Below are 88,131 nucleotides of genomic sequence, written 5' to 3'. Positions count from 1 at the left end.
AGCGGCGCGCGAGAGATTTTAGGCGAGCAGCTCACGGTGCAGATTGCCAAGCGCAGCGAATTGCACACCTTCAAGGTCATGCCCAAGCGATGGATTGTCGAGCGTAGTTTTGCTTGGCTGGAGAAGAACCGAAGGCTATGGAAGAACTGCGAGCGCAAACTCAACACCAGCCTGCAGTTCATCCATTTGGCCTTCTTGGCACTGTTACTCAGAAGATTGTGAACAGGTTCTTAGAACTGGAGGGTACGAGCGGGATGTGCCGCCCCGAACACCGGCCGCACCCGTGTGGCGGTGAGCGCACTCGGTTTGTTGGACGCACTTGCGGCGCTGGTGCCGGCTTCTGCCGCCGACAAGGCGACACCCTCGCAACGCAGCGGCGCCGGCACGGCGATTGTCCACCGGCCGCATGCCGTGGCACATTGACGCCATGCCCAGCCTTATTCTTTTCATGATCGCCGGCGCCGCGCTGTTCGCGTTCTGGAACTCTTCGCGCGCTGCCGCCGAACGTGCCGACATCCTCGGCCGTAATGCATGCCGCGCTGCCGATGTGCAGTGGCTGGACCAGAGCGTGCACTCCACCAATATCCGTGTGTGCAGGATGCCCAACGGCTGGCTGGGCTTCGAGCGCACCTTCCGCTTCGAATACTCCTACGACGGTGCGGATCGCCATAGCGGCAAGCTCGTGCTGCGTGGCGATCAACTGATCGCCTTCACCGGCCCGCAGGTCGCCACCGTGCGGGCGTTGCATCCGGAGCAAGAGCGGCTGGAGTGACGGGTGTGATGTGCGGCGAATGTGATGCGCTCGTGCTGACATCTGACATCTGACATCGCTATCGCGCCGCGTGGACGCGCGTCATCGGTGCTGACCGGGCAGACCCACTGTCGATTCAGCGACTAGCAACCTGTCCGTGCACGCCGTCGCTGCTTATCTTCGAGGCTGGATGTTCGCGTATCTCGCGAGCACTCCACAGCCAATCGGATCACTCGTCAGGTGTCGATCTCGCGGGCACCGGCTCATAGCCATTCCCCCTGCCACTCAGCCAGTGCAGCTGCCGCTTGCCCTCCCGACGCAGGTGCGCCTGCGCAAACGCGCACAGGGGGTCCAGCAAGTCGGCAACCTTCAATAGACGCGACTTGCCACCGACGTCTATGCTGAGAAAGTGCGCTTCATCCGGCGTATCGGTATAGCTGCGCGCAAACAGGCAGCGCACGCCGTCCACGAAACGGTAAATGTCGTACTCGTACTCGTAGTCGACCGCGCCGGACGCATCCGGCGCGCTGCAATCGCAGTGACGGGTGCGCTCCACGTGCACTGACATCCTCCATCGCGCGGATTCGCGGCCCGCGTATACCTGGCGCGCTGCTTACTTCACCACGCGCAAATGCGGGCGCTTGCCACCGCTAGGTGGTTCGTCCGGCGTGGGCGCGCTCGGCGGCGGCGGTGCGCCAGGATCCGGCGGCTCGGTGCTGGTACCGGGGATATCATCCGGCAATGCCATGCCCTGCCCGGTTTCCCGCGCGTACACCGCCAGCACGGCCGCCATCGGCACCATCACCGGATAGCTGACGCCACCAAAGCGCGCCGTGAAGCTGACGCTCTCGTTGTCGACCTGCAGCCCGACCACGGCGCGCTCGGCAATATTCAAGACGACGCGGCCATCCTTGACCGCGCTGGTAGGCACCTGCACACCGGGCAGACCTGCATCCACCAAAACGTGCGGCGTCATGCCGTTGTCGTTGATCCATTCGACCAACGCCCGTAACAGGTACGGACGATGGCTGGTCATGCGGGGGAAATCTTCGCTCATGGCGTCATTTTACCCGCACACGACGCGCAGCGGCTGCTGCGCAAACGCAAGTCGGTCTGTTGGCATACAGCCGTCGCATCAGCCCGGCAGATCGCGCAGCTTCTTTTCCTGATCGGTCAGGCTGCGGATGAAGCCCGGGTTGCGGAAGATCCGGTTGCCGTAGTCTTCGATCGCCTTGCCATCCTTGGGCAGACTGATCTCCAATGCGTCCAGTCGCCAGATGATCGGCGCCATCGCGCAATCGGCCAGACTCATTTCCGGATTGAGGAAAAACTTGCTGGCCTTGAACAGCGGCACCGATGCGGTGAGCAGTTCTTTCAGGCGCTTGCGGCCGGCTTCGGCCTGGGTCTTGTTGCCGAGCTGGACCGCCTGCACCTGCGGCACCCAATCGTGCTCGATGCGCAGCATTGCCAGCCGCAGGCGCGCACGCGAAAGCGGGTCCACCGGCATCAGCGGCGGATGCGGGTAGCGCTCGTCCAGATATTCGCTGACCACCGAGGCGGCATACAGCACCAGGTCGCGTTCGACCAGCGTCGGCACCGAATGATAGGGATTGAGATCGATCAGATCTTCGGGAGGGTTTTGCGGGTCGACCGGCACCAGGTCGTAGGTCACCCCTTTCGCCGCCAGGACCAGACGGACCCGGTGGCACAACACGTCGTCGTTGGACGAAAACAAAGTCAAGGTATTCCGCATACGCACACTCGTCGCCATTCAAGGCTCTCCGACGACCGGAATCCGCCGGCCGCATCGGCGCGGCCGGCCCAACGCCGACCGTCACCACGGTCTATCGAGTGTGCAATCACGTCACGCAAAAGCCAAGAGTGCCAAGGCTGATTAACGTTCCGATAAGGCAGTTGTTGCGCTGTTACACGAAAAAGTGGCGACATGCGGGGTGCCGCAGCAGTTTGTCGCAACATCGCGAGCTTGCCGACGCTCACCCAAACCCCACTCCTGCAGGGAGAAGGGCTCTAAGCGCTGTCTCGTGCAGGGAGGCGTCACACCCCCCACTTGGAGAGCCAACAATGCGCAGCGATGGCTGGTGCATTCAAGACGCTTGGCGATATCCGACTTTTGCAGTGGTTTGCACGCTGCGGCGGCCGATACCCGCTGATGCAACAATCAATGCACGTCCTTCCAGTACTCCTTCTTCAACAGGTAGGCGATGAAGGTGAGCAGCGCAAGGAACAGGATCACCCACACGCCCATGCTCTGGCGCTTCAATGCCGCAGGTTCGCCCGCGTATTCGAGGAAGTTGGCGATATCGCGCACGGTCTGGTCGAACTCGACCGGCGTCTGTCGCCCTGGCTGACCGAGTTTGAGCGCCTCCACCGGCTTGTCGCCGGTCGCCTTGTCGGGCGGGCCGAACTGCGCCTGCTGCAGGCCTTGCAGTTCCCACAGCGGGTTGGGCATGGACGCATTCGGAAACAGCTGGTTGTTCCAGCCCAGCGGGCGGGTCTGATCCAGATAAAACGACTTGAGATAGGTATAGACCCAGTCGGTGCCACGCACGCGGGCGATCAAGGTCAGATCCGGCGGCGCCTTGCCGAACCACTTGGTGGCCGCATCGTGCGGCATGGTGCCTTCGATATGCTCGCCAACCTTGGCACCGGTGAAGTTGAGGTTGGTCATGACCTCTTCTTCGCTCAAACCCAGGTCGCTGGCCATGCGCGAATAACGCAGGTATTTCAGCGAGTGGCAGCCGGAGCAGTAGTTCATGAACAACTGCGCGCCGCGTTGCAGCGAAGCGCGGTCGCTCAGGTCGTTACCGGCCTGCTGCACCGCCCCGCCCTCGGCCGCCAGTGCACCGCCGGCAATCAACAGGCCGCACAGCAAGGCGACCACGCGCGACATCCATGACTTGGCGTTGGAATTAGTCATGGGTGGTCACCCGCTCCGGCACCGGCTTGGTCTTGTCCAGCCGCGTCCACACCGGCATGGTGATGAAGAAGGCGAAATACAGGAAGGTCAGCCCACGCCCGACATAGGTCTCGTGCGCGTCGGTGCCGGGGCCGGAGCCGATCACGCCCAGCCACACGAAGCACACCACCAGCACCCCCAGTGCCACCTTGGAAATCCAGCCGCGGTAGCGCACCGAGCGCACCTTGGCGCGGTCCAGCCACGGCACCAGGAACAGGATGGCAATCGCCGAAAACATCACCAGCACGCCACCGAGCTTGTTCGGCACCACCCGCAACATCGCGTAATACGGTGTGTAGTACCACACCGGCTTGATGTGCTCCGGGGTCACCAGCCGGTTGGCCTCGGTGAAATTGTCGTGCTCCAGGAACAGACCGCCGAACGCTGGCGCAAAGAAGATGATGAAAGCCGCGATCAGCAGCAGGAACCCGACACCGACCAGATCCTTGACCGTGTAATACGGATGGAACGGAATACCGTCGGCCGGCTTGTGCGCATCCCAGCGGTTGCCCTTGGGACCCTTCTTGATGTCCACGCCATCCGGGTTGTTGGAACCCACCTCATGCAGCGCGCCGATGTGCAACACGATCAGCAGCAACAGCACCAGCGGCAGTGCGATCACGTGCAAGGCGAAGAAGCGGTTGAGCGTGGCATCGCCGGGCAGGTAGTCGCCCATGATCCATTCGGTCAGCCCATTGCCGATGACCGGAATGGCGCCGAACAGCGAGATGATCACCTTCGCGCCCCAGAACGACATCTGTCCCCACGGCAGCACGTAGCCCATGAAGGCTTCGGCCATCAGCACCAGGTAGATCAGCATGCCGAGAATCCACACCAGTTCGCGCGGCTTCTGGTAGCTGCCGTACATCAGGCCGCGGAACATGTGCAGATACACCACGATGAAGAACAGCGAGGCGCCGGTGCTGTGCATGTAGCGGATCAGCCAGCCCCACTCCACGTCGCGCATGATGTATTCGATCGAGGCGAATGCATCGGCGGCGCTGGTCTTGTAGTGCATCGTCAGGAAGATGCCGGTGACGATCTGGTTGACCAGCACCACGATGGCCAGCGAACCGAAGTAGTACCAGAGGTTGAAGTTCTTCGGCGCGTAGTACTCGCTGATGTGCTTGCGGTACATGGGCATCAACCCGGGCGCGCGCTCGTTGACCCAATCGAAGACGCCGTTGGCGGTACGGACCAGGATATTGCTCATCAGGCAGCCCCCGTGCTTTTGGCCGACGTACCGGCACCGTCAGGATCGACGCCGATCACCAAGGTGTTGTCGTCCACGTAGTGGTGTGGGGGCACCAGCAGATTGATCGGTGCCGGCACGCCATCGAAGACGCGGCCGGACATGTCGAAGCGCGACTTGTGGCAAGGGCAGAAGTAGCCGCCCTTCCACTGCGGGTCGTAGGGCTCGGGGCGGATCTCGGCGACCATTTCCGGCGAGCAACCCAGATGCGTACACAGCCCGACCAGCACCGAGATGTCGGATTTGATCGAGCGGTATTCCGGGTTTTTCAGCACGTATTCCGGCTGCTGGTCCTTGTTCTCGGACTTGGGGTCCTTGAGCCGGTCGTCCAGTGACGGCAATGCGTCGAGCATGGCCTTGGAGCGCTTGACGATCCAGATCGGCTGACCGCGCCATTCAAGGACCAGGCGCTGGCCTTCCTGCAGGGCGCTGATGTCGGCGGTCACCGGTGCGCCGGCCAACTTGGCGCGTGCACTGGGATTCCACGACTTCACGAACGGAACCGCGACGAATCCTGCTCCGACCGCACCGACCACGGCCGTTGTCGCGGTCAAAAACCGACGACGCCCGATATCAGCAGGTGCGTTAACCCCATCGTTGGCCATCCGGCTCTCCGATCTTGATTAGGTAGCGTGAGGCTGCCAACGGCTGGCGGGGGGTCCAGCCGCGATGAATCGACCGCAGTGTAGCGGAACGCTTAATGCACAGACAATGCAATGTACGCAGTCGGACCTATGCGACGCAACGGCCGATGCAGACCATCACCGACCACCTGGATCGCCGGGCGCGCGGAAGCTGTGAATGGCTGTGACGCAGTGCCTGTGCAGTGCCTGCAGCGGCAATGCACGCGTAAGGCGGGTCAGCGGCGATGATGCAGGCGCAGCAATCAGGAGTGCGCGATGCGCTGCGGCCATCTGCCGTATGCGTTGCCAATGCCGGTGCAAGCAGGCACGTTGCCATGCGCGCCACGAGCGACCACCAGAACGCAGCGCGCGGTCGTCAGGTGGCTTGGACAGCCTGGAGAGACCAGCCAGAAAAACATGGATTGGGCGATTGGCATATGCGGATTTCAGGACGCCTGCTGCGCTCGCCTCATACCCGCAAAACAGGGGTGGTTCACCGCTCTCAGTTGGCTGCGGTCGCCTGACCGCGATAGCGGCCAGCCAACAAACCCACACGTTGTACGTAGCGCTGGGTCTCGCTGTATGGCGGCACGCCACCGTAGCGGTCCACCGCGCCCTCGCCTGCGTTATAGCCGGCAGCGGCCAGGGTAAGGTCGCCGTTGAAGCGTTTCAGCAGCCAGGACAGATACTGCACGCCACCGCGAATATTTTGCGTTGCGTCATAGGCATCGCTGACGCCGAAGCGGCGTGCGGTGCCCGGCATCAACTGCATCAGGCCTTGCGCGCCGGCGCGGCTGAGCGCCAGCGGGTTGTAGGCCGATTCGGCGTGGATGATCGCGCGCACGATCGATTCTTCCACCCCGAACTCGCGCGCCGCCGCTGCAATTTCCTGCTGATACGCATTGGTATTGAGCCGGATCGCACCGAAGTTGACGCCCGGCTTGGCGCCGCAGGCGTAACAGGTTTCGATAAAGCTGTAGTGGATGGTGCGCAGGCCTTCGATGCTGGCGACCTGGCGCGGACGTGCGCTGGTGTAATGCCGCACGCCGTCTTTCATATAGGAGTACACCTGCCCGCTGACCACCCGACGCGGGTTGACCGCAGCTGCCGCTGGCGGCGACACGATCGCCGTGGCTGACACGGGTAACGTACGCGGCACCAGCGCCGAAGCGACCTCGGCAGCGTGCCGTGGTGGCTGGCTGACCGGCTGGCTGATGATCGTGGCCGGCGCGCCGCTGTCGATGTTCGCCGTAGCCCGCGCAGGGCTGGCGGACACGCTCGCCGCCGCAGCAGCGGACGCAGACGACGGGAGACGGCGGGCCGAACGATCGGGGGTGTAGCTACTGATGACGCTGCAGGTGGCGCCACTCTGGCGCTTGCTCAGATAACTGGTGATGCCGTCACCGCTGACGCACTTGTAAAGCGTGCCGGCGCTGACCGGCGCAGCCGACAACGTGACGAGCATCAGCCCCAGCAGTCTTGACATCCCCTTCATGTGGCGGAGTGTCCCAGCTTGCCCAGGGCTTGCCAAGTGTCGGCCAGCGTCGGAGCAGCCAACACCACCACTGCGCGGCCGCCAGCTGCGCGCGGCTGGCGCCCGGAAACCCCAAATAAGCCTGAACACTCAGGCTCTGAGCGCGCCGCCCCGCCCACCCGACAACAGCTCCCTACGTCTTGTTAGCCGCTCTTACTGCGGCAGCCGGTCCAGTTGCGTGCGCAACGCGTTCAGCGCCTGGGTCAGGGCGATACGCGCTTCGGGCGGCGCGATTGCGTCGAATGGCAGGTCAAGCAACAACAGGTTGGCTGCCAGCGCCGGCATGCTCGGCGCCCCCAGACCAAGCCAGCAATGCACAGGGCCGTCCGCCTGCAGTGCGCCCAACCAGGGCGGGATGCGCGCTGCCAGAATTTCCACGCTACCGGCCAGGCGCACCCGCGCCCGGCACGGGAACGGCGCCTCGCCGATGGCCTTGCGCAATAACTGCAGCGGCTCTTCGGGCAAGGCGCGGGCGGCGAACTGCGTGCCGGTGGCGACCGCCTGGTCGATCCGGTCCGCGCGCAGGCTGCGCCAGTCCTGGCGCTGGCAATCCCAGACCAGCAGATACCAGCGCCGCCCGTAGTTCACCAAGAGCGCCGGCTCGACGTTGCGGGTGATAGCCGCACCGGAATGGCGGCGATAGTCCAGCCGCAGCGTGACCCGGTCGCGGCAGGCGGCGGCAAGCTGCGCCAGCAACGCGGCATCGACCAGCGCTTCCGCATCAGCGGCCGGCATGCTGGCCATGGCGGCATGCGCGGCGGTGACGCGCTGGCCGCTGCGTCGCGGCAGCAGCGGGTCCAGTTTGGCCATCACGCGTGCGGCTGCGGCGTCCATGCCGCGCACGGCCGGCGCCGCAGCACGCAAGGCGATTGCCACGGTGAGCGCTTCGTCCTCTTCGAACAACAGCGGCAATGCCGCCGCGCCCTGCCCCAGGCGGTAGCCACCACCGCTGCCGGGCGCAGCATGCACTGGGTAACCCAGCTCGCGCAGACGCTCGATATCGCGCCGCAGGCTGCGTGGATGAATGTCCAGCCGCTCGGCCAGCGCCACGCCGGACCAGCTCCGGCCGTTTTGCAGCAGGGACAGCAGACGCAACAGACGGGCAGCGGTGGAAGCCATCGCGTCACCGTATTGCGGACAGAAACTGTCCGCAAGCGCCAAGTAGGATCGTCATACCAGTCATGACCTACCCACCTCGCCACCGCAGCCCCCTGGAGACCGCAATGTCCGACAACCGCCATATCACCCTGTTCCATAATCCCCGCTCACGGTCGCGTGGGGTGCTGGTGCTGCTGGAAGAACTGGGCGCCAGATACAGCCTGCAGCGCATCGATCTGGACCAAGGGCAGCAGCACACACCGGAGTTCCTGGCCATCAACCCGATGGGCAAGATTCCGGCCATCGTTCACGGCACCAGCGTGGTCACCGAACAGGGCGCCATCTACCAGTACCTGGCCGAGCTGTATCCGGAGGCGGGGCTGTCGCCGGCGCCGGGCGACGCCGACCGTGGGGCCTACCTGCGCTGGCTGGCCTTCTATGGCTCGGCCTTCGAGCCGGCGATCATGGATCTTGCGCTCAAGCGCGAAGCCCCGCCGCGCTCGCTTTCGCCCTATGCCACCGCCGACACCGTGCTGGCGGTGGTGCATGCGCAACTGGCGCAGGGCGATTACCTGTTGGGCGCACGCTGCAGCGCGGCCGACGTGCTGTGGGGCGGCGCACTCGGGTGGATGATGGAATTCGGCCTGGTCGACCCGCCGGCGCCGACCCGTGCCTATATCGCGCGAATGGCCGCGCGCCCGGCGGTGACGCGCGCCCAGGCGGTCGACCACCCGGCCGGGGCGGACGCTGCCTGCCCAAGCGGGTAAACTGCGCGGCTATCTTCTACCCGCCTGGAATAAGCGCCATGCCCGGGACATCCGTTTCCGACCTGTCCACGGCCACCGCCGTGGATGCACCCGCCCTGTTGCCGTTGCCCGTAGCGCGCCCTTCCGCGCCTGCCGTGGTGCGCGGCAAGCTCTACATCAAGACCCACGGGTGCCAGATGAACGAGTACGACTCGGCCAAGATGGCCGACGTGCTTGCCGCCTCCGAAGGGCTGGAGCTGACCGACAACCCCGAAGACGCCGACGTGGTGCTGGTCAACACCTGCTCCATTCGCGAAAAGGCGCAAGAGAAGGTGTTCAGCCAATTGGGGCGCTGGAAGGCCCTCAAGGCCGGCGGCAAACCGGTGATCATCGGCGTCGGCGGCTGCGTGGCTTCGCAGGAAGGCGAAGCCATCGTCAAGCGCGCGCCGTATGTGGATCTGGTGTTCGGCCCGCAGACGCTGCACCGGCTGCCGGAGCTGATCCGCGCACGGCGCGAATCGGGCAAGTCGCAGGTAGACATCAGCTTCCCGGAGATCGAAAAGTTCGACCGCCTGCCCGAGCCGCGTGCCGACGGTCCTTCGGCGTTCGTGTCGATCATGGAAGGCTGCTCCAAGTATTGCTCGTTCTGCGTGGTGCCCTACACCCGTGGCGAAGAGGTCAGCCGGCCGTTCGAGGACGTGCTGGTGGAAGTGGCGCAACTGGCGGCGCAAGGCGTGCGCGAGATCAACCTGCTCGGCCAGAACGTCAACGCGTATCGCGGCGCGTACGGCGCGGATGACGGCGACGCGGCGCAATACGCCGACCTGGGCCTGTTGATCCGTACCATCGCGCAGATCGAAGGGATTGGCCGGATCCGTTTCACCACCTCGCATCCGCTGGAGTTTTCCGATTCGCTGGTGGATGCCTACCGCGACGTGCCACAGCTGGCCAATTACCTGCATCTACCGGTGCAGGCGGGCAGCGACCGTATTCTGTCGGCGATGAAGCGTGGCTACACCGCGCTGGAATTCAAATCCAAGATCCGCAAGCTGCGCGCGGTGCGCCCGGATATTTCGATCAGTTCGGATTTCATCGTCGGCTTCCCCGGCGAAACCGAAGCCGATTTCGAAAAGACCATGAAGCTGATCGAAGACGTGGGCTTTGATCAGAGTTTTTCCTTCGTGTATTCGCGTCGCCCCGGCACTCCGGCATCGGACCTGCAGGACGACACGCCGGAGCAGGTGAAACAGGCGCGTCTTGCGCGTCTGCAGGCGCACATCAGCGCGCACGCGGCGCGTATTTCGCAGTCGATGGTGGGCAGCGTGCAGCGTGTGTTGGTAGAAGGCCCATCGCGGCGCGACCCGAACGAATTGACAGGCAAGAGCGAGAACATGCGCCCGGTGAATTTTCCGGGCAACCCGCGCTTGATCGGACAGTTCGTGGATGTGTTGATCACCGAGGCGATGAGCAATTCGCTGCGTGGCCGCATTCAACTGGACGACGGCGCGCACTGATCGCGCGTGGCGCCGCGCGATGCGGCGTCACTTCATCCATCGCGTTGCCGCATGTCGAAGCAGCCCGCACCCGCTGGCTAAAATTTCACCACACATCTGCAACGCCTTGCAGCGCAAGGCCTGCTCCTACTTACCCACAGGCTTTGCCGAATTCGATCCACATCCTATGTGGACAACCTTGCCGGCACTGGTGATTTTTTCACCACCACCCGAACAGACCTTACGCCAGTAAGCGCGACAAATTTTATCCACAGGTTAGTGATGCGTGACTCCACAGCGCCTGTGGAAAACCCGCTCGCGCCGCAGGCAGCGACATCGCTGCGCGACCGCACCGCCCGGTGTGTTGGTGGGATCACGTGCCGCGCGCTACCCTTTCGATCCCGCCCTACCCCGCACGCCTGCGTGCGCTGTCCGATCCGATCATGAACGCATCTGCACATCGCGATTTCACCCTGGAGCCCGACGACATCGAGCGTCTGGCCAATCTGGCTGGCCCGTTCGATGCGCATCTGCGCCAGATCGAACTCAAGCTTGGCGTCGAGATCGCCAACCGCGGCAACATCTTCCGGGTCACCGGCCCGGAGCCGGCCGTCGCTGCCACGCAGTCGCTGTTGACCGCGCTCTATGAAGAGGCCGCCACCACCACCTTCGACACCCACGCGATCCACCTGCGGCTCAACGACGCCAACCTGGAGCATGTGGCAGAGCGCGCCTACCAGGCCCAGGATGTGGCGATCAAGGTCAAGCGTGGCACCGTGCGCGGGCGTGGCGCCAACCAGGCCAAGTACCTGCACGCGATCGCCACGCACGACATCAATTTCGGCATTGGCCCGGCCGGTACCGGCAAGACCTTCCTGGCGGTAGCGTGCGCGGTGGAAGCGCTCAACGAATCGCGTGTGCAGCGGTTGATCCTGGTGCGCCCGGCGGTGGAAGCCGGCGAGAAGCTGGGCTTTCTGCCCGGCGATCTCAGCCAGAAGGTCGACCCGTATCTGCGTCCGCTCTACGACGCGCTGTATGAAATGCTGGGCGTGGAGAAAGTGGTCAAGCTGCTGGAGCGCAACGTCATCGAGATCGCGCCGCTGGCCTACATGCGCGGCCGCACGCTCAACGACGCATACGTGATCCTGGACGAAGCGCAGAACACCACCATCGAGCAGATGAAGATGTTCCTGACCCGTCTGGGTTTCGGCTCCACTGCGGTTGTGACCGGCGACCTGACCCAGGTCGATCTGCCCAAGCACGTCAAATCCGGCCTGCGCGATGCCATCGAAGTACTGCGCGACGTGGAAGGCGCCAGCTTCACCTTCTTCGAAGCGCGCGACGTGGTGCGCCACCCGCTGGTGCAGCGCATCGTGACCGCCTATGACAAGCGCGATCAGCAGGAAAGCGCTGCCAAGGGCAATCCCGAGTGAGCAGGACACTTGCCGGCCTAGTGCTGGCAATTGCAATGGCGACGCCGGCATCAGTCAACGCCAGCCAGACGCCGCTACCGCCAGAGATCGTCGACCGCGATGTCATTCCGGCCAGCCAGGTGACGCCTCCTTGCATTTCCCTGGCTACCGAAGCTGTCAGCATCAGTGTTCCTACCGCGGCGCTGCAGGCCATGGAGACCCGGTTTCCCTCAGCGCGCTGGTTGCTCGACTTGCCAGGAACCGTCACCGACGCACGCGGTTGCGAGAGTTCGCCGGTCGCGCACGCGCACCGCGCCAGCCAGTTGTTGGTCGGCAAATTGCTGGAAGACGGCGTTGCAGGGGTCTGGCTGCATGATCAAGCCGGGTTCGTTTCAAGGGTGCGGGTGCGGGATTACAATCACGGCTGCGGGCGCGGCCCGCTTGGCAGTTCGAGCTACCGTGTGGCCAATGGGCCCGCCGTGCTCTTGCTGGTCACCTGCACTCGTTGATCTCCTTACCCAGGAAGCGCTCCCCATGACCAAGGGCCCTGTCCGCCTCGACGTTGCCGTCAGTTATGCGCTGCCGCGCGCCGGGCTGCCGTCGGCGGTGAGTTTTCGCAAGTGGGTGGCGGCTGCGTTGAAGGGCCGCATCCGCGAGGCCGATCTGGCGGTACGCGTGGTCGACGAGAAGGAAGGCTGCTCGCTCAATCATCACTACCGCGGCAAGGATTACGCCACCAACGTGCTGAGCTTCCCCGCCGAGCTGCCCGAAGGCCTGCCAAAGGGCATCAAGATGCCGCTGCTGGGCGATCTGGTGATCTGCGCGCCGGTGGTGGCGCGTGAAGCGGCCGAGCAAGGCAAATCGCTGGCCGCCCATTACGCGCATCTCACCGTGCACGGTACCTTGCACCTGCTCGGCTGGGATCACGAAGACGACAAGGAGGCCGATGCGATGGAGCAACTCGAACGCGAGATCCTGGCCGACCTCGGCATCGACGACCCGTACGCAGGGGAACACTGATGCGCATCTGCCTTGCCGGCGCCCTGCTGTTGCTGAGCGCACCTCTCGCGTGGGCGCAGACCGCACCGGTGCGGCCGGACCTGCCGGCGTTGATCGAATGCCGCCAGCGCATCGACGATTTCAGCGCGCTGGCGCCGGTGCTGGCCGACCCGCTCAAGGCGGTGGCGCTGGGCTGGACGCCGCTGGATCAGTCGAATCTGTTCATGACCGAGTACACGCTCAATACCCCGATCAGCGTGTTCGGCCACAGCACCACCCACATCGCGTTTTCCGGCGCCAGCGTCATGGCGATCCTGGACCTGCCCGATCCGCGCCCGCTCGCCAAGCAACTGAACCTGGAACTGGGCGTGGATAACGCCGAGAAGGTGATGTACGGACGCGAGCTTGTCAGCGAAGACACCACCAACCCCAAGACCGGCGAGGCGATGATCGAATCGGTCGTATTGAGCGTGACCAACGTCAAATCGCACCCTGGCAAGACCGTGGTCGGCTGCGGCTACAGCCTGGACCTGCCCTGATCCAGGCCAGCCTACGCTGCGTCCACAGCGCCTTGCCGGCTTCCTGCTAGACTGATGGCTAACGCCTGGTTTGCCGGGTGCCGTTCCCCGTCACGATGTCCGAAGACGACAGTAGCCAATCCCCAGAAACACCGGAAAAACGCCGTAGCTGGCTCGAGCGCCTGAGCGCTGCCTTCTCTGGCGAACCCCATACCCGCGACGAACTCGTCGCCCTGCTGCGGACGGCCGAACAGGACGGTCTTATCGCTGCAGACACCTTGCGCATGATGGAAGGCGCGATCTCCGTGTCCGAGCTCACTGTGGGCGATGTGATGATCTCACGCTCGCAGATGGTGTCGCTGCCGGTGGAAGCGCGCTTCATCGACCTGATGAAGCAGGTGGTCGAATCCGGCCATTCACGCTTCCCGGTCCACGGCGAGAACAAGGACGAAGTGCTCGGCATCCTGCTGGCCAAGGACCTGCTGCGAGGCGTGGTTGCCGACAACGGCCCCGGCAATGTACGCGAGCTGTTGCGCCCGGCGGTACTGATTCCCGAGTCCAAGAAGCTCAACGTGTTGCTCAAGGAGTTTCGCCTCTCGCGCAACCACATGGCGATTGTGGTGGACGAGTACGGCGGCGTCGCCGGCCTGGTCACCATCGAGGACGTGCTGGAGCAGATCGTCGGCCAGATCGACGACGAGCACGACGATGCCGAGGAAGAGAATTCGCTGATCGCGATCCAGGCCGACGGCCGCTACGTGGTCGATGCGCTGACGCCGATCGAGGACTTCAACGAACGCTTCGGCGCCGATTTCCCCGACGACGAATACGACACCGTTGGCGGGCTGGTTACCGATGCGATCGGGCATCTGCCCGAGACCGGCGAAGAGCTGACCCTGGGCCGATTCGCGTTCCGCGTGGCCAAGGCCGATGCGCGGCGCGTGCACGCCTTCCACGTCACCATTCTGCCGCCCGACCCGCAGGACGACGCTTGAACCAGCCCACCCGCAATGCCTGCACGGGGCCGCTGCGCGGCGGCGCCCGGCGGTGGCTCGCCTGCTGGGCGCTGCTCTTGATGACGTTGCTGACAACGCCACTTGCAATCGCGCAGGCGGTTCAGGGCGGGGCTGCCCAGGGCATTGCGCCAGCTGCCGCACCGGCGCCGCGGGTCGGTGTGGTGACCATGCAGCCCGGCGAGGTGTTTTTTGAGCGTTTCGGCCACGATGCCATCGTGGTGGTCGACCCGCTCACCCAACAGGCCACCTCCTACAACTTCGGTTTTTTCGACCCCAGCGAGCCGGACTTCGTGCCGCGCTTTGCGCGTGGCGAAATGATGTACTACCTGGTGGCGCTGCCGCTGGAAGAAGACCTGTCGCAATATCGTGCGATCGGCCGCGGCGTCAGTATCCAGTGGCTGGATCTGCCGCCGGAACAGGCGCGCGCCCTGGCCAATGGCCTGGCGGTGCGTAGCCAGCCGGAAAACGCGCGGTATCACTACGATTACTTCATGGCCAACTGCGCCACCATGGTCCGCGACACGCTGGACCGTGCGATGGGCGGCGCGCTCAAATCGCAGCTGGCCGGCCGTTCGCGCGGCAACACCTTCCGCAGCGAAGCGGTGCGCCTGGCCTCCCCTGCCGCGTGGATGTGGCTGGGCTTCGACCTCGGCCTTGGGCCATATGCCGATCGCCCGCTGTCGCGCTGGGAAGAAGCCTTCGTGCCGATGCGTCTGGCCGACAGCCTGACCCAGGTGCACAACAGCGCCGGCCGGCCGTTGGTGCAATCCACCCAGGTGTTATTGCCGCATCGCATCGCACCGGAGCCGGCCGAACAACAGCGGCACTGGTGGCCATGGTTGTTGAGCGGGCTCGTCGTTGCGGCCGGCGTCCTGGCCCTGGGCCGCAGGCAGCGATTGTTGGCAGGGCTGGCGTTACCGCTGTGGCTGTTCTGCGCCATCGGCGGCGGTCTGCTGGTGTATCTGTGGGGCTTCACCGCGCATCAATCGGCATGGGCCAACCGCAACCTGCTGCTGGTCAATCCGCTGTGCCTGCTGCTGTGGTTCGGCGGCATCCGGCTGCAGCTGGGCCATCGGCCGGGCCGCTGGTTCAACGTGTTGGCCTGGCTGGTGGCCGCCTGCGCGTTGCTGGCGTTGGTGATCCACTGGCTGTCGTTCCAGCCGCAGGACAACCTGCAATGGGTGCTGCTGCTGTTGCCGATCCATACCGCGCTCGCGGTCGCCCTGCGCCGGCGTGACGTGCCCGTCCACACGCGCTGATCCAGGATGCGCCAATGAACACCCACGGCCGTCATCCAGACAACCCCTCCTGCGTCATCACCTGCGCCTATTACGACGGCGACGGCACACGCCACGACATCAGCCTGGAGCAGATCAGCGATGTGCTGCAGCGCCCCGATGGCTGTGTGTGGGTGGGCCTGTACGAGCCGCAGGAGTCGGTGCTGCGCAAATTGCAGGACGAGTTCGGCCTGCACGATCTGGCGATCGAAGATGCGCTCAAGGCGCATCAGCGCCCCAAGGCCGAGAGTTACGGTAACTCGCTATTCGTCGTGGTCAACACCGCACAGCTGGTCAACGAACGCATCCGCTACGGTGAAACGCATGCGTTTCTGGGCGCGCGTTTCCTGTTGACGGTGCGGCACGGCGCATCGCTGTCGTATGCGCCGGTGCGGCACCGGGTCGAACGCGAACCGGCGATGCTGGGCATGGGCGCTTCGTTCTGCCTGTATGGCGTGCTGGATTTCGTGGTCGACAACTATCTGCCGATCATGGACGAGTTCCGCGACACGCTGGAAGGCCTGGAAAAGGACATTTTTGCCGACAACTACAAGCGCGAAACCGTGGTACGCCTGTATGAGCTCAAGCGCGAACTCAACAAGATGCGGCTGGTGGTGGCGCCGCTGCAGGATGTGCTCTCGCACCTCAAGCGCAATCCCGGCGGGCTGATTCAAGACGAGGTCGGCATCTATTTGCGCGACGTGCTCGATCACGCAGTGCGCATCAACGATGCCATCGACACCTTGCGCGAGATGCTGGGCACCGCGCTGAGCGTCAACCTCTCGATGGTGACGCTCGCGCAGGGCGAAACCGTCAAACGCCTCGGCGCCTGGGCCGCCCTGCTGGCCGCCCCCACGCTGATCACCAGCTGGTACGGCATGAATTTCACCCACATGCCCGAGCTCGACAAACCTTACGCCTACCCGCTACTGGTGGGAGGCGTGGTCGCCTCGTGCCTGGTGTTGTATCGCCTGTTCAAGCGTGCGCGGTGGCTTTAGGGCCGGGATTGGGCATTCGGCATTCGGGATTGGCCAGAGAGCGGCTGCGCGTTGATGGCAAAACAAGTGTTAAGTCATCAACGAATCATGCTCTTGCGAATCCCAAATCCCGATTCCCGAATCCCGGCTTTCAAGCCACATAAATCGTCTTGATGTTCATGAACTCGTGGATGCCGTGATCTGCCAGTTCGCGGCCAAAGCCTGAGCGCTTGATGCCGCCGAACGGCAGGCGCACATCGCTCTTGACCACCGCGTTGACGAAGGCCGCGCCGCACTGCAGCTGCTGCGCTACGCGTTCGCCGCGCTTGGCGTCTGCCGTCCACACGCTGCCGCCCAGCCCGAAGGTGGTGTCGTTGGCGACGCGCACCGCCTCTGCCTCGTCGGCCACCCGAATGATCGAAGCGACCGGGCCGAAGAATTCTTCGTTGTAGGCCGGCATGCCGGGCGCCACATTGTCCAGGATGGTCGCCGGGTAGCCGGCATGCGAGCCGGCCACCGGTTCGCCGCCCAGCAAGACGGTGGCGCCCTTGGCGACGCTGGCCTGCACCTGCTTGTGCAGTTCGTCGCGCAGGTCGGCACGCGCCATCGGTGCCAATGTAGTGCTTTCCTGCTGCGGATCGCCAACCACACGCTTGGACGCCGCAGCGACAAAGCGCTCGATAAACCGGTCGGCAATCGCGTCCACCACGATGAAACGCTTGGCGGCGATGCAGGTCTGCCCGCTGTTGTCGAAGCGCGACTGCACTGCCGACTGCACGGTGTGCTCCAACTCGGCGTCTTCCAGCACCACGAAGGCATCGCTGCCGCCGAGCTCCATCACGCACTTCTTCAGCTGGTCGCCGGCATTGGCGGCCAACGAGCGCCCGGCGCGTTCGCTACCGGTGAGCGTCACCGCGGCAATGCGGTCGTCGCGCAACACATCGGCGGCCTGGTCGTTGTCGATATGCAGCACGTCGAACACGCCCGGCGGAATGCCCGCAGCGTCCAGCACATCTTTCATGGCATCGGCGCAGCGCGGCACATTGCTGGCGTGCTTGAGCAGTGCCACATTTCCCGCCATCAGGCCCGGCGCCAGAAACCGGAACGCCTGCCACAGCGGGAAATTCCACGGCATCACCGCGAAAACGCAGCCCAACGGTTCGTAGCACACATAGCTCGACTGCGCTTCGGTGGGAACATCGCGCGGCGCCAGATACTCGGCAGCATGTTCGGCGTAATAGGCGCACCCTTGCGCGCACTTGTCGATCTCGGCCAGCGCTTCGACGCGCAACTTGCCCATCTCGGCGGTCATGATGCGCTGCAGATCCTCGCGCCGCCTGGTCAGCTCTTCGCCAACGCGGCGCAGCAACGCACCCCGCTCGGCCAGCGGCAACGCGGCCCAGGCCGGAAACGCCTTGGCGGAAGCGGCCAGACGCGCTTCGATGCCGGCGGCGTCCAGAGTCTGCTGGGTGTGTTCGACTTGGCCGTTGGCCGGGTTGACGGTGTCGTAGGACATGACAGTCTCCTGTTGCGAGGCGGTCATGCTAGTCGTCGGCAAGTTGGGGTCGCGTCACAATCGCCTGAAAATGCTGCAACAGTGTGTTCGCGTGCACACGGCTGCCTACACTTTGCAGGCACCGCTCGCCGCGGTCCTGGCGCACCAGCCCGAACAGGCAGGAAGGCGCTGCACGCATCGAACGACGCGCCTGACATCTCGCAGCCCTCAACCTTCGCGTTGTAATGCCAATTGGACATCGCGCAGGCGGCGCTTTTCCCTGCGTGCCAGCAGCCACCAGCCGATCACTGCGGCAATCGACACCGCCAGCACCATCAGCGTGGCAAGCGCGTTGATCTTCGGGCTGATGCCCAAACGCACCGATGCGAAGACCTTGATCGGCAAGGTGGTGGAGCTGGGCCCCGCGAGGAAACTGGCAATCACCACATCGTCCAGCGACAGGGTAAAGGCCAGCAGCCAGCCCGAGGCCAGCGCTGGCGCGATGATCGGCAAGGTGATCAAAAAAAACACCTTCAGTGGGGTGGCACCGAGATCCATCGCCGCTTCTTCCAGCGAGCGGTCCAGTTCCTGCAGCCGCGAGGAAATCACCACCGTCACGAACGAGACGGTGAAGGTCACATGCGCCACCCAGATCGCCACCGCGCCACGTGGCGCGATACCGAGCACGCCGCCCATCGAGACCAGCAACAACAGGATCGACAAGCCGATGATCACCTCGGGCATCACCAGCGGCGCGGTGATCAATGCGCCGAACAAGGTCTTGCCTGGAAAACCGCGCATGCGCACCATCGCCATTGCGGCCATCGTGCCCAGCACCGTCGACGCGCACGCCGTCCAGAACGCGACTTCCAGGCTGATCCAGGCCGCGTCCAGCAATTGCCGGTCACGCAGCAGTTCGCCATACCACCGCGTCGAGAACCCGCCCCACACCGTGGCAAGGCGCGAAGCATTGAACGAGTACACCATCAGCAACAGGATCGGCAGATACAGGAATCCGAACCCCAGCGCGAGTGCGCTGCCACCGAGCAGACGTCCACTGCGAGAAGCGCGCATCATGTCAGCCGCCCTTCCAGCTCGCGCTGCTGGTAGCGGTGGAAGATCACGATCGGCACCATCAGCAAGACAAGCATGACCGTGGCCACGGCGGCGGCCACCGGCCAGTCGCGGTTGTTGAAGAACTCGCCCCACAGCACCCGGCCGATCATCAAGGTATTGGGGCCGCCCAGCATTTCCGGAATCACGAACTCGCCCACAGCCGGAATCATCACCAGCATGCAGCCGGCCACGATGCCGTTGCGCGAAAGCGGCAAGGTGATGCGCACAAACGCCTGCCACGGACGCGCGCCCAGGTCGTAGGCCGCTTCCAGCAGGCGGTTGTCGTGCTTGACCAGGTTGGCGTACAGCGGCAGCACCATGAAGGGCAGATAGCAGTACACGATGCCGATGTAGGCGGCGACGGGCGTATACAGCAACTGCAATGGCTGCTTGATCACGCCCAGCGCCAGCAACGCCCGATTGAGCAGGCCGTTGCCATCGAGAATGCCGATCCATGCATAGACGCGGATCAGGAACGAGGTCCACGACGGCAGCACCACCAGCATCATCGCCACGTTGCGCGTGGCCAGCGGCAGGCGTGCGATGACATACGCCATCGGGTAACCGATCAACAACGCGAGCGCCGTGGAAATGGCCGCAATCTTGATCGAACTCAGATACGCGGCCACGTACTGGCTGTCGCGCAACAGCACCAGATAATTGCCCAGATGCAGCTTGACGCTCACTGCGCCATCGGCTGCATACGCGAACAGCGGCGTATACGGCGGCATCGCAGTGGCGCGCTCGGCAAACGAGATCTTCAACACGATCAGGAACGGGATCGCAAAGAACACCAGCAACCACAGATATGGCGCGCCGATCACACCCCAGCGCGCGCCCGGCAGCCCGCGGCGGAACAAGCGTTTCATGCGGTGAGCACCACGCCGTCGTCCTCGCCCCAGCCCACCCAGACCGCATCGCCCCAGGTCAGCGCTTCGCTGGCCCAGCGCTGGCGATTGGCGAAGTTGGCCATCAGCTTGACCCCGCTGGGCAAGCGCACGTGATACACCGAATGGCTGCCGAAATAGGCGATGTCTTCGATCACGCCCTGCGCCTTGTTGCAGGCCTGCGCCGGCGCGTCCTTGCCGATGGAGAGTTTTTCCGGGCGCAGCGCGAATGCCACCGCCTGCCCTTCGAAGCCGGTGATGCCGTGGCCGATGCGGATGCACGCGTCGAAGGCCGGCGTCTTCAAGCTGACGTAATCCGGCTGGTCTTCGGCGATGACCGCGTCGATCAGATTGACCGAGCCGATGAACTCGGCGGCGAAGCGATTGGCCGGTTGTTCGTAGATTTCGTCGGGCGTGCCGACCTGCTGGATCCAGCCCTGGTCCATCAGCGCAATGCGCGTGGCCATGGTCATGGCCTCTTCCTGATCGTGGGTGACCATGACACAGGTGACGCCGGAGGTTTCGATGATGTTGACCAGCTCCAGCTGCATCTGCGAGCGCAATTTTTTATCCAGTGCGCCCATCGGTTCGTCCAGCAACAGCAGCTTGGGCCGCTTGGCCAGCGAGCGCGCCAATGCCACGCGTTGCTGCTGCCCGCCAGAGAGCTGATGCGGCTTGCGCCTGGCCAGGCTGCCCAGCTGGACCAGCTCGAGCATCTCGCTAACGCGGGCGACGATTGCCGACTTTGATAATCCTTCCTGCTTCAGCCCGAAGGCGATGTTCTGCTCCACGCTCATATGCGGAAACAACGCGTACGACTGGAACATCATGTTGATCGGCCGCTCGTAGGGCGGCAGCGCGTCGATGGGTTGACCATCCAGAACAATGCGCCCCTTGGTGGGCCGCTCGAACCCGGCCAGGCAGCGCAGCAAGGTGGATTTGCCGCTGCCCGAGCCGCCCAGCAGCGCGAAGATTTCGCCCTTGCGGATCTGCAGGCTGACATCGTCGACCGCAACAAACCCGTCGAATTCCTTGCGGACCTCGCTGATGGACAGATAGCCGGCACCTGCGGCGCTGGAAGATGGCGGCAAGGCCTCGGTCAGTGACATGGTTCCTCTCGATTGCGGCACGCGCAGGCGCCGTGTGCAGAGCCTGCGCGCCATGATGGCAAAAGCATGTGTCGGCTGCCGCGTGTTTCAAGGTATCGCGACTCGGCGCGACGATCGAAGCAGCCCCTGGGCAAGTCACCGCCCCAGCGCTGGTGGCGGCGTCTGCTATGGAGCCACGAAGCCGTTGCTGGCCCGCCGTGACAACCCTGGCAGGCTCGGGCGTCCAGGCGTGGATGCTCGCACCGAAAACTGCAATCAGCGCGTTTCCTGCGGCGCCTGGCTCCAGCCCAGGCCCAGGCTCTTCTGCAGCGCGACGTAGTTCACCAACAATTGCACCTGTGCCTGCGCGGCGGCGTCCTGCGCGGACAGTTGCTGGCGCCGCACGTCCAGCAGGTCGATCGACGAAGTGGCGCCGGCATCGCGCCGTTGCTGCATCAGCCCGGCCGAACGCGTGGCGGAGGCTTCGGCCTGGCGCGCGACCACCAGCTGCTTGCGTGCCGAACCGAAGCGCGCCAACGCCGAATTGGCGTCCTGCAACGCAGCCAGCACCGCCGCTTCATACGCCGCCTCGCGCCCGGCATTGCCGGCGCGTGCCTGCTCCACCTGCGCGCGGGTCTTGCCGAAATCGAAGATCGACCAGCGCAGCATCGGCACCGCCAGGGTGGTCAGCGCATCGGAATTGAAATCGCTCGGCGAGCCGGCGACCCAACTCAACCCGCCCAGCAGACTCACCTGCGGGAAATAGCCGTTCAGCGCCTCGCCGATCTGCGCGCTGGAGGCGGCCAGCTCGCGCTCGGCCTTGCGCACATCCGGGCGCCGACGGATCAACGCGCCGGCATCGTCCACGCGCACCTGGGTGGGCAGCATCGGCAATGGCTGCGGCGCGCTCAGCTGCGCATCCAGCGCACCGGGTTCGCGCCCGACCATCAGTGCCAGCTGGTCCAGCGCTTCCTGCGATTGCATTTCCAGCGGCAGGCGCTGCGCTTCCTGCTGCTGCACCTGGGTGGCAATCTGCTCGACCTGCAGGTCCGAGGCGGCGCCCTGCCCACGGCGTTGCTGCACCAGCTGCAACGACTGGCGGATCTTGTCCAGGTTGGCATCGGCAATGGCCAGCCGCGCCTGCAAGCCGCGGTAATTGAGATAGACCTGCCCGACTTCAGCGGCCAGCTGCACCTGCGCATCGGCCAGCTCGGCCTCGGAGGCCTGCGCCTGCGCCAACGCACCTTCGGCGGCGCGGCGGCGGCGGCCGAAGACATCCAGTTCCCAGCTGGCATCGAAGCCGGCGCTATAGATCTGGGTCTTGTCCAGGTCCAGCGCCTGATCGCCTGTCGCCGGCGGTTGCCCGGGCTGGCCTTGCTGCAGGCCGCCCAGCGTATCGACGATGGTCTGCGGCGGTTCGGCATAGGCGTAGACCGCGCTGGCATTGAGCTTGGGCAGCCGTTCGGCGCGGCGTTGCTGTGCCAGCGCGCGGTTGGCACGCAGGCGCGCTTGCGCGGCGCGCAGGTTGGGGCTGTCGGCCAGTGCCTGGGTGACCAGCTGGGTCAGCTGCGGGTCGTTGAGTTGCTCCCACCAATGGTTCAACGGTGCGGCGGCGACCACATCCGCGCCGCTGGCACGATGCAGGGCCGGCGCCTGTATCGCCGCATCGGCCACGGCCGGCGGCTTGGTGTAGTTGGGGCCGAGCATGCAGCCGCCGAGCACCAGCGTGCTCAACGCCGCAGCCAGGCGCATGCGGATCAGGCGCATGGAATCAGTGCATTGCAAGGTGCGCCCCCTTGGGTAACGGCTTGAGCAAAAAGGCCAGCGGAATCGTGCAGACCACGATCACGCCGAAGATCCAGAACAGATCGCTATAGGTCATCACCAGGGCCTGCTGTTGCACCAGCCGGGCCAGCTGCGCGATCGAGCGGTTGGCCGCGTCGGCACCGGCGCTGCCCTGCATCTGCGCGCTCAGGCCAGCCAGAAAATCCTGCGCGCGTGCGGCATTGGCGGTGATGGCGCTGCCGATGGTTTCGGTATGGAAGGTCATGCGGCGCTCCTGAAATGTGGAGATCAGCGCCAACCCCACCGAGCCGCCCAGGTTGCGCCCGGCGTTGAACAGGCCCGAGGCATCGCCGGCCAGCTCCGGCGGCACCGACGAGATGGCCGCCTGGTTGAGCGACATCATCGCCAGCGCCAACCCACAACCTTGCAGCAACTGCCCGGCGACAAAATGCATGCCCACGGTGTCGGCGGTCAGCGACAGATTGACGAAGCACGCCGCGGCAAAACAGATCAACCCGGCAATCACCAGGATGCGCACGTCCACCACCTCCAGCAGTTTGGGCATCATCGGCATCAGCAGCACGGTGGGCAGGCCCGACAGCAGCAGCACGTAGCCGGCCTGCTCGGTGTTGTAGCCGGAGATCACCGCCAGAAACTGCGGGATCATGTACATCACGCCGAACAGGATCATGCCCACCGCCATGATCATGATGAACACCGCGCCGAAACTGCGATGCAGCAGCAGCGACAGCCGGATCACCGGCGCGCGCTTGCGGAACTGGCCGATCACCAGCGCAATGAACCCGCTCAAGGCGATCAGGCTCAGCATGTTGATCTCGCTGGACTCGAACCAGCGCTCGCGCTGGCCTTCTTCCAGCACCACGGTGAGCCCGCCCAGGCCGGCAGTCAGCCCGTAGATGCCCAGCCAATCGGCGTTGAGCAGCCCAGCCCAGTCGCCTTTCTCGTGCTTCAAACCAAGCAGCAGCAACGCCACCAGGCCCACACAGATCGGCACATTGATGAAAAACGCGTAGTGCCAGCTGACGTTTTCGGTAAGCCAACCGCCAAGCAGCGGGCCGATCACCGGGCCCATGATCACGGTCATGCCGAACAACGCCGTGCCCATGGTCTGCTGGCTGGGCGGCAAGCGCGTGGCCACGATGGTCAGCGCGGTCGGGATCAGTGCACCGCCGGCCAGGCCCTGCCCCACGCGGCCGATGATCATCATCGTGAGCGAGGTGGATAACCCGCACACCACCGAGAACGCGGTGAACATCACCGCGCAGATCAGCAGGAAGTTGCGCAGCCCCAGCGTGCGCACGAACCAGCCGGTCAGCGGGATCATGATGATCTCGGCGACCAGATACGCGGTAGAGATCCAGGTGCCCTCGGTGCCGCTGGCGCCGACCTCGCCCTGGATGGTGGGCAGCGCTGCGTTGACGATGGAGATATCCAGCGTGGCCATGAACGAGCCGATGGTGCCGGCCAGCACGGCTAACCATGCGCCCGGCTCGGCCGTCTCGCGCTGGACGCTGCCGCCGGCACCCTGGCCGGTGGCGGCCGCTGCACTCACTGCGCGCGCTCCTGCTCCTGCACGCGGTCGGATTCTTTTTCGGCGCGCTCTTTGGCGTCCTTGGCCGAGCGCGTATCCACGGTGACTTCGACCGACATGCCCGGCACCAGCACCTTGCGCGCCTCTTCACCGGCCAGCACGCGGATACGCACCGGCACGCGCTGCACCACCTTGGTGAAGTTGCCGGTGGCGTTTTCCGGTGGCAGCAAGGCGAACTGCGAGCCGGTGCCGGGCGATAGGCTTTCGACCTTGCCGTGCAGCTTCACGCCGGACAACGCATCGACCTCGATCTCGGCCGGTTGGCCGGGACGCATCAGGCCAACCTGGGTTTCCTTGAAATTGGCGACCAGATACAGCGATTCCTGCGGCACGATGGTCATGGTGCGGGTGCCGGCGCCGAGGAACTGGCCAACCTGTACGGTCTTGTCGCCGACACGGCCGTGGATGCGGCTGGTGAGGCGGGTGTCTTCCACCGCGACACGGGCCTGGTCGGCATCGGCGGTGGCCTGCTTCACTCCGGCCTGCGCCTGCTCCAGCTGCGCGCGGCTGGCCTGGATCTGGCTTTCGGCCGCCTTGGCCTGCGCCTGCGCGGCGTCGTACTGGGCGCGTGCGCGGGCCAGGTCGTGCTGCAGGCTCTCCTGATGCTCGTGGGTGTCGGCACCAGAGGCCGCCAGTGGTGCGAAGCGCTTCACTTCGGCCTGGGCGAACTTCAGGCTGGCCGCAGACGCGGTCACCTGGGTGCGCGCCTGCACCAGCGCCGATTCCTGCGCGGAGACATTGGCGGTCGCGGCGGCGATATCGGCCTGGCGCGCGGCAATGGCGGCTTCGGCCTGCTGCAGGGTGGCCTGATAGGTACGGTCGTCGATCTGCAGCAGCGGTTGGCCCGCGTCCACGATCTGGTTGTCGCCCACCATCACCTTGGTCACGTAACCGCTGACACGCGGCGCCACCGCCACCGAATCGGCCTGCAGGTAGGCGTTGTTGGTGTCCTGCATGTAGCGGCCCTTGATCAGGTAATAGGCCAGCCACACCACCAGCAGAATCATCACCAGCACGCCCACCAAAATCAGCGTCCACTTCACCTTGGGGTTCTTCAATGGCGAAGGCTTGGGTGGCTCCTGCTCGTCGCGCGCGCCCTGCGCATCCGTGGCCGAAGCCTGGCCGTCATTGGACTGATGGTCGTGGTTGCTCAAAGGATGCGTCCTGTGTAATGGGCCAAGCGCGCCATGCAGCGGCCGCATCAGCGGCTCCGACGAGGCGGCGCAACCGTATAATTATTTGAACCGCCCGGTACAGATTGCGTGATGAGCCAGTCAGCTGCCACTCGGACTGCCCCGCGCGATGCGTCGGTTTTGCCAGATGGCGGCACTGCGGTGCAGGATCGTCGCTACGCTGGCGCAGCGACCCGGCCGATTCCGCGGTGACGCACGCAGCGGCTTACCGACCGGTCTTGATCTCGGTCCACAGCCGCGTATACAGCCGGTCCACTTCCGGCGGATTGATTGCGTAGGTGAACATCTTGGCGGTCACCTCCGGCGGCGGGTAGATGGTGGGGTCGTTGCGGATCGCCGCATCCACCAGCGGTGTGGCGGTACGCACCGGGTTGGCGTAGTGGATGAAGTTGGTGTTTGCCGCGGCCACATCGGGCTTCAGCAGGTAATTGATGAAGGCGTAGGCGTTTTCCGGATGCTTGGCGTCGTTGGGGATGGCCAGCATGTCGAACCATTGCGGCGCGCCTTCTTTCGGAATCGCATACGCCACCTTGATGTTGTTGCCGGCTTCCACCGCGCGGTCGCGCGCCTGGATGATGTCGCCCGACCAACCCACCGCCAGGCAGGTATTGCCGTTGGCCAACGAGGTCACGTACTGGCTGGAGTGGAAGTTCTGCACATACGGGCGGATGGTCTTGATCAGCGCGGCCGCCTTTTCGATTTCGGCCGGCACGCTGCTGTGCGGATCCAGCCCGAGATAGTTGAGCGCGATCGGAATCATGTCCGAGGGCGTGTCCAGGATGGTCACGCCGCAGTCCTTGAGCCTGGACAGGTTCTCCGGCTTGAACACCAGATCCCAGCTGTTGGCGACATCGGTTGTGCCGAAGATCGCCTTGAGCTTGTCGACGTTGTAGCCGATGCCGGTGGTACCGATCATGTACGGCACGCCATAGGCGTTGTCCGGGTCCTGCGCGGCGATGCGGCGCATCACGTCCGGATCCAGATTGACCAGGTTGGGGATCTTGCTCTTGTCCAGCGGCAGGAACACACCGGCCTGAATCTGCCGGCCGAAGAAGTTCAGCGTGGGCACCACCACGTCGTAATCGCTGCCGCCGGCCAGCAACTTGGTTTCCACCATTTCGTCGCTGTCGAACACGTCGTAGGTGACCTTGATACCGGTGCTTTTCTCGAATGCGGGAATGGTCTCTTCGGCGATGTAATCCGAATAGTTGTAGACGTTGAGCACCTTGGCCTGCGCGTCGGTCTTGCCGGGCGCGCCACCGCCGCCACAGCCGGACAACAGGGTGATGGACAGCGTCAGGGCGAGCAGTCGCAGCGTCATGTGGGTCTCCAGGGCAGCGCGGTGGGGCAGCCGGTGTCGGCGCCGGTGGCGTGCCCAGCCTACTCACCCCGCCCGGGTTTGCCCAGCGCACCGGGCCGGCACAGCGTGTCTGGCCTCCTGGCGAACGCGGCTGGTGCCCGGATGCCATCGGTACTTGCGTAAGGCCGCCACCGATGTGTTCCCTTGCCGCCGGCGGGCGGCAGCTTGCGCTATCTGCCCAGCGCCTGCGCGGTGTCGTCCAGCGCGGCCCAGGCCTTGTCGAATACTTCATCCACCTGCTCGCAGGTGATGATCAACGGCGGCGACAGCAGCATGGCATCGTAAGTCGCGCGCAGGATCAGCCCGCGGCGCAGTGCGAAATCGCGGCACAGTGCCCCTACCCGTCCACGCCCCGGGAAATACGCCCCGCGGCGCAGCTTGTCCGGCACCAGCTCCAGCGCCCCGACCAGCCCGGCAATACGCGCCTCGCCCACCAGCCGGTGTTCGCCCAGCGCTGCGCCAGGTACGGCGCAATCTGCGTGCGCGCGGTCTCCACGATGCCGTCGTCCTGCAGCAGGCGCAGGTTCTCCAACGCCACTGCCGCGCACACCGGATGCCCGGCATACGTGCCACCGTGCGCCAGCTCGCCGCCTTGCGTCTTGAGCACGCCGGCCACGCGATCGTTGAACATCGCCGCCGCCAGCGGGATGTAGCCGGAGGTAATGCCTTTGGCCAGCGTCATCACATCGGGCTGAAAACCGAAGTAGTCCGCGCCGAACCACGCGCCGGTGCGCCCGAACCCGCAGATCACTTCATCGGCCACCAGCAGCACGTCGTAGCGCCGGCAGATCCGCTCGATTTCCGGCCAGTAACTGCGCGGCGGGATATACACGCCGATCGCGCCCATGATCGGCTCGCCGATAAAAGCGGCGACGTTATCTGGCCCGAGCTGCAGGATCTTGTCTTCCAGGCGACGCGCCGCGACTAACCCGTACTCCTCAGGGTCCATCTCCCCGCCATCGCCGAAGTGATATGGCGGGCAGATGTGGTGGATATCCGGAATCGGCAAGCCGCCCTGCTTGTGCATGCCCTGCATGCCACCCAGGCTGGCCCCGGCCATGGTGGTACCGTGATAGCCGTCATGGCGGCCGATGAAGATGCGTTTTTGCGGCTGCCCCTGCACCGCCCAAAAATGGCGTACCAGGCGCAGGATGGTGTCGTTGGCCTCCGACCCGGAGTTGGCAAAGAACGCATGATTCAGATCGCCGGGTGCCAGCTCTGCCAGCTTCGCCGCCAACTGGATGGTGGGCTCGGTGGTGCACTGAAAGAAGCTGTTGTAGTACGCCAGCTGCTCCATCTGCCGCGCCGCCGCCTGCGCCAGTTCCTTGCGCCCGTAGCCCACATTGACGCACCACAAGCCGCCAAACGCATCGAGCAACTGGTTACCATCGGCATCCCAGACGTACACCCCCTCACCGCGCGTCAGAATGCGCGTGCCCTTCTGCGCCAATACCGCGTTGTCGTTGAACGGATGCAGATGATGGGCCGCATCGAGCTGCTGCAAGGCCTTCAGTGCTTGCGGATCCATGGCCACTCCGGCTGCGGGGTACGTGCAGTCTACGGTCGATCGCCACGCACAAAGGTGCTTTCGGTTGCACGCGCCGAACCGGGCGTGGAAACGCGCAGACGAGGCCGTGCGCAATGTCCAACGCGCGAGGCGTTAGGCTTCGTTATAGGCGGTCCCCTCATCCGCCCTTCGGGCACCTTCTCCCGATGGGAGAAGGGAATCGTGTGCACCACACCAGGCGACTCGAACGCCTCAGACATTCAACAACAAGAACTCCCGCTCCCACGAACTGATCACGCGAAAGAACGTTTCGTACTCCTTGCGCTTTACCGAGATATAGGCTCGCACGAAGCGCCGCCCCAACATCTCCTGCAAGGCGTCGCAGCCTTCCAGCTCATCCAGCGCTTCTCCCAACGAGCGCGGCAGATCGTAGCCCTGCTCCTTGCCATTGCTGCTGATTGGCGCAGTCGGTTCGAGCTTTTCGCGAATGCCCAGCAACCCGCACGCCAGCGTCGCCGCCATCGCCAGATACGGGTTGGCATCGGAGCCGGCGAAGCGGCTTTCCACCCGCATGTTCTGCGGCGCATCGATCGGCACCCGCAGCCCGCAGGTGCGGTTGTCGAAGCCCCACAGCACATTGCTCGGCGACACCTCGCCAAACATCAGCCGGCGGTACGAATTGACATTGGGCGCCAGCAAGCCCATCGCCATCGGAATGTATTTCTGCAGGCCGCCCAGATAATGCGCAAAGGTGTCGCTGAAGCCGCCCTCGCGCTTGCCGCTGAACACGTTCTTGCCGGTGCCGGCATGCAGCAGGCTCTGGTGGATATGCATCGCACTGCCGGGCTCGGTTTCCATTGGCTTGGCCAGGAACGTCGCATACACGCCGTGCCGCAGCGCGGCCTCGCGCATGGTGCGCTTGAACAGGAACACCTGATCCGCGCGCGACAGCGCATCGGCGTGGGTGAAGTTGACTTCCAGTTGCGCGGCGCCGGATTCGTGGATCAAGGTATCGACGTCCAGTTCCATCGCATCGCAGTAGTCGTACATCAGGTCCAGGATGGGGTCGAACTCGTTGACCGCGTCGATCGAATACGACTGCCGCGCGGTTTCCGGGCGCCCGGAGCGCCCTGCCGGCGGCAACAGCGGGAAATCGGGGTCGGTATTTTTCTGCACCAGGAAAAATTCCAGCTCCGGCGCCACCACCGGTTGCAGCTTGACCTGCGCATAGGCCTCCAGCACGCGGCGCAGCACGTTGCGCGGGGCAAGTTCGTGCGGCTGCCCATCTTTTGTGTAGCAGTCGTGGATAACCTGCGCGGTGGGGTCGGCCGCCCACGGCACCATGCGCACGGTGCTGGCGTCCGGGCGCAGATGCATGTCCGAGTCCGAGGGCGAGGTCAGCGCGTAATAGTCGTCCGGGAAGTCGCCGGTGACGGTGGTGGCGAAGATGCCTTCCGGCAAACGCGTGCCGTAGTCATGCGAAAACTTGTCGGCCGGAATGATCTTGCCGCGCGCATTGCCGGTGATGTCCGGCACCAGACATTCCACCTCGGTGATGCTGCGTTCCTTGAGCCAGCGGCGCAGCGCGCTCTCCGGCTGCTTGGGCGGGGTCTTGCGCGAACGTGTGCGGATGGACATGCAACCTCACTTGCCGCGTTGCGCGGCGTATTGGCGACAGGCCTCGCCGAAGGCCTGGAAGATGGCACGGTAGAACGGATGCTGTGTGACACGCCATTCCGGATGCCACTGCACCGCGAGCAGAAAGCCCGGGCCGGGGCCGCGGAAGGCTTCGATCAGGCCGTCGGGAGCGGTGGCTTCGACCAGCAGGCCATCGGCCAGGCGTGCGATGCCCTGCCCGTGCAGCGAGTTCACCTGCACGTCGGTCGCGTCGCTCATGCCGGCCAACCACCCGCCGGGCTGCAGCCGCACCGGGTGCGCAGGGCCGTATTGCACGTCCAGCGATGCGGTTCGGTCTTCGCGGTGGTCGGCCAGGCCGGGCACCTCATGCACGCGCTGATGCAGGCGCCCGCCCAGCGCCACGTTGACCTCCTGCAGGCCGCGGCAGATCGCCAGCACCGGCAGGCCGCGCGCAAGCGCCTGCGGGATCAGCCCGAGGCTGGTGGCATCGCGCGCCGCATCGTGCGGGTTGCCCTCCCAGCTGGGCGCGTCGCTGTAGTGATGCGGCTCGATATTGCTGACCGCACCGGTCAGCAGCAGCCCGTCCAGGCGCCCCAGCCACACGCGTGCATCCAGTGACGGCTGCAGGCTGGGTAACAGCACCGGCATCGCAGCGGCGGCCTCGGCCACTGCGCGGATGTACTTCTCGCCGGCAGCCAGGAACGGGTGCGGCCCCTGCAGGATGCGATCGGTCGGCAGGCCGACCAACGGAACGACAGCCATGCGCAGAATCCGATGCGTAGGGGTGAACGATGATACGTTCGAACTTACCGCGCCACCGCCGGCATTGCCAGGCGCACGTCGCTGCGGCTGCGATTGCTCACGCGCGCTTTGCTACGCTGCGCGGCGACTTCGCAGGTGTTGCCCATGGCTTCCGAGACCTCCATCGCGTCCCTGCCCGCTGCCGATGCAGACACACTCTCTCGCATCGCAGGTTGCGAGTCGGTTGATCTGTTATTGCCCGATACCAACGGTGTGCTGCGCGGCAAGCGCGTGAGCGCCGGTGCGCTGCACAAGGTCTATCGCGATGGCGTGTGCCTGCCGATGTCGCTGATCGCCACCGACATCACCGGCAACACCGTGGAAGAAACCCGGCTTGGCTACGCCATCGGTGATGCCGACCGCATCTGCCGGCCGGTCGAAGGCTCGCTGCGCCCGGTGCCGTGGGCGCCGCGGCCGATGGCGCAGTTGCTGCTGGCGATGCACACCCCGGAGGGCGGCCTGTTCGAGGTCGCCCCGCGTGCGGTGTTGCAGCGCGTGCTGCAGGGGTTTGGCGCGCTCGGCCTGACCCCGGTGATTGCGGTGGAGCTGGAGTTCTATCTGTTCGATGCGGTGGCCGATGCGCGGGGGCGCCCGCAGACCCCGCGCGACCCGCTCACCGGCGAGCGCAGCGACAGCACCCAGGTGTATTCGCTGCAGGATCTGGACGACCAGCGCGACTTCACCGATGCGGTAGCTGCGGCCTGCCGGCAGCAAGGCATTCCAGTCGATACCGCGGTGGCCGAATACGCGCCCGGCCAGTTCGAGATCAATCTGCAGCATCGCGCCGATGCGGTGGCCGCCTGCGATGAGGCGATTCTGCTCAAGCGCACCATCAAGGCGATTGCGCAGCAGCAGGGCAAGCTGGCCAGCTTCATGGCCAAACCCTTCCCCGGCCAGGCCGGCAGCGGCCTGCACCTGCATGTGAGCCTGCTCGATGGCGCCGGGCGCAATGTGCTGGCCAGCACTGCCAACGCGCCTGCAGACGCGCTGCGCCACGCCATTGCCGGGCTGCAGCGGCACGCGGAGGCCTCGCTGTTGGTGTTCGCCCCGCATGCCAACAGTTACCGGCGCTTCGTCAGCAATGCCTTCGTGCCGCTGGATGCGAGCTGGGGCTTCAACAACCGCACCGTGGCGCTGCGCATCCCGCACAGCGATGCGCACAACACCCGCATCGAGCACCGTATTGCCGGCGCCGATGCCAACCCGTATCTGGCCGCTGCAGCCGTGCTGGCCGCGATGCTGGACGGCCTGCGGCAGCCGGCCGAACCCAGCGCGCCCATCACCGGCAATGCGTATGCGCAATCGCTGTTCACCCCGCGCACCTGGCAAGCCGCGGTGGATGCGTTTGGTGGCAGCGACTTCATTGGCGAGCACCTTGGCACGCAGTTCCAGCACGTGTTCGGCCAGCAGAAGCAACGCGAGCTGCTCGACTACCAGGCGCTGGTGCCGGATCTGGATTACGCGCGGTACCTGCGCACCGTGTGATGGCTCGCCCGCACGCGCCACTGCCGCAACGCGCACCACCGGACACCGGCTATCCGGACAGCTGGTACGCGCGCAGCGCGCCGGCCCTGCCCTTGCAGGCGCGCCTGCAAGGTGCCGAGCACGCCGATGTGTGCATCCTCGGCGGCGGCTATACCGGCCTGACCGCCGCGCTGGCGCTGGCCGAGGCCGGCTACAAGGTCATCGTGCTGGAAGCCAGACGCGTGGGCTGGGGCGCGTCCGGACGCAATGGCGGCCAGGCCCTCGTCGGCTACGGTTGCGAGCAGGAGACGCTGGAAGCGCTGGTCGGCAACGACGATGCGCGCCTGCTGTTCGATTTCTCGCGCGACGGCATGCGCCTGCTGCGCGCACGCATCGCACGCCATGCCATCGCCTGCGACTGGCGCGACGGCCATGCGCATGTTCCGCTGAAGCCGCGCCAGGGACACGCGCTGCAGCACGGCATCGCGCGCATGGCCGAACGCTACGACTACCCGCTGGAATGGTGGGACCGCACCCGCACCCGCCAGGTGCTGGACAGCCCGCTGTACCTGGGCGCCATGTTCGACCCCGCTAGCGGCCATCTGCATCCGCTGGCCTATGCGCTGGGCCTGGCACGTGCCGCACTGGCGGCCGGCGTGCGCATCTACGAAGACTCCGCGGTGACCCGCCAGCACGCCGGCACACAGGTGACGATGCACACCGCCCACGGCAGCGTCGCGGCCGACTTCGGGGTGCTTGCCGGCAATGCCCTGCTGCACGGCATCGCACCGCAGCTGGAGCAGCGCATCATGCCGGTCGGCACTTATGTCGGCGCCACCCCGCCGCTGGGCCAAGCGCGTGCGCGGGCCCTGATCACCAACGACATGGCAGTGGCCGACACCAACTGGGCGCTGGATTACTACCGGCTCAGCGCCGACCACCGGCTGCTGTTCGGCGGCCGTGCCAGTTATTCCTCGCGGCCGCCTGCGGGCCTGCAGCGCCTGATGACCCGGCGCATGCACACGGTGTTTCCGCAGCTGCACGATGTGCCGCTGGAGACGCTGTGGGGCGGCTACGTGGATATTTCGCGCAACCGCGCCCCGCACTGGGGCCGGCTGGCGCCCAATCTGTATTTCGCGCAGGGCTTCTCCGGGCATGGGGTGGCCGCCACCGGGCTGGCCGGCCAGGTCATCGCCGAGGCCATCGCCGGCCAGAGCCGCCGCCTGGACGTGTTCGAACGCATCCCGCATCGCCCGTTCCCTGGCGGGCAGCGGCTGCGGACCCCATTGCTGGTGGCGGCGATGAGCTGGTATCGGCTGCGCGATGCGCTGTGGTGATCGGCGCACTCTGGAACGCAGCGCTCAAGTTTTGGCGAGCAGAGCCGTTAGCTGACCTGACGGTTCGATTCGTAACGGCCACCCGATGTCCCCAGGTACCCTACATCGCAATAGTGAAAGTGCAGTTCTGCCGCAGCGTGTGCTGTTGGTGGAGAACTCCCGCACGTTCACCAGCATGCTGCGCGAAGCCATCGAGCAACGCGTGGAACTGCCGGTCACGGTCGTCTCGACCCTGGCCGAAGCCGCACGGGTGCTCGACGAAGAGGATGGCTGGTTTCTGGTCCTGACCGGCCTGGTGCTGGTCGACGGCGACCGCGACAAGGTCGTGGAATTCTTTCTCTCGCGCAAACTGCCCACCGTGGTGGTCAGCGGCGTGTACGACGAAGATCTGCGCCAGCGCGTGCTGCAGCAGCAGATCATCGATTACGTGCTGAAGAACGCACCGGGCAGCATCGAATACCTGGCCTGGCTGGTGCAGCGCCTGGAGCGCAATCGCCGGATCGCCGCCCTGGTGGTGGACGATTCGCTATCTGCACGCACCTATGCCGCTGCGCTGTTGTCGATGTACGGCTACCGCGTGGTCCTGGCCGCCGACGGCGCTGCCGGGCTGGAAGCGATCGAACGCGACCCCGGCATCCGCCTGACCATCGTCGACCAGGAAATGCCTGGAATGGAAGGCGTGGAATTCACCCGCCGGTTGCGCGCGATCCGCTCACGCGACAAGGTGGCGGTGATCGGCATTTCCGGCAACAACGATTCGTCGCTGATCCCGCGCTTTCTGAAGAACGGCGCCAACGACTTCCTGCGCAAACCCTTTTCGCGCGAAGAATTCTTCTGCCGCGTTTCGCAAAACGTGGACCAGCTGGAACTGATCGGCACATTGCAGGATCTGGCCACCCGCGACTTCCTCACCGGCCTGCCCAACCGGCGTTATTTCCTGGAACAAAGCCAGCGGGTGATTCCCAAGCTGCTGTCGCAGGACCAGACGGTGACCGCGGCAATGGTGGACATCGACCACTTCAAGCACATCAACGACACCTGGGGCCACGAAGCCGGCGACCAGGCGCTGCGTGCGGTGGCCGCTTCGGTGTCCGGGCACGCGCGGCCGCAGGATCTGGTCGCCCGCTTCGGCGGCGAAGAATTCTGCCTGCTGGTGCCGGGGCTGGATGTCGCCAACGCCAGCAGTTATTTCGAAACCCTGCGCGAACGCATCAGCGCGCTGCGCGTGCGCGTTGGCGAAGAGACCCTGAGCATGACGGTGAGCATCGGCGTGTGCATCGCCAGCGAAGGCGACCAGTCGCTGCACCATCTGTTGAACGAAGCGGACAAGCACCTGTATCTGGCCAAGGCCGGCGGCCGTAACCAGGTGCGTCTGGCAGGCTGATCCTGCGTCATCTACTGGCCGAAACCGGCTCTCGTGGATGACGTGCTTTGTCGCATGTCTCGGTCCAGACCAGCGCGTTACAGGACGAGCGCCACGCCGGGATGGCGGTGTTCGATCATCAGCATCGGCACAGCGTGGACATGTCACGGCGCAGCGCCATCGATAGCGCTGCATCGCGTACCGTCGCGTTGCCGCACGATCCGCACGAGCGATGAAACCCGCAGCGATCTGCGGTCAACGCTGCCAACGCCGTGCAACCATCAGCGCAACCAGGCTCAACACGGCGGCACCGCCCAGGTAATACCCCACCGATTGCACGCCGTAGCTGGCCGCCAGTTGCGTGGCCACATACGGCGCTGGCGCTGCGCCCAGGATGCTGGCCAGATTGAACGACAGCGAGGCACCGGTGTAGCGCACCTCGGTGGGATACAGCTCGGCCAGCAGCGTGCCGCAGGGGCCATAGGTCAGGCCCATGAAGAAGAATCCCAGTGCCAGGAACGCCAGCACCTGCAACGGGTGATTGGCCTGAAACAACGGCGCAAATGCCAGCCCGAATGCCACGATGGCGATGCTGGCCAGCATCATCGCCAACGGTGCGCCGTGGCGGTCGCCGAACTTGGCCGAGAGCGGAATGCCCAATGCAAAAAACACGATGCCGGCCATCTGCAACAACAGGAACTGTTCCTTGTCGTAGCCCAGTGTCTTGGTGCCGTAGCCGAGCGCGAAGACCGTCATCAGATAGAACAGCACGAAGGTGGCAAATGCACCCAGCGTGCCGACGATCAATGCCGGCCAATGCTGCGAGACCACCGTGCCCAGCGGCAGCTTGACGCGCGCGTTGCGGTCCAGCGTCCTTTGGAAATCCGGCGTCTCGGTAATGCTCAGGCGTACCCACAAGCCTGTCAGCACCAGCAGCGCACTTGCCAGGAACGGCACGCGCCACCCCCACTGCATGAACTGCGCATCGTCCAGCACCGCACCCATGCCAAGAAACGTACCGGTGGACAACAGAAACCCCAGCGGTGCGCCCAACTGCGGAAACATGCCGTACCACACCCGTTTGCCGGGCGGCGCGTTCTCTGTGGCCAGCAGCACCGCCCCGCCCCACTCGCCGCCCAGACCCAGCCCCTGGCCGAAGCGGCATAACGCCAGCAACGCCGGTGCAACCATGCCGATCTGCGCGTAGCTGGGCAAAAGGCCGATTGCCACCGTGGAAAGGCCCATCGTCAGCAGCGCTGCCACCAGCGTGGCCTTGCGCCCGACCCGGTCGCCGAAGTGCCCGAACACCGCAGAGCCCACCGGCCGCGCGATAAACGCCACTGCAAAGGTCGCCAACGACTGCAGCATTGCCGCACTGCCATCGCTGGCGGGAAAGAACAGCGTCGGGAACACCAGCACTGCTGCGGTGGCATAGATGTAGAAATCGAAAAACTCGATGGTGGTGCCGATCAGGCTGGCGAACAGCACGCGCGCGGGGGAATTGTGCGAAGTCACGGCAGATGTCATGCGAAGCGGATCGTCGGACAGGCCATCGATTCTGTCAGATTGGCCGCGACATCATGCGGATGGTTTCTGCCGACAACGATCCGCGCAGCTGACCTCATGCCACGCAGGCGCGCGCCCGGCCTTCCTGCTTGGCCTGGTAGAGCTGCGTATCGGCGTGGGCCAGCACCGTGGCAGGCAACAGTGCCGGCGTCGGCAGCATGGATGCGCCGCCGATACTCACGCTGAGCCAGGGACCCACCGACGAGTCGGCATGTGGCAGCCGCAACTGTGCGATGGCCTGCAGCATCAGCCGTGCCACTTCGCGCACGCCGTCGGAATTGCTGTCGGGCAACAAGGCCACGAATTCCTCCCCGCCATACCGCGCCAGCAGGTCGAGCGGACGGGCCAGGCAGCCGGCCAACTGCCGGGCGACCTCGCGCAGGCAGGCATCGCCGCTCAGGTGGCCGTAATGGTCGTTGTAGCGTTTGAAATGATCGACATCGATCATCAATACCCCGCACGGTCGGTTCTCGCGCTGGCAGTTCTTCCAGGCGAGCTGCAACGCCTCGTCGAAGCGGCGTCGGTTGGCAACGCCGGTCAGCCCATCCAGCGCGGCCATGGCGCGCAACAGATCGCTCTGCAACTTCATCACCAGTTGGTTCTGCACCCTTGCACGCACCACCACCGGTTGCATCGGCTTGCTGATGAAATCGGCCGCACCGGCCTGCAAGGCGGTCACTTCCTCCTCCGGGGTGTCCTGGCCGGTGACGAAGATCACCGGGATGTCGGCCGTGGCCGGATCGGCCTTCAGATGGCGACAGACCTGCAGGCCGTCCAGCTCGGGCATCACCACGTCCAGCACCACCAGGTCCGGCGGCTGCTCCCGGCACAGTTGCAGCGCCCGTTGCCCGTCCAGGGCCATGCTCACGTCGCAGTCTTCGCGCAACAGCTCGTTGAGCGCATGAATGTTGATCGGCTGGTCGTCCACGACCAGCACGCGAGGACGCCGGCCGTCGGGCGCGAGGCGGCGATAGGTATCGAACAGGCTCATAGATGCTCCATCAAATCGTCCAGCGTGCGCAGCGCGGCGTCGAATTGCAGCTGCTGCACCTGTTGGCGGAACTGCAGATAGCGCGCAGCCTGCGCGCCGGCGATGGCAACCGGCGCCTGCGCAAGCAGGTCCAGCGCGTGAAGGTTGGAGGCACGCAGCATGGGCGCCAGCACGTCCAGGAAGTGCCGCACCGTGTCCGCCGAGCCATCGGCCGGCGCCATGGCGGCGCTGTCGAGTTGGGAGTGGCTGTGGGCCAGCGCCTCGCGCAAGGCACGCAGCTCGCCATCGGCCAGGCCCGCCAGCGCGTCCAGCGTCCCCGCCGCCGGCAGGCGGCCGCGACGCGCGTCCTGCTCCAGCGCCGATGCAGCAAGCGCCAGACGATCGGCCCCAAGTGTCGCTGACGTCCCCTTGAGCACATGCGCGGCATCGGCACAGGCGGCGGCGTCGTTGTCGGCAAGCGCGGTGTGCAGGCACTCCAGCATTGCGTGACGGTCGGTGTCGAAGGTGTCGAGCATGCGCGCCAGCAACGCGCGATTCTGGCCGAAGCGCGCCAGCACCGCATCCAGCGCAATCGTATCCGGTGGCGCTGCATCCGCCTCGACATCGCCGGGTACCGCTGCGGCATTTCGACCGCTCAGCCGCAGCAGTGCATCGACCATGCGCTCCAGGTCGACCGGCTTGCCGATGTGCGCATCCATGCCGGCCTCCAGACAGGCACTGACATCGCTGCTGGCGGCATTGGCGGTCATGGCCAGGATCGGCAGTGCGGCAAAGCGCGCATCGGCGCGGATGCGCCGGGTGGCCTCCAATCCATCCACATGCGGCATCTGCATGTCCATCACCACCACATCCACCCCCGGGCCCTCGCGCAGGCGTTGCAAGCCTTTTTCGCCGTCCTCGGCCAGCGCCACCCAGGCGCCTTCGCCGCGCAGCAGCTCGTCGGCGATCTGACGGTTGAGCGCATTGTCTTCCACCACCAGCACGCGTAGCCCCTGCAGACGCTGCGGGAGCGCAGGCACCGGCACCGGCGGCGGGTCGGTGCGCAACGCCTGTTCGATCGCGTCGATCACCTGCCGGGGCGTGACCGGTTTGACCAGATGATCGACGAAGGGGACCTCGCCGTGCCGCTGGGCCTCGGCCAGCAGTTCGCGCTGGTAGGCGGTGAGCATCAGGATCGCCGGCGGCACATGACGGCCGCAGCGCTCGCGGATGCGCGTCGCCGCCGCGATCCCGTCCATGCCCGGCAGGCGCCAGTCCATCAGCACCACATCGAAGGGCCGGCCGCTGCCAGCCGCCTCGACCGCGTGCGTCACTGCAGCCTCGCCGGACGCCACCGCCGCCACCGTCCACCCCTGCGCGACCAGACCCTCGGCAAGTACCTCCCGCACCAGCGCGCTATCGTCGACCAGCAACAGGTGCCGGGCTGCATCGCTGCTGCGGGCAGGCAACTGCAACGCCGGCGTCTCGCACTCCAGCTGCAGGTCGAACCAGAAGCGGCTGCCCTGCCCGAGCGTGCTGTCCACCTGCAGGTTGCCACCCATCAGGCCGATCAGGCGGCGACTGATCACCAGGCCAAGCCCGGTGCCGCCGAACCGACGGCTGATCGACGTTTCGGCCTGGGTGAAGCTATGGAAAATCCGCTACTGCTGCTCGGCGGTGATGCCGATCCCGGTGTCTTCCACCGCCACGCGCAGCGTCACCGCCTGCGCGTGGATGGCCAGCAATTCCACCCGCAACAGCACATGGCCGTACTGGGTGAATTTGAGCGCGTTGCCGGCCAGGTTGATGAGTACCTGCTGCAAGCGCAGGCTATCGCCGACCAGCCGGTCGGGAATTCCTTGATCCAGCTGATAGGCGATTTCGACCTCGGGACGGTGATGGTTACCCGACAGCACCACCGACAGATCGCGCAGCAACTCCTCCAGCCGGAACCCATGCGGATCCAGCTGCAGCTTGCCGGCCTCGATCTTGGAGTAATCCAGGATGTCGTTGAGCAGGCCGAGCAGAGACGTGGCGGCCTTCTGAGCCTTGCCGGCGTAATCGCCCTGGCGCGCATCCAGCCCGGTGCGTTGCAGCAGTTGCAGCATGCCCAGCACCGCGTTCATCGGGGTGCGGATCTCGTGGCTCATGTTGGCCAGGAACGAGGATTTGGCTTCGCTGGCCTCGTCGGCGCGCGCCTTGGCCAGGCGCAACTCCTGTTCGGCCTCCAGCTGCGAGGTGATGTCGCGGTTGATGCCGATGACCCGCGTGATACGGCCCTCCGCATCGCGTTCGGTATGCGCTCCGGCCTGGATATGCCGTACCCCGCCGTCGCTGCGCAATACGCGGAAGACCGGATCGTAGACACCGCGCCCTTCCATCGCGGCCTGCAGGCTCTGCTCGGTACGGTCGATATCGTCCGGGTGCACCATGCAGCGCCAATCGGAGTAGCACAGGCCGCGCTCGGACAGGCTAGGCGGCCACTCGTACATCTCGCACATGCGCGCATTGCACTCCAGCGCGTCGGTGCCGGGGATCCAGGTCCAGATCCCCAGTTCCGCGGCATCGGCCGCCATCGCAAGCTGGTCGCGCGCGCGGGTGAGCGCCTGCCGCTGGCGATGCCGCTCGGTGATATCGGCGATCACGCCGACCACCAGACGCTGGCCGTCCACCCACATCGTGCCAAGGCTGATTTCGACCGGGAACTCGCTGCCGTCCTTGCGCCTGGCCAGCGCCTCGCGGCCGTTGTCGATGCCGGTCGGCTGTCCGGCGCCGGACTGGCGGTAACGCTCCAGGATGGCGTCGTGACGGCCGGCGTAGACGTCGGGCATCAGCATGCGCACGTTCTGGCCGATGACGTCGCTGGCCGCATAACCGAACACCCGCTCCCCGGCACTGTTGAACGAACGCACGCCGCCGTAAGTATCGATGGTGATGATCGGATTGACTGCGGTGTCCAGGATCGCCTGGGTCATCGCGTTGCTGCGCGCGAGCGAGCGTTCGGCCGCCTTGCGTTCGCTGATGTCCAGCGCGATGCCGAGATAACCGGCGATGGCGTTGTCCTCGGAACGGATGGCAGTGACCACCAGACTGACCTGACGCGTGCTGCCGTCGCGGCGCACATATGTCCACTCGTAGGTGTCGGCGCCGTCGCGCTCGGCTTTCTCCACGAATGCGCGGAAACCTTCCACGGGCCTGCCCAGCTCCTGGGTCAGACTGCGCGCGCGTGCGTCCACCTCCCCGGGCAGGTGGAATAGCGAGATGCTCGCGCGGCCGACGACCTCCTCGCCCTGGTAGCCGAGCATGCGCTCGGCCCCGGTGTTGAACAGCGTGACCGAACCGCTGGGATCGGTAGCAATGATCGACACCTCCGAAGCCGCACTCAGCACGCCCTCCAGCATCAGCGTGCTGCGCTGCAACTCTGCGGTGCGCGCGGTCACCTGGTTTTCCAGGCTCGCGTTGAGCGCCAGGATCTGGGCACGCGCAGCTTTCTGCTCGGAAATGTCGCGCACGGTCTTGGAAGCGCCGATCAGGCGGCCATCGGCGCCACGGATCGGCGAGACACTGACCAGCACGTCCAGCAGGCGGCCGTCGGCATGCCGACGCACCGTTTCGAAATGCGGAATCTCCTCGCCACGGGAAATCCGCTGCAGCACCGCATGCTCTTCGTGATGAAGATGCTCCGGTACGATCAGGTCGAGCAGGCGACGGCCGATGGCCTGCTCGGCGCTATAGCCGAACAACTGTTCGGCGGCGCGGTTCCAGCTATGCACCACGCCTTCGGACGTCTTGCCGATGATGCTGTCGGCCGAACTCTGCACCACCGCCAGCAGATCGGCCTGGCCGCGCGCGGCCTGACGGCGGCGCTCCAGGCCGCTGCACAGTGCGCCGGCCAGGGCCGACGTCAGCACGCTCAGCAGCAGGCCGATGCTCAGCACGCCGCTGACCGGCAACACCTGCGCCGCTGCTGCGAAGGCCGGGCTGGCCTGCATGTCCAGGCGCCAGCGGCGCCCCATGACATCGCGTTGCACCCAGGTGCTGGCCACCACGGTCGGCGCGGCGGCGGTGCGATTGCTGTAGAACGGCACCGCCGCCCCGCTGGCATCCACATCGCTCAGGCGCAGCTGCAACCGTTGCGGGTCCAACCGCAGCGCCTGCATCACCTCGGTCATCAGCAGCGGCGTGTAGGTCCAGCCCACCAGCCCGTCGCGGCGCTGCGTCGGCGTGGACGGGGTTGCTCCGCCGCGATAGACCGGCAACAGCATCAGGAACGATTGCGATGGGTGGCCGCCGGCCTGAACCAGGGTGATCGGCCCGGTCAGCCGTGGCTCGCCGCTCAGCGCTGCGGCCAAAGCGGCCTGGCGGCGGTTGGACTCGGAGGCGATATCCAAACCGACCGCCGCAGCGTTGGTCTGCACCGGCTCGATGTACTGAATCACAAAGCGGTCGCCATGGTGCGCAGTCAGCATGCGGATCCGGAAATCCGGCTGCCCGGCGGCGCGGGCGGCGGCCACAAAACGCGCCTGCTCGGCCTCGGGCACGCGGCGGATGACACCGAAACCGCGGGCGCCGCGAAATTCGCGCGCCAGATCGCGGCTCCGGCTGTAGCGCAGCATTTTTGCACCGTCCAGGTGCTCCTCGGCGGTGAGCACCACCCCACGCATGCCGCGCAGGCCGTACTGGTAATGATTGAGCAACTCCTGGATCTGATCGAATGTGGCCTGCGCCGAGGCTGCCAGCTGCGCCTGGGCGCGGCGCGCGTTGACCTGGCGCAGCTCCAGCGCGGTGACGGTGGTGAGCACCGCGCCCAGCGCAAGCACCACCACTGCCCAACGCAGCGCTCTGCGGTTGGCAGCCAACAAACGCATCATCGGTTCCGTCCTCCCTCGATCTATCGCCATTACCGCTGCAGCGACATCGCCGCGGCACGCCTGGCGCACGCCCATGCGGCGTATTCCCCAGATCGGCGCGCCGGCTGCGAACTTGATCGCGACAACGAAAATAATGCGCAGAAAAAGCCGCCAAGCGGACGCGACCGCGATTCCGTTGGGGTTGGGCGGTGCACCGATGCAGCCACTCAGCGACACCGGGACGGAAGCATCGGCGTGCACGCGCGACGGATCGAAGGCCCCGAACGGGGGCAGCGCATGCCGCAAGATGCCCTGGCATCGCCAGGGTCCGGTCAGGTGGCGCGGGCGTGATCAGTCCAGAGGCACGGCTCTGTCGCAGGCCCTGTTCACCAGCGGCATCGCCGGCCCGACCGGACTCACTCCGGTTCGCGCGCCCGTGGCGGCGTGGCAGCGCGTCCCACCGACGTCAGCACCGCGAATTGCCGCTCGCCACGGTCTTCCACGCGGACCCAGTCCGGGCCCGGCTGACCGTCCAGGTTTGCGTTGCCCAGCCAGGCGAGCGTGCGCAACAGCACGCTCATGCGCACGCCCAGCTGCTTGCACAGCTTGGAAAGCGACATCCCATCCGGTGCGTCCGCAAGCATGTGCAACAGCTGCACGGTGAGCTGTGGATCAGCGGACAAGCACCGCTCCAATGTCGCGCGGTGCCGCGTCGGCGGCTTCGGCACGATGCGGCAGTACGATCACCGGAATCGACTTGGAGGTCGGCGTACGCGCCTCGTCGGCGAAACTGGACAACGGTACCAGCGCGTTGGTTTCCGGGTAGTACGCAGCCAGACAGCCGCGCGGAATGTTGTAGTCCACCAGCAGGAAGCGTCGCGCCTCGCGGTGCACACCGTCCTCGCACAGGCTCTCCAGGTCCACCCAATCGCCGGCCTTCATGTTCAACGCCGCGATATCGGCGCCATTGATGAACAGCACACGGCGCTCACCGAAGACGCCGCGATAACGGTCATCCAAACCGTAGATGGTGGTGTTGTATTGATCGTGCGAACGCGTGGTGGCCAGCGTGAACACCATCTGCTCGGTGTGGCTGCGGCGCGCACGATGGATTGGATTGTCGGTGGGCACGGCGTGCGGCTTGAATACCGCGCGTTGTTCCGGCGTCACCCATTGGCGGTCGCGCGCGGTGTTGGACAGGCGAAAGCCGCCCGGCGTGCGCACGCGCTCATTGAAGCCGGCAAAGTCCGGGAATACCTGCGCAATCAGGTCGCGCACGCGGTCGTAATCGCCCACCAGCCAACGCCAGCGGATCGCACTGCGCGCACCCAACGTCGCCTCGGCCAGCCGCGCCACGATCGCCGGCTCGGACAACAAATCAGGCGAAGCCGGCGGATTGATGCCGGCCGACAGGTGCACCATGCTCATCGAATCTTCCACCGTCACGCCTTGCGAGCCGGCGTCCTGGATATCGATTTCGGTACGACCCAGGCACGGCAGGATCAAGGCATCGCGCCCGTGTACCAGATGGCTGCGATTGAGCTTGGTGGTGACGTGCACGGTGAGGTCGCAATTGCGCAGCGCGCGGTGCGTCGCGTCGGTATCCGGCGTGGCGGCGGCGAAGTTGCCGCCCATTGCGAAGAACACCTTGCCGCGCCCATCCAGCATCGCCTCGATCGCACCGACGGTATCGAAACCGTCTGCGCGCGGCGGCGCGAAACCGAACACCGACTGCAGCTTGTCCAGGAATGCGGCCGGCGGCTTTTCGTAGATCATCATCGTGCGGTCGCCCTGCACGTTGCTATGCCCGCGCACCGGGCAGACCCCCGCGCCCGGGCGGCCCAGGTGGCCGCGCAATAGCAGCAAGTTGGTGATCATGTGGATGGTGGCGACCGAATGCTTGTGCTGGGTGATGCCCATGCCCCAGCAGGCGATCACGCGCTCGGCATTGAGATAGATCTCCCCGGCCTTGTGCAGCGCCGCTTCGTCCAGACCGGATTCTTCGACGATGGTGTCCCAGGCTTCCGCATGCACGTCGGCCGCGAATGCGTCGAAATTGGCCGTGTGCGCCTGGATGAAATCCAGATCCAGCAGGCGCGGCGTGCCATCGCGCTGTGCCTGCGCATCGCGCTCCAGCACATGCTTGATGATGCCTTTCACTGCGGCCAGATCGCCGCCGATCTTGAGCTGGAAATAATCCGACGCGATGCGCGTGGAGCCGTTGTGCAGCATCTCCAGCTTGTCCTGCGGATCGGCGAACTTTTCCAGCCCGCGCTCGCGCAGCGGATTGAATGCCGCAATCGCCGCACCGCGCTTGGAGGCCTGACGCAACTCGCCCAGCATGCGCGGATGGTTGGTGCCCGGGTTCTGCCCGAAGATGAAGATCGCATCGGCCAGCTCGAAGTCGTGCAACGACACCGTGCCCTTGCCCACGCCGATCTGCGAGCGCAACGCGGTGCCGGAGGGCTCGTGGCACATGTTGGAGCAATCGGGGAAGTTGTTGGTGCCGAACTCGCGCACGAACAACTGATACAAGAATGCCGCCTCGTTACTGGTGCGCCCGGAGGTGTAGAAGATCGCCTCGTCCGGCGACGCCAGCCCGTTGAGATGCCCGGCGATGTGCGCAAAGGCATCGTCCCAGCTGACCGGCACGTAGTGGTCGGTGGCCGCGTCGTAGCGCATCGGGTGGGTCAACCGGCCCTGCCCTTCCAGCCAGTAGTCGCTGTACTGCGACAACAGGCTGACGCTGTGCGAGGCGAACAGTTCCGGCCCGGCGCGGCGCGCAGTGGACTCGGCTGCCACGGCCTTGGCGCCGTTTTCGCAGAATTCGAAAGTGGACGTGTGGTCGCGGTCCGGCCAGGCGCAACCAGGGCAGTCGAAGCCGTCCGGCTGGTTGGCGTGCAGCAGCGTCTTGGCGCCCTGCACTGCGATGTCCTGTTCCATCAGATGCTTGGCCACCGAGCGCAATGCGCCCCAGCCGCCCGCGGGATTGTCGTACTGCTGGATAGTTTTCTTGCTCATGCGGGCTCTCCCACGCTAACGCCCAGATCCAGGCGCTGCGAATGGCTGTAAACAACACAATCGTGATCGCGGGCAAACCCGATCAGGGTCAGTCCCGCACTGTCGGCCAGGCTGATCGCCAGCGCGGTGGGTGCCGAAATCGCTGCGAGCAGCGGAATTCGGGCCTGCGCGGCTTTCATGGCCATTTCGTAACTGGCGCGGCTGGTGACCACCGCAAACCCGTGCGATGCATCGATGCGCGCGCGCGCCAATGCACCAATCAATTTATCCAGCGCGTTATGCCGGCCCACGTCTTCGCGGACCAGTTGCACATTGCCCTGCGCATCGGCCCAACCGGCCGCGTGCACGGCGCCGGTCTGCGCGGCGATGGGCTGGCGTGCATGCAGCGCGTCCAGCGCATGCGCCAAGGCATCCACGTCGATCTGCAGGGACGACTGCAGCACCGGCGGCACACGCAGCACCGCCTCGATGGATTCGTTGCCGCACACCCCGCAACCGCTGCGCCCGTCCAGATTGCGCCGCCGCTGATCCAACGCGGCTGCCCGCTCGGGCGGGATCTCGATCTGCAGCGAAGCGCCTTCCAGAAACGTCTCCACCGCGATCACGCGCAAGTCCTGCGCGTGATCGACGATGCCTTCGCTCAACGAGAACCCGAGCGCGAAATCCTCCAGGTCCTCCGGCGTGGCCATCATCACTGCGAAGGGCACGCCGTTGTAGATGAAGGCGACCGGCATTTCGGCCGCCACCATGTCTTGCACCGTGGCGCTGCGGCCACCGCGATGGCGACGGACCGTGCGCACCACACTGCCGGGACGCACGGAACGGGAAGACGGACTGGTCATCTCATCTCAATGGAACAGCACGAAGGCTTTTTGCAGGGTGACCCAGATACCGAACAGCATCGGGATACCCACCGCCATCCAGGCGAATGCAACCAGCGCGGGATTGCCGCCATGGCCGATGCGCGCCAGTTGCTCCGGCGGCAACACGCCGTGACCGCTGCGGTCCACCTTCTCGTGCGCCAGCTGCTTTTCGCGCGCCAGTTCGTCAGGCGTCATGAAGTGACGCGCGGCCACCGGGCGCACCAACAAATTGCAGATCAGGCCGAGCACGAGCATGCCGGCGAGGATGTACATGGTGGTGTTGTAGACCTGTGACGGCGGGCTGCCGTGCGCCAGTTGGTACTCGCGCATATATCCCACCACCACCGGGCCGAGGATGCCCGCGGTGGCCCAGGCAGTCAGCAGACGGCCGTGGATGGCACCAACCATCTGGGTCCCGAACAGGTCGGCCAGATACGCCGGAATGGTGGCGAAGCCGCCGCCGTACATCGACAGGATGATGCAGAAGATGCCTGCAAACAGCGCGATGCCGCCAATGCCGCCAGCCGACGGCGCCGCTGCGTACAGGCAGATGCCCAGCACGAAGAACAGCGTGTAGGTGTTCTTGCGGCCGAGCTTGTCGGACATGCTGGCCCAGAAGAACCGGCCACCGATGTTGAACAGGCTGAGCAGACCGGTGAACCCGGCCGCAATGGCCGCGATGCTGGCCAGCTGGGTCGGATCCAGGCTGCCGAAGCCCACATCCACACCGATCAAACGGCCGCCGAATACTTCCTGCAACATCGGCGAGGACATGCCGATCACGCCGATACCGGCCGAGACGTTCAGGCACAGCACGCCCCACAGCAGCCAGAACTGTGGGATGCCCCAGACCTTGCTGACGTGCACGTGGTTGGCGGTGATCATGGCGTTGCTGCTGGCCACCGGTGCGGTCCAGCCGGCGGGGGTCCAGCCGCTCGGCGGCACGCGGTAGCCGAACGCGCCGGCCATCATGAAGACAAAGTACAGCGCCGCCATCACCAGGAAGGTTTCCATCACGCCCACCGAGGTGGGGGTGGCGAAGTGGCGCATCAGCGCATCGGCCAGCGGGCTGCCGATCATTGCGCCGCCGCCGAAGCCCATGATCGCCATGCCGGTCGCCATGCCGCGACGGTCCGGGAACCACTTGATCAGCGTCGACACCGGCGAGATGTAACCCAGGCCCAGACCGATACCACCGATCACGCCCGAGCCCAGCCACAGCATCCAGATCTGATGGAAGTGGATACCGGCTGCCGAAATCACCAGGCCGCCGCACCAGCACAGCGCCGAGACCACGCCGGCCTTGCGCGGGCCGGCGCGCTCCAGCCAGCCGCCCCAGATCGCCGCCGAACAGCCCAGCAGCACGAAGAACAGCGTGTACATCCACTGCAGTTCGCTGATCTTCCAGTCGCAGGTGGTGGCCACCATGCGCGCGAACAGGCCCATGTCGGCCGGGCACGCAATCGACTCAGTGATGCCCAACGCCTTGGACAACGGCAGCCAGAACACGCTGAAGCCGTAGGCCATGCCGATGCACAGGTGGATCGCCAATGCTGCCGGCGGGACCAACCAACGATTGAACCCCGGCCGCGCAATGATGCGCTCCTTGGACAGTAGACCGGCGTCTGCGCCGCTGGCTGTCGCCACGGTGGACCCTTGCGTCATTCTCATTTCCCCAAAAAATCAACGATGAACTGCGATAAGCACGGCTGACGGGCGTGCCGCCATGGCCTTGCGGGCGATGGCAACGTCCTGTCGGCCGTTCCGAATACGATTGACGGCTGCGATCAAACAACGCGTTGCGAGATGAGCAGCTACAGCGACCAGCCCCAACCGGCGGTCGTCTGGCGCATCATCGGCGATCCCTGCCTGTTTGCAATGCTCGCGAGTGCCCCGCAGCGTTGCAACGCGCTGCCAAACCCCACGCCGCACAAGCGTTCCTTGGTGTTAGCGGCCGGGGCTGCGACTAATTGACTAGTCTGTCTGCGCTTCGCCACCCACGTCGCGAAACCGCTCCCGGCATCGGCAGCGATCGCAGGGCGGCGATACGCGCTTGCGAAGGGCCGGTGGCCGATCGCGTGGCCGGCTGACGGCCGGCACGCCATGCGCCTGCCGGCATCGAGGTGACGGCCGAGGTGCCAGCTGCGTACAGTCGGGCGATCCCGAGCGACGGAGCCTGCAATGCCCGACTACCTTCCCAGCGATGCGGCGGATGCGCTGCAGGCACCGGCGCAGCTGGACGCCTTCTGGATGCCGTTCACCGCCAACCGCCAGTTCAAGGCGCGCCCGCGCCTGCTGGCCTCGGCGCAGGGCATGTACTACTGCGACGTCGACGGCCGCCAGATCCTGGACGGCACCGCCGGCCTGTGGTGCTGCAACGCCGGCCACGGCCGCGAGCGCATCGTGGCGGCGATCCGCGCACAGGCCGGCACGCTGGATTTCGCCCCCACCTTCCAGATGGGCTCGCCGCTGCCGTTCGTGCTGGCGCAGCGGCTGGCCGCGATCGCCCCGCCCGGCCTGGGCCATGTGTTCTTCACCAACTCCGGCTCGGAGGCGGTGGATAGCGCGATGAAGATCGTGCTGGCCTACCACCGCCTGCGCGGCGAGGGCCAGCGCACCCGCTTCATCGGCCGCGAGAAGGCGTATCACGGGGTCGGCTTCGGCGGCATGTCCATCGGTGGGCTGCCCAATAACCGCAAGTGGTTCGGCCCGTTGCTGGCCGGCACCGACCATCTGCGGCACACGCTGGATCTGCAGCGCAATGCGTATGCGCGCGGGCTGCCCGCGCATGGCGCGGAACTGGCCGACGATCTGGAGCGGCTGATCACCCTGCACGATGCGTCCACGATCGCCGCGGTTTTTGTCGAACCGGTCTCCGGTTCGGCCGGCGTGATCCTGCCGCCGGAGGGCTACCTGCAGCGGTTGCGCGCCATCTGCGACCGCCACGGCATCGTGCTGGTGTTCGACGAGGTCATCACCGGCTTCGGCCGGGTCGGCGAGGCGTTTGCCGCGCAGCGCTTCGGCGTCACTCCCGACATCATCACCGCCGCCAAGGGGCTGACCAGCGGCACCGTGCCGATGGGCGCGGTGCTGGTGGCCGATGCGATCTTTGATGCCTTCATGCACGGGCCGCAGAACGCGATCGAACTGTTTCACGGCTACACCTATTCCGGCCACCCGCTGGCCTGCGCGGCGGCGATCGCCACCCTGGATACCTATGCCGAGGAAGACCTGTTCACGCGTGCGATCACGCTCGGCCCGCAGTGGGAAGACGCCCTGCACGGCTTGCGCGGGCTGCCGCATGTGATCGACATCCGCAACATCGGCCTGATCGGTGCGATCGAACTGGCGCCGCGCGACGGTGCACCGGGCGCGCGCGGTTTCGAGGTGTTCGAGCGCTGCTTCCACGAAGGCGGCCTGTTGGTGCGCGTTACCGGCGATGTCATCGCGCTGTCGCCGCCACTGATCGTCACGCCGGAGCAGATCGGGCAGATGGTGGAGATACTGGGCACGATTCTGCGCCAGGTGGCATAAGCGCAGCAGGCGAAACCCGGGACTGCAATTTTCGCTGGCCGACGGGCGCCCGCGTGTCACGCGCGCGGGCGCCACGTCAAGCGCGCAAAGCGGCGGCAGGCTCACTACAATGCCCGCCCCGTATACCCCCAGCAGTTGCCGCATGAACATCGTTGTCAAAGAAGAACTCAAGGCCTATATCGACCCGCTGACCCCCGACGAGCACGAGGCGCTGGAACGCAGCCTGCTGGCCGAAGGCTGCCGCGATGCCTTGGTGTTGTGGGGCGATGTGCTGGTGGATGGCCACAACCGTTACGGCATCTGCCAGAAGCACGACCTGCCGTTCCAGACCGTGCAGAACCCGCGCTTTCAGTCGATGCAGGATGTGCAGTTGTGGATGATCGAGCAGCACCTGGGCCGGCGCAGCGTGTCCGACTTCCAGCGCGGCGTGCTGGCGCTGCGCAAGCGCGAAATCCTGGCCGCACGCCAGCGTTCCCAGCGCGATGCCGATGCCGCTGCCGAAGCACCGCCGGCGGACGACGTGCACGCAGACGGCAGCAGCGATGACGGCGCCCTGCGCGACAACAGCACCGCACCGGCAGCCGGCGATAGCGACAGCCCGCCGTGGGAAGAGACCTCCACCCCGGTGAGCCGCGCCGAACTGGCACGCGAGGCGCGCCTGAGCAGCAACCAGGTGGTGATGATCGAGCGCATCCACAAACAGGCCGCCCCGGAAGTGGTGCAGGCGGTGAAGGCCGGCGAGATTTCGATCAGCGCCGCCGCCGCGGTAGCCACGCTGTCCGAAGACGAACAACGCGCAGCCGCGCAGGCCGGCAAGGCCGAGCTCAAGCAGGCCGCCAAACGCGTGCGCGATGCCAAGCGCAAACCCAAGCCCGACCAGGCCGAAGGCGGCGAAGCCGAACGCCGCGACGTCAAGGCCTTGCAGCGCCGCGTCACCGAACTGGAAAACGAAAACGCCGCATTGCAGGCCAAGGTCGCCGCATTGCAATCGCAGCTGGAGCGCCTGCGCGGCTGAGTGCGCGACCGATGGAACGCCTGATCCGGGTTGCCCTGCGTAGGAGCGCCCTTGGGCGCGATGACGCATTCCCAGTAACGCCCAATCGCGCCCAAGGGCGCTCCTACGTGCAGGGAGAGGGATCGCGCCAGGTGACGGCGGTATGGCGTGTGGTCGTGGACATGCCCTGGTCAGACGACTGAGTACACTTCAGTCATGGAACCCAGTCTCAGCACTCCCCGCCCCATCGATCCCCGTCGTGCCCAGCTGCAGCGCATGAAGCTGTTGGCGGTGGCCTTGCTGCTGGCGATGTTCGCCGGCTTTGTCGTCAGCCACCTGATGGGCGAACACGGCATCTGGGCCTGGGTGTCGGCCTTCTGCGAAGCCGCCACCGTGGGCGCACTGGCCGACTGGTTCGCGGTGGTGGCCTTGTTCCGCCGCCCGATGGGCCTGCCGATTCCGCATACCGCCATCCTGCCGCGCGGCAAGGACCGGCTGGCCGACGGCCTCGCCGTCTTCGTGCGCGACCAGTTCCTCGCCCCCGATGCCTTGATGGAAAAGCTGCGCGTCTTCGACCCGGCCAGCCGCCTGGGCGATTGGCTGGCCAAGCCCGAACAGGCGCGCATGCTGGCGCAGATGGCACGCAGCTGGATGCTGCAGGCGCTGGAGCTGCTCGACGAAGCGGCAGTGCGGCGCGCCATTCAAGGCTTCGTGGTCGACCGCCTGCGCAAATGGAATGCCGCCGCCACGGTCGGCGATGTCATGGCCCTGCTCACCACCGACGGGCGCCATCAGAAATTGCTGGACGAAGTGTTGCTGCGGCTGGGCGAATGGCTGGATCAGGAACAGGTCAAGACGCGCGCCTCAGCCTTGATCGTGCGATACGCGCGGCGCGAGTGGCCCAAGCTGGTCGGCACCGTGAACTGGGTCAAGCCGATCGAGGAGATCGGCGACAGCCTGGCCGACCGCATGGCGCGCGCGGCGATCGAAGAACTGCAGGACATCCTCAAGACGCCCGAGCACCCAATCAGGCTCGACTATGAGGCGTGGTTGCAGCGCTACATCACGCGCTTGCGCGACGAGCCGGAGATGGCCGTACGCGTGGAAGAACTCAAGCAACGCGCGATCGAACACCCGGCACTGCAGGAATATGTGCAAGGCCTATGGGGCGAAATCCGCGACGCACTGCGCAACGATCTGGCGCGCGAGCAGTCCTCGATGGCCGCGCATATGGAGCGCTCGATGCAATCGCTCGGCCAGGCCCTGTCGCAGGATCCCTCGCTGCGTGAAGCGCTCAATCAACATATGTTGCAGGCCGCCGACAAACTCACCACGCGCTTGCGCACATCGGTGACCGAACATATTGCCTCGACGATGAAAAGTTGGGACGAACGTCACCTCGTCGAACAATTGGAATTGGGTGTCGGGCGCGATCTGCAATACATTCGCTTCAATGGAACGTTGGTTGGTGGATTGATCGGGCTCATCCTTCACGCGTTGTCGATCTGGCTCTCGTTCTGATGCAATGCAAGCGTTGATCGCCCACCGGGATCACGCGCAGGCTTAACGCGGCGAACAGAACGTACGAGCGGTCGTCAGGCGGTGAGCGCAGTCGTTGTTGTTCCGCGCTCAGGGGACTGCACGCAGCTGGATCATCGTCAGGCGGTACCACGAGGTCGACGTGTCGGTCGGCCAGCACACTGGGCATGCAACAGGCAGGGCGAAGGAACGAATATGCCGAAGGGCCGCTGGGATCTGCGCAGGCAATACGGGCGTCGCGCATTCTTTGGTGCACTGCTGATCCTGATCGCCGGTCTGGTTGCCGCCATCGTTACCGGCGTGTGGCTGCAACGGCATAACGAGCTCGAGCGCGAGCAACGCTTTCAATATGTGGTGCGTACGCTGGCACGCAATATCAGCGAGCGCATGTATACCTTCGAACACGGCTTGCGCGGCGCACGCGGTGCGGTGATCGGCGCGGGCAGCGGCATCATCAGTCGAGAACGCTTCACCTTGTACAGCCGCTCGCGGGATTATGCGCGCGAGTTTCCCGGCGTGCTGGGTTATGGCTACATCCACCGCGTCGCACCCGCCGACGAAGCGGCGTTTCTGCAGGAAGCGCGCGCCGACGGCGCGCCGGACATCCATCGCCGGCCGTTGGCGCCTTGGGATGGCGAGCGCTACATGGTGTTGTATTTCGAACCGGAATCCTCGGGCAACCGTCCGCTCGGCATCGACATCGCGTCCGAGCCGCGCCGGCGCGCTGCCGCCTTGCAGGCCTCGCGCAGCGGCGAGCCGATCATGACCTCGCCGATCTCGCTGTCCGGTTACCGCGTCCCCACCGAAAGCGGATTCCTGGTGCTGCTGGCGGTCTATCACGAAGGCATGCCGTTGCAGACGCCGCAACAACGCATGGTTGCCACCAGTGGCTGGGTGTATGCCCCCTTCAGCGTCGAACAGATGGTGCAAAGCGCACTGGGCGAACGCGACGATGTGGCGCTGGATCTGTCCGACCGCAACGAGCCGACCCATAACTTCTATCGCAGCGGCATACCCGCCAGCGACAGCGCGCTGCGTCCGCCGGTGGTGCAGCTGCTGCCGATCTACGGCCGCACCTGGGTTATCACCGCCCACCCCACCGCCAGCTTTGTCGCCTCGCTCAACCAGAGTTCGCCCTGGCTGATCGGCGGGCTGGTGATGAGCGCATCGGTGCTGTTCGCCGCCTTGCTGGTGCTGTATTTCAGCAATGGCCTGCGCCGCGAAGAAGTGCTGCGCAAGCAGATGGAGCTGGCCGCGCTGGTCAGCCATTCCAGCGAAGCCATCGTTGCCGAAACTCCGGACGGGCGCATCACCCACTGGAACCCCGCTGCCGGGGCGATGTTCGGCTACAGCGCCGAAGAGGCCATCGGTCAGGACCTGACCATGCTGCTGTCGCCGCAGCCGTATGCAATGCCGGACATCGACCCTGTCGACGCTGCGCATCCGGGCAATGCATCAGCGGCGCAGAGCATGCGCCATCGCGACGGGCATCAGGTGCATGTGCTGGCCAGCAAGGCGCCGATCATCGAAAGCGAAGGCACGCTCAGCGGGCATTCGCATTTCTTCCGCGACATCTCCGATCGCGTGCGCTCGCACCAACGCATCATCGATCTAAACGCCTCGCTCGAACATCAGGTGGCCGAGCGCACCAGCGAGCTGGTGAAGTTTTCGGTGCTGCAACGCGCGATCCTGGCGCACGCCGGTTATGCCATCATCGCCACCGACTCCAGCGGCTTCGTCACGCTGTTCAATCCGGCGGCGGAAAAACTGCTGGGCTACAACGCGGCAGAGGTGATCGGCCGGCGCAAGGCCAGCCAGTTCATCGAGCCGGAAGAACTGCAGGAGCGTGCGCACATGCTCGCCGACCAGACCGGCACGCCGGTGGCGCCCACGCTGGAAGCGGTGGCTGCGCTCACCAGCCTGGGCCGCAGCGACACCAGCGAGTGGACCTACGTCAGCCACGACGGGCGGCGGCTGCCGGTGCTGCTGACCTTGAGCACCCTGCGCGACGACCACGACCAGGTGATCGGCTACCTGGGCGTGGCGGTGGATCTCACCGAGCAAAAACTGCACGAAAAACAGCTGCGTCTGGCAATGGATGCGGCCAAGAGCGCCAACCAGTCCAAGTCCGATTTCCTGGCCAACATGAGCCACGAAATCCGCACGCCCATGAATGCCATCCTGGGCATGCTGTACCTGCTGCAGCGCAGCGAGCTGCCCGGCGCCGCGCAGGACATGGTCACCAAGATCGATCGCTCCGCCCGCACGCTGCTGGAAATCATCAACGACATCCTGGACTTCTCCAAGATCGAAGCCGGGCGCATCGATCTGGAACGCGCCCCGTTCGATCTCAACCAGCTGTTCGACAACATCGCCGACCTGATGCGTTCCTCGCTCAGCGCCAAGCCGGTGGAAATGATCGTCGAGCCGTTGCCGCGCGACAGCCGTTGGCTGCTCGGCGATGCGCTGCGCATCAATCAGGTGCTGGTCAATCTGGTCGGCAACGCGATCAAGTTCACCGAACAGGGCGAAGTGGTGCTGTCGGTACGGCGCTTCCCCAGCGGCGACCCCAACAAGCTCAAGCTGCTGTTTTCGGTGCGCGATACCGGCATTGGCATTTCCAAGGAAAAGCAGAGCCTGATCTTTTCGCCGTTCCTGCAGGCCGATACCTCCACCAGCCGGCGTTATGGCGGCAGCGGCCTGGGGCTGACCATCAGCCGGCGCCTGATCGAATTGATGGGCGGCGAGCTGGAAGTGGAAAGCGTGCCCGGCCGCGGCAGCGAATTCTATTTCGTGATCACGCTGGAAAAATCCGCACCGCCGCAAACCCAGCGCGATTTGCCGGCATTGCCGCCGGAAGCGATGCCGCGCGTATTGATTGCCGACGACCACGATGCGGCGCTCAACAATCTGGTGCGCATCGCCACCGAACTTGGCTGGCGCGTGGATGCGGTGGCCAGCGGGCAGGCCGCACTGCAGGCGATAGAGCAGGCCAGCGAGCCCTACGATGTTTTCCTGCTCGACTGGCGCATGCCCGATATCGACGGGGTGGCCATTGCGCGCGAGATTCGTGCGCGCGCCGTGCCGGGCCCGCATCCGGTGATCGTGATGGTCACCGCCTACGAGCGCCGCCTGCTGGAACAGCACCCCGAGCAACAGGACCTGGATGCGGTGATGACCAAGCCGGTGACCGGCGCGGCGCTGCACCGGTTGGTCGAACAACTGGTGGACCAGCGCCCCGGCGCCCGCCCGGCCACGCCCACGTTCGTTGCGCGCCGCCTGGAAGGCGCGCACCTGTTGCTGGTGGACGACAGCGAAATCAATTGCGAAGTGGCGCAGCGCATTCTCGAAGGCGAAGGTGCCACGGTCACCGTCGCCCACGATGGCGAACAGGCGGTGAGCACGCTCAGGCGCGCGCCCACCCTGTTTCATCTGGTGTTGATGGATGTGCAGATGCCGGTGGTGGACGGTTACGAGGCGACCCGCCGGCTGCGCCAGATCCCGGCCCTGGCCAGCTTGCCGGTGATCGCGCTGACTGCCGGCGCGTTCCGCCCGCAACAGGAAAAGGCGCTGGAAGCCGGCATGAATGGCTTTATCGCCAAGCCGTTCAACGTCGAAGAATTGGTCACTGCCATTCGTCACTTTCTGCAGCCGGGCATACGGCGGATCCCATCGCTGCCGCATGAAACAGAGGCGCACGCCGGCCCCGAGTGGGAGCACAGCGACCCCGAACTGCTGGACGCTGCGCGCGCGCGCAGCCTGTGGCGCGAACGCGAGCCATATGCGCGTTATCTGATCAAGCTGCTGCGCGACAACCCCGACCCTGCGGAAGTGGCTGCGGAACATCTGCGCCGCAACGAACTGCCGGCCATCGGCGCAATGGCGCACAAACTGCGTGGCGCGGCCGGCTCGCTCGCGCTGCCGGCGCTGGCCGGTGCTGCCGGCGATCTGGAAATGCGTATCGACGAAGGGCACGACATCACCGCCTCGCTGATCGTGTTGAAGGACATCATGCAGCGCACCGCCGAAGCGATCCGCGCGTTCCTGCAAGACAGCGACAGCGAGAGTGTTGCCGATGACGATGGCGTGGCACTGGATGCAGACAGCGTGCAGATCCTGACATCGGCCTTTGCCAGCGACGATGCAGACCAGATCGACCACGCGCTGCTGATCTGCGCGCCACGTTTACCGCGCACGTTGCAGGAAGCACTGCAGCGCGCGGTCGAAGATTTCGACTTCCGTCGCGCCGAAACCACGTTGCGCGAGTGGCAGACCACCCACCTGCACTGACCGCGCTCACCGAGCCGCTTGGCAAGGATCGACCATGCCGTCCCGTCCCCTGCTGTGTGTCGACGACGAATCCAGCAACCTGGCGACGCTGCGCCAGCTGCTGCGCGACGACTTCGCGCTGGTGTTCGCCAAATCCGGCGGTGAAGCCCTGGATGCGGTGACCCGCCACACGCCCAAGCTGATCCTGCTGGATGTCGAATTGCCGGACATGGACGGCTATGCGGTGGCGCGCACGCTCAAGCAGCTGCCGTCCAGCAACGCCATCCCGATCCTGTTCGTGACCTCGCGCAACAGCGAGCACGACGAACGTCTCGGGCTGGAAGCGGGCGCGGCCGATTACGTCAGCAAGCCCTACTCGCCTGCGCTGCTCAAGGCACGCATCGCCACGCAGTTGAAGCTGGCCGAAAATGCGCGGCTGGCCCAGCAGTACCGCGACGCGATCCATCTACTCGGCACCGCCGGCCAGGGCCAGGACGCCGACACCGGCGCGCATATCTGGCGGATGGCGGTGTATGCGCGGGTCCTGGCCGAGACGGTGGGCTGGTCGCCGCAGCAGGCGCAGACCCTGCAGGACGCCGCCCCGCTGCACGACGCCGGCAAGATCGCGGTACCCGGCAGCATCCTGCACAAGCCCGATTCACTGGACGAACACGAACGCTCGGTGGTGCGCCAGCATCCGCAGGCGGGCCACGACCTGCTGCGCCACGGCCGCGGCCCGGTGTTTCAGCTGGCCGCGGAAATCGCGCTGCATCATCACGAATGCTGGGACGGCAGCGGGTATCCCAAGGGATTGGCGGGCGATGCCATTCCCGAATCCGCACGCATCGTGGCGGTGGCCGACGTGTTCGACGCACTGTGCGGGCGGCGCGCCTACAAGGCGCCATGGACGGTGGAAGACGCCATGCGCAAGTTGGAGAGCATGGCAGGCAAGCAACTGGAACCGCGGCTGGTGCACCATTTCCGCGAGGCATTGCCGCAGATCCTGCAAATCAAGGACGCCTGGGACAGCCCGGCGGCATAGCGCTGATTCGGGTAGCTAAGACAACCGCCCCTGCGCGATGTCAGGGTTGGCTTTCTTCCGCCGTACCCTCACCCCAACCCCTCTCCCGCCGGGAGAGGGGCTCTGGATCCTTCTCCCATCGGGAGAAGGTGGCGCGCAGCGCCGGATGAGGGTACGGGCAGCTCTGGGACGACCAGCCGACTAACCACCACTTCGCGCGTCCTATATCGCCATCGCGCGCTTCTACGTCACCACCAGCCGCCTTAGCCGCCAACCGCTGCATCAACGCCACCGCCCAATATCAAAACCACCGCGTCTGCATCGACAAGCACGCACTGTTACTCAGGTGCGCTTGAACCCCGCCCCGTAGCAGCGGACAATTATCCATGTTGCGCCGCACATCATCGTGCGACGCGGGCCGATCCGGACGCCCCACTGGCGCCGTCGATGCAGCCCCGCAACCGAGAGTCCGATGCCTTCCAGCGTGTCCGACGCCGGCGTTACCCCGCCGCGTTATCCCGACTACCGCATTATTTCGCTGATCCTGGCCTGCGCCATTTTCATGGAGCAGATGGATGCCACCGTGCTGGCGACCGCGCTGCCTACACTGGCGCGCGACTTCGGCGTGGCCGCGCCGGCCATGAGCATTGCCATGACCAGCTACCTGCTGGCGCTGGCGGTGCTGATCCCGGCCAGCGGCGCGATTGCCGACCGCTTCGGCCTGCGCCGTGTGTTCGGCGCCTCGATCTGGGTGTTCGTCGCCGGCTCGATCCTGTGTTCGCTGGCCGACAGCCTGCCCACCATGGTGGCCGCACGCGTGCTGCAAGGCGCTGGCGGCGCGATGATGGCCCCGCTGGGCCGGCTGATCCTGCTGCGCACGGTGGAGCGCCGCCATCTGGTCTCTGCGATGGCCTGGACGCTGGTGCCCGCCTTCATCGGCCCGATGCTCGGCCCACCACTGGGCGGCTTTTTCGTCTCGTATCTGGACTGGCGCTGGATCTTCTACATCAACGTGCCGATCGGCATCGCCGGCTTCCTGTTGGTGCGCCGGTTCATCCCCGACATTCCCGCCGAGGCTGCGCCAACACGTTTCGACCTGCGCGGCTTCGTGCTGTGCGGCGTGGCGCTGGGCTGCCTGTTGTTCGGCCTGGAAATGGTCAGCCAGGAAAGTGGCATCGGCATGGCCAGTTGGTTGTTGGCCACCGGCGCGGCCGCTGCACTGGGCTATCTGTGGCATGCGCGCTACCACCCGGCCGCGTTGCTGGACCTGAGCTTGCTGCGCATCGATTCGTTCCGGCTGTCGGTGATTGGCGGCGCGCTGATGCGCATCACCCAGGGCGCGCAGCCATTTCTGCTGCCGTTGCTGTTCCAGATCGGCTTCGGCATGAGCGCTGCGCACAGTGGGCGTCTGATCCTGGCCACCGCACTGGGCGCGCTGCTGATGCGCAGCATCACCCCGCAGCTGCTGCGCCGTTTCGGCTACCGCAACAGCCTGATCGGCAATGGCGTGCTGGCCAGCCTGGGCTATATGGTGTGCGCGCTGTTCCGTCCCGATTGGCCCCTGGCGCTGATGTTCGGGCTGCTGTTGTGCTGCGGCGCCTTCATGTCGTTCCAGTTCGCCGCCTACAACACCATTGCCTACGAAAACGTGCCCCGCGCGCGCATGAGCCGCGCCAGCAGCCTGTACACCACCCTGCAGCAGCTGATGCTCTCGGTGGGCGTGTGTGCCGGCGCGATGATCCTCAAACTGGCCATGCTGGCCGGCGACCACACCCAACCGGCGCAACGCGATTTTTCGCTGGCGTTCTGCGTGGTCAGCCTGATCTCGCTCAGCGCCACCTGGTGGCATGTGCGCTTCGACAAGGATGCCGGGCAGGAAATGAGCGGGCATCGGGCTTAGAGCGTGTTGCGATCAGCGATAAGCACGGCAGCACCTCAGCAGGTATCGTGATGTAGCGCGTCGCCGTTGCGCGGCGCAAACCGTCGCCTTGCGTGACTCGTCCCTCGTGCATCGGTCAATTGGATGGCTGCAACGACGACAGGATCTGCTCACGACACACCGCGATGATTTCGTCGGCCAGCGGCGAATCGTTCGGGCACGACCGCGACAACACGATCGCGCCGATGGCGTGCGCCATGATGTCCAGGTTGCTGGCGCGCTCATGCGCGGCCTCGGCGGTGCCGGGCGCTGCGCCGCTACGGTCGAGCGCAGTCAACACGTTCTCCACCCCCACCGCAAACGCCTCGCGCACTTCTTCCGGCTGACGCGCGGCATCGGCGCCGAGCGCGGCCATCGTGCAACCGGTGGCAGGGCTGTCGCGGTGTCCGCGGGACAGATAGAAATTGACGAAATCCGCCTTGTCCACGTGCGCGCTCTGCGCAGCGATGTTGGCCAGGCCACAGGCTGCCGACTCGGCCATCAGATCCGCCTTGGAGCGGAACTGCTTGTAGAACCCGCCATGGGTGAAGCCTGCGGCGGCCATCAGATCGGCAATGCCGATGCCGTCGTATCCGCGCTCGCGAAACAGCACCGATGCCGTTTCGACGACATGCGCCCGGTTGGCCTGGGCCTGGGCCTTGGTCACTTTCATCGTGGGGTCACTCCGTGGGGATGCGGGACTGGGGAGCCTGAAAGATACATTGATGTCGACCGTAATCAACATGTTGACATGTTAGATTTTGGTCGTAATCTTTGCCAACCCTTCCGTCTGAGCACCGCCAATGACCCGCTCTTCGCTGTTCGAACCCTATGCCCTGGGCACGCTGACGCTGGCCAATCGCGTCGTGATGGCCCCGCTGACCCGCAACCGGGCCGGCGCCGGCCTGGTGCCCAGCGCGCTGGCCGCCATCTATTACGCCCAGCGTGCGTCGGCCGGCCTGATCATCACCGAGGCCACGCAAATCTCGCCGCAAGCGCAGGGCTATCAGGACACCCCCGGCCTGTACACGCCCGAGCAGATCGCCGGCTGGCGCGCGGTCACCAACGCGGTGCATGCCAGGGGCGGGCGCATCTTCGTGCAGCTGTGGCATGTGGGCCGGGTCTCGCACGTGGACCTGCAGCCAGGCGGCGCCGCACCGGTTGCGCCCTCGGCAATCCGCGCAGCGGCCAAGGTGTTCGTCAACAACGGCTTTGCCGATGTCTCCGAGCCACGCGCGCTGGAACTGGACGAATTGCCCGGCATCGTCGATGACTTCCGCCAGACCGCCGCCAATGCGATTGCCGCCGGCTTCGACGGCGTCGAAATCCACGCCGCCAACGGCTACCTGCTGGAGCAGTTCATCAAGGACGGTGCCAACCAGCGCAACGATGCCTACGGCGGCTCGATCGAAAATCGTGCACGTCTGTTGCTGGAGGTTGTCGCTGCGGTGGCCAAGGAAATCGGCGCCGAGCGTACCGGCGTGCGCATCTCGCCGGTGTCGCCGGCAAGCGGCATCTCCGGCAGCGACCCGCAGCCGCAATACGATTACATCGCCGAGCAACTCGACGCCCTGGGCATCGTGTATCTGCATGTGGTCGAAGGCGCGACCGGTGGCCCGCGCGATTTCGCCGCGTTCGACTACGACGCGTTACGCAGCCGGTTCACGCGCACCTACCTGGCCAACAACGGTTACGACCAGCCGCTGGCCACCACCCAACTCAGCGAGGGCAAGGCCGACCTGTTCGCGTTCGGCCGCGCCTTCATCAGCAACCCGGATCTGGTCGAACGCCTGCAACGTGGCGCGCCGCTGGCACCGCTGAATCCGGCCACGCTCTACGGCGGCGGTGCCGAGGGCTACACCGATTACCCGACCGTCTCCGGCTAATGCGTCCTGCCAACGCCATTCGCCACACCTTCTGAACTCAGGAATCCACCATGACCACGCTTCCCACTGTCCTCATCACTGGCGCATCCACCGGGATCGGTGCCGTCTACGCCGAACGCTTCGCGCAACGCGGCCACAACCTCGTGCTGGTCGCCCGCGACAAGGCACGCCTGGATGCCCTTGCGGCGCGCCTGCAGAACGCACACGGCATCAGTGTCGATGTACTGCAGGCCGACCTCACCCAGCATGCCGATGCGCAGATCGGCGTGCTGATCAACAACGCCGGCATCGCCCAGTCCGGCGGCATCCTGGAGCAGAACGCCGACACGATCGAACGCCTGGTCGCGCTCAATATCACCGCCCTGACGCGCCTTTCCGCTGCTGTCGCCCCGCGCTTTGCGCAGTCCGGTAGCGGCGCAATCGTCAACCTCGGCTCGGTGGTGGGCTTGGCTCCCGAATTCGGCATGAGCGTGTATGGCGCCACCAAGGCCTTCGTGCTGTTCCTGTCGCAGGGCCTGCACCTGGAGCTTGGCGCCAAGGGCGTGTACGTGCAGGCAGTGCTGCCGGCCGGTACGCGCACCGAGATCTGGGAGCGTGCAGGGATCGACATCAACACGCTCAGCGACCTGATGGATGTCGGCGAACTGGTCGACGCTGCACTGGTCGGCTTCGATCGTCGCGAGCTGGTGACCATTCCGCCGCTGCATGTGGCCGAGCGTTGGGATGCACTGGATGGCGCACGCCAGGGCTTGTTGTCCGATCTGCGGCAGGCGACCGCGGCGCAGCGCTACCAGCTACGCAACTGACGATTCACGCCGGTGCCCTGCCCGCGGCAGTCGGCAAGGCGACTGCCGCGGGCGCGTGGGTGAGGCGTGATGCGCGAACGCAACAGGTGACGGCTACGGGACGCGTACAGCACCCGGCCACGCCTACCCAACGACAGGATTGGACTTCCAACTACATGAAAGCGCTCACCTTCCAGCGTTATGGCAAATCGCCCGGAGTCGGTTTTTCCGAGCTGCCACAGCCGGCCTTGAAACCCGACGAAATACTGGTCGAAGTGCACGCGGCATCGGTCAACCCGATCGACAACATGGTCATGACCGGAATATTCAAACCGGTGCTCGAGTTCGACCTGCCTGCCACGCTGGGCAGCGATCTGGCAGGCATCGTCGCCGAGGTCGGCAGCGGCGTCACCCGCTTCAAGAAAGGCGATGCCGTGTTTGCCAGCGTGTTCGATCTGGGCACCGGCTCGCTCGCCGAATTTGCGGTGGTACCCGAAAGCGCCGCCGCGCTGAAACCGGCGAACCTGGATTTCGTCCAGGCCGCGTCCATTCCCATGGTCGGGCTCACCTCCTGGCAAGCGCTGACCGAGCGCGCCGGGCTGCAGCGCGGCCAGAAGGTCTTCATTCCCGCCGGCTCCGGCGGCATCGGCACCTTCGCCATCCAGCTCGCAAAGCAGATCGGCGCGCACGTAGGAACCACCACCAGTACCGGCAACGTGCAACTGGTGCGCGCCCTGGGCGCTGATGATGTGGTCGATTACAAGACCCAGGAATTCGAAAACGTGCTGCGCGGCTACGACGTAGTGCTGGGCACAACCAAGGGCGATGCACTGGAAAAATCTGTCGGCATTCTCAGGGCCGGCGGCAAGATCGTCTCGCTCGTCGGGCCGCTGGATGCGGCCTTCGCCCGCGCCCGGCGCTTGAACGGTCTGCTGACGCTGGTGTTCGGGCTGATGAGCCGCAAGATCAAACGCCTGGCCAAAAAGCGCGACGTGTCCTACGCATTTCTGTTCGTTCGCCCGGACGGCGCGCAACTGGCCAAACTCGGCGAACTGCTCGAAGCCGGACGCATCCGCCCGGTCATCGACACGGTGTTCCCGTTCGAGCAGGCAGCGCAGGCGTTGGAGTATCTGGCCAAGGGGCGCGCAAAAGGCAAGGTGGTCGTCAAGATGAGATGAGCCCTACGCGTTCGTGTCAGCAGTCTCGGCAGCGCGTCGGCCGGACAGGCAGGCGTGGAGCGCACCTGTTCTTACAGATGCACGATGCCTACCAGCTCAGGAAATGATCGTTAACCAAGCCCACAATGCGATGAGTGCAGCCAGCAGGACCGGCGGCGTCAGGATGAGGCCGACCTTCATGTACTGGCCCCATGTGATGCGCTGCCCCTTGTCTGCGAGGACATGCAGCCACAGCAACGTCGCCAGCGATCCGATGGGCGTGAACTTCGGCCCAAGATCGTTGCCGACGACATTGGCGTAGAGCATCAGCTCGCGTGTGTGTGCAGGAACATCGGCCGCATTGATCGCCAACGCGCCCACCAGCGTCGCGGGCATGTTGTTCATGACCGATGCCAGCACCGCCACAGCGAAGCCGGTCCCGATGGTGGCCACCAATTCGCCCTGGGCGGCCAACCAGGTCAGAACGCCGGTTGCCGCGCTGGTGAGCCATGCGTTGCCCAGGCCGTATACCACCAAGTACATGCCCAGCGAGAACAGGACGATCTGCCAGGGTGCACCACGCAGAATCTCGACCAGCGCCAAGGTGGCGCCGCGCCCGCCGGTCAGCCATCGTCCCGCAATCGCCATCAGCAATAGCGCGGCAGCCCCTGTCACCAGGGCGATCGGCACGCCGAGCGGGCCGGTCACGAAGTAACCGACCAGCAACAAGGACAGCACCGGGAACGCCGCGCGAAAGACTGCCCGATCGCGGATAGCCGTGTGCGGCGGCTCTAGTTCATCGACGGCGTAGCGTGCAGGAATATCGCGGCGGAACCAGACCCACAGGACCAACAGGGTCGCAGCGACCGAGATCAGGTTCACCGGAAGCATCACTGCGGCATAGCGGCCGAACGGCACGCCGAAATAATTTGCAGTGACGATGTTGACCAGATTCGATACCACCAGCGGCAGGCTGGCGGTATCGGCGATAAAGCCGCAGGCTATGGTGAACGCCAGCGCGCCCGCCGGTGGAAAATGCAGACGCAGCAAGATGGCGAGTACGATCGGTGTCAACAAAAGCGCTGCACCATCGTTGGCGAACAGCCCGGCGATTGCCGCGCCGAGCAGCACGATCATCGGAAAAAGTTTTCGGCCGTTGCCACCGCCCCAGCGGGCGACGTGCAGCGCGGCCCAGGCAAAAAACCCGGCTTTATCCAAAATCAACGACATCACGATCAGCGCAACGAAGGTAAACGTCGCATCCCAGACGATGTGCCACACCGTGCCGACATCGTTCCAGCCAACGACGCCGGTCGCCAACGCGACGGCCGCCCCGGCCAGCGCAGACCAGCCGATGCCCAGACCGCGTGGCTGCCAGATGACGAGCACGAGAGTCACAACGAAGATCGCAAGAGCGAGCATGCTTCAGGTCCGTCAGATAGCGCGCTGATTGACGCGTTTGGATAGTTGTTCGGCGCTCTCGATGCGTTCGGAATAGCGATCGGTGAGATAAGCCGAACGGCCGCGCACCAGCCAGGTGAACTTCACCAGCTCCTCGCAAACGTCGACGACGCGCTGGTAATACGGCGAAGGCTTCATCCGTCCCGCGTCATCGAACTCCAGGAATGCCTTGGCGACAGACGACTGATTCGGGATGGTCACCATGCGCATCCAGCGGCCCAGAATGCGCATCTGATTGACCGAGTTGAAGCTCTGCGAACCACCGCAGACCTGCATCAGTGCCAGCGTCTTGCCCTGGGTGGGCCGCGTGGCGCCGAGCGCCAGGGGAATCCAATCGATCTGCGCCTTCAGGATGGCGCTCATGGCGCCATGACGTTCCGGGCTGACCCACAGCATCCCCTCGGACCAGTTGGCAAGCTGCCGTAGCTCCTGCACCTTCGGATGCGAGGCATCTGTACCGTCGGGCAGCGGCAGATCACGCGGGTCGAAGATGCAAACCTCACAGCCGTACCAGCGCAGCAATCGTGCGGCCTCCTGCGCCAGGAGCCGTGAGTAGGAGCGCTCACGCACCGATCCGTACAGCACCAGGATACGCGGAGGGTGCGCCGGGTCGTTGGGTCCGGCAAGACATTGCGTATCGATAGGGGTGAACTGGGCAGTATCGATGTTCGGAAGGTCGTTGGTGACTTCCTCGCTCACGCGTTCGCTCCCGGCGTGCTCACCACCTCGCCATCCTCCTTGATGAAGGAGCGGACTGGATCGTTGAGGAAATCCAGCACCTTCTCCGATGGCCTGCACAACGCGGTGCCCTTGTCGGTCACGACGATGGGCCGGTTGATCAGGATGGGATGCGCCATCATCGCATCCAGTAACTGGTCATCGCTCAGCGCTGGATCATCCAGCCCCAGTTCCATATAGGGCGTACCTTTCTTGCGCAGCAGGTCGCGCGGGGCAAGTCCCATCGTAGCGATCAGCTCCATCAGCGTCGTCCGGGTGGGTGGCGTCTGCAGGTATTCGATGACCTCGGGTGTCTCGCCGGACTGGCGGATCATTTCCAACGTATTACGGGACGTGCCGCAGGCCGGATTGTGATAGATGATCACGCCCATGATCACGGCACCTGCTGGCGCGGCATCGAGGCAACTGCCATGTGCCCGATCTCGTGCGAACTCATCGTCAGCCTCGACTGTTGAAGAGAAACAATCGGCAAGGCGAAAAACGCGGTAATGCGGCTTTCCATGACAGGAAGCACCTGCCGGAAGGCTGCACGCTGCAGGACGCCACTTTCATGCGCGTGGTTTGGCGGAACATTGAAGGACGTGGCATCGCTCATGTGCAGGTCTCCGCAGTGCAAGTGGCCGTGAGTGTGATGAGGTCGCGGCAGATATCCGGATTTCCGGAACAGCAATCCTCGGTAAGGAAGGCAAGCAGCTGGCGCATGTCTTCGTAGTTGGCGGCGTAGAAGATCCGCCTCCCATCCCGCCAGCAGCGCAGCAAACCGGCGCGCTCCAGCGCTGAAAGATGGAAGCTCATGCGGGTTGGTGGAATCGATAGCGCATCGGCGATCTCCCCGGACGGCACGCCCTGCGGCCCGGCACGCACCAGCATGCGAAATGCGGCCAGTCGATCGGCATGCGCAAGCGCGGCAAGGGCAGAGACAGCACGGTTATCGTCCATGCATCTATTATTACAACAATCCTTGTAGAGTGCAATAATTGCCCATTGCCCGTTGCCGCCGGATTGTTGGCGTGCGTGCCCATCGACGTGTACGCATTGAGCAAGGCCCAAATGCAAGTTAGACTATGCGCTCGCTACTCGCCGGTTCGCCCCCCCCCTAATGACGCCGCCCTGACCCACACACGGTTTCGTGCCCCTTTTCAGGGAATGTGAGGTCTGTCCGCTTATTTAGTGCGCGCCGTGTGTGCTCTCCGGCGCGTGGAGTCGAATCCAATGTCAACGTTTTATTCGTTGCGCCAGCAATGGCTCGGCAACGTGCGTGGCGATGTGCTTGCAGGTTTGGTCGTTGCACTCGCGCTCATTCCGGAGGCGATCGCCTTCTCGATCATCGCTGGCGTCGATCCCAAGGTGGGACTCTATGCAGCGTTTTGCATTGCAGTGGTGACCTCGATCGCTGGGGGACGCCCTGGCATGATCTCCGCTGCGACCGGTGCCATGGCGCTCTTGATGGTCGATCTGGTCAAGGACCATGGCTTGCACTATCTGCTCGCAGCCACGCTGCTCGCCGGCGCACTGCAAATCATTGCAGGAGTGCTACGGCTGGGTGCATTGATGCGATTCGTCTCGCGCTCGGTCATCACCGGGTTCGTCAATGCGCTGGCGATTCTGATCTTTCTGGCACAGCTGCCGGAGCTGATCGGCATGCCCTGGCAAGTCTATGCAGTGTGCGCTGCTGCTTTGGCAATCATCTATCTCTTGCCGCAATTGACCAAAGCAGTGCCCTCCCCGCTTGTGGCAATCGTTGCGATGACTGCCATCTGCATGTACTGGAAGGTGGATATCCGCACTGTCGGCGATATGGGGACGTTACCCGACAGCTTGCCTTCGTTTCTCCTGCCCGAGGTGCCGTGGACGCTGGACACCTTTAGGATCCTGTTCCCGGTGTCGGTCACGTTGGCAGTGGTCGGTTTGCTGGAGTCGTTGATGACCGCACAGATCGTCGAGGATATGACCGACACCCCGTCTCAGCGTAATCGGGAGTGTGCTGGCCAGGGCGTAGCCAATATCGTTTCCGGGCTTTTCGGCGGGATGGCCGGTTGCGCAATGATCGGTCAATCGGTCATCAACATCACGTCAGGTGGCCGCGGCCGGTTGTCCTGCATGACGGCCGGCGTCGTGCTGCTCCTGATGGTGGTCTACGGTGCGCCTTGGGTGCGTCAGATCCCCATGGCCGCGTTGGTTGCCGTGATGATCATGGTGAGCATCGGCACTTTCAGTTGGACATCATTGCGCGATCTCACACAGCACCCGAAGAGTTCGTCGGTGGTCATGATCGGCACGGTAATCGTCACCGTATGGACGCACGACCTGGCGAAGGGCGTGCTTGCAGGTGTCCTGCTATCTGCGCTGTTCTTTGCCCGTAAAGTGGGGCGGATGCTCAGTGTTGTCGAGATCGACCGCGACGATGGGGTGCGCGTTTACGACGTACGCGGCCAGGTCTTTTTTGCGTCGGCCGGTCAGTTTGCCACCAGCTTTGACTATCTCAGTCCGCCAGCGAAGGTGATCATCGATTTGACGCATGCGCATTTCTGGGACATCAGCGCAGTGGGTGCGCTCGATCGGGTGGTACTCAAATTGCGCGCCCATGGCGCAGACGTCGAGGTCAACGGACTCAACGAGGCCAGCGATACCCTGATCGAAAAACTGGGGACACACAGGCAAGAGGGAGCAACATTGTCGGCAGGTCACTGACAACATCCCTTGCAAAAGGCCTCGCAAAAACCGGCGACCTCACTTGTCTGGCAGGGGACACCTAGCGCATGCGTCGATGCAGTCCTGACCCACATGCTGGCCAACACCATCACGGCGGAGCCCTGGCTCCGCCGTGATGGTTGCGCTTACAACCCGTGCGCGGCCAACTGACCCAACCGCTGCACGGCCACCGATACGGTCGGGTAGTCGAGCGTCTTCTGCTCGGCCACATCGGCGAGCATGGCCAGGGTGAAGCGCAGGCTGGAATCGTCGCGCGCCAGCCAGTTGGCCACCTTGTCCTCGGCACTGCTGCCGGACATGGTCAGCACCTGCCCCACCAGCGCACGCTGATGCGCGGCCAGTTCGTCGCGCAGCACGCCACGCGCCACCGCATGCCAGCGGCCGTTGACCTCCAGCGCGTCGATCTGCTCGAACAACCACGGCAGCCGCAGCGCATCGCCCAGGCGGAAATGCACCTTGGACACTTCCACCGGCTTGAGCTTGCGGGTGCGCGCAGTCTCGATGATGTCGAACGCCGGTTCCAGGTAGCGCAACTCGCACAGCTGCTGCGCCAGCTGCGGCGGCAGTCCCTTGTCCTGCCACTCCCTCACGCTGCCTTCGTACTGCGGACGCTGCGCATCCGACAACACGCCCGAGGCGACACGGATGTCGTTGAACGGGCCGTGGTAGCGCTCCACTGCCGCAGTGATGCCCGGCATCTGGCCAGGACGCAGCAGCAGCCAGCGCACGAACGAGCGTTGCAGGCGCCAGACCACTTCCAGTGCATCGATCTGCACCGACTCGGGCACCTTGCCGTCCAGCGCATCGATCTGCGTCCACAGCGCGCGCGCATCCAGCGTTTCGCGGCTGATGGTGTAGGCCTTGGCGACCTCACCGATGCTGCGGCCGGTGTCTTCCTGCATGCGCATCAGGAAGGTGGCGCCCATGCGGTTGATGGTGGTGTTGGTGACCGCAGTGGCGATGATCTCGCGCTTGAGGCGGTGACGCTCCATCGCATCGGCGTACTTCTTCTGCAGCGGCTGCGGGAAGTAGCGTTGCAGTTCCTTGGACAGGTACGGGTCTTCCGGAATATCCGATTCCAGCAGCTGCTGGAACGCCACCAGCTTGGAGTACGACAACAGCACCGACAGCTCCGGCCGGGTCAGGCCCTGCCCGCGTGCCTTGCGTGCCGACAGCTCGGCATCGGAGGGCAGGAATTCGATCTGGCGATCGAGCAGGCCCTGCAGTTCCAGCGTGCGGATGAAGTGCTGCTTGGAGCCCAGCCGCTTGACGCTCATGCGCTCCATCAAGCTGATCGCCTGGTTCTGGCGATAGTTGTCCCACAGCACCAGGTCGGCCACTTCGTCGGTCATCGACGCCAGCAGCGTATTGCGCGCGTCGTAGCTGAGCTTCTTGGCCTGCACCATGTCGTTGAGCAGGATCTTGATGTTCACCTCGTGGTCGGAGGTGTCCACGCCGGCCGAGTTGTCGATGAAGTCGGTATTGAGCAGCACGCCGGTCTGCGCGGCTTCGATGCGGCCCAGCTGGGTCAGGCCCAGATTGCCGCCCTCGCCCACTACCTTGCAGCGCAGCTCACCGCCATTGACGCGCAGGCCGTTGTTGGCACGGTCGCCCACATCGGCATGCGATTCGCTGGACGCCTTGACGTAGGTGCCGATGCCGCCGTTCCAGAACAGGTCCACCGGCGCCTTGAGGATGGCGTTCATCAGCGCGTTGGGCGAGAGCTGCTTGACGTTGGACTCCAGGCCCAGCGCCTCGCGCACCGGTGCGCTGATGTCGATGGACTTCAAGCTGCGCGGGTAGATGCCGCCACCGGCGCTGATCAGCTTGGCGTCGTAGTCGGCCCAGCTGGAACGCGGCAGCTTGAACAGGCGCTCGCGCTCGGCGAAGGACGCAGCGGCATCCGGCGCCGGGTCGAGGAAGATATGCCGGTGATCGAACGCGGCCAGCAGGCGGATATGCCTTGAGAGCAGCATGCCGTTGCCGAACACGTCGCCGGACATGTCGCCGATGCCGGCCACGCTGAAGTCCTGGCTCTGGCAATCGCGCCCCATCGCACGGAAGTGGCGCTTGACCGACTCCCACGCACCGCGCGCGGTGATGCCCATGCCCTTGTGGTCGTAACCGACCGAGCCGCCGGAGGCGAACGCATCGCCGAGCCAGAAGCCATGATCCAGCGCCAGCCCATTGGCGATATCGGAAAACGTTGCGGTGCCCTTGTCGGCGGCGACCACCAGGTACGGGTCGTCCTGGTCGTGACGCACCACCTGCGGCGGCGGCACGATCTTGCCGCCGACGATGTTGTCGGTGATATCGAGCAGGCTCTGGATGAACAACTTGTAGCAGGCGATGCCTTCGGCCTGGATCGCGTCCCGGTCGCCGCCCGCCGGCGAACGCTTGACGTAGAAACCGCCTTTGGCGCCCACCGGCACGATGACGGTGTTCTTGACCATCTGCGCCTTGACCAGGCCCAGCACCTCGGTACGGAAGTCCTCGCGACGGTCCGACCAGCGCAGGCCGCCACGCGCCACCGCGCCGAAGCGCAGATGCACGCCTTCCACACGCGGCCCGTAGACGAAGATCTCGCGATACGGACGCGGCTTGGGCAAGTCCGGCACGATCGCCGAATCCAGCTTGAAGCTGATGCAATGGGCGTGCTTGCCGTGCTTGTCGGTCTGGTAATAGTTGGTGCGCAGCGTCGCATCGATCACGTCGATGAAACTGCGCAGGATGCGGTCTTCGTCCAGGCTGGAGACGCGGTCCATCAGCTTCAACAGCGTGGCACGGGTAGCTTCCTGCTGCGCGGCGCGATTGCCGCCACGTGCCTCGAGCACCGGCTCCAGCGCCTTGAGCGTGGCCTCGTCGCCAGCGGCCAGCGCAGAGAGCTCTTCGCGCAGGCGCTCCTGGCCGGCAAAGATCTGCGCCTTGGTTTCGCTGCCGGTGGACGGGTCGAAGCGGGCTTCGAACAGTTCCACCAACAGGCGCGCCAGCAGCGGGTAACGGGTGAAGGTGGCTTCGACGTAGGCCTGCGAGAACGGCACCGCCGTCTGCAGCAGGTACTTGCAGTAGCCACGCAGCAACGCGACCTGACGCCAATGCAGGCCGGCGGCCAGGATCAGGCGATTGAAGCCGTCGTTTTCCGCATCGCCGTTCCAGATGCGCTCGAACGCTTCGCCGAAACCTGCATCGGCTTGCGCGGCGTTGATCTTGCCGGCGGTGGATTCGACTTCGAAATCCTGGATATACACCGGCGTTTCGCCCACCTGCAGCCGGTACGGCCGTTCGGAGATCACGCGCAGGCCCATGTTTTCCATCATCGGCATCGCGTCGGACAACGGGATGTCGTCGAGCTGGCGATACAGCTTCAGGCGCAGGCCTTCGCCGGCATCCAGGCGCATACCGTCGTCGCGACGGATTTCCTGCAGGCTCAGATGCAGATCGTCCGGGCCATCCAGCGTGGCCAGGTGCTCGACATCGGACACCGCCGACTCGATCGACGATTCTTCGATGTAACCGGCCGGCAACGCACGCCCGAAGTTGGCCGCCATGCGCAGGCCATTGGCTTCGCCGTGGCGCGCCACCAGCGCTTCGCGCAGGTCGTCGCGCCAGTTGCGCAGCAGGCGCGCCAGGCGCGATTCGAGTTCGGTGGTGTTGAACTCCAGCGCTTCGCCGCTCTTGGGACGCACGATCAGATGCAGCTGCGCCAGCGGCGATTCGCCCAGCACCACGCTGGAATCGATGTACTCGCCATGCAGCGCGTCTTTCAACAGGCCTTCGATGCGCAAGCGCACATCGGTATTGAAGCGTTCGCGCGGGATGTACACCAACGCAGAAATGAAGCGGCTGTATTTGTCACGGCGCAGGAACATGCGGCTACGCACGCGCTCCTGCAGCCCCAGGATACCGATTGCCGTGCGGTACAGCTCTTCTTCGTTGGACTGGAACAGCTCTTCGCGCGGCAGCGTTTCCAGGATATGGCGCAGCGCCTTGCCGCTGTGGCTGCTGGGGGTCAGCCCCGACTTGCTCATCACGTATTCGTGGCGCTGACGCACCAGCGGAATTTCCCACGGGCGGCGGTTATAGGCGCTGGAGGTGAACAAACCCAGGAAGCGCTGCTCGCCGACGATACGGCCCTTGGCATCGAATTCGAGGATGCCGATGTAATCCATGTAGCCAACACGATGCACGCGCGAGCGTGCGTTGGTCTTGGTCAGGATCAATGCGTCCTTGAGCTTGGACGAGGTGTTCAAACCGTGCGCCGCCAGCGTGGTCACCGGGCGCGCCGGCGAGGTGTCGTGGCCGCGCATCAGGCCCAGGCCGGTGTCTTCCACCGGCGCCAGCACGTCCTGGCCGCCCTGCTTCTCCACGCGGTATTCGCGGTAGCCGAAGAAGGTGAAGTGGTCGGCGGCGGCCCAGCGCAGGAACTCCTGCGCCTCGTGGCGGCTGATGTCGTCGATGGGCAGGCGGCGGGTGGCCAGGTCGTCGGCCAGCATCACCATCTTTTCGCGCATTGCCGACCAGTCCTGCACGATCGCGCGCACCTCGGCCAGCACCTTGCGCACCGCCGCTTCCACCTTGGGCATTTCATCGGCAGGCTGGCGGTCGATCTCCAGCACCATCAGCGATTCGCTCTTGCCCTCGCCCACCGCGGCCAGCTTGCCGGCCTTGTCGCGCGCAATGCGCAGCACCGGGTGACCCAGCACGTGCACGCCGATGCCCAGGTCCGACAGCGTCATGCTCACCGAGTCCACCAGGAACGGCATGTCGTCGTTGACGATCTGCAGCAGCGTGTGCGGCGACTCGTAGCCGTGGCTCTTCATGGTCGGGTTGAACACCCGCACGTTGACCGTGCCGGCCTTGCGCACACGCGCAAATTCCAGCATGTCGGCCGCCAGCGCGGCCCATTGCTCGGGCGGGTGGTTGGGAAATTCGTCCTCTTCCATGCGCCGATAGAAGCCGGCCGCGAACGACTGGACCTCGGCCTGGCGGGCCGCCGGGTAGCGCTTGCGCAACGCGGCAAACACCGGTTCCAGGGTCACCGCCTGCGGTTCGGTGGCAAGCACGGGGACGGCACGTTCGGCGACCGGTTTGACCGACGTCGTGGACGATTTCGAAGCGGCTTTCTTGGCTGTCATGAGAGCGCTGGGATGCTCGGTAGGAAAGCTGAATTGTACCGATGGACAGGGACAACGCTTTGCTGCATAGCGCAAATGCTCAGCGCCCAACAGGCATCCCGGTCGCGCAAAAGCAGTATGGCTCTGAAGTTTTGCGCTGCCGCGCGGCCAACCGGCGCTACGGATCGCCAGATCCGGCAAAGTCGGGCCGAATGCCTGGCACAGAAGGCGTTGCGCAAACAAAACTGCGACCGTCAAGCCTGTTTAAAAACTATACTGGACGGTATAGTCTACCGCCATGACCCCTCGTTCCCACCGTGCCGCCCGGCGTTCGGACTGCGACCGCCGCATTCATGCGGCTGTGCATGCGCTGCTTGCCGAGCGCGGCATGCGGCTGAGCATGGACGCGGTGGCCGAGCGTGCCGGCTGCTCCAAGCAGACCCTGTACAGCTATTACGGTTGTAAAGAAAATCTGTTGCGCGATGTACTTCAGGACCACGTGCACCTGGCCACCGGCCCGCTGGGCGCGGTGTCGGGCGACCTGCACGCGGATCTGCTCGCCTTTGCGCTGGCCCATCTTGACCGTCTGAACAATCCCGATGTGCTACAGACCTGCCGTCTGGTCGAAGCCGAGTCGCACCGGTTCCCCGACCAGTCGCAGCAAATCTTTCACGAGGGCGTGGCCGGCATGCAACGGCGCCTGGCGCAACGCTTCGAGCAGGCGATCGAGGCCGGCCAGCTACGGCATGACGATCCGCACTTCATGGCGGAATTGTTGCTGAGCATGATCGTCGGGCTGGATTTCGATCGCCAACGGTTTCAGGTCCCCCATCGCGCCGGCCTTCCCGCCAGGCAGCAGTGGGCGCAATTTGCCGTGGACACCTTCTTGCGTGGGTTTGCTGCGGCATCTGCCGCGCCAACGCCGACACCGCCTTCTCTTCTCACTTCAAGACCCTAACGGAGTTCCTCCTGATGATTGCCCCGCTCCGCACATTCGGCCTGGCCTGTGCCATCACCGTGGCGCTCGCTGCCTGCAGCAAGCCCGAACAACAGCAGGCGCCGCCGCCGCCGGAAGTGTCGGTGCTGGAAATGAAGCCGCAGACGCTGCCGCTGGAACGCGACCTGGTCGGCCGCCTGTCGGCGTACCGCTCCGCCGACGTGCGCGCGCGCATCGACGGCGTGGTGCTCAAGCGCCTGTACACCGAAGGCGCCAACGTCAAGGAAGGCCAGCCGCTGTTCGAGATCGACCCCTCGCAGCTGAAGGCCACGCTGCTGCAGGCACAAGGCCAGCTGGCGGCCGCCGAAGCGACCTATGCCAACGCCAAGATCGCTGCGACGCGTGCGCGCAGCCTGGCGCCGCAGCAGTACGTCTCGCGTGCGGATATCGACACCGCCGAAGCCAACGAGCGCTCTTCCGGTGCCAGCGTGCAGCAGGCGCGCGGCACGGTCGAGTCCGCGCGCATCCAGCTCGGCTTCGCCAGCGTCACCTCGCCGATCACCGGCCGCGCCGGCATCCAGCGCGTGACCGAAGGCGCGCTGGTCGGTGCGGGTGAGGCCACCCTGCTGACCACGGTCGACCAGATCGACCCGCTGTATGTGAACTTCGCCATGAGCAGCGAAGAGCTGGCCGCACTGCGCCAGGCACAGAGCAGCGGCAACGTGGAGCTCAGTGGCGACGGCAAATCCACCATCAATGTGGAACTGGGCAACGGCACGCAGTATCCGCATCCGGGGACGTTGGACGTCTCGGCGGTGACGGTGGACCCGAGCACCGGTGCGGTGTCGCTGCGTGCGACCCTGCCCAACCCCGAACAATCGCTGCTGCCGGGCGCGTTCGTGAGCTTCAAGGCCAGCCTGGGCCAGCGCAACAATGCCTACCTGCTGCCGCAGCAGGCGGTGCAGCGCGATGCCACCGGCGCCTACGCGCTGGTGCTGGGCAAGGACGGCAAGGTGGTGCGCAAGAACCTCACCGTCGACGGCCAGCAGAAAGGCCAGTGGATCGTGACCGGCGGCGTGACCCCGGGCGACCAGGTCATCGTCGATGGCGTGCAGAAGGCCAAGGAAGGGCAGCCGGCCAAGGGCGTGCCGTGGAATCCGAACAAGCCGGCGCAAGGCGGCCAGCCCGGCGCTCCGGGCGCAGCACCCGGCGCTGCGCCAGCCGCAGCCCAGGGCGGTGACGCGCAGGCCGCGCCGGCCGCAGATGCCGCCGCGCCGGCTGCGCAGCAACAGCCCAAGCAGGACGCGGCCGCGCAACCGGCCGACTCCCAGTCCAAGCAGCAGTGACGGAACCCGGACATGCCTAAGTTTTTTATCGAACACCCGATCTTTGCCTGGGTGGTGGCGATCCTGATCTCGCTTGCGGGCGTGATCTCGATCCTGAATCTGGGTATCGAGTCGTACCCGACGATCGCCCCGCCGCAGGTCACCGTCACCGCCAACTTCCCCGGCGCCAGCGCCGACACCGCCGAAAAAGCGGTGACCCAGGTCATCGAGCAGCAGCTCACCGGTATCGACCACCTGCTGTACTTCAACTCGTCCTCGGCCTCCAACGGCCGCGTGACCATCACGCTGACCTTCGAAACCGGCACCGACGCGGATATCGCGCAGGTGCAGGTGCAGAACAAGGTGTCGCTGGCCACGCCGCGTCTGCCCTCGGAAGTCACCCAGCAGGGTGTGGTGGTGGCCAAGGCCAACGCCGGCTTCCTGATGGTGGCGGCGCTGCGCTCGGACAATCCGTCGATCGACCGCGATGCGCTCAACGACATCGTCGGTTCGCGCGTGCTCGAGCAGATCTCGCGTGTGCCCGGCGTCGGCAGCACCAACCAGTTCGGCGCCGAGTACGCGATGAACATCTGGTTGAACCCGGAGAAGCTGCAGGGCTACAACCTGTCGGCCACCCAGGTGCTGACCGCGGTGCGCAACCAGAACGTGCAGTTCGCTGCCGGCTCGGTGGGCGCCGACCCGACCCCGGAAGGCATCAGCTTCACCGCCACCGTGTCGGCCGAAGGTCGTTTCAGCTCGCCGCAGGAATTTGAAGACATCATCCTGCGCACCGACAACAATGGCGCCACCGTGCACCTGAAGGACGTGGCGCGCGTCACCGTGGGCCCGAGCAACTACGGCTTCGACACCCAGTACAACGGCAAGCCCACCGGTGCCTTCGGCATCCAGCTGTTGCCGGGCGCCAACGCACTGAACGTGTCAGAGGCAGTGGGCGCCAAGCTCGACGAGCTGCAGCCCACCTTCCCGCAGGGCGTGACCTGGTTTGCGCCGTACGAGTCCACCACCTTCGTGCGCATCTCCATCGAGGAAGTGATCCATACGCTGGTGGAAGCCATCGTGCTGGTGTTCCTGGTGATGCTGCTGTTCCTGCAGAACTTCCGCGCCACCGTGATTCCCACGCTGGTGATTCCGGTCGCGCTGCTGGGCACCTTCTTCGGCATGTACATGATCGGCTTCACCATCAACCAGCTGACGCTGTTTGCGATGGTGCTGGCGATCGGCATCGTGGTGGACGATGCGATCGTGGTGATCGAGAACGTCGAACGCATCATGAGCGAAGAGCATCTGGAGCCGAAGGCGGCCACCCAGAAGGCGATGACCCAGATCACCGGCGCGGTGGTGGCCATCACCGTGGTGCTGGCGGCGGTGTTCATTCCCTCCTCGCTGCAACCCGGCGCCTCCGGCGCGATCTACAAGCAGTTCGCGCTGACCATCGCCATGTCGATGGGTTTCTCTGCATTCCTGGCGTTGAGCTTCACCCCGGCGCTGTGCGGCGCGTTCCTCAAGTCGACCCATTCGACCAAGAAGAACTGGATCTACCGCACCTTCGACAAGTACTACGACAAGCTGGCGCATCGCTATGTGGGCGTGGTCGGCCACACCCTGAAGCGCTCGCCGCCATGGATGATCGTGTTCGTGGTGCTGGTGGTGCTGTGCGGCTTCCTGTTCACCCGCATGCCGGGCAGCTTCCTGCCGGAAGAAGACCAGGGCTTTGCGTTGGCCATCGTGCAGTTGCCGCCGGGCGCCACCAAGATCCGCACCAACGAGACCTTTGCGCAGATGCGTGCGGTCCTGGAGAAGCAGCCGGCCGTGGAAGGCATGCTGCAGATCGCCGGCTTCAGCTTCCTGGGCTCGGGCGAAAACGTCGGCATGGGCTTCATCCGGCTCAAACCATGGGAAGACCGTGACGTCACCGCGGAAGAGTTGATCAAGCAGCTCAATGGCGCCTTCTACGGCATCAAGGGCGCGCAGATCTTCGTGGTCAACCTGCCCACCGTGCAGGGTCTGGGCCAGTTCGGCGGCTTCGACATGTGGCTGCAGGACCGTTCCGGTGCCGGCCAGGAAGCGCTGACCCAGGCACGCAACATCGTGCTCGGCAAGGCGGCGGAAAAGCAGGACACCCTGGTGGGCGTGCGCCCGAACGGCCTGGAAAACTCGCCGCAGCTGCAGTTGCATGTGGACCGCGTGCAGGCGCAATCGATGGGCCTGGATGTCAGCGACATCTACAGCTCGATCCAGCTGATGCTGGCGCCGGTGTATGTCAACGACTATTTCTCCGAAGGCCGCATCAAGCGCGTCAACATCCGCGCCGACGACCAGTTCCGTACCGGCCCCGAGTCGCTGCGCAACTTCTTCACTCCCAGCGCCACTGCCACCGGTGCCGATGGTCAGCCGGGGATGATTCCGCTGAGCAACGTGGTCAAGGCCGAATGGACCTACGCTTCGCCGGCGTTGAACCGCTACAACGGCTATTCGGCGGTGAACCTGGTGGGTAACCCTGCCCCGGGCGGCAGTTCCGGCCAGGCGATGACCGCGATGGAAGAGATCGTCAACAACGATCTGCCGCCGGGCTTCGGCTTCGACTGGAGCGGCATGTCGTACCAGGAAATCATCGCCGGTAATGCAGCCACGCTGTTGCTGGCGTTGTCGGTGGTGGTGGTGTTCCTGTGCCTGGCAGCGCTTTACGAGAGCTGGTCGATTCCGGTGGCGGTGCTGATGGTGGTGCCGATCGGCGTGCTGGGTGCGATCGTCTTCTCGATGCTGCGCGGGTTGCCGAACGATCTGTACTTCAAGATCGGCATGATCACGGTCATTGGCCTGGCGGCGAAGAACGCGATCCTGATCGTGGAATTCGCAGTGGAGCAACGTGCAGCGGGCAAGACCCTGCGCGAGGCGACGATGGAAGCGGCGCATCTGCGTTTCCGCCCGATCCTGATGACCTCGTTCGCGTTCATCCTGGGTGTGTTGCCGCTGGCCATCTCCACCGGTGCCGGCGCCAACTCGCGTCACTCCATCGGTACCGGCGTGATCGGCGGCATGGTGTTCGCCACCGTGCTCGGCGTGATCTTCATCCCGCTGTTCTTCGTGGTGGTGCGCCGCATGCTGGGCGACAAGCTGGACGAGCAATCCAAGGAATATCTGGCCGTGCAAAACGACGGTGGAAATCACCGCCCGGATCGCTGAGTCATACGGTTGATCGGAAATACAAAAGCCCCGGCAGCAATGTCGGGGCTTTTTTGTGTGTGCTGCAGCAACGGAACGCGACGCCCGTAGGAGCGCCCTTGGGCGCGATGGAGCGTTACCGGCTCAGCGTATCGAAGCGATTCGACAGCGCGGACAGGTCAGTTGTAGAGCTGCTGATCTGCGACTGGGTTGCAGGGCCCTCGCCCGCCCACCATCGCAGGACGCGCCGTGAATCCGTCCATGGAGGCTCTGGCGCGGCATCCATGCCGCTCAAGGTCCCGCGACGGTGAGCGGGCAAGGACCAGTCGAGTTGGTCGGTGCGTACAGTTTTAAAAAACGTGGCCCGCAAACTGTCTGATGCTGTGATTTCATTCTTCGATGAAGTCATCAGCAAATCGTCTGGTGCGTTGATTTAGTTCTTCAAATGAAGCCACCAGCCAACTGTCTGGTGCGGTGCCCTCGCCGATTGCGGGACCGTTGGCGGCATGGATGCCGCCACCGAGCCCCCATGGACGGGTTAACGGCGTGTCCCGCGAGCGGTGAGGGCACCGCACACTCCAGTAACCAGGCGTTTGATTTGAATCACCAAAAGGACCCGCGCGCGCGACGAACCAGGCGTTCGGGCCAGCGCTACGCAGCTGCTTCAGCGCAATCAGACGCGCGTGGTACGTGTGCCAGTAGACCCACGTACCACGCAGCGGCCGGTCATCACCATGCGGCGGATCGGCAATTGCGGATTGCTCAGCCGTTCCAGCAGCAGCGACATCGCCGCGCGGCCCATGTCTTCCACCGGCTGCTCGACCACCGTGATGCCCGGCTCGACCAGATCGGTCCAACGCTCGTTGTCGAATCCGGCCAGGGCCAGATCCTGCGGCAGGCGCAGGCCGGCGGTGCGTGCGGCCTTGAGCGCGCCCATCAGCAGCAGGCTGTTACTGGTGACGATGGCCTCGGGGCGGTCATCATTGGCCAGCCATCGGCCCAACTCGGCAATCGCCGCCTCGGCGGTGGGTGCCACTTCGCGGTAATCCGGCTCCAGCCCCTGCGCGCGCATCGCGGCCAGGTAACCGTCGCGACGCTCGGCCGCGGTGGTGCTGGTGCTGCCGAACAACCCGCCGATGCGCCGGTAGCCTTGCGCCTGCAGGTGCGCCACCAACTCGCCCATGGCCGCAGCGTTGTCCAGCACCACGCTGTCGTAGCGGCTGCCGGGGCCGGCACGGTCCACCAGCACGGTGGGGTAATCCAGGGCCAACTCATGCATCCGCCCCACCGTGACCCGGGTCGGGGCGAAGATCAGCCCGGTGATGCGCTCTTCCTGCATCAGCTCCAGGTACAGCGCCTCACGCTCCGGATCTTCATCGGTATTGCACAGGGTCACGCGCATACCGGCACGGTAAGCGACCTCTTCCACCGCACGGATCAGGGCGGTGAAGTACGGGTTGCGGATGTCGGCCACGATCACCCCCAGGATGCCGGACTGCTGCGAGCGCAGCCGCCGCGCCATCAGGTTGGGGCGGTAACCGGTCTGGCGGACCGCCGCCTCCACCTTGGCGCGCACTTCATCACTCACCGGCCCGGTCCCCAGCGCGCGCGAGACCGTGGATTTGGACACTCCGGCCACGCGGGCCACGTCGTTGATGCTGATACTCACTGGGACCGTTCCCGCTCCGTTTGCGCACCCTGACCCAGGCGCCGTGCCAGCCTGGATGCTAACCCGAAAGCACTATCGGGTTTTTGTGCAGTGCACATTGACCTTGGAAGTGGGAACGTTCCCACTATACTTCCCAGCCCGATCCCACCCGGAGCCCGCCTTGTCCTCTCCGTCGCTTGCCCCCGTCACCCCCGACCTCGTGCGCCTGCGCGCGTCCGCCCGCGACAAGGACGACGCCATCGCCCAGGCTGCCCAGCTGCTGGTCGCGGCCGGCTGTGTGGCGCCGGGCTACGACGCCAGCATGCGGCGCCGCGAAGGCCTGGCGAACACGTTCCTGGGCCATGGTCTGGCCATCCCGCACGGAGTGGGCGAAGACCGCCACCTGGTGCGCCGTGACGGTATCGCGGTGCTGCAGTTGCCCGAAGGCGTGGAGTGGAACCCTGGCCAGATCACCCGGCTGGTGGTGGGCATTGCCGCCCAGTCTGACACCCACATCACCCTGCTGCGGCGGCTGACCCGGCTGATCCAGGACCCGGCCCAGCTGGAGGCGCTGTTCACCACCGACGACCCCGCCGTGATCGTTGCCGCGCTGACCGGCGACCGCGCGCCTGACACAAGCGCCGCGCCGGCCACCGATCTGGCCGAAACATTCGAGTGGACGATTGCGTATCCCAGCGGCCTGCACGCCCGCCCGGCCACGCGTTGGGCCGAGACCGCACGCGGCTTCTCGGCGCGGGCGCAAGTGCGCGCCGGCGACCAGGCCGCCGATGCCAAGAGCCTGGTCGGCCTGTTACAGCTGGGCCTGCGTGCCGGCGACAGCATCACCGTGTCGGCCGAAGGCAACGACGCACCTGCCCTGCTCAAGCGCCTGCGTGCCGTGATGGACAGCCTCACCGCGCAGGAAAAGGCCGATGCCGAACGTGCCGCGCAACGTCGCGCTGCCCCGGTGGTCGGCTGGACCCCGCCGCAGGCACAGCCAGCCATCGTCGGCATCGGCGCAAGCCCCGGCGTGGCGATCGGCATCGTGCACCGACTGCGCGCCGCGCAGACCGAGGTGGCCGATCAACCGGTGGGCCTGGGCGATGGCGGCGCGCAGTTGCACGACGCGCTGACCCGCACCCGCCAGCAGCTGGCGGCGATCCAGGACGATACCCAGCGCCGCCTCGGCGCTTCGGACGCGGCCATCTTCAAGGCCCAGGCCGAACTGCTCAACGACACCGACCTGATCACCCGCACCTGCCAGCTGATGGTCGAAGGCCACGGCGTGGCTTGGTCGTGGCATCAGGCGGTGGAACAGATCGCCTCGGGCCTGGCCGCACTCGGCAACCCGGTGCTGGCCGGCCGCGCCGCCGACCTGCGCGATGTCGGCCGCCGCGTGCTGGCCCAGCTCGACCCGGCCGCTGCCGGTGCCGGCCTCACCGACCTGCCCGAGCAGCCGTGCATCCTGCTGGCCAGCGACCTGTCGCCGTCGGATACCGCCAACCTGGACACCGCACGCGTGTTCGGCCTGGCCACGGCGCAGGGCGGCCCGACCTCGCACACCGCGATCCTGTCGCGCACGCTCGGCCTGCCGGCGCTGGTCGCGGCCGGCGGCCAGTTGCTGGAGATTGAGGACGGCGCCACCGCCATCATCGACGGCAGCAGCGGGCGCCTGTACGTCAACCCGTCCGCACAGGATCTGGACGCAGCCCGCACGCATATCGCCGAACAACAGGCCATCCGCGAGCGCGAAGCCGCGCAGCGCGCATTGCCGGCCGAAACCACCGATGGCCACCACATCGACATCGGCGCCAACGTCAACCTGCCCGACCAGGTCGCGATGGCACTGACCCAAGGCGCCGAAGGCGTCGGCCTGATGCGTACCGAATTCCTGTTCCTGGAAAGCGGCCGCACCCCCAGCGAAGACGAACAACACGCCACCTACCTGGCGATGGCGCAGGCGCTGGACGGCCGCCCCTTGATCGTGCGGGCGCTGGATATCGGCGGCGACAAGCAGGTGGCGCATCTGGAACTGCCGCACGAAGAAAACCCGTTCCTGGGCGTGCGTGGTGCGCGCCTGTTGCTGCGCCGCCCGGACCTGCTCGAGCCGCAACTGCGTGCGCTGTACCGCGCGGCCAAGGACGGTGCGCGGCTGTCGATCATGTTCCCGATGATCACCTCGGTGCCGGAGCTCATCGCCCTGCGCGAGATCTGTGCACGCATCCGCGCCCAACTCGACGCGCCCGAAGTGCCGATCGGCATCATGATCGAAGTGCCGGCCGCCGCCGCCCAGGCCGACGTGCTGGCGCGCCATGCAGACTTCTTCTCGATCGGCACCAATGACCTCACCCAATACGTGCTGGCGATCGACCGCCAGAACCCGGAACTGGCCGCCGAAGCCGACAGCCTGCACCCGGCGGTGCTGCGCATGATCCGCAGCACGATTGAAGGCGCGCGCAAGCACGACCGCTGGGTCGGGGTGTGCGGCGGCCTGGCCGGCGATGCGTTCGGCGCCAGCCTGCTGGCCGGGCTGGGCGTGCAGGAGTTGTCGATGACCCCCAACGACATCCCGGCGGTGAAGGCGCGCCTGCGCGGCGCCGCGCTGAGCCAATTGCAAGCACTGGCCGAGCAGGCGCTGAACTGCGAAACCGCCGAGCAGGTGCGCGCGCTTGAAGCGCAGCGCGAGGACATGGCATGAGCCTGCAGGCCATCACCGTCACGCTGAATCCGGCAATCGACCAGACCATCCAGCTCGAGCACCTGCAGCCGGGCGCGGTGCACCGCGCCAGCAGCGTGCGCAACGATGCCGGCGGCAAGGGCATCAATGTCGCTGCCTGCCTGGCCGATTGGGGCACCGCTGTGGCCGCACTCGGCGTGCTTGGCGGCGGCAATGCCGGCGTGTTCGAAGCGCTGTTCCGCGAGCGCGGCATCGTCGACCACTGCCAGCGCGTGGCCGGCGACACCCGCACCAACCTCAAACTGGTGGAAGCGCGCAGCAACGACACCACCGACATCAACCTGCCCGGCCTGCAATTGACCAGCGCGCACTTGCAAGGCGTGGCCGACCAGCTCGCGCCGCTACTGCGCCCCGGCCTGCCGGTGGTGCTGTCGGGCAGCCTGCCGGCCGGGCTGCCGGATGACAGCTGGGCGCAGTTGCAGGCCCAGGCCAGCGCCGCGGGTGCGCGCGTGCTGCTGGACACCAGCGGTATGCCATTGGTGGCCGCGCTGAGTGCCGCGCGCGACGCGCTGCCGTACGCGGTCAAGCCGAACCGGCACGAGCTCGAAGCCTGGACCGGCCGCCCCCTGACCGACCACGCCGCGCTCAGCGCCGCCGCGCACGAACTGATCGCACGCGGCATCCAGCTGGTCGTCATCTCGATGGGCACCGACGGCGCCTTGTTCGTACAGCGCGACCAGCGCCTGATCGCGCGCCCGCCGCGGCTGGCGCAGGGCAGCAGCGTGGGCGCAGGCGATGCGATGGTGGCAGGTCTTGCCGCCGCGCTGCTCGAAGAATCCACCGACCTGCAACGCTGCGCGCGGCTGGCCACTGCGTTTTCGATGTGCCGGCTGGAAAGCGGCGACGCGCGTCGAATCACGCCCGATGGCGTGCGCCGCGCCGCAGGCGAGGTCGTCATCGAGCTGCTGTCGTGAGCACCGTGCTGCCGCTGACGCATTCGAAAGCGCGCGCGTTGGCGCAGTGCGCTGCATGCCTCCGCCCTCCCGGTGTGCGCCACCCGCGCGCGTAACCCCGCATATCCCCCGCCGGCCTCCCGGCGACCGCAACACAGCAGGAGTTTTGCCATGTCCTCTTCCATCGTGGTCATCGCCGCCGGCGACCGCAGTACCGAAGCCGTTCTGGCGGCCGAAGCGCTGCGCCGCGCGGCCACCGCCGCCGGGCGCAGCGTGACGATCGAAATCCGCAGCGATCAGGGCGTGCTTGGCGCGCTGCCGACCGAGCTGACCAACGGCGCCGCGCACGTCCTGATCGTCGGCGATGCCGATGCCGACACCGCGCGCTTCGGCGACGCGCAACTGCTGCATCTGAGCCTGGGCGCGGTGCTGGACGACCCGGCTGCTGCGGTCAGCCAGCTCGCGGCACCTGCCGCCGCAACCGCCTCGGCAGGCGCAGGCGCAGGCAACAAGCGCATCGTGGCCATCACCTCCTGCCCCACCGGCATCGCGCACACCTTCATGGCCGCCGAAGGCCTGCAGCAGGCCGCAAAGAAGCTCGGCTACCAGATGCGGGTGGAAACCCAGGGCTCGGTCGGTGCGCAGGACGCGCTCACCGACGACGAAATTCGCGCTGCCGATGTCGTCATCATTGCCGCCGACCGCGAGGTCGACCTGGCCCGTTTCGCTGGCAAGCGCCTGTTCAAGAGCGGCACCAAACCGGCGATCAACGATGGCCCGGCATTGATCAACAAGGCGCTGGCCGAGGCCAGCGTGCACGGCGGCGCGGCACCGGCCACCGGCACCGCCGCCAGCGCCACCGCGAGCAAGGGCAACGGCCGCACCGGCGCCTACAAGCATCTGATGACCGGTGTGTCGTTCATGCTGCCGTTCGTGACCGCCGGCGGCCTGTTGATCGCGCTGGCGTTCGCGCTGGGCGGCATCTACGCCGGCGACGACGCGCACCAGGGCACGTTGGCGTGGTCGCTATTCCAGATCGGCGCCAAGGCCGGCTTCACCCTGATGGTGCCCGCGCTGGCCGGCTATATCGCCTACTCCATCGCCGACCGCCCCGGCATCGCGCCCGGCATGATCGGCGGGCTGGTCGCGGCCAACCTCAATGCCGGTTTCCTCGGCGGGATCATTGCGGGCTTCATCGCCGGCTACGGCGTGGCCGCACTCAACCGCTACATCCGCCTGCCGCGCAACCTGGAAGGGCTCAAGCCGGTGCTGATCCTGCCGGTGCTGGGCACCCTGCTGGTCGGGCTGGCGATGATGTACGTGTTCGGCCAACCGGTGGCCGACCTGCTGGCCTGGCTCACCGCCTGGCTGCGCGGCATGCAGGGCAGCAGCGCGCTGCTGCTGGGCCTGTTGCTCGGCGGCATGATGGCCTTCGACATGGGCGGGCCGGTCAACAAGGCGGCCTATGCGTTTTCCACCGGCCTGATCGCCAGCCAGGTCTATACCCCGATGGCCGCCGCCATGGTGGCCGGCATGACCCCGCCGCTGGGCATCGCGCTGGCCACCTGGGTGTTCCGCAACCGCTTCACCGTGGAAGAACGCGGCTCGGCCACCGCTGCCGGCGTGCTCGGCCTGGCCTTCGTCACCGAGGGTGCCATTCCGTATGCCGCGCGCGACCCATTGCGCACCATCCCTGCACTGGTGATCGGGTCGGCCGTGGCCGGCGCGATCTCGATGACCGCCGGTGCCGAGTTGAAGGCACCGCATGGCGGCATCTTCGTGCTGCTGATTCCCAACGCCGTCACCCACTTGCTCAATTACGTGCTGGCCCTGGTGGTCGGCGTGGTGGTCACTGCCATCGCGCTGCGCCTGCTCAAGAAGCCGGTGGCCGACATCGTCGCCTAACGCACGGTTGACGCGCGTTGCCGATCGGCTGTGCGCTTTCACCGCAGCTGATCGCTGAGCCAACTCACCCCTGATCGGTTTCATCGCTGGCTGCGCACCGTCGTGCGCGGCCAGCGGCTTGCCCACCCCTTAGCTGTCGCGTTCGCCACTTAGGCCACGCCCTTTTGTCCGGAGTCCTGCCATGACCGCCCTCGCCCACCGCCGCCACCGCCTGCTGTGCCTGTCGCTGACCCTGGCATTGACCCCGCTCGCCCATGCGCAGGATGCCGCCGACGCCTTCAAGCTCAAGCTGGGCTACACCGGCGAAGCCGCCTCGATGATCGACGGCGGCCGCAAAAACGGCGACGCCTACGCCGGCCAGTTGATGGTCGGCACCGACGTGGACATGGGCCGTCTGTTCGGCTGGAACGGTGCCACCGTCAAGTTGTACGTCTCCAACCGCCACGGCACCAACCTGTCCAACAGCAGCATTGGCAACAGCACCTCGGTGCAGGAAATCTACGGCGGCCAGGGCACGCGCCTGGCCAACTTCACCCTGCTGCAGAAGCTCTTCAACGACCGCCTGGAACTGGAAGCCGGCCGCAGCGTGGCCAATATCCACTTCCTCGGCTCGGACCTGTGCCAGTACTTCCAGGGCAACGCGGCCTGCGGCAACCCCACCTTCGTGTTCCGCACCAGCAACTTCACCTATTGGCCGGTGTCCAGCTGGGCCGCGCACGCCACCGCCTGGGTCACGCCCAAGGTCTATGTGCATGTGGGCGCGTATGAAGTGAACCCGGTGCAGGCACAGGACGGCCAGCACGGCCTGAAGTGGAGCACCGACGACACCACCGGCGTGGTGGTGCCCTACGCCATCGGCTACAAGAACAAGGGCGGCGACGGCACCTTGGCGGCGATGTACGAAGTCGGCGGCTGGCAGGACAACTCCGACTACACCGACCCGCTACGCGACCGCAACGGCAACCCCGCCGTGCTCAGCGGCCTGGGCTATGAAAACAAGCAAGGCCGCTCGGGCCTGTTCGGCCGCTTCGAACAACAGGTCACCAACCCCGACCCGTCGGGCACCCAGGGCCTCACCGTCTTTGCCGCCATCCTCAAGAGCACCGGCGGCCAGGCCATCGAAGACCACTTCGTGCAACTGGGCCTGGTGCAGAAAGGCACCTTCGCCAGCCGCCCGCAGGACAACATCGCGTTTGTGATCACCCAGCAGAAATACAGCGACGAGGCCCTGGAAAACCTGCGCCTGGCGCGCGCCACCGCCGGCGGCACCGGCACCCCGGCCGACAACCAGATCATGATGGAGCTCAGCTACGGCATCCAGGTCACCAAGCGCCTGCGCATCGCCCCCAACCTGCACTACGTGATCAACCCCGACCAGTTCAACGAACCCACCCGCACCAACGATCTGAAGAACGCCCTGATCGCGGGCATGCGGATCGATTGGAATCTGTGATCCGTAGAGAAGCTGCGCGCGTTGCGCGAATGCTTGCCGGGCGCCACTGCCTGAAGTGAGTGGCGGGTGCGTTGCATCTGTGTAATGGCCCACCACTGCCTAAGAACCTGTTCACAATCTTCTGAGTAACAGTGCCAAGAAGGCCAAATGGATGAACTGCAGGCTGGTGTTGAGTTTGCGCTCGCAGTTCTTCCATAGCCTTCGGTTCTTCTCCAGCCAAGCAAAACTACGCTCGACAATCCATCGCTTGGGCATGACCTTGAAGGTGTGCAGTTCGCTGCGCTTGGCAATCTGCACCGTGAGCTGCTCGCCTAAAATCTCTCGCGCGCCGCT

66 protein-coding genes and 2 pseudogenes are annotated in these 88,131 nt (G+C 65.5%); 32 read left to right on the top strand and 36 right to left on the bottom strand.

Translation table 11 applies throughout. The features are described from left to right. Together A7D16_RS06840 and A7D16_RS06835 are read left to right on the top strand one after the other, a co-directional pair. Positions 1–222 (top strand): transposase (locus A7D16_RS06840; protein ID WP_153043136.1); only part of this gene is annotated, 222 nt, incomplete at its 5' end. Positions 223–391: 169 nt separating this feature from the next. Beyond that, positions 392–772, top strand: a complete 381-nt coding sequence (locus tag A7D16_RS06835) for a DUF3301 domain-containing protein (protein WP_064631090.1) — start codon at positions 392–394, stop codon at positions 770–772. A 208-nt stretch (positions 773–980) separates the two neighbouring features. Here A7D16_RS06835 and A7D16_RS06830 read toward each other — a convergent pair whose 3' ends face one another. The 8 genes from A7D16_RS06830 to A7D16_RS06795 all read right to left on the bottom strand — a co-directional run bounded on the left by A7D16_RS06830 (position 981) and on the right by A7D16_RS06795 (position 8,256). Further along, positions 981–1,313: a hypothetical protein gene (locus tag A7D16_RS06830; RefSeq protein ID WP_064631096.1), complete on the bottom strand. Its 333-nt coding sequence runs from the start codon at positions 1,311–1,313 to the stop codon at positions 981–983. Positions 1,314–1,364: 51 nt separating this feature from the next. Beyond that, positions 1,365–1,808 carry a ClpXP protease specificity-enhancing factor gene (locus tag A7D16_RS06825; protein ID WP_064631088.1) on the bottom strand — a complete coding sequence of 148 codons (444 nt, stop codon included), beginning with the start codon at positions 1,806–1,808 and terminating at the stop codon, positions 1,365–1,367. A 78-nt stretch (positions 1,809–1,886) separates the two neighbouring features. Continuing rightward, positions 1,887–2,522 carry a glutathione S-transferase N-terminal domain-containing protein gene (locus tag A7D16_RS06820; protein WP_010372598.1) on the bottom strand — a complete coding sequence of 212 codons (636 nt, stop codon included), beginning with the start codon at positions 2,520–2,522 and terminating at the stop codon, positions 1,887–1,889. Between the two features lie 408 nt (positions 2,523–2,930). Next, positions 2,931–3,689, bottom strand: coding sequence for a cytochrome c1 (locus A7D16_RS06815; protein WP_064631086.1), 759 nt, complete (start codon positions 3,687–3,689; stop codon positions 2,931–2,933). Next, on the bottom strand, positions 3,682–4,941 hold the full coding sequence (locus tag A7D16_RS06810) for a cytochrome b (protein ID WP_064631084.1): 1,260 nt from the start codon (positions 4,939–4,941) through the stop codon (positions 3,682–3,684). The genes A7D16_RS06815 and A7D16_RS06810 overlap by 8 nt, the downstream gene beginning before the upstream one ends. Beyond that, entirely contained in the window at positions 4,941–5,585 is a 645-nt protein-coding gene (gene petA / locus A7D16_RS06805) for a ubiquinol-cytochrome c reductase iron-sulfur subunit (RefSeq protein ID WP_046963666.1), read from the bottom strand. Before petA ends, A7D16_RS06810 begins: the two co-directional genes overlap by 1 nt. A 520-nt stretch (positions 5,586–6,105) precedes the next feature. Then, positions 6,106–7,098 carry a lytic transglycosylase domain-containing protein gene (locus A7D16_RS06800; RefSeq protein ID WP_064631082.1) on the bottom strand — a complete coding sequence of 331 codons (993 nt, stop codon included), beginning with the start codon at positions 7,096–7,098 and terminating at the stop codon, positions 6,106–6,108. A 192-nt stretch (positions 7,099–7,290) separates the two neighbouring features. Further along, on the bottom strand, positions 7,291–8,256 hold the full coding sequence (locus A7D16_RS06795) for a helix-turn-helix transcriptional regulator (RefSeq protein WP_064631080.1): 966 nt from the start codon (positions 8,254–8,256) through the stop codon (positions 7,291–7,293). A 104-nt stretch (positions 8,257–8,360) separates the two neighbouring features. On the opposite strand from A7D16_RS06795, the gene A7D16_RS06790 reads away from it, so the two are divergent. The 10 genes from A7D16_RS06790 (at position 8,361) to A7D16_RS06750 (ending at position 16,694) form a co-directional block, all read left to right on the top strand. Continuing rightward, positions 8,361–9,002 (top strand): glutathione S-transferase family protein, encoded by a 642-nt coding sequence (locus A7D16_RS06790; protein ID WP_064631078.1) that lies wholly within the window; start codon positions 8,361–8,363, stop codon positions 9,000–9,002. Positions 9,003–9,040: 38 nt separating this feature from the next. Then, on the top strand, positions 9,041–10,495 hold the full coding sequence (gene miaB, locus A7D16_RS06785; RefSeq protein ID WP_064631076.1) for a tRNA (N6-isopentenyl adenosine(37)-C2)-methylthiotransferase MiaB: 1,455 nt from the start codon (positions 9,041–9,043) through the stop codon (positions 10,493–10,495). Beyond that, complete coding sequence (locus A7D16_RS22955; protein WP_153043137.1) at positions 10,461–10,727, top strand: hypothetical protein; 267 nt, start codon at positions 10,461–10,463, stop codon at positions 10,725–10,727. Before miaB ends, A7D16_RS22955 begins: the two co-directional genes overlap by 35 nt. 190 nt (positions 10,728–10,917) lie before the next feature. Further along, positions 10,918–11,907, top strand: a complete 990-nt coding sequence (locus A7D16_RS06780; protein ID WP_064631094.1) for a PhoH family protein — start codon at positions 10,918–10,920, stop codon at positions 11,905–11,907. 35 nt (positions 11,908–11,942) lie between these two features. After that, positions 11,943–12,395 (top strand): hypothetical protein, encoded by a 453-nt coding sequence (locus A7D16_RS06775; RefSeq protein ID WP_239686954.1) that lies wholly within the window; start codon positions 11,943–11,945, stop codon positions 12,393–12,395. A gap of 25 nt (positions 12,396–12,420) precedes the next feature. Then, positions 12,421–12,906: an rRNA maturation RNase YbeY gene (ybeY, locus tag A7D16_RS06770; RefSeq protein ID WP_064631072.1), complete on the top strand. Its 486-nt coding sequence runs from the start codon at positions 12,421–12,423 to the stop codon at positions 12,904–12,906. Beyond that, on the top strand, positions 12,906–13,424 hold the full coding sequence (locus A7D16_RS06765; RefSeq protein WP_064631070.1) for a hypothetical protein: 519 nt from the start codon (positions 12,906–12,908) through the stop codon (positions 13,422–13,424). Before ybeY ends, A7D16_RS06765 begins: the two co-directional genes overlap by 1 nt. Before the next feature lie 95 nt (positions 13,425–13,519). Further along, complete coding sequence (locus A7D16_RS06760; RefSeq protein ID WP_064631067.1) at positions 13,520–14,398, top strand: HlyC/CorC family transporter; 879 nt, start codon at positions 13,520–13,522, stop codon at positions 14,396–14,398. Beyond that, entirely contained in the window at positions 14,395–15,678 is a 1,284-nt protein-coding gene (locus A7D16_RS06755; RefSeq protein ID WP_064631063.1) for a lipoprotein N-acyltransferase Lnb domain-containing protein, read from the top strand. Before A7D16_RS06760 ends, A7D16_RS06755 begins: the two co-directional genes overlap by 4 nt. Positions 15,679–15,692: 14 nt before the next feature. After that, positions 15,693–16,694, top strand: coding sequence for a magnesium and cobalt transport protein CorA (locus tag A7D16_RS06750; RefSeq protein WP_064631061.1), 1,002 nt, complete (start codon positions 15,693–15,695; stop codon positions 16,692–16,694). Between the two features lie 130 nt (positions 16,695–16,824). Here the strand turns inward: A7D16_RS06750 and A7D16_RS06745 are convergent, their stop codons facing one another. The 11 genes and pseudogenes from A7D16_RS06745 to A7D16_RS06695 form a co-directional block, all read right to left on the bottom strand. Beyond that, positions 16,825–18,216: an NAD-dependent succinate-semialdehyde dehydrogenase gene (locus A7D16_RS06745; RefSeq protein ID WP_193395448.1), complete on the bottom strand. Its 1,392-nt coding sequence runs from the start codon at positions 18,214–18,216 to the stop codon at positions 16,825–16,827. A 180-nt stretch (positions 18,217–18,396) separates the two neighbouring features. Next, positions 18,397–19,245, bottom strand: coding sequence for an ABC transporter permease subunit (locus A7D16_RS06740; RefSeq protein WP_064631059.1), 849 nt, complete (start codon positions 19,243–19,245; stop codon positions 18,397–18,399). Next, on the bottom strand, positions 19,242–20,153 hold the full coding sequence (locus tag A7D16_RS06735; protein ID WP_064631058.1) for an ABC transporter permease subunit: 912 nt from the start codon (positions 20,151–20,153) through the stop codon (positions 19,242–19,244). The genes A7D16_RS06740 and A7D16_RS06735 overlap by 4 nt, the downstream gene beginning before the upstream one ends. Beyond that, complete coding sequence (locus tag A7D16_RS06730; RefSeq protein WP_064631056.1) at positions 20,150–21,280, bottom strand: ABC transporter ATP-binding protein; 1,131 nt, start codon at positions 21,278–21,280, stop codon at positions 20,150–20,152. The genes A7D16_RS06735 and A7D16_RS06730 overlap by 4 nt, the downstream gene beginning before the upstream one ends. Before the next feature lie 255 nt (positions 21,281–21,535). Then, positions 21,536–23,026, bottom strand: coding sequence for an efflux transporter outer membrane subunit (locus A7D16_RS06725; protein ID WP_064631055.1), 1,491 nt, complete (start codon positions 23,024–23,026; stop codon positions 21,536–21,538). A 4-nt stretch (positions 23,027–23,030) separates the two neighbouring features. Beyond that, complete coding sequence (locus A7D16_RS06720) at positions 23,031–24,617, bottom strand: MDR family MFS transporter (protein ID WP_064631053.1); 1,587 nt, start codon at positions 24,615–24,617, stop codon at positions 23,031–23,033. Beyond that, positions 24,614–25,810 carry an HlyD family secretion protein gene (locus A7D16_RS06715; RefSeq protein WP_064631051.1) on the bottom strand — a complete coding sequence of 399 codons (1,197 nt, stop codon included), beginning with the start codon at positions 25,808–25,810 and terminating at the stop codon, positions 24,614–24,616. The genes A7D16_RS06720 and A7D16_RS06715 overlap by 4 nt, the downstream gene beginning before the upstream one ends. Before the next feature lie 244 nt (positions 25,811–26,054). After that, entirely contained in the window at positions 26,055–27,170 is a 1,116-nt protein-coding gene (locus tag A7D16_RS06710; protein ID WP_064631049.1) for a polyamine ABC transporter substrate-binding protein, read from the bottom strand. A 209-nt stretch (positions 27,171–27,379) separates the two neighbouring features. Beyond that, a pseudogene (locus A7D16_RS06705) lies at positions 27,380–28,737 on the bottom strand (aspartate aminotransferase family protein). 231 nt (positions 28,738–28,968) lie between these two features. Then, positions 28,969–30,354, bottom strand: a complete 1,386-nt coding sequence (locus A7D16_RS06700; protein ID WP_064631047.1) for a glutamine synthetase family protein — start codon at positions 30,352–30,354, stop codon at positions 28,969–28,971. A 6-nt stretch (positions 30,355–30,360) separates the two neighbouring features. Further along, complete coding sequence (locus tag A7D16_RS06695) at positions 30,361–31,116, bottom strand: gamma-glutamyl-gamma-aminobutyrate hydrolase family protein (protein WP_064631045.1); 756 nt, start codon at positions 31,114–31,116, stop codon at positions 30,361–30,363. 144 nt (positions 31,117–31,260) lie between these two features. On the opposite strand from A7D16_RS06695, the gene A7D16_RS06690 reads away from it, so the two are divergent. From A7D16_RS06690 to A7D16_RS06680, 3 genes are all read left to right on the top strand, one after another. Further along, positions 31,261–32,640 (top strand): glutamine synthetase family protein, encoded by a 1,380-nt coding sequence (locus A7D16_RS06690; RefSeq protein ID WP_064631043.1) that lies wholly within the window; start codon positions 31,261–31,263, stop codon positions 32,638–32,640. Continuing rightward, positions 32,637–33,956, top strand: a complete 1,320-nt coding sequence (locus tag A7D16_RS06685) for an NAD(P)/FAD-dependent oxidoreductase (protein WP_193395447.1) — start codon at positions 32,637–32,639, stop codon at positions 33,954–33,956. Before A7D16_RS06690 ends, A7D16_RS06685 begins: the two co-directional genes overlap by 4 nt. A gap of 85 nt (positions 33,957–34,041) precedes the next feature. Further along, positions 34,042–35,340, top strand: a complete 1,299-nt coding sequence (locus tag A7D16_RS06680; protein WP_064631040.1) for a diguanylate cyclase — start codon at positions 34,042–34,044, stop codon at positions 35,338–35,340. Between the two features lie 234 nt (positions 35,341–35,574). Here A7D16_RS06680 and A7D16_RS06675 read toward each other — a convergent pair whose 3' ends face one another. The 7 genes and pseudogenes from A7D16_RS06675 to A7D16_RS06645 form a co-directional block, all read right to left on the bottom strand. Continuing rightward, a complete protein-coding gene (locus A7D16_RS06675) occupies positions 35,575–36,846 on the bottom strand; it encodes an MFS transporter (protein WP_064631038.1) in 1,272 nt (423 codons plus the stop codon). Between the two features lie 94 nt (positions 36,847–36,940). Next, positions 36,941–37,876 (bottom strand): diguanylate cyclase domain-containing protein, encoded by a 936-nt coding sequence (locus A7D16_RS06670; protein WP_064631036.1) that lies wholly within the window; start codon positions 37,874–37,876, stop codon positions 36,941–36,943. Further along, positions 37,873–42,726: pseudogene (locus A7D16_RS06665) on the bottom strand (PAS domain S-box protein). The gene A7D16_RS06670 and the pseudogene A7D16_RS06665 overlap by 4 nt, the downstream one beginning before the upstream one ends. A gap of 395 nt (positions 42,727–43,121) precedes the next feature. Then, entirely contained in the window at positions 43,122–43,388 is a 267-nt protein-coding gene (locus A7D16_RS06660; protein WP_064631034.1) for a hypothetical protein, read from the bottom strand. Then, positions 43,378–45,726, bottom strand: coding sequence for an FdhF/YdeP family oxidoreductase (locus tag A7D16_RS06655; protein ID WP_064631032.1), 2,349 nt, complete (start codon positions 45,724–45,726; stop codon positions 43,378–43,380). Before A7D16_RS06655 ends, A7D16_RS06660 begins: the two co-directional genes overlap by 11 nt. After that, positions 45,723–46,568, bottom strand: coding sequence for a formate dehydrogenase accessory sulfurtransferase FdhD (gene fdhD, locus A7D16_RS06650; protein WP_064631030.1), 846 nt, complete (start codon positions 46,566–46,568; stop codon positions 45,723–45,725). The genes A7D16_RS06655 and fdhD overlap by 4 nt, the downstream gene beginning before the upstream one ends. 6 nt (positions 46,569–46,574) lie before the next feature. Next, positions 46,575–48,254: an OFA family MFS transporter gene (locus tag A7D16_RS06645; RefSeq protein WP_064631028.1), complete on the bottom strand. Its 1,680-nt coding sequence runs from the start codon at positions 48,252–48,254 to the stop codon at positions 46,575–46,577. Between the two features lie 516 nt (positions 48,255–48,770). Here A7D16_RS06645 and A7D16_RS06640 point away from each other — a divergent pair. From A7D16_RS06640 to A7D16_RS06615, 6 genes are all read left to right on the top strand, one after another. After that, a complete protein-coding gene (locus A7D16_RS06640; RefSeq protein ID WP_064631026.1) occupies positions 48,771–50,123 on the top strand; it encodes an omega-aminotransferase AptA in 1,353 nt (450 codons plus the stop codon). A 142-nt stretch (positions 50,124–50,265) separates the two neighbouring features. Further along, on the top strand, positions 50,266–51,138 hold the full coding sequence (locus A7D16_RS06635) for a hypothetical protein (RefSeq protein WP_064631024.1): 873 nt from the start codon (positions 50,266–50,268) through the stop codon (positions 51,136–51,138). 195 nt (positions 51,139–51,333) lie between these two features. Further along, entirely contained in the window at positions 51,334–52,638 is a 1,305-nt protein-coding gene (locus A7D16_RS06630) for a DUF445 domain-containing protein (protein ID WP_064631022.1), read from the top strand. A gap of 213 nt (positions 52,639–52,851) precedes the next feature. Next, entirely contained in the window at positions 52,852–56,946 is a 4,095-nt protein-coding gene (locus tag A7D16_RS06625; RefSeq protein WP_064631020.1) for a response regulator, read from the top strand. A gap of 34 nt (positions 56,947–56,980) precedes the next feature. After that, a complete protein-coding gene (locus A7D16_RS06620) occupies positions 56,981–57,967 on the top strand; it encodes an HD-GYP domain-containing protein (RefSeq protein WP_064631018.1) in 987 nt (328 codons plus the stop codon). 451 nt (positions 57,968–58,418) lie between these two features. Then, the gene (locus tag A7D16_RS06615) at positions 58,419–59,846 is read left to right on the top strand and encodes a DHA2 family efflux MFS transporter permease subunit (protein WP_064631016.1); all 1,428 of its coding nucleotides are present in this window, start codon (positions 58,419–58,421) and stop codon (positions 59,844–59,846) included. Between the two features lie 115 nt (positions 59,847–59,961). On the opposite strand, the gene A7D16_RS06610 is transcribed toward A7D16_RS06615, so the two are convergent. Beyond that, the gene (locus tag A7D16_RS06610; protein WP_064631014.1) at positions 59,962–60,537 is read right to left on the bottom strand and encodes a TetR/AcrR family transcriptional regulator; all 576 of its coding nucleotides are present in this window, start codon (positions 60,535–60,537) and stop codon (positions 59,962–59,964) included. Positions 60,538–60,667: 130 nt separating this feature from the next. On the opposite strand from A7D16_RS06610, the gene A7D16_RS06605 reads away from it, so the two are divergent. The 3 genes from A7D16_RS06605 to A7D16_RS06595 all read left to right on the top strand — a co-directional run bounded on the left by A7D16_RS06605 (position 60,668) and on the right by A7D16_RS06595 (position 63,713). Continuing rightward, positions 60,668–61,750, top strand: a complete 1,083-nt coding sequence (locus tag A7D16_RS06605; RefSeq protein ID WP_064631012.1) for an alkene reductase — start codon at positions 60,668–60,670, stop codon at positions 61,748–61,750. 50 nt (positions 61,751–61,800) lie between these two features. Continuing rightward, positions 61,801–62,556 carry an SDR family NAD(P)-dependent oxidoreductase gene (locus tag A7D16_RS06600; protein ID WP_064631010.1) on the top strand — a complete coding sequence of 252 codons (756 nt, stop codon included), beginning with the start codon at positions 61,801–61,803 and terminating at the stop codon, positions 62,554–62,556. 155 nt (positions 62,557–62,711) lie between these two features. After that, complete coding sequence (locus A7D16_RS06595) at positions 62,712–63,713, top strand: NADP-dependent oxidoreductase (protein WP_064631008.1); 1,002 nt, start codon at positions 62,712–62,714, stop codon at positions 63,711–63,713. 96 nt (positions 63,714–63,809) lie between these two features. Here the strand turns inward: A7D16_RS06595 and A7D16_RS06590 are convergent, their stop codons facing one another. From A7D16_RS06590 to A7D16_RS06570, 5 genes are read right to left on the bottom strand one after another with little or no spacing between them, the layout of a single operon-like run. Further along, on the bottom strand, positions 63,810–65,114 hold the full coding sequence (locus A7D16_RS06590) for an arsenic transporter (RefSeq protein WP_064631005.1): 1,305 nt from the start codon (positions 65,112–65,114) through the stop codon (positions 63,810–63,812). 12 nt (positions 65,115–65,126) lie between these two features. Then, complete coding sequence (arsH, locus tag A7D16_RS06585; RefSeq protein WP_064631003.1) at positions 65,127–65,852, bottom strand: arsenical resistance protein ArsH; 726 nt, start codon at positions 65,850–65,852, stop codon at positions 65,127–65,129. After that, positions 65,849–66,262: an arsenate reductase (glutaredoxin) gene (gene arsC / locus A7D16_RS06580; protein ID WP_064631001.1), complete on the bottom strand. Its 414-nt coding sequence runs from the start codon at positions 66,260–66,262 to the stop codon at positions 65,849–65,851. The genes arsH and arsC overlap by 4 nt, the downstream gene beginning before the upstream one ends. 2 nt (positions 66,263–66,264) lie before the next feature. Next, complete coding sequence (locus A7D16_RS06575) at positions 66,265–66,486, bottom strand: hypothetical protein (protein ID WP_064630999.1); 222 nt, start codon at positions 66,484–66,486, stop codon at positions 66,265–66,267. Beyond that, positions 66,483–66,830 (bottom strand): ArsR/SmtB family transcription factor, encoded by a 348-nt coding sequence (locus A7D16_RS06570; protein ID WP_019304641.1) that lies wholly within the window; start codon positions 66,828–66,830, stop codon positions 66,483–66,485. The genes A7D16_RS06575 and A7D16_RS06570 overlap by 4 nt, the downstream gene beginning before the upstream one ends. Before the next feature lie 273 nt (positions 66,831–67,103). Here A7D16_RS06570 and A7D16_RS06565 point away from each other — a divergent pair, with 273 nt between their 5' ends. Continuing rightward, positions 67,104–68,582 (top strand): SulP family inorganic anion transporter, encoded by a 1,479-nt coding sequence (locus tag A7D16_RS06565; protein WP_064630997.1) that lies wholly within the window; start codon positions 67,104–67,106, stop codon positions 68,580–68,582. A gap of 146 nt (positions 68,583–68,728) precedes the next feature. Here A7D16_RS06565 and A7D16_RS06560 read toward each other — a convergent pair whose 3' ends face one another. Next, the gene (locus tag A7D16_RS06560) at positions 68,729–73,738 is read right to left on the bottom strand and encodes an NAD-glutamate dehydrogenase (RefSeq protein WP_064630994.1); all 5,010 of its coding nucleotides are present in this window, start codon (positions 73,736–73,738) and stop codon (positions 68,729–68,731) included. A 277-nt stretch (positions 73,739–74,015) separates the two neighbouring features. Here A7D16_RS06560 and A7D16_RS06555 point away from each other — a divergent pair, with 277 nt between their 5' ends. Genes A7D16_RS06555 through A7D16_RS06545 form a run of 3 tightly spaced genes read left to right on the top strand, consistent with a single transcriptional unit; the run spans position 74,016 to position 79,183 of the window. Then, entirely contained in the window at positions 74,016–74,675 is a 660-nt protein-coding gene (locus A7D16_RS06555) for a TetR/AcrR family transcriptional regulator (protein WP_064630993.1), read from the top strand. A gap of 14 nt (positions 74,676–74,689) precedes the next feature. Continuing rightward, positions 74,690–76,000 (top strand): efflux RND transporter periplasmic adaptor subunit, encoded by a 1,311-nt coding sequence (locus A7D16_RS06550; protein ID WP_064630991.1) that lies wholly within the window; start codon positions 74,690–74,692, stop codon positions 75,998–76,000. 12 nt (positions 76,001–76,012) lie between these two features. Then, a complete protein-coding gene (locus A7D16_RS06545) occupies positions 76,013–79,183 on the top strand; it encodes a multidrug efflux RND transporter permease subunit (protein WP_064630989.1) in 3,171 nt (1,056 codons plus the stop codon). 115 nt (positions 79,184–79,298) lie between these two features. On the opposite strand, the gene A7D16_RS21345 is transcribed toward A7D16_RS06545, so the two are convergent. Both A7D16_RS21345 and A7D16_RS06540 read right to left on the bottom strand, forming a co-directional pair. Next, the gene (locus tag A7D16_RS21345) at positions 79,299–79,571 is read right to left on the bottom strand and encodes a hypothetical protein (RefSeq protein ID WP_239686953.1); all 273 of its coding nucleotides are present in this window, start codon (positions 79,569–79,571) and stop codon (positions 79,299–79,301) included. A 264-nt stretch (positions 79,572–79,835) separates the two neighbouring features. Further along, positions 79,836–80,831 carry a LacI family DNA-binding transcriptional regulator gene (locus tag A7D16_RS06540; RefSeq protein WP_064630987.1) on the bottom strand — a complete coding sequence of 332 codons (996 nt, stop codon included), beginning with the start codon at positions 80,829–80,831 and terminating at the stop codon, positions 79,836–79,838. A 160-nt stretch (positions 80,832–80,991) separates the two neighbouring features. On the opposite strand from A7D16_RS06540, the gene ptsP reads away from it, so the two are divergent. The 4 genes from ptsP (at position 80,992) to A7D16_RS06520 (ending at position 87,798) form a co-directional block, all read left to right on the top strand. Continuing rightward, on the top strand, positions 80,992–83,508 hold the full coding sequence (ptsP, locus tag A7D16_RS06535) for a phosphoenolpyruvate--protein phosphotransferase (protein ID WP_064630985.1): 2,517 nt from the start codon (positions 80,992–80,994) through the stop codon (positions 83,506–83,508). Next, complete coding sequence (gene pfkB / locus A7D16_RS06530; protein ID WP_064630983.1) at positions 83,505–84,461, top strand: 1-phosphofructokinase; 957 nt, start codon at positions 83,505–83,507, stop codon at positions 84,459–84,461. Before ptsP ends, pfkB begins: the two co-directional genes overlap by 4 nt. 150 nt (positions 84,462–84,611) lie before the next feature. After that, positions 84,612–86,345 (top strand): PTS fructose transporter subunit IIC, encoded by a 1,734-nt coding sequence (locus A7D16_RS06525; protein ID WP_064630981.1) that lies wholly within the window; start codon positions 84,612–84,614, stop codon positions 86,343–86,345. A gap of 181 nt (positions 86,346–86,526) precedes the next feature. Continuing rightward, positions 86,527–87,798, top strand: a complete 1,272-nt coding sequence (locus A7D16_RS06520) for a carbohydrate porin (protein ID WP_064630979.1) — start codon at positions 86,527–86,529, stop codon at positions 87,796–87,798. 111 nt (positions 87,799–87,909) lie between these two features. Here the strand turns inward: A7D16_RS06520 and A7D16_RS06515 are convergent. Then, a partial coding sequence (locus A7D16_RS06515; protein WP_153043136.1) for a transposase occupies positions 87,910–88,131 on the bottom strand: 222 nt, incomplete at its 5' end.

It is taken from the genome of Xanthomonas nasturtii, assembly GCF_001660815.1.
Classification (GTDB): Bacteria; Pseudomonadota; Gammaproteobacteria; order Xanthomonadales; family Xanthomonadaceae; genus Xanthomonas; species Xanthomonas nasturtii.
The sequence above is the reverse complement of the archived record's forward strand: the minus strand, read 5'-3'. Positions and strand labels throughout refer to the sequence as shown.

Coding starts and splice junctions, on each gene's coding strand:
- A7D16_RS06825 (WP_064631088.1), bottom strand. CDS start 1,808: ATGAGCGAAGATTTCCCCCGCATGACCAGCCATCGTCCGTACCTGTTA.
- A7D16_RS06820 (WP_010372598.1), bottom strand. CDS start 2,522: ATGGCGACGAGTGTGCGTATGCGGAATACCTTGACTTTGTTTTCGTCC.
- A7D16_RS06815 (WP_064631086.1), bottom strand. CDS start 3,689: ATGACTAATTCCAACGCCAAGTCATGGATGTCGCGCGTGGTCGCCTTG.
- A7D16_RS06810 (WP_064631084.1), bottom strand. CDS start 4,941: ATGAGCAATATCCTGGTCCGTACCGCCAACGGCGTCTTCGATTGGGTC.
- petA (WP_046963666.1), bottom strand. CDS start 5,585: ATGGCCAACGATGGGGTTAACGCACCTGCTGATATCGGGCGTCGTCGG.
- A7D16_RS06800 (WP_064631082.1), bottom strand. CDS start 7,098: ATGAAGGGGATGTCAAGACTGCTGGGGCTGATGCTCGTCACGTTGTCG.
- A7D16_RS06795 (WP_064631080.1), bottom strand. CDS start 8,256: ATGGCTTCCACCGCTGCCCGTCTGTTGCGTCTGCTGTCCCTGCTGCAA.
- A7D16_RS06790 (WP_064631078.1), top strand. CDS start 8,361: ATGTCCGACAACCGCCATATCACCCTGTTCCATAATCCCCGCTCACGG.
- miaB (WP_064631076.1), top strand. CDS start 9,041: ATGCCCGGGACATCCGTTTCCGACCTGTCCACGGCCACCGCCGTGGAT.
- A7D16_RS06780 (WP_064631094.1), top strand. CDS start 10,918: ATGAACGCATCTGCACATCGCGATTTCACCCTGGAGCCCGACGACATC.
- A7D16_RS06775 (WP_239686954.1), top strand. CDS start 11,943: ATGGCGACGCCGGCATCAGTCAACGCCAGCCAGACGCCGCTACCGCCA.
- ybeY (WP_064631072.1), top strand. CDS start 12,421: ATGACCAAGGGCCCTGTCCGCCTCGACGTTGCCGTCAGTTATGCGCTG.
- A7D16_RS06765 (WP_064631070.1), top strand. CDS start 12,906: ATGCGCATCTGCCTTGCCGGCGCCCTGCTGTTGCTGAGCGCACCTCTC.
- A7D16_RS06760 (WP_064631067.1), top strand. CDS start 13,520: ATGTCCGAAGACGACAGTAGCCAATCCCCAGAAACACCGGAAAAACGC.
- A7D16_RS06750 (WP_064631061.1), top strand. CDS start 15,693: ATGAACACCCACGGCCGTCATCCAGACAACCCCTCCTGCGTCATCACC.
- A7D16_RS06745 (WP_193395448.1), bottom strand. CDS start 18,216: ATGACCGCCTCGCAACAGGAGACTGTCATGTCCTACGACACCGTCAAC.
- A7D16_RS06740 (WP_064631059.1), bottom strand. CDS start 19,245: ATGATGCGCGCTTCTCGCAGTGGACGTCTGCTCGGTGGCAGCGCACTC.
- A7D16_RS06735 (WP_064631058.1), bottom strand. CDS start 20,153: ATGAAACGCTTGTTCCGCCGCGGGCTGCCGGGCGCGCGCTGGGGTGTG.
- A7D16_RS06730 (WP_064631056.1), bottom strand. CDS start 21,280: ATGTCACTGACCGAGGCCTTGCCGCCATCTTCCAGCGCCGCAGGTGCC.
- A7D16_RS06725 (WP_064631055.1), bottom strand. CDS start 23,026: ATGCGCCTGATCCGCATGCGCCTGGCTGCGGCGTTGAGCACGCTGGTG.
- A7D16_RS06710 (WP_064631049.1), bottom strand. CDS start 27,170: ATGACGCTGCGACTGCTCGCCCTGACGCTGTCCATCACCCTGTTGTCC.
- A7D16_RS06700 (WP_064631047.1), bottom strand. CDS start 30,354: ATGTCCATCCGCACACGTTCGCGCAAGACCCCGCCCAAGCAGCCGGAG.
- A7D16_RS06695 (WP_064631045.1), bottom strand. CDS start 31,116: ATGGCTGTCGTTCCGTTGGTCGGCCTGCCGACCGATCGCATCCTGCAG.
- A7D16_RS06690 (WP_064631043.1), top strand. CDS start 31,261: ATGGCTTCCGAGACCTCCATCGCGTCCCTGCCCGCTGCCGATGCAGAC.
- A7D16_RS06680 (WP_064631040.1), top strand. CDS start 34,042: ATGTCCCCAGGTACCCTACATCGCAATAGTGAAAGTGCAGTTCTGCCG.
- A7D16_RS06675 (WP_064631038.1), bottom strand. CDS start 36,846: ATGACATCTGCCGTGACTTCGCACAATTCCCCCGCGCGCGTGCTGTTC.
- A7D16_RS06670 (WP_064631036.1), bottom strand. CDS start 37,876: ATGAGCCTGTTCGATACCTATCGCCGCCTCGCGCCCGACGGCCGGCGT.
- A7D16_RS06655 (WP_064631032.1), bottom strand. CDS start 45,726: ATGAGCAAGAAAACTATCCAGCAGTACGACAATCCCGCGGGCGGCTGG.
- fdhD (WP_064631030.1), bottom strand. CDS start 46,568: ATGACCAGTCCGTCTTCCCGTTCCGTGCGTCCCGGCAGTGTGGTGCGC.
- A7D16_RS06645 (WP_064631028.1), bottom strand. CDS start 48,254: ATGACGCAAGGGTCCACCGTGGCGACAGCCAGCGGCGCAGACGCCGGT.
- A7D16_RS06640 (WP_064631026.1), top strand. CDS start 48,771: ATGCCCGACTACCTTCCCAGCGATGCGGCGGATGCGCTGCAGGCACCG.
- A7D16_RS06635 (WP_064631024.1), top strand. CDS start 50,266: ATGAACATCGTTGTCAAAGAAGAACTCAAGGCCTATATCGACCCGCTG.
- A7D16_RS06630 (WP_064631022.1), top strand. CDS start 51,334: ATGGAACCCAGTCTCAGCACTCCCCGCCCCATCGATCCCCGTCGTGCC.
- A7D16_RS06625 (WP_064631020.1), top strand. CDS start 52,852: ATGCCGAAGGGCCGCTGGGATCTGCGCAGGCAATACGGGCGTCGCGCA.
- A7D16_RS06620 (WP_064631018.1), top strand. CDS start 56,981: ATGCCGTCCCGTCCCCTGCTGTGTGTCGACGACGAATCCAGCAACCTG.
- A7D16_RS06615 (WP_064631016.1), top strand. CDS start 58,419: ATGCCTTCCAGCGTGTCCGACGCCGGCGTTACCCCGCCGCGTTATCCC.
- A7D16_RS06610 (WP_064631014.1), bottom strand. CDS start 60,537: ATGAAAGTGACCAAGGCCCAGGCCCAGGCCAACCGGGCGCATGTCGTC.
- A7D16_RS06605 (WP_064631012.1), top strand. CDS start 60,668: ATGACCCGCTCTTCGCTGTTCGAACCCTATGCCCTGGGCACGCTGACG.
- A7D16_RS06600 (WP_064631010.1), top strand. CDS start 61,801: ATGACCACGCTTCCCACTGTCCTCATCACTGGCGCATCCACCGGGATC.
- A7D16_RS06595 (WP_064631008.1), top strand. CDS start 62,712: ATGAAAGCGCTCACCTTCCAGCGTTATGGCAAATCGCCCGGAGTCGGT.
- A7D16_RS06590 (WP_064631005.1), bottom strand. CDS start 65,114: ATGCTCGCTCTTGCGATCTTCGTTGTGACTCTCGTGCTCGTCATCTGG.
- arsC (WP_064631001.1), bottom strand. CDS start 66,262: ATGGGCGTGATCATCTATCACAATCCGGCCTGCGGCACGTCCCGTAAT.
- A7D16_RS06575 (WP_064630999.1), bottom strand. CDS start 66,486: ATGAGCGATGCCACGTCCTTCAATGTTCCGCCAAACCACGCGCATGAA.
- A7D16_RS06570 (WP_019304641.1), bottom strand. CDS start 66,830: ATGGACGATAACCGTGCTGTCTCTGCCCTTGCCGCGCTTGCGCATGCC.
- A7D16_RS06565 (WP_064630997.1), top strand. CDS start 67,104: ATGTCAACGTTTTATTCGTTGCGCCAGCAATGGCTCGGCAACGTGCGT.
- A7D16_RS06560 (WP_064630994.1), bottom strand. CDS start 73,738: ATGACAGCCAAGAAAGCCGCTTCGAAATCGTCCACGACGTCGGTCAAA.
- A7D16_RS06555 (WP_064630993.1), top strand. CDS start 74,016: ATGACCCCTCGTTCCCACCGTGCCGCCCGGCGTTCGGACTGCGACCGC.
- A7D16_RS06550 (WP_064630991.1), top strand. CDS start 74,690: ATGATTGCCCCGCTCCGCACATTCGGCCTGGCCTGTGCCATCACCGTG.
- A7D16_RS06545 (WP_064630989.1), top strand. CDS start 76,013: ATGCCTAAGTTTTTTATCGAACACCCGATCTTTGCCTGGGTGGTGGCG.
- A7D16_RS21345 (WP_239686953.1), bottom strand. CDS start 79,571: ATGACTTCATCGAAGAATGAAATCACAGCATCAGACAGTTTGCGGGCC.
- pfkB (WP_064630983.1), top strand. CDS start 83,505: ATGAGCCTGCAGGCCATCACCGTCACGCTGAATCCGGCAATCGACCAG.
- A7D16_RS06525 (WP_064630981.1), top strand. CDS start 84,612: ATGTCCTCTTCCATCGTGGTCATCGCCGCCGGCGACCGCAGTACCGAA.
- A7D16_RS06520 (WP_064630979.1), top strand. CDS start 86,527: ATGACCGCCCTCGCCCACCGCCGCCACCGCCTGCTGTGCCTGTCGCTG.